The organism is Enterobacter sp. JBIWA008 (assembly GCF_019968765.1).
Lineage (GTDB): Bacteria > Pseudomonadota > Gammaproteobacteria > Enterobacterales > Enterobacteriaceae > Enterobacter.
The window spans coordinates 4,003,509-4,116,721 of sequence record NZ_CP074149.1; the positions used below are offsets into that span (position 1 = coordinate 4,003,509).

110 protein-coding genes, 1 tRNA gene, 2 pseudogenes and 1 riboswitch (1 of these 114 only partly in view) are annotated in these 113,213 nt (G+C 57.3%); of the genes and pseudogenes, 48 read left to right on the plus strand and 65 right to left on the minus strand.

Annotated elements, in window-relative coordinates; all coding sequences use genetic code 11:
• The 10 genes from KGP24_RS19260 to KGP24_RS19305 all read right to left on the minus strand — a co-directional run.
• Positions 1 to 121, minus strand: the beginning of a protein-coding gene (locus KGP24_RS19260) for an alpha/beta hydrolase (protein ID WP_223563529.1). Its footprint begins 650 nt before the window's first position; 121 of the gene's 771 nt are visible here — the first part of the coding sequence; its start codon is at positions 119 to 121; its stop codon lies off the left edge, out of view.
• Between the two features lie 9 nt (positions 122 to 130).
• Positions 131 to 661, minus strand: coding sequence for a cupin domain-containing protein (locus KGP24_RS19265; protein WP_223561500.1), 531 nt, complete (start codon positions 659 to 661; stop codon positions 131 to 133).
• A gap of 10 nt (positions 662 to 671) precedes the next feature.
• Positions 672 to 1,928, minus strand: a complete 1,257-nt coding sequence (locus tag KGP24_RS19270) for an MFS transporter (protein WP_223561501.1) — start codon at positions 1,926 to 1,928, stop codon at positions 672 to 674.
• Between the two features lie 25 nt (positions 1,929 to 1,953).
• Positions 1,954 to 3,141, minus strand: coding sequence for an FAD-dependent oxidoreductase (locus KGP24_RS19275; RefSeq protein ID WP_223561502.1), 1,188 nt, complete (start codon positions 3,139 to 3,141; stop codon positions 1,954 to 1,956).
• Positions 3,138 to 4,064, minus strand: coding sequence for a VOC family protein (locus tag KGP24_RS19280; protein ID WP_223561503.1), 927 nt, complete (start codon positions 4,062 to 4,064; stop codon positions 3,138 to 3,140). Before KGP24_RS19280 ends, KGP24_RS19275 begins: the two co-directional genes overlap by 4 nt.
• Before the next feature lie 78 nt (positions 4,065 to 4,142).
• A complete protein-coding gene (locus KGP24_RS19285; protein WP_223563530.1) occupies positions 4,143 to 4,931 on the minus strand; it encodes an IclR family transcriptional regulator in 789 nt (262 codons plus the stop codon).
• A 12-nt stretch (positions 4,932 to 4,943) separates the two neighbouring features.
• Positions 4,944 to 5,693 carry an SDR family oxidoreductase gene (locus tag KGP24_RS19290; RefSeq protein WP_223561504.1) on the minus strand — a complete coding sequence of 250 codons (750 nt, stop codon included), beginning with the start codon at positions 5,691 to 5,693 and terminating at the stop codon, positions 4,944 to 4,946.
• On the minus strand, positions 5,693 to 6,715 hold the full coding sequence (locus KGP24_RS19295) for an aromatic ring-hydroxylating dioxygenase subunit alpha (protein ID WP_223561505.1): 1,023 nt from the start codon (positions 6,713 to 6,715) through the stop codon (positions 5,693 to 5,695). Before KGP24_RS19295 ends, KGP24_RS19290 begins: the two co-directional genes overlap by 1 nt.
• A 10-nt stretch (positions 6,716 to 6,725) precedes the next feature.
• A complete protein-coding gene (locus tag KGP24_RS19300) occupies positions 6,726 to 7,034 on the minus strand; it encodes a recombinase-like helix-turn-helix domain-containing protein (RefSeq protein WP_032640647.1) in 309 nt (102 codons plus the stop codon).
• Complete coding sequence (locus KGP24_RS19305) at positions 7,031 to 7,354, minus strand: non-heme iron oxygenase ferredoxin subunit (protein WP_023333340.1); 324 nt, start codon at positions 7,352 to 7,354, stop codon at positions 7,031 to 7,033. Before KGP24_RS19305 ends, KGP24_RS19300 begins: the two co-directional genes overlap by 4 nt.
• 414 nt (positions 7,355 to 7,768) lie before the next feature.
• Here KGP24_RS19305 and KGP24_RS19310 point away from each other — a divergent pair, with 414 nt between their 5' ends.
• The gene (locus KGP24_RS19310; RefSeq protein ID WP_223561506.1) at positions 7,769 to 8,980 is read left to right on the plus strand and encodes an MFS transporter; all 1,212 of its coding nucleotides are present in this window, start codon (positions 7,769 to 7,771) and stop codon (positions 8,978 to 8,980) included.
• 3 nt (positions 8,981 to 8,983) lie between these two features.
• Here the strand turns inward: KGP24_RS19310 and speB are convergent, their stop codons facing one another.
• The 4 genes and pseudogenes from speB to KGP24_RS24765 form a co-directional block, all read right to left on the minus strand.
• Positions 8,984 to 9,904 carry an agmatinase gene (speB, locus tag KGP24_RS19315; RefSeq protein ID WP_014071686.1) on the minus strand — a complete coding sequence of 307 codons (921 nt, stop codon included), beginning with the start codon at positions 9,902 to 9,904 and terminating at the stop codon, positions 8,984 to 8,986.
• A gap of 209 nt (positions 9,905 to 10,113) precedes the next feature.
• Complete coding sequence (gene speA, locus KGP24_RS19320; RefSeq protein WP_223561507.1) at positions 10,114 to 12,090, minus strand: biosynthetic arginine decarboxylase; 1,977 nt, start codon at positions 12,088 to 12,090, stop codon at positions 10,114 to 10,116.
• An 8-nt stretch (positions 12,091 to 12,098) separates the two neighbouring features.
• A complete protein-coding gene (yqgB, locus tag KGP24_RS19325; RefSeq protein ID WP_127312443.1) occupies positions 12,099 to 12,230 on the minus strand; it encodes an acid stress response protein YqgB in 132 nt (43 codons plus the stop codon).
• Positions 12,231 to 12,324: 94 nt separating this feature from the next.
• Positions 12,325 to 12,414, minus strand: a pseudogene (locus tag KGP24_RS24765) (hypothetical protein); the annotation flags it as partial.
• A 479-nt stretch (positions 12,415 to 12,893) separates the two neighbouring features.
• Between KGP24_RS24765 and metK the strand changes: the two are divergent.
• The 8 genes from metK to ruvX all read left to right on the plus strand — a co-directional run bounded on the left by metK (position 12,894) and on the right by ruvX (position 19,968).
• Positions 12,894 to 14,048 (plus strand): methionine adenosyltransferase, encoded by a 1,155-nt coding sequence (metK, locus tag KGP24_RS19335; RefSeq protein ID WP_010435443.1) that lies wholly within the window; start codon positions 12,894 to 12,896, stop codon positions 14,046 to 14,048.
• A gap of 350 nt (positions 14,049 to 14,398) precedes the next feature.
• Positions 14,399 to 15,796 carry a galactose/proton symporter gene (gene galP / locus KGP24_RS19340; RefSeq protein WP_223561508.1) on the plus strand — a complete coding sequence of 466 codons (1,398 nt, stop codon included), beginning with the start codon at positions 14,399 to 14,401 and terminating at the stop codon, positions 15,794 to 15,796.
• 58 nt (positions 15,797 to 15,854) lie between these two features.
• Positions 15,855 to 16,352, plus strand: a complete 498-nt coding sequence (locus KGP24_RS19345; RefSeq protein ID WP_223561509.1) for a SprT family zinc-dependent metalloprotease — start codon at positions 15,855 to 15,857, stop codon at positions 16,350 to 16,352.
• Positions 16,353 to 16,446: 94 nt separating this feature from the next.
• Positions 16,447 to 17,154 (plus strand): deoxyribonuclease I, encoded by a 708-nt coding sequence (gene endA / locus KGP24_RS19350; RefSeq protein ID WP_223561510.1) that lies wholly within the window; start codon positions 16,447 to 16,449, stop codon positions 17,152 to 17,154.
• Between the two features lie 51 nt (positions 17,155 to 17,205).
• Positions 17,206 to 17,937 carry a 16S rRNA (uracil(1498)-N(3))-methyltransferase gene (gene rsmE / locus KGP24_RS19355; protein ID WP_223561511.1) on the plus strand — a complete coding sequence of 244 codons (732 nt, stop codon included), beginning with the start codon at positions 17,206 to 17,208 and terminating at the stop codon, positions 17,935 to 17,937.
• A gap of 19 nt (positions 17,938 to 17,956) precedes the next feature.
• Entirely contained in the window at positions 17,957 to 18,904 is a 948-nt protein-coding gene (gshB, locus tag KGP24_RS19360) for a glutathione synthase (protein WP_223561512.1), read from the plus strand.
• Between the two features lie 87 nt (positions 18,905 to 18,991).
• Positions 18,992 to 19,552, plus strand: coding sequence for a YqgE/AlgH family protein (locus KGP24_RS19365; RefSeq protein WP_008499752.1), 561 nt, complete (start codon positions 18,992 to 18,994; stop codon positions 19,550 to 19,552).
• Entirely contained in the window at positions 19,552 to 19,968 is a 417-nt protein-coding gene (ruvX, locus tag KGP24_RS19370; RefSeq protein WP_223561513.1) for a Holliday junction resolvase RuvX, read from the plus strand. Before KGP24_RS19365 ends, ruvX begins: the two co-directional genes overlap by 1 nt.
• Positions 19,969 to 19,978: 10 nt before the next feature.
• Here ruvX and KGP24_RS19375 read toward each other — a convergent pair whose 3' ends face one another.
• Positions 19,979 to 20,959: a type IV pilus twitching motility protein PilT gene (locus KGP24_RS19375; RefSeq protein ID WP_223561514.1), complete on the minus strand. Its 981-nt coding sequence runs from the start codon at positions 20,957 to 20,959 to the stop codon at positions 19,979 to 19,981.
• 17 nt (positions 20,960 to 20,976) lie between these two features.
• Here KGP24_RS19375 and KGP24_RS19380 point away from each other — a divergent pair, with 17 nt between their 5' ends.
• The 6 genes and pseudogenes from KGP24_RS19380 to KGP24_RS19405 all read left to right on the plus strand — a co-directional run.
• Entirely contained in the window at positions 20,977 to 21,678 is a 702-nt protein-coding gene (locus KGP24_RS19380) for a YggS family pyridoxal phosphate-dependent enzyme (protein WP_223561515.1), read from the plus strand.
• A 21-nt stretch (positions 21,679 to 21,699) separates the two neighbouring features.
• Positions 21,700 to 22,266 carry a YggT family protein gene (locus tag KGP24_RS19385; RefSeq protein WP_010435467.1) on the plus strand — a complete coding sequence of 189 codons (567 nt, stop codon included), beginning with the start codon at positions 21,700 to 21,702 and terminating at the stop codon, positions 22,264 to 22,266.
• A complete protein-coding gene (gene yggU, locus KGP24_RS19390) occupies positions 22,263 to 22,559 on the plus strand; it encodes a DUF167 family protein YggU (RefSeq protein ID WP_023309131.1) in 297 nt (98 codons plus the stop codon). The genes KGP24_RS19385 and yggU overlap by 4 nt, the downstream gene beginning before the upstream one ends.
• A 3-nt stretch (positions 22,560 to 22,562) precedes the next feature.
• Positions 22,563 to 23,156 (plus strand): XTP/dITP diphosphatase, encoded by a 594-nt coding sequence (locus KGP24_RS19395; RefSeq protein WP_223561516.1) that lies wholly within the window; start codon positions 22,563 to 22,565, stop codon positions 23,154 to 23,156.
• Positions 23,149 to 24,291 (plus strand): radical SAM family heme chaperone HemW, encoded by a 1,143-nt coding sequence (gene hemW, locus KGP24_RS19400; RefSeq protein WP_223561517.1) that lies wholly within the window; start codon positions 23,149 to 23,151, stop codon positions 24,289 to 24,291. The genes KGP24_RS19395 and hemW overlap by 8 nt, the downstream gene beginning before the upstream one ends.
• A 24-nt stretch (positions 24,292 to 24,315) precedes the next feature.
• A pseudogene (locus tag KGP24_RS19405) lies at positions 24,316 to 24,453 on the plus strand (DUF559 domain-containing protein); the annotation flags it as partial.
• 21 nt (positions 24,454 to 24,474) lie between these two features.
• Here the strand turns inward: KGP24_RS19405 and KGP24_RS19410 are convergent.
• From KGP24_RS19410 to trmB, 3 genes are read right to left on the minus strand one after another with little or no spacing between them, the layout of a single operon-like run.
• On the minus strand, positions 24,475 to 25,191 hold the full coding sequence (locus KGP24_RS19410; RefSeq protein ID WP_223561518.1) for a DUF2884 domain-containing protein: 717 nt from the start codon (positions 25,189 to 25,191) through the stop codon (positions 24,475 to 24,477).
• 57 nt (positions 25,192 to 25,248) lie between these two features.
• On the minus strand, positions 25,249 to 25,575 hold the full coding sequence (locus tag KGP24_RS19415) for a YggL family protein (RefSeq protein WP_014885198.1): 327 nt from the start codon (positions 25,573 to 25,575) through the stop codon (positions 25,249 to 25,251).
• On the minus strand, positions 25,575 to 26,294 hold the full coding sequence (gene trmB, locus KGP24_RS19420; protein WP_023333355.1) for a tRNA (guanosine(46)-N7)-methyltransferase TrmB: 720 nt from the start codon (positions 26,292 to 26,294) through the stop codon (positions 25,575 to 25,577). The genes KGP24_RS19415 and trmB overlap by 1 nt, the downstream gene beginning before the upstream one ends.
• A gap of 144 nt (positions 26,295 to 26,438) precedes the next feature.
• Between trmB and mutY the strand changes: the two genes are divergently transcribed.
• From mutY to KGP24_RS19440, 4 genes are all read left to right on the plus strand, one after another.
• The gene (gene mutY, locus KGP24_RS19425) at positions 26,439 to 27,491 is read left to right on the plus strand and encodes an A/G-specific adenine glycosylase (protein ID WP_223561519.1); all 1,053 of its coding nucleotides are present in this window, start codon (positions 26,439 to 26,441) and stop codon (positions 27,489 to 27,491) included.
• Between the two features lie 26 nt (positions 27,492 to 27,517).
• A complete protein-coding gene (locus KGP24_RS19430; RefSeq protein ID WP_023309138.1) occupies positions 27,518 to 27,790 on the plus strand; it encodes an oxidative damage protection protein in 273 nt (90 codons plus the stop codon).
• 56 nt (positions 27,791 to 27,846) lie between these two features.
• Positions 27,847 to 28,923, plus strand: a complete 1,077-nt coding sequence (gene mltC, locus KGP24_RS19435) for a membrane-bound lytic murein transglycosylase MltC (protein ID WP_032660036.1) — start codon at positions 27,847 to 27,849, stop codon at positions 28,921 to 28,923.
• A 225-nt stretch (positions 28,924 to 29,148) separates the two neighbouring features.
• On the plus strand, positions 29,149 to 30,405 hold the full coding sequence (locus KGP24_RS19440) for a nucleoside permease (RefSeq protein WP_223561520.1): 1,257 nt from the start codon (positions 29,149 to 29,151) through the stop codon (positions 30,403 to 30,405).
• Between the two features lie 79 nt (positions 30,406 to 30,484).
• Here the strand turns inward: KGP24_RS19440 and citG are convergent, their stop codons facing one another.
• Genes citG through KGP24_RS19480 form a run of 8 tightly spaced genes read right to left on the minus strand, consistent with a single transcriptional unit; the run spans position 30,485 to position 37,799 of the window.
• A complete protein-coding gene (citG, locus tag KGP24_RS19445; protein WP_223561521.1) occupies positions 30,485 to 31,288 on the minus strand; it encodes a triphosphoribosyl-dephospho-CoA synthase CitG in 804 nt (267 codons plus the stop codon).
• Positions 31,266 to 31,805 carry a citrate lyase holo-[acyl-carrier protein] synthase gene (citX, locus tag KGP24_RS19450; RefSeq protein ID WP_223561522.1) on the minus strand — a complete coding sequence of 180 codons (540 nt, stop codon included), beginning with the start codon at positions 31,803 to 31,805 and terminating at the stop codon, positions 31,266 to 31,268. The genes citG and citX overlap by 23 nt, the downstream gene beginning before the upstream one ends.
• On the minus strand, positions 31,802 to 33,325 hold the full coding sequence (citF, locus tag KGP24_RS19455; protein WP_223561523.1) for a citrate lyase subunit alpha: 1,524 nt from the start codon (positions 33,323 to 33,325) through the stop codon (positions 31,802 to 31,804). Before citF ends, citX begins: the two co-directional genes overlap by 4 nt.
• Positions 33,326 to 33,335: 10 nt before the next feature.
• Positions 33,336 to 34,211, minus strand: coding sequence for a citrate (pro-3S)-lyase subunit beta (gene citE / locus KGP24_RS19460; protein WP_223561524.1), 876 nt, complete (start codon positions 34,209 to 34,211; stop codon positions 33,336 to 33,338).
• Positions 34,208 to 34,501 (minus strand): citrate lyase acyl carrier protein, encoded by a 294-nt coding sequence (gene citD, locus KGP24_RS19465; RefSeq protein WP_223561525.1) that lies wholly within the window; start codon positions 34,499 to 34,501, stop codon positions 34,208 to 34,210. Before citD ends, citE begins: the two co-directional genes overlap by 4 nt.
• A gap of 16 nt (positions 34,502 to 34,517) precedes the next feature.
• Positions 34,518 to 35,543, minus strand: coding sequence for a [citrate (pro-3S)-lyase] ligase (gene citC / locus KGP24_RS19470; protein WP_223561526.1), 1,026 nt, complete (start codon positions 35,541 to 35,543; stop codon positions 34,518 to 34,520).
• A gap of 13 nt (positions 35,544 to 35,556) precedes the next feature.
• Positions 35,557 to 36,420 carry a fumarylacetoacetate hydrolase family protein gene (locus KGP24_RS19475; protein WP_223561527.1) on the minus strand — a complete coding sequence of 288 codons (864 nt, stop codon included), beginning with the start codon at positions 36,418 to 36,420 and terminating at the stop codon, positions 35,557 to 35,559.
• Between the two features lie 17 nt (positions 36,421 to 36,437).
• Positions 36,438 to 37,799 carry a 2-hydroxycarboxylate transporter family protein gene (locus KGP24_RS19480; RefSeq protein ID WP_223561528.1) on the minus strand — a complete coding sequence of 454 codons (1,362 nt, stop codon included), beginning with the start codon at positions 37,797 to 37,799 and terminating at the stop codon, positions 36,438 to 36,440.
• 345 nt (positions 37,800 to 38,144) lie between these two features.
• Here KGP24_RS19480 and KGP24_RS19485 point away from each other — a divergent pair, with 345 nt between their 5' ends.
• Together KGP24_RS19485 and KGP24_RS19490 are read left to right on the plus strand one after the other, a co-directional pair.
• Complete coding sequence (locus KGP24_RS19485; protein WP_223561529.1) at positions 38,145 to 39,770, plus strand: sensor histidine kinase; 1,626 nt, start codon at positions 38,145 to 38,147, stop codon at positions 39,768 to 39,770.
• Positions 39,760 to 40,452, plus strand: a complete 693-nt coding sequence (locus tag KGP24_RS19490) for a response regulator (protein WP_223561530.1) — start codon at positions 39,760 to 39,762, stop codon at positions 40,450 to 40,452. The genes KGP24_RS19485 and KGP24_RS19490 overlap by 11 nt, the downstream gene beginning before the upstream one ends.
• Positions 40,453 to 40,505: 53 nt before the next feature.
• On the opposite strand, the gene KGP24_RS19495 is transcribed toward KGP24_RS19490, so the two are convergent.
• Complete coding sequence (locus KGP24_RS19495; RefSeq protein WP_223561531.1) at positions 40,506 to 42,641, minus strand: ornithine decarboxylase; 2,136 nt, start codon at positions 42,639 to 42,641, stop codon at positions 40,506 to 40,508.
• Positions 42,642 to 42,822: 181 nt separating this feature from the next.
• On the opposite strand from KGP24_RS19495, the gene KGP24_RS19500 reads away from it, so the two are divergent.
• Both KGP24_RS19500 and KGP24_RS19505 read left to right on the plus strand, forming a co-directional pair.
• Positions 42,823 to 43,536, plus strand: coding sequence for a DUF554 domain-containing protein (locus KGP24_RS19500; RefSeq protein WP_223561532.1), 714 nt, complete (start codon positions 42,823 to 42,825; stop codon positions 43,534 to 43,536).
• 95 nt (positions 43,537 to 43,631) lie between these two features.
• Positions 43,632 to 43,707, plus strand: a tRNA-Phe gene (locus tag KGP24_RS19505).
• Positions 43,708 to 43,761: 54 nt separating this feature from the next.
• Here KGP24_RS19505 and KGP24_RS19510 read toward each other — a convergent pair.
• The gene (locus KGP24_RS19510; protein ID WP_223563531.1) at positions 43,762 to 44,289 is read right to left on the minus strand and encodes a helix-turn-helix domain-containing protein; all 528 of its coding nucleotides are present in this window, start codon (positions 44,287 to 44,289) and stop codon (positions 43,762 to 43,764) included.
• A gap of 672 nt (positions 44,290 to 44,961) precedes the next feature.
• Here KGP24_RS19510 and pgaA point away from each other — a divergent pair.
• From pgaA to pgaD, 4 genes are read left to right on the plus strand one after another with little or no spacing between them, the layout of a single operon-like run.
• Positions 44,962 to 47,400, plus strand: coding sequence for a poly-beta-1,6 N-acetyl-D-glucosamine export porin PgaA (gene pgaA / locus KGP24_RS19515; RefSeq protein WP_223561533.1), 2,439 nt, complete (start codon positions 44,962 to 44,964; stop codon positions 47,398 to 47,400).
• An 8-nt stretch (positions 47,401 to 47,408) separates the two neighbouring features.
• Positions 47,409 to 49,346, plus strand: coding sequence for a poly-beta-1,6-N-acetyl-D-glucosamine N-deacetylase PgaB (gene pgaB, locus KGP24_RS19520; protein WP_223561534.1), 1,938 nt, complete (start codon positions 47,409 to 47,411; stop codon positions 49,344 to 49,346).
• A complete protein-coding gene (pgaC, locus tag KGP24_RS19525) occupies positions 49,339 to 50,667 on the plus strand; it encodes a poly-beta-1,6-N-acetyl-D-glucosamine synthase (RefSeq protein ID WP_223561535.1) in 1,329 nt (442 codons plus the stop codon). The genes pgaB and pgaC overlap by 8 nt, the downstream gene beginning before the upstream one ends.
• Entirely contained in the window at positions 50,667 to 51,101 is a 435-nt protein-coding gene (gene pgaD / locus KGP24_RS19530; protein ID WP_223561536.1) for a poly-beta-1,6-N-acetyl-D-glucosamine biosynthesis protein PgaD, read from the plus strand. Before pgaC ends, pgaD begins: the two co-directional genes overlap by 1 nt.
• Positions 51,102 to 51,153: 52 nt before the next feature.
• Here the strand turns inward: pgaD and gss are convergent, their stop codons facing one another.
• The 6 genes from gss to KGP24_RS19560 form a co-directional block, all read right to left on the minus strand.
• The gene (gss, locus tag KGP24_RS19535) at positions 51,154 to 53,016 is read right to left on the minus strand and encodes a bifunctional glutathionylspermidine amidase/synthase (protein WP_223561537.1); all 1,863 of its coding nucleotides are present in this window, start codon (positions 53,014 to 53,016) and stop codon (positions 51,154 to 51,156) included.
• A 110-nt stretch (positions 53,017 to 53,126) separates the two neighbouring features.
• Complete coding sequence (locus tag KGP24_RS19540; protein ID WP_223561538.1) at positions 53,127 to 54,104, minus strand: ABC transporter ATP-binding protein; 978 nt, start codon at positions 54,102 to 54,104, stop codon at positions 53,127 to 53,129.
• On the minus strand, positions 54,101 to 55,078 hold the full coding sequence (locus KGP24_RS19545) for an ABC transporter ATP-binding protein (protein ID WP_223561539.1): 978 nt from the start codon (positions 55,076 to 55,078) through the stop codon (positions 54,101 to 54,103). The genes KGP24_RS19540 and KGP24_RS19545 overlap by 4 nt, the downstream gene beginning before the upstream one ends.
• Positions 55,071 to 55,916, minus strand: a complete 846-nt coding sequence (locus KGP24_RS19550; protein WP_029740724.1) for an ABC transporter permease — start codon at positions 55,914 to 55,916, stop codon at positions 55,071 to 55,073. The genes KGP24_RS19545 and KGP24_RS19550 overlap by 8 nt, the downstream gene beginning before the upstream one ends.
• Before the next feature lie 5 nt (positions 55,917 to 55,921).
• Positions 55,922 to 56,875: an ABC transporter permease gene (locus KGP24_RS19555; protein WP_223561540.1), complete on the minus strand. Its 954-nt coding sequence runs from the start codon at positions 56,873 to 56,875 to the stop codon at positions 55,922 to 55,924.
• A gap of 45 nt (positions 56,876 to 56,920) precedes the next feature.
• A complete protein-coding gene (locus tag KGP24_RS19560) occupies positions 56,921 to 58,510 on the minus strand; it encodes an ABC transporter substrate-binding protein (protein WP_223561541.1) in 1,590 nt (529 codons plus the stop codon).
• A 245-nt stretch (positions 58,511 to 58,755) separates the two neighbouring features.
• On the opposite strand from KGP24_RS19560, the gene yghU reads away from it, so the two are divergent.
• Both yghU and KGP24_RS19570 read left to right on the plus strand, forming a co-directional pair.
• Positions 58,756 to 59,622, plus strand: coding sequence for a glutathione-dependent disulfide-bond oxidoreductase (gene yghU / locus KGP24_RS19565; RefSeq protein WP_194401757.1), 867 nt, complete (start codon positions 58,756 to 58,758; stop codon positions 59,620 to 59,622).
• Positions 59,623 to 59,774: 152 nt separating this feature from the next.
• Entirely contained in the window at positions 59,775 to 60,107 is a 333-nt protein-coding gene (locus KGP24_RS19570; RefSeq protein WP_008499797.1) for a glycine zipper domain-containing protein, read from the plus strand.
• A 74-nt stretch (positions 60,108 to 60,181) separates the two neighbouring features.
• Here KGP24_RS19570 and KGP24_RS19575 read toward each other — a convergent pair whose 3' ends face one another.
• The 3 genes from KGP24_RS19575 to KGP24_RS19585 are packed head-to-tail and all read right to left on the minus strand — an operon-like array spanning position 60,182 to position 63,050.
• The gene (locus KGP24_RS19575) at positions 60,182 to 61,084 is read right to left on the minus strand and encodes an alpha/beta hydrolase (protein ID WP_223561542.1); all 903 of its coding nucleotides are present in this window, start codon (positions 61,082 to 61,084) and stop codon (positions 60,182 to 60,184) included.
• A complete protein-coding gene (locus KGP24_RS19580; protein ID WP_223561543.1) occupies positions 61,074 to 61,970 on the minus strand; it encodes an alpha/beta hydrolase in 897 nt (298 codons plus the stop codon). Before KGP24_RS19580 ends, KGP24_RS19575 begins: the two co-directional genes overlap by 11 nt.
• 24 nt (positions 61,971 to 61,994) lie before the next feature.
• Complete coding sequence (locus KGP24_RS19585; protein WP_223561544.1) at positions 61,995 to 63,050, minus strand: sugar phosphate isomerase/epimerase family protein; 1,056 nt, start codon at positions 63,048 to 63,050, stop codon at positions 61,995 to 61,997.
• A gap of 141 nt (positions 63,051 to 63,191) precedes the next feature.
• Between KGP24_RS19585 and KGP24_RS19590 the strand changes: the two genes are divergently transcribed.
• Positions 63,192 to 63,782, plus strand: coding sequence for a TetR/AcrR family transcriptional regulator (locus tag KGP24_RS19590; RefSeq protein WP_023333391.1), 591 nt, complete (start codon positions 63,192 to 63,194; stop codon positions 63,780 to 63,782).
• A 10-nt stretch (positions 63,783 to 63,792) separates the two neighbouring features.
• Here the strand turns inward: KGP24_RS19590 and KGP24_RS19595 are convergent, their stop codons facing one another.
• From KGP24_RS19595 to KGP24_RS19605, 3 genes are all read right to left on the minus strand, one after another.
• Positions 63,793 to 64,071: a hypothetical protein gene (locus tag KGP24_RS19595; RefSeq protein WP_223561545.1), complete on the minus strand. Its 279-nt coding sequence runs from the start codon at positions 64,069 to 64,071 to the stop codon at positions 63,793 to 63,795.
• A 390-nt stretch (positions 64,072 to 64,461) separates the two neighbouring features.
• Complete coding sequence (locus KGP24_RS19600) at positions 64,462 to 64,716, minus strand: hypothetical protein (RefSeq protein ID WP_050482967.1); 255 nt, start codon at positions 64,714 to 64,716, stop codon at positions 64,462 to 64,464.
• A gap of 128 nt (positions 64,717 to 64,844) precedes the next feature.
• The gene (locus KGP24_RS19605) at positions 64,845 to 66,392 is read right to left on the minus strand and encodes a methyl-accepting chemotaxis protein (protein WP_223561546.1); all 1,548 of its coding nucleotides are present in this window, start codon (positions 66,390 to 66,392) and stop codon (positions 64,845 to 64,847) included.
• A gap of 232 nt (positions 66,393 to 66,624) precedes the next feature.
• Here KGP24_RS19605 and KGP24_RS19610 point away from each other — a divergent pair, with 232 nt between their 5' ends.
• Positions 66,625 to 67,665: an aldo/keto reductase gene (locus KGP24_RS19610; RefSeq protein ID WP_223561547.1), complete on the plus strand. Its 1,041-nt coding sequence runs from the start codon at positions 66,625 to 66,627 to the stop codon at positions 67,663 to 67,665.
• A 72-nt stretch (positions 67,666 to 67,737) separates the two neighbouring features.
• Here KGP24_RS19610 and KGP24_RS19615 read toward each other — a convergent pair whose 3' ends face one another.
• Complete coding sequence (locus tag KGP24_RS19615) at positions 67,738 to 68,226, minus strand: TIGR00645 family protein (protein WP_047347852.1); 489 nt, start codon at positions 68,224 to 68,226, stop codon at positions 67,738 to 67,740.
• 80 nt (positions 68,227 to 68,306) lie between these two features.
• A complete protein-coding gene (locus KGP24_RS19620) occupies positions 68,307 to 68,810 on the minus strand; it encodes an RNA helicase (RefSeq protein ID WP_223561548.1) in 504 nt (167 codons plus the stop codon).
• A 103-nt stretch (positions 68,811 to 68,913) separates the two neighbouring features.
• On the opposite strand from KGP24_RS19620, the gene KGP24_RS19625 reads away from it, so the two are divergent.
• Positions 68,914 to 69,318, plus strand: a complete 405-nt coding sequence (locus KGP24_RS19625) for a hypothetical protein (protein ID WP_023309171.1) — start codon at positions 68,914 to 68,916, stop codon at positions 69,316 to 69,318.
• A gap of 1 nt (position 69,319) precedes the next feature.
• Complete coding sequence (locus tag KGP24_RS19630; RefSeq protein WP_223561549.1) at positions 69,320 to 69,769, plus strand: cytoplasmic protein; 450 nt, start codon at positions 69,320 to 69,322, stop codon at positions 69,767 to 69,769.
• 41 nt (positions 69,770 to 69,810) lie between these two features.
• On the opposite strand, the gene exbD is transcribed toward KGP24_RS19630, so the two are convergent.
• A complete protein-coding gene (gene exbD, locus KGP24_RS19635) occupies positions 69,811 to 70,236 on the minus strand; it encodes a TonB system transport protein ExbD (RefSeq protein ID WP_023333404.1) in 426 nt (141 codons plus the stop codon).
• Positions 70,237 to 70,240: 4 nt separating this feature from the next.
• A complete protein-coding gene (gene exbB, locus KGP24_RS19640) occupies positions 70,241 to 70,972 on the minus strand; it encodes a tol-pal system-associated acyl-CoA thioesterase (protein ID WP_032640587.1) in 732 nt (243 codons plus the stop codon).
• Between the two features lie 250 nt (positions 70,973 to 71,222).
• On the opposite strand from exbB, the gene metC reads away from it, so the two are divergent.
• The gene (gene metC / locus KGP24_RS19645; protein WP_223561550.1) at positions 71,223 to 72,410 is read left to right on the plus strand and encodes a cystathionine beta-lyase; all 1,188 of its coding nucleotides are present in this window, start codon (positions 71,223 to 71,225) and stop codon (positions 72,408 to 72,410) included.
• Positions 72,411 to 72,553: 143 nt separating this feature from the next.
• Complete coding sequence (gene yghB / locus KGP24_RS19650; RefSeq protein ID WP_223561551.1) at positions 72,554 to 73,213, plus strand: DedA family general envelope maintenance protein YghB; 660 nt, start codon at positions 72,554 to 72,556, stop codon at positions 73,211 to 73,213.
• Between the two features lie 39 nt (positions 73,214 to 73,252).
• On the opposite strand, the gene KGP24_RS19655 is transcribed toward yghB, so the two are convergent.
• Positions 73,253 to 74,152: an AraC family transcriptional regulator gene (locus KGP24_RS19655; protein ID WP_223561552.1), complete on the minus strand. Its 900-nt coding sequence runs from the start codon at positions 74,150 to 74,152 to the stop codon at positions 73,253 to 73,255.
• 195 nt (positions 74,153 to 74,347) lie between these two features.
• Here KGP24_RS19655 and yqhD point away from each other — a divergent pair, with 195 nt between their 5' ends.
• Both yqhD and dkgA read left to right on the plus strand, forming a co-directional pair.
• Positions 74,348 to 75,511, plus strand: coding sequence for an alcohol dehydrogenase (gene yqhD, locus KGP24_RS19660; RefSeq protein WP_033146646.1), 1,164 nt, complete (start codon positions 74,348 to 74,350; stop codon positions 75,509 to 75,511).
• Between the two features lie 105 nt (positions 75,512 to 75,616).
• The gene (dkgA, locus tag KGP24_RS19665) at positions 75,617 to 76,444 is read left to right on the plus strand and encodes a 2,5-didehydrogluconate reductase DkgA (RefSeq protein WP_223561553.1); all 828 of its coding nucleotides are present in this window, start codon (positions 75,617 to 75,619) and stop codon (positions 76,442 to 76,444) included.
• A gap of 33 nt (positions 76,445 to 76,477) precedes the next feature.
• Here the strand turns inward: dkgA and KGP24_RS19670 are convergent, their stop codons facing one another.
• Positions 76,478 to 78,649, minus strand: coding sequence for a YgiQ family radical SAM protein (locus KGP24_RS19670; RefSeq protein WP_223561554.1), 2,172 nt, complete (start codon positions 78,647 to 78,649; stop codon positions 76,478 to 76,480).
• Positions 78,650 to 78,848: 199 nt separating this feature from the next.
• On the opposite strand from KGP24_RS19670, the gene KGP24_RS19675 reads away from it, so the two are divergent.
• Positions 78,849 to 80,324, plus strand: coding sequence for a TrkH family potassium uptake protein (locus KGP24_RS19675; protein WP_223561555.1), 1,476 nt, complete (start codon positions 78,849 to 78,851; stop codon positions 80,322 to 80,324).
• Positions 80,325 to 80,354: 30 nt separating this feature from the next.
• Here the strand turns inward: KGP24_RS19675 and ftsP are convergent, their stop codons facing one another.
• The 4 genes from ftsP to KGP24_RS19695 form a co-directional block, all read right to left on the minus strand.
• Entirely contained in the window at positions 80,355 to 81,767 is a 1,413-nt protein-coding gene (gene ftsP / locus KGP24_RS19680) for a cell division protein FtsP (protein WP_223561556.1), read from the minus strand.
• Between the two features lie 58 nt (positions 81,768 to 81,825).
• A complete protein-coding gene (gene plsC / locus KGP24_RS19685) occupies positions 81,826 to 82,563 on the minus strand; it encodes a 1-acylglycerol-3-phosphate O-acyltransferase (RefSeq protein ID WP_223561557.1) in 738 nt (245 codons plus the stop codon).
• A 163-nt stretch (positions 82,564 to 82,726) separates the two neighbouring features.
• On the minus strand, positions 82,727 to 84,985 hold the full coding sequence (gene parC / locus KGP24_RS19690; protein WP_029740706.1) for a DNA topoisomerase IV subunit A: 2,259 nt from the start codon (positions 84,983 to 84,985) through the stop codon (positions 82,727 to 82,729).
• A 118-nt stretch (positions 84,986 to 85,103) separates the two neighbouring features.
• Positions 85,104 to 85,505, minus strand: a complete 402-nt coding sequence (locus KGP24_RS19695; RefSeq protein ID WP_023309189.1) for a NirD/YgiW/YdeI family stress tolerance protein — start codon at positions 85,503 to 85,505, stop codon at positions 85,104 to 85,106.
• A gap of 139 nt (positions 85,506 to 85,644) precedes the next feature.
• Here KGP24_RS19695 and qseB point away from each other — a divergent pair, with 139 nt between their 5' ends.
• The 4 genes from qseB to KGP24_RS19715 all read left to right on the plus strand — a co-directional run bounded on the left by qseB (position 85,645) and on the right by KGP24_RS19715 (position 88,671).
• Complete coding sequence (qseB, locus tag KGP24_RS19700; protein ID WP_223561558.1) at positions 85,645 to 86,304, plus strand: quorum sensing response regulator transcription factor QseB; 660 nt, start codon at positions 85,645 to 85,647, stop codon at positions 86,302 to 86,304.
• Positions 86,301 to 87,638 carry a quorum sensing histidine kinase QseC gene (gene qseC / locus KGP24_RS19705; protein WP_223561559.1) on the plus strand — a complete coding sequence of 446 codons (1,338 nt, stop codon included), beginning with the start codon at positions 86,301 to 86,303 and terminating at the stop codon, positions 87,636 to 87,638. Before qseB ends, qseC begins: the two co-directional genes overlap by 4 nt.
• Before the next feature lie 105 nt (positions 87,639 to 87,743).
• Positions 87,744 to 88,325, plus strand: a complete 582-nt coding sequence (locus KGP24_RS19710) for an NAD(P)H-dependent oxidoreductase (protein WP_223561560.1) — start codon at positions 87,744 to 87,746, stop codon at positions 88,323 to 88,325.
• A 31-nt stretch (positions 88,326 to 88,356) separates the two neighbouring features.
• Entirely contained in the window at positions 88,357 to 88,671 is a 315-nt protein-coding gene (locus KGP24_RS19715; RefSeq protein WP_032640570.1) for a putative quinol monooxygenase, read from the plus strand.
• A gap of 85 nt (positions 88,672 to 88,756) precedes the next feature.
• Here KGP24_RS19715 and KGP24_RS19720 read toward each other — a convergent pair whose 3' ends face one another.
• The 5 genes from KGP24_RS19720 to KGP24_RS19740 are packed head-to-tail and all read right to left on the minus strand — an operon-like array spanning position 88,757 to position 93,430.
• The gene (locus tag KGP24_RS19720) at positions 88,757 to 89,644 is read right to left on the minus strand and encodes a MurR/RpiR family transcriptional regulator (RefSeq protein ID WP_223561561.1); all 888 of its coding nucleotides are present in this window, start codon (positions 89,642 to 89,644) and stop codon (positions 88,757 to 88,759) included.
• Complete coding sequence (locus tag KGP24_RS19725) at positions 89,641 to 90,591, minus strand: iron-siderophore ABC transporter substrate-binding protein (RefSeq protein ID WP_223563532.1); 951 nt, start codon at positions 90,589 to 90,591, stop codon at positions 89,641 to 89,643. Before KGP24_RS19725 ends, KGP24_RS19720 begins: the two co-directional genes overlap by 4 nt.
• Before the next feature lie 9 nt (positions 90,592 to 90,600).
• Entirely contained in the window at positions 90,601 to 91,641 is a 1,041-nt protein-coding gene (locus KGP24_RS19730; protein WP_223561562.1) for an iron ABC transporter permease, read from the minus strand.
• Positions 91,638 to 92,621 carry an iron ABC transporter permease gene (locus KGP24_RS19735; protein WP_223561563.1) on the minus strand — a complete coding sequence of 328 codons (984 nt, stop codon included), beginning with the start codon at positions 92,619 to 92,621 and terminating at the stop codon, positions 91,638 to 91,640. The genes KGP24_RS19730 and KGP24_RS19735 overlap by 4 nt, the downstream gene beginning before the upstream one ends.
• Positions 92,618 to 93,430, minus strand: coding sequence for an ABC transporter ATP-binding protein (locus KGP24_RS19740; RefSeq protein WP_223561564.1), 813 nt, complete (start codon positions 93,428 to 93,430; stop codon positions 92,618 to 92,620). The genes KGP24_RS19735 and KGP24_RS19740 overlap by 4 nt, the downstream gene beginning before the upstream one ends.
• A 386-nt stretch (positions 93,431 to 93,816) precedes the next feature.
• Between KGP24_RS19740 and KGP24_RS19745 the strand changes: the two genes are divergently transcribed.
• Positions 93,817 to 95,958, plus strand: a complete 2,142-nt coding sequence (locus tag KGP24_RS19745) for a TonB-dependent siderophore receptor (RefSeq protein WP_223561565.1) — start codon at positions 93,817 to 93,819, stop codon at positions 95,956 to 95,958.
• Positions 95,959 to 96,041: 83 nt separating this feature from the next.
• Here the strand turns inward: KGP24_RS19745 and parE are convergent, their stop codons facing one another.
• The 5 genes from parE to nudF are packed head-to-tail and all read right to left on the minus strand — an operon-like array spanning position 96,042 to position 100,450.
• On the minus strand, positions 96,042 to 97,934 hold the full coding sequence (parE, locus tag KGP24_RS19750) for a DNA topoisomerase IV subunit B (protein ID WP_029740698.1): 1,893 nt from the start codon (positions 97,932 to 97,934) through the stop codon (positions 96,042 to 96,044).
• Between the two features lie 28 nt (positions 97,935 to 97,962).
• Positions 97,963 to 98,544, minus strand: coding sequence for an esterase YqiA (gene yqiA, locus KGP24_RS19755; RefSeq protein ID WP_045415171.1), 582 nt, complete (start codon positions 98,542 to 98,544; stop codon positions 97,963 to 97,965).
• A complete protein-coding gene (gene cpdA, locus KGP24_RS19760) occupies positions 98,544 to 99,371 on the minus strand; it encodes a 3',5'-cyclic-AMP phosphodiesterase (RefSeq protein WP_223561566.1) in 828 nt (275 codons plus the stop codon). The genes yqiA and cpdA overlap by 1 nt, the downstream gene beginning before the upstream one ends.
• Positions 99,372 to 99,398: 27 nt before the next feature.
• The gene (locus KGP24_RS19765; protein ID WP_003862516.1) at positions 99,399 to 99,821 is read right to left on the minus strand and encodes a DUF1249 family protein; all 423 of its coding nucleotides are present in this window, start codon (positions 99,819 to 99,821) and stop codon (positions 99,399 to 99,401) included.
• Positions 99,818 to 100,450, minus strand: coding sequence for an ADP-ribose diphosphatase (gene nudF, locus KGP24_RS19770; protein ID WP_023333429.1), 633 nt, complete (start codon positions 100,448 to 100,450; stop codon positions 99,818 to 99,820). The genes KGP24_RS19765 and nudF overlap by 4 nt, the downstream gene beginning before the upstream one ends.
• Before the next feature lie 204 nt (positions 100,451 to 100,654).
• Between nudF and tolC the strand changes: the two genes are divergently transcribed.
• From tolC to KGP24_RS19785, 3 genes are all read left to right on the plus strand, one after another.
• On the plus strand, positions 100,655 to 102,133 hold the full coding sequence (gene tolC / locus KGP24_RS19775) for an outer membrane channel protein TolC (RefSeq protein WP_223561567.1): 1,479 nt from the start codon (positions 100,655 to 100,657) through the stop codon (positions 102,131 to 102,133).
• Positions 102,134 to 102,326: 193 nt separating this feature from the next.
• Positions 102,327 to 102,995 (plus strand): DUF1190 family protein, encoded by a 669-nt coding sequence (locus KGP24_RS19780; RefSeq protein ID WP_045909980.1) that lies wholly within the window; start codon positions 102,327 to 102,329, stop codon positions 102,993 to 102,995.
• 2 nt (positions 102,996 to 102,997) lie between these two features.
• Entirely contained in the window at positions 102,998 to 104,158 is a 1,161-nt protein-coding gene (locus KGP24_RS19785; RefSeq protein ID WP_223561568.1) for a glutathionylspermidine synthase family protein, read from the plus strand.
• An 80-nt stretch (positions 104,159 to 104,238) separates the two neighbouring features.
• Here the strand turns inward: KGP24_RS19785 and ygiD are convergent, their stop codons facing one another.
• On the minus strand, positions 104,239 to 105,027 hold the full coding sequence (ygiD, locus tag KGP24_RS19790; protein WP_223561569.1) for a 4,5-DOPA dioxygenase extradiol: 789 nt from the start codon (positions 105,025 to 105,027) through the stop codon (positions 104,239 to 104,241).
• A gap of 196 nt (positions 105,028 to 105,223) precedes the next feature.
• On the opposite strand from ygiD, the gene zupT reads away from it, so the two are divergent.
• The gene (gene zupT, locus KGP24_RS19795; RefSeq protein WP_223561570.1) at positions 105,224 to 105,997 is read left to right on the plus strand and encodes a zinc transporter ZupT; all 774 of its coding nucleotides are present in this window, start codon (positions 105,224 to 105,226) and stop codon (positions 105,995 to 105,997) included.
• A 32-nt stretch (positions 105,998 to 106,029) separates the two neighbouring features.
• Here zupT and ribB read toward each other — a convergent pair whose 3' ends face one another.
• Entirely contained in the window at positions 106,030 to 106,683 is a 654-nt protein-coding gene (gene ribB, locus KGP24_RS19800; protein WP_023309208.1) for a 3,4-dihydroxy-2-butanone-4-phosphate synthase, read from the minus strand.
• Positions 106,684 to 106,789: 106 nt separating this feature from the next.
• A riboswitch (FMN riboswitch) is annotated at positions 106,790 to 106,940 on the minus strand.
• A gap of 119 nt (positions 106,941 to 107,059) precedes the next feature.
• On the opposite strand from ribB, the gene ubiK reads away from it, so the two are divergent.
• Positions 107,060 to 107,356 (plus strand): ubiquinone biosynthesis accessory factor UbiK, encoded by a 297-nt coding sequence (gene ubiK, locus KGP24_RS19805; protein ID WP_223561571.1) that lies wholly within the window; start codon positions 107,060 to 107,062, stop codon positions 107,354 to 107,356.
• Positions 107,357 to 107,453: 97 nt separating this feature from the next.
• Here ubiK and hldE read toward each other — a convergent pair whose 3' ends face one another.
• Genes hldE through KGP24_RS19820 form a run of 3 tightly spaced genes read right to left on the minus strand, consistent with a single transcriptional unit; the run spans position 107,454 to position 113,103 of the window.
• The gene (gene hldE, locus KGP24_RS19810) at positions 107,454 to 108,884 is read right to left on the minus strand and encodes a bifunctional D-glycero-beta-D-manno-heptose-7-phosphate kinase/D-glycero-beta-D-manno-heptose 1-phosphate adenylyltransferase HldE (protein WP_048979123.1); all 1,431 of its coding nucleotides are present in this window, start codon (positions 108,882 to 108,884) and stop codon (positions 107,454 to 107,456) included.
• A gap of 40 nt (positions 108,885 to 108,924) precedes the next feature.
• Positions 108,925 to 111,780 (minus strand): bifunctional [glutamate--ammonia ligase]-adenylyl-L-tyrosine phosphorylase/[glutamate--ammonia-ligase] adenylyltransferase, encoded by a 2,856-nt coding sequence (gene glnE / locus KGP24_RS19815; RefSeq protein ID WP_223561572.1) that lies wholly within the window; start codon positions 111,778 to 111,780, stop codon positions 108,925 to 108,927.
• 21 nt (positions 111,781 to 111,801) lie between these two features.
• Positions 111,802 to 113,103 (minus strand): inorganic triphosphatase, encoded by a 1,302-nt coding sequence (locus KGP24_RS19820; protein ID WP_223561573.1) that lies wholly within the window; start codon positions 113,101 to 113,103, stop codon positions 111,802 to 111,804.
• Positions 113,104 to 113,213 lie beyond the last annotated feature (110 nt).

A 113,213-nucleotide genomic window follows, 5' to 3' on the forward strand; every position in this document is an offset into this window, starting at 1 on the left:
CCCACGCCAGCACGCGAAAACCTGCCAGCGCCATCTGCTTATGCCAGGAGGCTGCGCCGGAACTGATGCCGTGCAGCAGCATCAGCGGAATGCCGCTTCCCTGTTCACGAAAACCCGTCATCATGCCCCCTTAGCTCCGCTTCACTTTCGAAAGCGGATGATCGGATGGATAGGTCGGGATTTCTGGCTTGTTAGTCCCCAGCATGACGCACATCAGCGCCTCTTCTTCCCCGTGGTTGAACAGCCCACGATAGATGCCCGGCGGGACGGAGATCAGGTCACGCTCGCGCAGGATGGTTTCGGTGTAGTTATCACCGTCCTGAATCATCAGCGTGATCTGCCCTTTAAGCATGAAGAACACCTCTTCCACGTCGTCATGCAGGTGCAGCGGCCCTTCACACTTCGACGGCAGCACCATGGTGGAGAAGGTGAAATGGTCCGCCTGCACGGTGTTGGTGTCGTTCGCCACGCCCGTTGCGCCGGTGCCGATATAGCGCATCTGCGCCCGGCGGTATTTCGGGTCAAAATCGGCCTGGAACTTCAGCGCGTTCCAGTCGTATTTACGGCCTTCGAAGCGCGCGATGCGCGACTCGACCCACTCTTCCATCGTCAGGTGGTCAGGCTTGATGCCTGATGTGTTGGTTACGGTTGAATCAGTCATGACACTCTCCTCAGTAACGTCTCAGCAGCGGCAGTAACAGGACGCAGCCCACCGCCGCCATCACCGCCAGAAAAATCAGCCCGGAATCCATGCTGTGGGTGAAGGCGATAAGCGCGCCCATCACCGCCGGCGACAGCGCGCCCGCAAAGTTTCCCAGCCCGTTGAAAATGCCGCCCGCCGTGGCGCTTACCCGCGGATGGGTGGCCTTTGCCAGCAGGGCGAAAATGTTGGGTGCGCCGGTGCCCCACATAAAGGTGCTGAAGCTCATCGCCACGATGACGGCCAGCGGGGTATCGAGGTGCATCACCGCCGCCAGCCCGACGGCCGCCCCCGCCATGGAGATAAAGCAGGCCGCCGCGCGCTTATCAACTCGGTCAGAGAGCCACGCGCCAATCACTTCCCCCGCCAGCATGGCGATGAACGGCATCGACGACAGCCAGCCCGCGTGCTCCAGATGAATGCCTTTGCCCTTGATGAGGTAGCCCGGCAGCCAGCCGTTGATGCCCCACAGGTAGGTCAGGAAAGCGATGTTAAAGATGCAGATAATCCAGAAGTGCGGGCTGACGAACAGCTCGCGCCGCGCCGCTCGCCGCTCATCCTGGGACGCCTGCGAGGTGCCGGGTTTTGCCTCCAGCCGGATCCCGCGCAGGCCGACGCGCACGAAGATAAGCACCGGTACGGTCAGCATTGCCATCACAAAGAAGGTGCTCTGCCAGCCGAAGGTGTTCAGCAGCCAGAGGGAAAGCGGGAAGCCAATCGCCGCGCCGACCGGAGTGCCCAGCAGCCACAGCATGGTGGCCCGCGCCTGCAGATGCTGCGGGAAGTTGTGGCGTACGATGGCGAAGGCCAGCGGGAACAGCGGCCCTTCCGCCACGCCCAGCAGAATACGCAGAACGATCATCAGCGTGTAGTTATGGGTAAAGCCCATCGCCACCATCAGCGCGCACCACACCACCATCATTCCGGTGAGCAGGCGCAGCGGCGCGATTTTGTCCCCCAGGCCACTGAGGAAGACCGACGAAAAGCCGTAGCTCAGCAGGAAGGCGCTCATCAGGATGCCGAGGCGCGTGGTATCAAAATCGATACCCATCGCCTGCTGGAAATGGCCGTCGGAAAACAGCGCCGCAATGCTGATTTTGTCGAAAAATGCCAGCAGCACGCAGGCCAGCAGCGACAGCGGGATGGCCCAGCGCACCGCTTTTTCGGGCGTACGGGTTCCCTCACCGCTCGCCCCAGCGGGCGCGGTGTTGCTCTCTAATGTGGTCATCTCTCCCCCTACGGGTGCGGGTTAGCTATCGCAGTGACATCAGTGAAAAAGCCGGGTCGCCTAGCGGTACATCCGATAAATCCCGCCCCGCTGCCATCCAGCGCTTCGCCAGCTTGACGGTGCGCGCGTCGTTGAACGCCACCAGCTGCGTCAGCCGCCCGCTATCGTCCAGCGAGAAGAACAGCGAATCTTCCCGCACTACCGTTCTGCTGCCCGGCTGCGGAATGCCGAGGATCTGGATGTTGTGCTGATATTGATCCGACCATAGCCACGGCGCGTCGTCATAGCCCGGTGCATCGGGGTTGAGCATCGCTTTCGCCGTCGCCACCGCCTGGTTCTGGGCGAAGGCCCAGGACTGGATGCACAGGCCGTAGTGATGATGCTGCGCCACATCGCCGGCGGCAAAGATGAACGGATCCGACGTTCTCCCCTGGGCATCCACGACGATACCGCGTTCAGTCTTCAGCCCCGCGACACGGGCCAGCTCCAGATTGAGATCGACGCCGATCCCCACCACCACCGCATCAAAGGTTTCACGCTGGCCGCCGCAGTGGATAACCGGAAGGCCGTTATCGTCCTCCAGCTCCAGCGTGCCGCAGCCGGTACGGATCTCCACGCCCTGCTCGCGATGTATAGCCTCTAAGCGCTGCGACACCTCGCCGCTCACCGAGCGCATGCACAGCGCGGGCTGCTGCTCGAACAGCGTGACCGCTACGCCGCATTTGCGCGCGGACGCGGCAATCTCAAGGCCAATCCAGCCGCCGCCGACAATCGCCAGTTTGTGACTTTTCGCCAGTCGACCTTTCAGGCGCTGCGCGTCCTGCCAGTGGCGCAGGGTGTAGACCTCAGGATGCCTTGACCACGCCTCGCCCGGCAGGCGCGCCCGCCCTCCGGTGGCAATTAAAAGAATGTTGTAACCAAGACATTCACCGCTGTTCAGACGCACGGTTTTCGCCTCGGGGTCAATCTGCTCTGCGCGCAGAGGGCGGTGCCAGCTCAGGTTCAGCGCCTGCTGCGCCTCGTCGGTAAACAGCCTTGGGAGCGCCGCGTCCGGCTCCAGCAAAGACGCTTTTGACAGCGGCGGGCGCTCGTAGAAATCCCATTCCTCTTCCGCGACCACGCAAATCTCGCCGTCGAAGCCCTCGTCTCGCAGGGTTTTAGCGGCCCAGCCGCCCGCCTGGCCGCCGCCGATAATGACAATGCGCGACGTCATACCGCCTCCGGCTTTTTCTGCTGGCGGCGCGTATCGTGGTCGATGCCGCCTTCCACAGCCCATTCGGTGAAGGAAACCAGCGAGTGCTCCAGCTCGCGCGGCTGCCAGTTCTCGGTCAGGTAGTCGTCGTTGGTGTAATACTCAAACGCGCCGCCGGTCGGGCTGTTGACGTACCAGAAGTACGCCGACGACACAGGATGGCGACCCGGGCCGATGAAGGTGCTCCATTCATTTTTATTCATCGCGATTCCGCCGCCGATTACCTCGTGGATGTCGCGCACGGTAAAGGCCACGTGGTTCAAACCCCGCTTGCGGTTCGGCAGCTGCAGCAGGAACAGGTTGTGATGTCCGCCGCGGGTGCCGCAGCGCAGGAACACGGCGCGGTTGATGTAGCGGTCCGAGACCTGGAAGCCGAGCACCTCGCGGTAGAATTTTTCCACCGCCGCCAGCTCCTCCACGAAGAACACCACGTGCCCCACGTTGATGGGCTGGGCGCGATCGTAAACCGGGCTGGGCGTGTCAATACGGCGAACGTCGCCCCACTGGTTGATCGGTTCAACGTTCAGCTCCACGTCGGTCTGCAGGCTGACCTGCACGCGCAGCGTCATGCCGTTGGGGTCGAGGCACTCCAGCGCGTCACCCACTTCACGAAAGCCGGGCTGCTGCGCCAGCTTAGGGCGCAGCGCGTCCAGGTCTCTCCGGGTAGCAACCGCCCAGGTCATGCGTCGCAGGGTGTTGCCCGCTTCAAACGCCGGCGGCAGGTCGGGGCTGTCGATCGGGTTAAGCTCCACGCGCGCGCCGCTCAGGGTGGTAAAACGCTGGCCGCTGGCATCGCCCGTCAGGCCAAAATCACGCATAAATTTGGCGCAGTGCGTCAGGTCTTCCACGCCAAATTCCAGCTTTTCAATTCCGGTTACACTCATCGTTCGTTGCCTCATCTGGCCCAAATTGGGCGTAAAACATGCCCGACGCGGTCAAGCGCCTGACGTTAACTCACTGATTTAACTGGCCTGCGACAGGTACCCTAAGAAGCCAGAAATTTTATCCGCCGCGAGGCACACCTCGTTTTGCAGACGCTCGCGGTCGGCCTGCGGGATCTCCTCCGACGGCACCAGAATGCTGACCACCGCCGCCACGCGTCCGCTTCGGTCATACACCGGGTAGACGATGGAGGAGATGCCGTGGCGGAAGAAGGATTCGCCAATCACGTACCCGCGGGCTTTGTCCTGCTGCACCATCTGCCACAGGGCTTCACGGTCGTGAAGCTGCCCCGGCGTGTTGCCCGGCAGGCGCTCGTGCGGGAACAGCTGTTCAAAATCGGCGCGGGAAATATCGCTCAGCAGCATGCGGCCAAGCGAGGTGCAGTGCACCGGCAGGCGGGTGCCGATGCTGACCTGATTGATGCGCGACCCGGCGGCGCTGACGCGGGCGATGTAGATAATGTCGCGCCCGTCGCGGATCGCCAGGTGGCTGCTGCACTGGCTCACGTCGCGCAGCTGCTCAATCACCGGCTGGCCTACCTGCGCCACGTCCAGCGAGGCGATGTACTCAAAGCCGAGGCGCAGAACGTTCATGCCCAGCGAGAAGGTATTGGTGCGCGCGTTGCGCTCCAGAAAGCCCATAAACTCCAGCGTCTGCACCACGCGGTAGGCGGTGGCCTTCGGCATATCCACCAGCCGGTGCAGCTCGGCAAAGGTCAGTTCGCGATGCTGCTCGCCGAAGGCCAACAGCAGCTGCAGGCCGCGCTCCAGCCCCGGCACCAGATACTTCACTTCCCGATCGTTTGCCATCATCGCCATACCTCAGTTAAAAACAAAACCGCCGTTGACCGGGATCAGCTGTCCGGTGATGAACCGCGACAGATCGCTGAGCAGCCAGACCACGCTGCCGGTGACATCTTCCGGCTGCTGCGCGCCCGTTAATGCGCGACCGTTTTCGTAAAGCTGATGCCGCTCGGCCGGAACATATTCGGTTGCCTCGACGCGGGTTAATCCCGGGGCGATGGCGTTGATTCGAATGCGTTTTTCACCCAGCTCGCGCGCCATCGAGCGGGTCATGGCAATCACGGCGCCCTTGCTGGCGACGTAGGCCATCAGGCGCGGCGCGCCCCACAGCGCGGTGTCGGACGCCACGTTTACAATCCCGGCCCCTTCGCGCAGCAGCGGCACGGCGGCGCGCGTCACCAGCCAGGTGCCTTTGACGTTCACGCGCATTACCCGATCCCAGAGATCCGGATCGTAATCGAGCATATTTTTGCCGCCCACGCCGGTCGCCATCGCCGCGTTGTTCACCAGCCCATCAATCTGCCCCTGCTCGCCAATCGCGTTGAACACCTGCTCAATAGAGGCCGGATCGGCGAGATCGATAACGTGCGATTCGATCGTAAAACCCTGTGCCCGCAGAGCGTGTGCGCTTTCGGCCAGCTCGCCTTCAAGAATGTCGCACATCACCACCGCGGCGCCCTGCTCCGCGCAGGCCTGGGAAAAGTGGTAGCCCAGCCCGCGCGCGGCGCCGGTCACCACGATGCGCTTGCCGCTCAACAGCCCGTTCATCAGGCGGCTCCCTGCTGTTCTTCGCGTATCGCCAGCTGCTCTTTCGCCGCCTTTTGCATCATGCGGCGCAGTCGGGAGAGGCCGACGTCGTGCTGGTACAGGTATTCATGGTCGCGCGCGTTTGGCGCAAGGCTTTCCAGCACCACGCGGTCCTGCTCCAGCACTTCCCAGTGCAATTTTTCAAGGCGGTTGCGGTACATGAAGCGCCACATATCGCGCTGCCAGCCCTGCACGCGGCGGATGCGCCAGAAGAAGACGCGGCAGTTGTCGTTATCTTCCGGGACCACCATGCCGACGATAAAGAAGTGGCCGCCCGGCCCGAAGCGTTTCTTATAGGGAATAGAGAGGCGCATCCAGCAGGTGCCGCTATTGCCCAGCTCGACCCAGTCGAAGTTGACGCCGCTCTGCCCTTTTTTCTCGAAAATAAAGCCGGTTTTGGTCGGCTGAAGCACCATGTCGGCCTTGCGATCCCCTTCCGCCATCGAATGCGACGACGAATGCAGATAGGTGCCGTGCATCGGGTCCATCACGTTTTCCAGCGCGTACTGGTAATTGCATTTCCACGCGGCGGTGCAGAGGAAGTTGCTGAAATTCTCCGTGTCGGCGAGCTCATCCGGGAAAGTCAGCTCGTCCGGCTGCTGGTCAGCGGTAACGCCGAACCACAGGAAGATCGCGCCGTGCACTTCCTGCACGCTATAGCTGCGCACGCACTGCTGGCCGACCAGCGGACATTTGTCCACGGCGGGCACATCTTTCACCTCGCCGTTGCCCGCCACTTCCACGCCGTGATACCAGCAGGCGATGCGGTCGCCGAGGTTCCAGCCCATCGACAGACGCGCGCCGCGGTGCGGGCAGCGGTCTTCCAGCGCCTGCACCTGGCCGTCTTTATTGCGCCAGACCACAATCTGCTCGCCCAGGCGGGTAATGCCCACAGGAGCAGACTGCACTTCCCAGCTTGCCAGCACCGGATACCATAGGCCACGCAGACCTTTATCGAGATAGTTTTGTACGGTCGTCGTCATCGCGTTGCCCTCAGTAGCCATTAACCTGTAAGAATGCCTGGAAGCTGGCGTCGCTCCAGGGTTCGCCCTGCTGATCGTGCATGCGCACCGCGTTCAGGCCGTTTACCAGCTCTGGCAGGGTTTCAACACCCTGCTCGAAGAGATCTTCCAGCGTGGCGATAAGGTTCACCTCCCAGCTCTCCGGCACGCGGCTGCGGGTTTGCCAGATCAGGTTTTGGTACTCACCCGGCTTATGGATCGCGCCGTTGCCGCCCTCCGCCGGCGGAGTAAACTGACGGCTTTCCGGCAGCGCCGGGTTGTAGTTCAGGGTATCGCTCATGCCACGGTCTCCTCGACGAAGGTAATCTGGATTTGGTTTTCAAAGACCCGAACCGGGTAGCGGTTGAGGTTGCGACCTCCGGGTCCGTGCAGGCACTGGCCGGTTTTGACGTCGAACACCGCCTCATGCAGGGGGCATTCAACTTTGCCGTCCTCCACAAAGCCCTGGCTCAGCAGGGCATAAGCGTGCGGACATACGTCTTCCAGCGCGTAATATTCACCGTCAATCAAATAAACGCCGATCTCTTTACCGTCTACGCTGCCGCTAAAAGGGAAATCTTCCTGTACTTGTTCTGCGTCACATACGCCTATCCAGCTCATCACGATCCTCCAGGCTTTTGTTTCATACATGAAACTCTGTTTCTTATTTAATACGGTCAATATAAAAGCGATGAATGTTTCGTCAAGCATCAATGTGACGAATTTGTTAATTAGATAGTAATAAATTAACTAAGTGTGCAAAGGATCACGAAAAAATGCAGCGATATGAAATTTTCATTATTACGGCGTGAATGAATACGAATTATTAATGGATCTAAATTTAAAGTAAGAGATATTGACTTCTTTTGTTTTTATTCCTTAAAAATAAAAGAGGTGCAGAGTGTCGAGTTTCACCCGTGAAACTAAATTTTATTTTATCTTTTATAAACAATGAGTTTCACATGTGAACCATTTTAGTTCCGTGACAATCACTCTTATAAAAATATAAGTAAACGCGCGCACAAGGCAGGATTTATGACGGCAAGATGGCAAGGCACAATTGCACTGTTATTACTCATTATTATTTCCTACGTCGACCGGGTAAATATCTCGGTAATGATTTTAAACCCGGAGTTTGCCGAACATTTTCAGCTAAATGAAAACAGAATGTTACAGGGAATGCTCATGACCTGCTTTCTGCTGGGTTATGGTTTTTCGGCTTTACTATTAACACCAGTTATTGAAAGCAAGCTCCATTATCGGCAGGGATTATTAAGCAGCATTGCGATTTGGGCCGCGGTCTGCGCGATTTCTCCACTGCTGGGATCGCTGATGGGCATGCTCATCGCCCGCGTGATTTTGGGTATTGCCGAAGGACCGCTCTTTTCGCTGAAGACGCGTTTTATAAGCGACAACTTTAGCGCACAAGAGATCGGCAAACCCAACGCCGTGACCGCGCTGGGCGTCTCCCTCGGGCTGGCCGTGGGCTTTCCGCTGGTCACCTGGCTGATGGCCCATCTGGGCTGGGCCGGGTCGTTCTATGCGCTGGCGGCGATCAATCTGCTGCTGGGCGGTGGGTTAATCTGGCATTTTCTTCCTGCTCCTCGTAGCCGCTTAACGGCGAAAAAACCGGGGCTTGCCCGCACCCTGAAGCTCGCCTGGCAAACGCCGCTGCTGGGCTGGATCCTGCTGGTTGAAATCGCCACGCTGAGCTATCTGTGGGGCAGCAGCGCGTGGCTGCCCGCATGGCTGCGCGACGAGCATCACTTCTCGCTGCACGCCACGGGCATGCTTGCGGCTATTCCCTTTCTCCTGAGTCTGGGATCCAAGTTCCTGGGCGGCGTGCTGCTCGACAAAATGCGCCCGGAACAGGCGCCGGTGCTGTTTGTGGTGGGCGGGGCGCTGACGGCGCTGTCCGTGGTCGCGCTGATGCTTAGCCATCAGCCCGCATGGCTGGCGCTGTTTATGCTATCCGCCAACGCTTTCTGGGGACTACAGGGCGCCGCGATACCCGCTGTGATCCAACACCACGCCGCGCGGAAAGCGGTAGGTAGCGCATACGGCATAATTAATGGGATTGGGAATATTTGCGCGGCGTTTATTCCGCTGCTGATGGGGATAGTGATGAAATCGGCGGGGTCGGTCAGTTCAGGTTTTTCAGTGCTGGTCGTGTCGCAGGCTATCACCCTGCTGGCGGGCGGAATGTTGCTGCTGCGCATGCGTCGCGCAGCAGCAATCAGCGCGTAAGGCTTATTCGCCTTTTTTCGCGGCCTGGATATAGAGCATCTCCAGTGCCAGGGTCGCCGCGGCCAGCGCGGTGATCTCGGACTGGTCATAGGCAGGCGCCACTTCCACCACGTCCATCCCGACAATGTTCAGATCCTTCAGGCCGCGCACCAGTTTGATGGCGCGGTCTGAGGTCAGCCCGCCGATCACCGGCGTACCGGTGCCCGGTGCAAATGCCGGATCCAGGCAGTCGATGTCGAAGGTAAGATACACGGGCATATCACCCACGATCTGCTTCACCTGAGCGATGATGTCATCGACGCCGCGATCGTTAACCTGGCCTGCATCCAGCACGGTGAAGCCGTTGTCTTTGTCGAACTCGGTGCGAATACCGATCTGCACGGAGTGGTTCGGGTCGATCAGACCTTCGTTCGGCGCGGTGAAGAACATGGTGCCGTGGTCAAACTCGCAGCCGTTCGCGTAGGTGTCGGTATGCGCATCGAAGTGCACCAGCGCCATTTTACCGAAGTGCTTCGCATGGGCGCGCAGCAGCGGCAGGGTCACGAAGTGGTCGCCGCCGAAGGAGAGCATGCGCTTGCCGGCAGCCAGCAGCTTCTCGGCGTGCGCCTGCAGCTTTTCGCTCATCTCACGCGCGTCGCCGAAGGCGTACACCAGGTCACCGCAGTCAACCACATTCAGGCGCTCGCGCATGTCGAAGTTCCACGGGAAGCGGTTATGCTCCCAGGCCAGGTTAGTGGAAACCTGACGAATCGCTGCCGGGCCGTGACGACCACCCGCACGACCGGATGTTGCCATATCGAACGGCACACCGGTGATCACCCAGTCAGCGTCACTGTCGTACGGCTGGAAGTTCATCGGAAGGCGTAAAAAACCAAACGCGTTAGATACCAGAGAGTTGTCGTACTGATGACCTAAAGTGCTCATGTCCTGACCTCTTTTAAAGTCGATACATTAAAAACAGATGAAAAAAAATCCCCTCCGCGTCGTTAAACCCGACGAGGAAGGGATTGATTCGTAAATCGCTTATTGGGGCGAATTATCGCCGGTAATGCCTACGGGTTCAAGTGAGTATAGGGCATTGTGCGGTCTGATGCCCTCCCCCCTCCCTCTCCCACAGGGAGATAGAGGGTTTCCTACTCGTCTTCCAGGTAGGTGTACCCGTAGAGACCCGCTTCAAACTCATCCAGGAACTGCTGCTGGAGCGCATCGTCCAGACCGGTGTTTTTCACCTGGTCGCGGAACTGGGTGAGCAGTTTTTTCGGATCCAGCTGAACGTATTCCAGCATGTCCGCCACGGTGTCCCCTTCATCGGAAAGCTCGATTTCTACGTTTCCGTCAGGGAACACGAACACGTCCACCGCTTCGGTGTCACCGAACAGGTTGTGCATGTTGCCGAGGATCTCCTGATACGCGCCGACCATAAAGAAGCCCAGCATCGGCGGGTTCTCCGGGTCGTATTCCGGCATTGGCATCGTCGTTGCGATACCGTCGCCGTCAACGTAGTGGTCGATGGCACCGTCGGAGTCACAGGTGATGTCCAGCAGCACCGCACGGCGTTCCGGCGCATGGTTCAGCCCTTCCAGCGGCAGTACCGGGAACAGCTGGTCGATACCCCAGGCATCCGGCATCGACTGGAACAGCGAGAAGTTGACGTAGATCTTATCCGCCATTCGCTCCTGCAGCTCGTCGATAATCGGACGGTGCGCACGGTTGCTCGGGTCGAGCTGTTTCTGCACTTCATGGCACATGTTCAGGTAGAGCTGCTCCGCCCACGCGCGCTCCTGCAGGCTGAAGGTGCCTGAAGAATAACCCACGTGAATATCATGCAGGTCCATCTGGCTATCGTGCAGCCATTCGCGCAGGGAACGGCGCGTGCCCGGCTCGTGCATCTCCTGCCAGGTTTCCCACATGCTTTGCAGGGAACGCGGGGCATCATCTGCCGGAGGCGTCGCTTCGGTAGTTTCGCTGCGCTCAACGCCGATAATGTTAGAGACCAGCACAGTATGGTGCGCGGTCACCGCGCGACCGGATTCGGTAATCACCGTCGGGTGCGGCAGGCCGTTTTCTTCACAGGCATCGCCGATCGCCCAGATGATATTGTTCGCGTATTCGTTCAGGCCGTAGTTCACCGAGCAGTCAGACTGCGAGCGGGTCCCTTCGTAGTCCACGCCGAGGCCGCCGCCCACGTCGAAGCACTGAATATTCACGCCAAGCTTGTGCAGCTCCACGTAGAACCGCGCGGATTCACGCACGCCGGTCGCGATGTCGCGAATGTTGGCCATCTGCGAGCCGAGGTGGAAGTGCAGCAGCTGAATGCTGTCCAGACGACCGCGCTCGCGCAGGATTTCCACCAGCTGCAGCACCTGGTTCGCCGCCAGGCCGAACTTGGATTTCTCGCCGCCGGAGGACTGCCATTTACCGGAACCTTGTGACGCCAGACGCGCACGCACGCCAAGGCGCGGCACCACGTTCAGACGTTCTGCCTCCTCCAGCACGATGGCGATTTCGGTCATCTTTTCGATAACCAGATAGACCTTGTGGCCCATCTTCTCGCCAATCAGCGCCAGGCGAATGTATTCACGGTCTTTATAGCCGTTACAGACGATCACCGAACGGGTCATGCCCGCATGCGCCAGAACCGCCATCAGCTCCGCTTTGGAGCCTGCTTCCAGGCCCAGCGGTTCGCCGGAGTGGATCAGGGATTCAATCACGCGGCGGTGCTGATTCACCTTGATCGGGTAAACCAGGAAATAGTCGCCTTTATAGCCGTAGGACTCACGCGCGCGCTTGAACGCGGCGTTAATAGAACGCAGGCGATGTTGCAGGATCTGCGGGAAGCAGAACAGTGCAGGTAAACGCTGGCCCTGAGCTTCACGGGCTTTCACCAGTTTCGCGAGATCCACGCGCGCTTCAGGGACGTCCGGATCCGGGCAGACGCTGATGTGGCCCAGTTCGTTGACGTCGTAGTAGTTATTGCCCCACCAGGCAATATTGTAAGTGCGCAGCATCTTGCTGGCTTCCTCGGAGCTCATCGCAACCTCCTGCATAGAACGTAGTACACCCTGTTCGCCCGCTGACGAAGGCGAAAAAGAAGACATGTCGTCAGACATAGCGAACCTCAACTCTTTGTATTAAGTGTAAAACAGTTGACTACTATCGCAGCGTTATACGGCGATAACAACCCATAAACGGCTCCGTTTCCCAGCAGAGTATGCTGAAAACCAGACCGTGCGACCGGTTTCTTATTCATATCATTGTAAAACACGTATCCGAACTCTGTATGACAAGGTTCGGCGAAACCACGAGAAAACTCTTGTATTAACAAGAGCGCCCTTGTTCAGTTTTCACAAAGCGTGACCGGCCCTGGAATCCTGAGAAGCGCCGAGATGGGTATAACATCGGCAGGTTTGCAGACTAGAAATGCGGGTTGCGGGAATCAAATACGCGCCAGAACGGCTGCGCTGAATTAGCGGAAAACGATGGTTCATTATCTCGTATCACCTCCACGGCCGCCTCTGCTGAAACGGACCCCAAGCCAAAGCTAACAGTTCACTGCTTAACCCGGCTGGAAGTGGCGACACGATGAGTTCATCGAGCGCTTATTTTATATGAGCCGCGCGCCGCGTTTTATACCGAGAACAGGGGTAAAAAGCAAAAGATAAATGTGCGCGTTGCCGGTGCCGTCAGGAATTATTGCCAGCCGCAATTTCAACTGAGTGAGAGGTTAGTCAAAAAAAACTGGAAATCGGGCGAAGAAGTGACCTAAAATAGCCATCCAGATGTTAATCCATCTATACTGATTAACACTCATACTGCCAGTGTCAAAAACCTGCAGGCCTTGGTAGAATTATCTCCTTTGGCTATTCCACACAGCAGCTTGAGCTAACCAAATTCCTCTTAGGTGAAATAAAACATGGCAAAACACCTGTTTACGTCCGAGTCCGTATCAGAAGGACATCCTGATAAAATTGCTGACCAAATCTCCGATGCGGTGCTGGATGCGATCCTGGCGCAGGATCCAAAAGCGCGCGTAGCGTGTGAAACCTATGTCAAAACCGGCATGGTTCTGGTTGGCGGTGAGATCACCACCAGCGCATGGGTTGATATCGAAGAGATCACCCGTAACACGGTGCGTGAGATCGGCTATGTGCATTCTGATATGGGCTTTGATGCCAACTCTTGCGCGGTACTGAGCGCGATTGGCAAACAGTCTCCAGACATCAACCAGGGCGTTGATCGTGCCGATCCGCTGGAACAGGGCGCGGGCGACCAGGGCCTGATGTTTGGCTATGCAACCAACGAAACCGACGTGCTGATGCCAGCACCTGTCACCTATGCGCACCGTCTGGTGCAGCGTCAGGCTGAAGTGCGTAAAAATGGCACCCTGCCGTGGCTGCGCCCGGATGCGAAAAGCCAGGTCACCTTCCAGTATGACGACGGAAAAATCGTTGGGATTGACGCGGTAGTACTTTCTACCCAGCATTCCGAAGATATCGATCAGAAATCCCTGCAGGAAGCAGTGATGGAAGAGATCATCAAGCCGGTTCTGCCGACCGAATGGCTGAGCTCTGCGACCAAATTCTTCATCAACCCAACCGGACGCTTCGTTATCGGCGGCCCGATGGGTGACTGCGGTCTGACCGGTCGTAAAATCATCGTTGATACCTACGGCGGCATGGCGCGTCACGGTGGCGGTGCGTTCTCCGGTAAAGATCCGTCTAAAGTTGACCGTTCTGCGGCGTACGCTGCACGTTATGTGGCGAAAAACATCGTAGCTGCCGGCCTGGCTGACCGCTGTGAGATCCAGGTTTCCTACGCAATCGGCGTAGCTGAGCCAACCTCCATCATGGTTGAAACCTTTGGTACCGAGAAAGTGCCTTCAGAACAGCTGACGCTGCTGGTGCGCGAGTTCTTCGACCTGCGTCCATACGGCCTGATTCAGATGCTGGATCTGCTGCACCCAATCTACAAAGAAACCGCTGCATACGGTCACTTTGGTCGTGAACATTTCCCATGGGAAAAAACCGACAAAGCCGCCCTGCTGCGTGAAGCTGCCGGTCTGAAGTAATCGCGACTGACAGCGCAAAACAGGCCAGCCTTTGTGCTGGCCTTTTTTGTGTCGGCTGGCGGCAATGTTTGAAACCGCTTACACCATACCGAATATATCCCGCTTTCAGAATAATCTCTTTGCCTGATCGCCTTTCTTCTGCTGTTACATTTCATTTCAGTTAAGTCCGAAATTTAAACAAACGCGATGCACTTCACCTCATTTAACTCTATATTTTCAAAGCTTTAATTATTTTTACGGTTCCGCGTTAGTGTAACCGATTACACCTATGTGATTAATCTCACATATTTTTACGGGTCACTCACCTACCCTTTCCATCAATAAAACTGATAACCCAACTGGAGGGCATAATGCCTGACAATAAAAAACAGGGGCGTACGTCCAACAAGGCGATGACATTCTTCGTCTGTTTCCTCGCCGCCCTGGCAGGATTACTTTTTGGCCTGGATATCGGCGTGATTGCCGGTGCATTACCTTTCATCACTGACGAGTTCCAGATCAGCGCTCACACCCAGGAGTGGGTGGTCAGCTCCATGATGTTTGGCGCGGCCGTCGGGGCCGTCGGCAGCGGCTGGCTCTCCTTCAAACTCGGACGTAAAAAAAGCCTGATGATCGGCGCGATCCTGTTCGTTGCCGGTTCACTCTTCTCTGCCGCTGCGCCTAACGTTGAGGTTCTGCTGGTTTCCCGCGTGCTGCTCGGCCTGGCCGTGGGCGTCGCGTCCTATACCGCCCCGCTTTACCTGTCTGAAATCGCGCCGGAGAAAATCCGCGGCAGTATGATTTCGATGTACCAGCTGATGATCACCATCGGTATTCTGGGCGCTTATCTTTCAGATACGGCGTTCAGCTACAGCGGCGCATGGCGCTGGATGCTCGGCGTCATCATCATCCCGGCCATTCTGCTGCTGATTGGCGTCTTCTTCCTGCCGGACAGCCCGCGCTGGTTCGCCGCCAAACGCCGCTTCCACGATGCCGAACGGGTTTTACTGCGCCTGCGCGATACCAGCGCGGAAGCGAAAAACGAGCTGGAAGAGATCCGCGAAAGCCTGAAGGTCAAACAGTCCGGCTGGGCGCTGTTTAAAGAGAACAGCAACTTCCGCCGCGCGGTGTTCCTCGGCGTACTGCTTCAGGTGATGCAGCAGTTCACCGGGATGAACGTCATTATGTATTACGCGCCAAAAATCTTTGAACTGGCGGGCTATACCAACACCACCGAGCAGATGTGGGGGACCGTCATCGTGGGTCTGACCAACGTGCTGGCGACCTTTATCGCCATCGGTCTGGTGGACCGCTGGGGACGTAAGCCAACCCTGACGCTGGGCTTCCTGGTGATGGCGGCCGGTATGGGTGTCCTCGGTACCATGATGCATGTTGGCATTCACTCACCAACCGCCCAGTACTTTGCCGTAGGCATGCTGCTGATGTTTATCGTCGGGTTTGCGATGAGCGCCGGTCCGCTGATCTGGGTGCTGTGCTCTGAGATTCAGCCGCTGAAAGGGCGTGATTTTGGTATCACCTGCTCTACCGCAACCAACTGGATTGCCAACATGATCGTCGGCGCAACGTTCCTGACCATGCTCAATACCCTGGGCAACGCGAACACCTTCTGGGTCTACGCCGGTCTGAATATCTTCTTTATTGTGCTGACAATCTGGCTGGTTCCAGAAACCAAACACGTTTCTCTGGAACATATTGAACGTAACCTGATGAAAGGTCGTCCGCTGCGCGAAATCGGCGCCCACGACTAATTCTCTTGCGGGAGGCGCCTCTTGCGCCTCCCCGCTTCGCGCTTTATGCTCTGCCCCTATGAAAGCACCCCGTCTCCCCATCGCCCTTCAGCAAGCCGTTATGCGCAGCCTGCGGGAAAAACTCGCCCAGGCGAACCTGAAGCTCGGTCGCAATTACCCTGAACCTAAGATCGTTTATCAGCAGCGCGGAACCGCAGCCGGTACCGCCTGGCTCGAGCATTATGAGATCCGCCTTAACCCGGTGCTCATGATGGAAAACCAGCAGGCGTTTATCGAGGAAGTGGTGCCGCACGAGCTGGCGCATCTGCTGGTGTGGAAACACTTCGGACGCGTCGCGCCCCACGGGAAAGAGTGGAAGTGGATGATGGAAGCGGTGCTCGGCGTTCCGGCACGCCGTACCCATCAGTTCGAGCTGGAATCGGTGCGCCGCAATACCTTCCCCTATCGCTGCCGGTGTCAGCAGCACCAGCTTACCGTCCGCCGCCATAATCGCGTGGTGCGCGGCGAGGCGACCTACCGCTGCGTCAAATGCGGCGAGCCGCTGGTTGCGGAATAATCATCTGAACTTTCAGGAACTTTCCTGATCTGACTGATTGCATACGGGAACAACATTCGTTACGTTGCGGGCTCGTTTTGACACGGAGTGTAAGATGTCCCGTAATTTTTCTCTCGCGGTCGCCTTTCTGACGACGGCGCTCTCAGGCCATGCTCTGGCCGACGGTATCAACAGTTTTTCCCAAGCCAAGGCAGCAGGCGTGAAGGTGAACGCCGATGTGCCGGGCGATTTCTACTGCGGCTGTAAAATTAACTGGCAGGGTAAAAAAGGGGTCGTTGACCTTGAGTCCTGCGGCTATAATGTGCGTAAAAACGAAAACCGCGCCAGCCGTATTGAATGGGAGCATGTCGTTCCTGCCTGGCAGTTTGGCCACCAGCGCCAGTGCTGGCAGGATGGGGGACGTAAAAACTGCGCCAAAGATCCGGTTTATCGCCAGATGGAAAGCGATATGCATAACCTGCAGCCTGCGGTTGGCGAAGTGAACGGTGACCGCGGCAACTTTATGTACAGCCAGTGGAACGGTGGCGAAGGCCAGTACGGCCAGTGCGATATGAAGGTTGATTTTAAAGAGAAAGTCGCCGAGCCCCCTGCCCGCGCGCGCGGCAGCATTGCTCGCACCTATTTCTATATGCGTGACCGTTACGACCTCAACCTCTCTCGCCAGCAGACTCAGCTGTTCAACGCATGGGACAAACAGTACCCGGTGACGGAGTGGGAATGCCGGCGCGACGAACGTATCGCCAGAGTACAGGGGAATCACAACCCTTACGTCCAGCGGGCTTGCCAGGCGCAAAAGAGCTAACCTACACTACGGCAATTCGCTTATATCGCATGACACATGGAATTTCTGACTATGCGCATTCCCCGCATTTACCATCCTGAACTGATTACCGCAGGCCGCGAAATCTCCCTGTCTGATGATGCCGCCAACCACGTAGGCCGCGTGCTGCGCATGGGCGCAGGTCAGGCAATACAGCTGTTCGACGGCTCGAACCAGGTTTTCGACGCGGAAATTACGCGGTCTGATAAAAAAAGCGTGCACGTTAACGTCCTGCGTGGCGAAGTGGATGACCGGGAATCACCGCTGCATATCCATCTGGGCCAGGTGATGTCGCGCGGCGAGAAAATGGAGTTCACCATTCAGAAATCCATTGAACTGGGTGTAAGCCTCATTACGCCACTTTTTTCTGAGCGCTGTGGCGTTAAACTGGATGCGGAACGTCTGAACAAAAAGATCCAGCAGTGGCAGAAAATTGCCATTGCGGCCTGCGAACAGAGTGGACGCAACCGTATTCCGGAGATCCGTCCGGCGATGGATCTGGAGGACTGGTGTGCAGAAGAGGAGAGTGGGCTGAAGCTCAATCTCCATCCGCGCGCCAGCGCCAGCATCAATACGCTGCCGCTGCCCGTTGAGCGCGTACGCCTGTTGATTGGCCCCGAAGGCGGCCTGTCGGCGGACGAAATTGCGATGACGGCACGTTACCAGTTTACTGATATTCTGTTGGGACCTCGCGTTCTGCGCACTGAGACAACGGCACTCACGGCCATTACCGCGCTACAGGTACGGTTTGGCGATCTGGGTTGAAGCATTAACGGAGAAGAACATGATCAAGCTCGGCATCGTGATGGACCCCATCGCAAACATTAACATCAAGAAAGATTCCAGCTTCGCCATGCTGCTGGAAGCGCAGCGTCGCGGCTATGAACTCCACTATATGGAGATGAACGATCTTTACCTGATCAACGGTGAAGCCCGCGCGCGCACCCGCATCGTTAACGTCGAGCAGAACTACGACAAATGGTACGAGTTCGGCACCGAGCAGGATATTGCCCTGGCCGATCTCAACGTCATCCTGATGCGTAAAGATCCGCCGTTCGACACCGAATACATCTACAGCACCTACATCCTTGAGCGTGCTGAAGAGAAAGGCACGCTGATCGTCAACAAGCCGCAGAGCCTGCGCGACTGCAACGAGAAGCTCTACACCGCCTGGTTCTCTGACCTTACGCCGGAAACCCTGGTGACCCGCAGCAAAGCGCAGCTGAAAGAATTCTGGCAGAAGCACGGCGATATCATCATGAAGCCGCTGGACGGCATGGGCGGCGCATCGATTTTCCGCGTGAAAGAGAGCGATCCGAACATTGGCGTGATTGCCGAAACGCTGACCGAACTGGGCACGCGTTACTGCATGGCACAGAACTATATTCCGGCGATCAAAGACGGCGATAAGCGCGTGCTGGTGGTGGATGGCGAACCGGTTCCTTACTGCCTGGCGCGTATCCCGCAGGGTGGCGAAACCCGCGGTAACCTGGCGGCCGGTGGCCGCGGTGAGCCGCGCCCGCTGACCGAAAGCGACTGGGAAATTGCCCGCCGCGTTGGTCCGACGCTGAAAGCCAAAGGCCTGATCTTCGTTGGCCTGGATATCATCGGCGATCGTCTGACCGAAGTGAACGTCACCAGCCCGACCTGCATTCGTGAAATTGAAGCGGAATTCCCGATCTCAATCACCGGAATGCTGATGGACGCAATCGAAAAACGTTTAGAGAAATAACCTAACAATACTATTAGTGACAGCGCCTGTGTTTGTCCCCATACTGGGCGCTGTCGCTTTTTAAACCAGGAAACAGTACCTCTGACAATGAATTTACAGCATCACTTTCTTATTGCCATGCCTGCTCTCCAGGACCCGATTTTTCGCCGCGCCGTGGTGTATATTTGTGAATACAATGAAGACGGCGCGATGGGCATTATCATCAATAAACCACTGGAAAACCTGCAGGTTGAAGGGATTCTGGACAAGCTGAAAATCCCGGCTGAAGCGCGACTACCGGAAATCCGGCTTGATAAACCCGTGATGCTGGGTGGACCTCTTGCAGAAGATCGCGGTTTTATCCTGCATACGCCGCCGGTATTCTCTTCCAGCATTCGCATCTCCGACAACACCGTTATCACGACATCGCGTGACGTGCTCGAAACGCTGGGTACCGCAGAGCAGCCCTCTGAAGTGCTGGTGGCGCTTGGCTATTCGTCGTGGGAGAAAGGCCAGCTTGAGCAAGAGATCCTCGATAACGCCTGGCTTACCGCGCCTGCGGACATGAATATCCTGTTTAAAACCCCTATCGCCGATCGCTGGCGTGACGCGGCGAAGCTGATTGGCATTGATATCCTGACCATGCCTGGCGTAGCGGGGCACGCCTGATGAGCGGAACGCTTCTGGCCTTCGATTTTGGTACCAAAAGCATTGGCGTCGCCGTGGGTCAGCGCATCACCGGTACCGCGCGTCCGCTCGCGGCCCTGAAGGCCAATGACGGCACACCAGACTGGAATCTGATCGAGCGACTGCTCAAAGAGTGGCAGCCAGACGAGGTGATTGTTGGGCTGCCGCTAAACATGGACGGCACAGAACAGCCGCTTACCGCCCGGGCACGTAAGTTCGCCAATAAAATCCATGGCCGCTTTGGCGTCTCCGTTAAGCTTCACGACGAGCGTCTCAGCACCGTCGAAGCGCGCGCGGGCCTGTTTGAGCACGGCGGTTTCCGGGCGCTCAACAAAGGCAGCGTGGACTCCGCTTCAGCAGTAATCATCCTCGAAAGCTATTTCGAACAGGGCTTTTAAACTCAGGGGCCTACAGCCGCCCCTGCGCCCGTCTCTCTGCCAGGCTCTGGTCAAAGTTCTGCATTCCTGCCTGCTGACCGGTTTGGATGATGCCGGGAAGTTGCCACGTTTTCCCTTCACGAATAAGATTCGCCGCCGCTGGGGTGTTCACCAGCAGTTCATACAACGCGACGCGCCCTCCCTGTAGATCGGGAAGCAGCCTTTGCGCCAGCACCGCCCTCAGGCTGCCAGCCAGCTGGTTACGCACCGGATCTTTCTCCTGCGCCGGGAACGTATCGACCAGACGTTCAATCGCCTGCGATGCCCCGCGCGTATGCAGCGTCGCCAGCACCAGATGCCCGGTTTCAGCTGCAGTTAGCGCCAGGCGGATCGTTTCGCTGTCGCGCAACTCTCCCAGTAAAATAACGTCCGGATCCTGGCGTAAGGCACTACGCAGCGCTTCGGCAAATGACGGGCTGTGCTGGCCTATCTCCCTCTGCTGGATCAGGCAACGTTCACTCTGGTAGATAAACTCCACCGGATCTTCAAGCGTGAGGATATGGCCGTCAGCATGGTGGTTAAGAAAATCGACCATCGCCGCCAGCGTAGTGGATTTGCCGCTGCCGGTTGCCCCGGTCACCAGAATCAGCCCGGCGTCATTGGACAACAGTTCCGGGATTGCCCGCGGCGCGCCCAGCGAAGTGAGCTGCGGGCAGGTACGCGGCAACAGCCGCAGCGTCACAGAGATACCGCTCATCTGCTTAAAGGCACTGCCGCGCAGGCGCTGGCCTCCCGTCACCGTCGCGGCAAAGTCCACCTGCCCGTTCGCCCACCATGTTCCCTGCTGCTCATCGTTGAGCCACGCTTTTAATAACGCCCCAACGTCGGGAGGCGGAAAGGGAGCAGGCTCAAGCCGGCCTAATCTGCGCCAGCGCGGTGGTGAATCACTGCACAGGTGTAGATCGGAGACGTTATGCTTTACACTAAGGGCCACAATTTCTTCCACATCCATAGACTACTCCTCGGAAAATGAACGACATTGCGCATAACCTGGCACAGGTCCGGGACAAAATCTCAGCCGCCGCAACGCGTTGCGGCCGGGCTTCAGAAGAAATTACGCTGCTTGCAGTCAGCAAAACCAAGCCTGCGAGCGCCATCGCAGAAGCCATTGATGCAGGCCAGCGGGCGTTTGGTGAAAACTACGTGCAGGAAGGCGTGGATAAAATTCGCTACTTCCAGGAACAGGGGAAGACGGATCTGCAGTGGCACTTTATTGGCCCACTGCAGTCGAACAAAAGCCGTCTGGTGGCAGAGCACTTCGACTGGTGCCATACCATCGACCGTCTGCGTATTGCTACCCGTCTGAACGATCAGCGCCCGGCAGACATGCCTGCACTTAACGTGCTTATTCAGGTCAACATCAGCGACGAAAACAGCAAGTCCGGCATTACGCTGAGCGAACTGGACGCGCTGGCCGCAGAGGTGGCCAAACTGCCGCGCTTAACCCTGCGCGGGCTGATGGCAATTCCGGCGCCTGAGTCAAGTTATGAAAGGCAGTTTGCCGTGGCACAGCAAATGGCTGTAGCATTTGAGGCGCTAAAAGCGCGCTATAGCACGGTAGACACGCTTTCACTGGGCATGTCGGATGATATGGAAGCCGCCATCGCGGCAGGCAGCACTATGGTGCGCATCGGCACGGCTATTTTCGGTGCGCGCGACTACTCAAAATAATAAGGAAACCTGAGGAACGCCATGAAGACGTTGACTTTCCTGCTCTCAACTGTGCTTGAGCTGTATACGATGGCGCTTTTGCTGCGCGTCTGGATGCAGTGGGCCCGCTGTGATTTTTACAATCCGTTCTCGCAGTTTGTCGTGAAAATCACGCAGCCTGTTGTCGGACCATTGCGCCGTATTATCCCGGCCATGGGCCCCATCGACAGTTCGTCTCTGCTGGTGGCGTTTATTCTGAGCGTTATCAAAGCGATCGTGCTGTTTATGGTCATTACCTTCCAGCCGATTATCTGGATTGCTGCGGTCCTGATTCTGGTCAAAACCGTCGGCCTGCTTATTTTCTGGGTGCTGCTGGTCATGGCCATCATGAGCTGGGTGAGCCAGGGGCGTAGCCCGGTGGAGTATGCTTTGATTCAGCTGGCCGAGCCGCTGCTGCGTCCAATCCGTAATCTGCTTCCGTCTATGGGCGGCATCGATTTTTCCCCGATGATCCTGGTTCTGCTGCTCTATGTGGTCAACATGGGGATCGCAGAGCTGTTACAGTCCACGGGCAATATGCTGCTGCCGGGGCTGTGGATGGCGCTATGAGTGCAGTAAGCACCTGCGCTGACGGGCTGGTTTTGCGGCTGTATATTCAGCCAAAAGCCAGCCGTGACGGTATTGTTGGGCTTCATGGCGACGAGTTAAAAGTCGCCATCACCGCCCCGCCGGTTGACGGCCAGGCGAACGCGCATCTGACTAAATATCTGGCAAAACAGTTTCGCGTCGCCAAAAGCCAGGTCATCATTGAAAAAGGTGAACTTGGGCGACATAAACAGGTAAAAATCCTTAATCCTCAATCTATCCCGACGGAAGTCGCGGCTCTGAAAGAACAGGACTAAACCATGCAGAAAGTTGTTCTCGCGACCGGCAACGCCGGTAAAGTGCGCGAGCTGGCCTCGCTATTAAATGATTTTGGTCTGGACGTGGTCGCCCAGACCGATCTTGGCGTGGAGTCCGCCGAAGAGACGGGGCTGACGTTTATCGAAAACGCGATCCTGAAAGCGCGCCACGCCGCGCAGATTACCGGCCTGCCTGCGATTGCCGACGACTCCGGCCTGGCCGTGGATTTTCTCGGCGGTGCGCCGGGGATTTACTCCGCGCGCTATTCCGGCGTTGACGCCACCGACCAGCAGAATCTGGAAAAGCTGCTTATCGCCCTGAAAGATGTACCGGACGAACAGCGCACCGCGCAGTTCCACTGCGTACTGGTCTATATGCGTCACGCGCAGGACCCTACGCCGATCGTCTGCCACGGTAGCTGGCCGGGCGTGATTACCCGTGAAGCAGCTGGCAACGGCGGCTTTGGCTACGACCCGATTTTCTTTGTCCCGTCCGAGGGCAAAACCGCTGCGGAACTGACCCGCGAAGAAAAAAGCGCGATTTCCCACCGTGGACGCGCGCTGAAACTGTTACTGGAAGCACTGCGTAATGGCTAATTTGCCACCTCTGAGTCTTTATATTCACATCCCGTGGTGCGTGCAGAAATGCCCGTACTGCGATTTCAACTCACACGCGCTGAAGGGCGAAGTGCCGCACGATGACTACGTTGCGCATCTGCTGGCCGACCTGGACGCCGATGTCGCTTACGCACAGGGACGTGAAGTTAAGACCATTTTCATTGGTGGCGGTACGCCGAGCCTGCTGTCCGGCCCGGCGATGCAGACGCTGCTGGACGGCGTGCGTGCGCGCCTGAACCTGGCGTCAGATGCTGAAATTACGATGGAAGCCAACCCCGGCACCGTTGAAGCCGACCGTTTTGTCGACTATCAGCGCGCGGGCGTGAACCGCATCTCCATCGGCGTGCAGAGCTTTAGCGAGCCGAAGCTGAAACGTCTGGGGCGCATTCACGGCCCGGAAGAGGCGAAGCGCGCGGCAAACCTGGCGACCGGGCTGGGCCTTCGCAGCTTTAACCTCGATCTGATGCACGGCCTGCCGGATCAGTCGCTGGAAGAGGCGCTGGACGACCTGCGCCAGGCGATCGAACTGAACCCGCCGCACCTGTCGTGGTACCAGCTCACCATCGAGCCAAACACGCTGTTTGGCTCGCGCCCGCCGGTGCTGCCGGATGACGACGCGCTGTGGGATATCTTCGAGCAGGGTCACAGGCTTTTAACCGCTGCGGGCTATCAGCAGTATGAAACGTCCGCCTATGCGAAGCCGGGCTATCAGTGTCAGCACAACCTGAACTACTGGCGGTTTGGCGACTATCTGGGGATTGGCTGCGGCGCGCACGGTAAAGTCACCTTCCCGGACGGGCGCATTCTGCGCACGGCCAAAACCCGCCACCCGCGCGGGTATATGGAAGGCCGTTATCTTGAGCGTCAGCACGACGTAGAGGCGGCGGATAAGCCGTTTGAGTTCTTTATGAACCGCTTCCGCCTGCTGGAAGCCGCCCCACGAGCGGAGTTTGCGCGTTACACCGGGCTGCCGGAGTCAGTGATTCGCCCACAAATTGACGAAGCGCTGGCGCAGGGGTATCTGACCGAGTGCGATGCGTACTGGCAGATCACCGAGCACGGCAAGCTGTTCTTAAACTCCCTTCTTGAGCTGTTCCTCGCCGAAGAATCCTGAACACCCCGTTGTGCCGACTGAGGGAAAGGTTGGCACGTCATTCGATTCTGGAATAACGAACTCTCGGATAACGAAGAGGCGGTGTTAGAAAAGATCCTTGAAACACTGCAAATGCTGCAACCCCCACCCCGGCCCTCTCTCACAGGGAGAGGGCCGGGGTGAGGGGCCCAGCGCGCGGAGATCTTACTTAAGCGTCCCCACCAGCGCCTTCCGGCTGTCTTCCAGCGACACCACGCGCTTACACACGTCTTTGCCGAACTGCTGGAAATCAGCTTCCTGGTTCTTCCACTCGTTCTGAATGGAGGTCTGCAGACCGCCCAGACTGCCCAGCACGCCCTGCAGCGGGTTACCGCCGCCTTTCAGAACCGCTTTGGCGCCCATCTCGTTGATGCTGTCCTGCAGGATGCCGCCCATCGCCTGGTTCACCAGCTGCTGCCCGTCAGCACGGACCTGATCGATCGCCTTGTAGTGGAACGTCAGCCCGTCGGAGCGCGTCTCGATAATCCGGTTCATCTGCTCTTTAAGCTGCTTATCGAGCTTCGTCAGGCGGGTACGCATGTTACTGCTCTCCCCCACCTCTTTGGTGATGATCTTATCCAGCGCCACGCGGCTTTTCTCAACGCGGGTCAGGGCACCTTCATTAATCCACGGCAGCGCGGTACGCAATTCGGACTGGTAGTCTTTCGCCTGCTCACGCTGTGCGGCAGTCAAATTGTACTGCTTGCCGTTATAGGTGACGTTCCCTTCTGGCGTAATCACCAGATTGCCGTTCTCGCCTTTAACCTGCACGGTTTGCGGGCTTAACACCACGTCATCACGCGGGGTGACGCTACATTGATAATCCGCATGGGCGGTGAATCCGGTTGCCATCAAAGCAACGGCCAGCAACGTTTTGCGCATCTTAAACACTCCCTCAGACAAAATGGGCCAGCTAATGCTGGCCCCGTACTTGCTTTATTAGTCCCACCAAACGTCGAAAAGTTCGCTGACGCGGACATCTTCGAGCTTGTGGTCTTCAAGCCATTTACGTACCAGCGCCTGATGTTCTTCGGTGCATTTACCCACTTCCTGGGTGCAGATCAGACCTTCCCATGCCAGGTAGCCGCTACCGTCGAAGGCCAGCTTGTTTGGCTCAATCACGTCATTGATGAACGCATCCACGTCCTGATCGATCTGTTCTACACTGGTGCCTTCCGGGAAACGCCACGCAACGGAGAAGCCCACTTCCTGGAATTCTTCGATGTGCATCTTTTTACGCAGACGACGGCTACGATTCTTTGCCATTATTTCACCCTCTCGAACATTAAGTCCCATACACCGTGACCAAGACGATGGCCACGCTGTTCAAATTTCGTTACCGGACGCGATTCCGGACGCGGTACATAGTCGTTGCTCGCAGACTGGTTTTTATACCCGTCCAGCGACGACATCACTTCCAGCATATGTTCCGCATACGGTTCCCAGTCGGTCGCCATATGGAAGACACCGCCCAGCTTCAGCTTACTTTTCACCAGCTCGGCAAACGGCGCCTGAACGATACGGCGTTTATTATGACGCGCTTTGTGCCACGGGTCAGGGAAAAAGAGCTGAACCATGGTTAAAGAATTGTCAGGAATCATTTTATGCAGCACTTCCACCGCGTCGTGACACATCACGCGCAGGTTCTCAACGCCCTCTTCATGGGCCGTTGCGAGACACGCGCCGACGCCTGGAGAATGCACTTCGATACCGAGGAAGTTCTGCTCCGGACGGGCTTTCGCCATGGTCACCAGCGAGGTACCCATACCAAAACCGATCTCCAGCGTGACGGGTGCTTCGCGGCCGAACAGTTCGGTAAAGTCCAGAGGCTGCTCGCTGAACTCAACGCCCATCACCGGCCAGTAGTTGTCCAGCGCATGTTGCTGCCCTTTTGTCAGGCGGCCCTGACGGCGGACAAAGCTGCGAATACGGCGCAGCGGGCGACCGTTTTCATCAAATTCCGGTGAAATGACGTCGTTTTTCATAAAAGAGTTGTCTGCTTGTGAGAATGTTCGGGAAACGGGCATTATCCAAAGTTAAGGCTTCTATGCAAGCATGGGAAAGATCCGGTTTACAGCAGATTGAGGCTGTGCTGCAATCTGCGTCCCTGATTATGCGAATCGAAGACCATGCAAGCCTCTCAATTTTCAGCCCAGGTGCTGGACTGGTACGACAAATACGGGCGTAAAACCCTGCCCTGGCAAATTGAAAAAACGCCTTACAAAGTATGGCTCTCCGAAGTGATGTTGCAACAAACGCAGGTCACCACGGTAATCCCTTACTTCGAGCGTTTTATGGCGCGCTTCCCGACGGTGACCGATCTGGCCAACGCGCCGCTGGACGAGGTCCTGCACCTGTGGACCGGCCTTGGCTATTACGCGCGCGCGCGTAACCTTCACAAGGCCGCACAGCAGGTTGCGACACGCCACAACGGGACGTTCCCGGAAACCTTCGATGAGGTGGCCGATCTCCCCGGCGTCGGACGTTCAACCGCAGGTGCTATTCTCTCCCTGTCTTTAGGCAAGCATTTCCCGATCCTCGACGGCAACGTTAAGCGCGTGCTGGCACGCTGCTATGCCGTCGACGGCTGGCCGGGGAAGAAGGACGTCGAAAAACGTCTTTGGGAAATAAGTGAAGAGGTCACCCCGGCCAACGGCGTGGAGCGTTTTAATCAGGCGATGATGGATCTCGGCGCGATGGTCTGCACGCGCTCAAAACCAAAATGCGAACTCTGCCCGGTGAATAATCTCTGCGTGGCGTATGCCAACCATTCATGGGCGCAATATCCGGGTAAGAAACCCAAACAGACGCTGCCGGAGCGCACCGGCTATATGCTGCTGATGCAGCACGGCGACGAGGTCTTCCTGGCACAGCGTCCCCCGAGCGGTCTGTGGGGTGGTCTATACTGCTTCCCACAGTTTGAAAATGAAGACTTGCTGCGTGAATGGCTTAAACAGCGCGGGATTGCTGCCGATAACCTGACGCAGCTGACCGCGTTTCGCCATACGTTCAGCCATTTCCACCTGGATATTGTACCCATGTGGCTTCCCGTGTCGTCATTTGCCTCGTGCATGGATGAAGGCACCGCTCTCTGGTATAACTTAGCGCAACCGCCATCAGTCGGGCTGGCGGCTCCCGTGGAGCGCCTGTTACAGCAATTACGTGCCGGTGCAATGGTTTAGCATCGACAAGAAAAAGAGGAATGAGTATGGCCAGAACGATTTTTTGTACTTTCCTGCAGCGTGACGCTGAAGGCCAGGATTTCCAGCTTTATCCGGGCGACCTGGGTAAACGCATCTACAATGAAATCTCCAAAGAAGCCTGGGGACAGTGGCAGAAAAAGCAGACCATGCTGATCAACGAAAAAAAACTCAGCATGATGAACCCGGAACACCGCAAGCTGCTGGAGCAGGAAATGGTCAGCTTCCTGTTCGAAGGTAAAGACGTGCACATCGAAGGCTATACGCCACCGGAAAAATAACAGCGTGCGGGGGAACCCCCGCCGTTAAAGCAAACACAACACGCACTCCCGGAATGATGAAAAAACTTTTAGCGCTAGCCCTTGTTGCGCCGTTGCTTGTCTCGTGTTCGTCAAAAAAAGGCGAAGATTACAACGAAGCCTGGATCAAGGACACCAACGGTTTTGACATTTTGATGGGGCAGTTTGCCCACAACATCGAGAATATATGGGGATTTAACGAAGTTCTTATTGCCGGACCTAAGGACTACGTTAAGTACACCGACGCCTATCAGACCCGTAGCCACATCAACTTTGATGAGGGTACGATCACGATTGAGACTATCGCAGGCACCGACCCTGCGGCACGGCTCCGCCAGGCGATTATCAAAACCCTGCTGATGGGTGACGATCCGGGATCTATCGATCTCTACTCCGATGCCGACGATATCACTATCTCTAAAGAGCCGTTCCTGTACGGCCAGGTTGTCGATCAGACCGGTCAGCCTATCCGCTGGGAAGGTCGCGCCACGAAATTTGCCGACTACCTGCTGCAGACGCGCCTGAAAAGCCGCTCTAACGGTCTGAAGATTATTTACAGCGTCACCATCAACCTCGTCCCGAACCACCTCGACAAGCGTGCGCATAAGTACATTGGGATGGTGCGTCAGGCCTCGCGTAAGTACGGCGTGGATGAGTCGCTGATCCTGGCGATTATGCAGACCGAATCCTCGTTCAACCCTTACGCGGTAAGCCGTTCCGACGCCCTGGGGCTGATGCAGGTTGTGCAGCACAGCGCCGGTAAAGACGTCTTCCGCGCGCAGGGAAAATCCGGCACGCCGAGCCGCAGCTATCTGTTCGATCCGCAGAGTAACATTGATACCGGCACGGCCTATCTGGCGATGCTGAACAATGTTTACCTGGGCGGCATTGATAACCCAACGTCGCGCCGCTATGCGGTGATCACCGCCTATAACGGCGGCGCGGGCAGCGTGCTGCGAGTCTTCTCAAATGACAAGGTGCAGGCCGCAAACATCATCAACAGCATGGCGCCGGGGGATGTCTACTCAACCCTCACCACCCGCCACCCGTCTGCGGAATCCCGTCGCTATCTGTATAAGGTGAATACGGCGCAGAAGAACTATCGTCGTCGCTAGAAAACTCCCCCTCACCCTAACCCTCTCCCCAAAAGGGAGAGGGAACTTGAACACCCATACGAAAATGTTATTTGCATCACAATACAAACTGCAAATTAATGTGGATTGCATTTTTTTGCGGGAGGTAACAAAACATATTGTTGCCAACTGATAGAATTGCATCAAATAACAACCCTGAATGTTCCTATAACAACATATCTCCCGCTCACTTGTGAGGAAAGTAACATGAACCTTAAGCTGCAGCTTAAAATATTGTCGTTTCTGCAGTTCTGCCTGTGGGGTAGCTGGCTGACTACACTCGGCTCCTATATGTTTGTGACGCTCAAGTTCGACGGTGCGTCAATCGGTGCCGTATACAGCTCGCTCGGTATTGCGGCTGTCTTCATGCCAACGCTGCTGGGCATCGTGGCGGATAAATGGTTAAGTGCGAAGTGGCTGTACATGCTTTGCCATCTGGTGGGCGCGGGGACGCTGTTTATGGCAGCCCAGGTGACCACGCCGGGGGCGATGTTCATGGTGATCCTGCTTAACTCGCTGGCCTATATGCCAACGCTTGGCCTGATCAACACCATCTCCTATTACCGTCTGAAATCTGCGGATATGGATATCGTGACCGATTTCCCGCCAATCCGTATCTGGGGTACCATCGGCTTTATCATGGCGATGTGGGGCGTGAGCTTCGCAGGCTTCGAACTGAGCCATATGCAGCTCTATATCGGTGCGGCGCTCTCCGTGGTGCTGGCGATCTTCACCCTGACGCTGCCAACCATTCCGGTTTCTAACCAGCAGAAAAACCAGAGCTGGAGTACCATGCTTGGCCTGGACGCGTTCGCGCTGTTTAAAAACAAGCGCATGGCGATCTTCTTCATCTTCTCCATGCTGCTGGGCGCGGAGCTGCAGATCACCAACATGTTCGGCAACACCTTCCTGCACAGCTTCGATAACAACCCGCTGTTTGCCGGAAGCTTTATCGTCGAGCACGCGTCGGTGATGATGTCCATCTCTCAGATCTCTGAGACGCTGTTCATCCTGACCATTCCGTTCTTCCTGAGCCGCTACGGCATCAAAAACGTCATGCTGATCAGCATCGCGGCATGGATGTTGCGCTTCGGCCTGTTCGCCTACGGTGACCCGAGCGCGTTCGGCACCGTGCTGCTGGTGCTGTCGATGATCGTTTATGGCTGCGCCTTCGACTTCTTCAACATCTCCGGTTCGGTGTTTGTGGAAAAAGAGGTGAAGCCTGAAATCCGCGCCAGCGCGCAGGGTATGTTCCTGATGATGACCAACGGCTTCGGCTGTATTCTGGGCGGTGTGGTGAGCGGTAAAGTGGTTGAGATGTACACCACCAACGGCATCACCAACTGGCAGCCCGTGTGGCTGATCTTCGCGGCGTACTCGCTGGTGCTGTTCTTCGCGTTCATCGCGTTGTTCAAGTACAAACACGTGCGTGAGCCGCACGGTGCGCAGCCGATCGCGCATTGATTGTTGTGCCCGGTGGCGCTGTGGTTACCGGGCCTACAAAACCAAACCGTAGGCCGGGTAAGGCGAAGCCGCCACCCGGCTATTTTATTTCAGACAGCACCCACCCCACAGACAGCAAATCCGCGCAGCCGCCCGGACTCAGATTGCGTTCAATCAATGCCTTATCCATCTTAAGCAACGCCTCGCGATCCCAGCCGTTAGCCAGTAATTCCCGCGCGTAGCCCTGAACGTAGCGCAGCCCTTCAATGCCGCCGCGCGAAACCAGATTACTGTCCTGATTAACCGCCATCAGGCGCAGCAGAAGGCCGTGAAGCGACCGTCCGTTCCACTGCGCCAGCGCCCTACGCGCCGTCGCAAAGCCGCTTTCCGCCTCACCGCGCGCGCCGGTTAAGCCGTACTGCTGAAACTGCCGCTCGCCCGCCGTCGCCTGCCCGCTGCGTGCTGCCAGCTCACGCGACACCAGCCCGCTGCAGATGTTACTCACCTCACAGCAGAGGCTGTCTGCGGAGATATTTTTCACACGTCCGGCAGCGAAGCACAGTAAACCCAGGGCAAAAATCCCGCCCTTATGGGTGTTCACTCCGTTCGTCGCGGCGTACATCGCCTGCTCGCAGGCCATCCCCATCGGGCGGATAATTCGAAGCTGCCCGGCGGCCGGTTTATCCGCATGCGCACTCCCCAGCTCGGCAAAGCGCGAGAACCACGGCGTTATCGCCGCAATGCTGCGGACGAACAGCGCGTGATCCATATCGCGATGGGAACCGTTATTGAGCTTGTCCACCAGCCCCGGCTTGGGCGTCAGCTCCAGCTCCTGCCATAGCGCCGCTTCGGCAAGCGCGGGCACGTGCGTAATGCGGGGTTTAGTCGCGGGCGAACCAGTCATCGATCGTCTTCTCCACGCGGGAAACCACCTGCTCAACGGGATGGTTCCGCGAACGGGAACAGGCGTGAGCGGGCTCGTCGCAGATCAGACAGCGTCTGAGATTCGCCCCCAGAGACTGACGCCCGACGTGGCCGTGCTGAGGGCAGATCACGTCCAGATCCCACAGCCTGCCGAGCGGGTGCGTCTGCTCCAGATCCGCACAGTGCGCTTTGATTTCCACCGCCGGATGGGCCACGCACCACAAGGCTTCTGGCCCGGTCGGGAGCCACAGTACCTGGCGGTCCAGCACCTGCCAGCGGTTTTCCCACAGCAGCTGGTCGCACATTTGCAGCGCCACGCCCATGGTATTGCGATAGCGCAGGCTGTCTTTGATCTCTCCCGGCGTGACCAGCGTGAGGGAAATCACCGGTTGTTGATAGTGCTCAAGCATGTCAGCCTGGCGCGCTGCGCGGCGATCTTTCGCCGCCAGCAGTTCATCCAGGCTGACACCCGCCCGCACGGGTGTCGCTAAAGTCACACTTCCTCCTTCACCTGTCGTACGGTGTCGATCACGCTGCCGTCGCGGTAGCGGATCACCCCGACGATTTTGTCGGTAAATTCAATCGGTTTCGGTACGCCGGTCAGGGAAATCGCCCGCTCGTAAAGCGCGCTGATGTCCACAACTTTGAGCCCGGCCTCCAGCAGCCGCTCGCGGATCTCCGGGCGCGCCGGATTGACCGCAATGCCGTGGTCGGTGACCAGCACGTCGATGCTTTCGCCCGGCGTGAGGCGCGTGGTAACCCGCTTCACGACCGTCGGAATACGGCTGCGCAGCAGCGGCGCGACCACAATGGTCAGATTCGCCGCGGCGGCCACGTCGCAGTGCCCGCCGGACGCGCCGCGCATCACCCCATCGGAGCCGGTAATAACGTTGACGTTGAAATCGACGTCGATTTCCAGCGCGCTGAGGATCACCACGTCGAGCTGGTCACAGCTTGCCGCCTTGCTGCCGGGGTTGGCGTAGACGTTGGTGGAGATCTCCACGTGGTTCGGGTTGCGCGCCAGCGAAGCCGCCGCCTGGCCGTCAAAGCACTGGGTGTCGAGCAGCTTTTCGATGAGCCCCTTCTCGTGTAAATCCACCAGGCTGCCGGTGATGCCGCCGAGCGCAAAGCGCGCCTTCACGCCGCTGCGCTCCATCTTCTCTTCCATAAAACGGGTGCAGGCGGTCGCCGCCGCGCCGGAGCCAGTCTGCATCGAGAAGCCCGGTTTGAAGTAGCCGGAGTGTTCAATCACGTCCGCCGCATAGCGGGCAATCATCAGCTCGCGCGGGTTGCTGGTGACGCGCGCCGCGCCGACGCTGATTTTCGCCGGATCGCCCACGCTCTCCACCTGCACGATGTAGTCCACCTGGTCCTGCACCAGGCTGGCGGGCATATTGGGGAACGGCACCAGTTCTTCGGTCAGCAGCACCACCTTGCGGGCAAAGTGCGCGTCCACCATCGCGTAGCCCAGGGACCCGCAGCACGATTTACCGTGCGTCCCGTTGGCGTTGCCAAACTCATCGCTGCACGGCACGCCGAGAAACGCTACGTCAATATTCAGCTCGCCGTCCTGGAGCAGCTTCACGCGCCCGCCGTGGGAGTGAATTTGTACCGGCTCGTCCATCAGCCCGTGGGAGATGGCGTCCGCCAGCCTGCCGCGCATGCCCGAGGTGTAAATCCGGGTGATGACGCCGCTTTCAATATGCTCGATCAGCGCGTCGTTGCAGGTCATCAGCGAGCTGGAGGCCAGCGTCAGGTTTTTAAAACCCATCCGCGCCAGCAGCGCCACGACGGTGTTAATCACCCTGTCGCCTTCGCGAAACGCATGGTGGAAGGAGATGGTCATCCCGTCCTGCAGACCGCTGCGTAATACGGCCTCTTCAACGGTCGCACACAGTTTTCGGTTATGTTTAGCCTCGCTGTCTGCCAGCCACGGCGTCGCGCTGTGCGCAGTATCAAAGGGTTTTAAATCCCGTAAATGGGGAAAATTTACATGGAGAAGTTCTGTCTGATTCATTGTGTAATCCTTAACGACGCACGCCGGAGGCCGCCGCGCGTTCGAGCACCACCTGCGCGTGGTTGATAATCGGGGCATCGACCATTTTGCCGTTGAGCGACACCACGCCGAGGCCGTTGCGCTCACCTTCTTCTGCGGCTTCAATCACCCGTTTCGCGTGATCCACCTCTTCCTGCGTCGGGGCATAGGCGTTATGCAGCAGGTCAATCTGGCGCGGGTTAATCAGCGATTTGCCGTTGAAGCCCATCTTGCGGATCAGATCGACCTCGCGCAGGAACCCGGCCTCGTCGTTAACGTCTGACCAGACGACGTCGAAGGCGTCGATACCTGCGGCGCGGGCAGCATGAAGTACGGCACAGCGGGCATAGAACAGCTCGGTGCCGTCGCCGCGTTCGGTCTGCATATCCATCACGTAGTCAAAGGCCGCCAGCGCGATGCCAATTAAGCGCGGGGAGCTGCGGGCGATCGCCACGGCGTTGATGACGCCAATGGCCGACTCGATCGCCGCCATTACGCGAGTGGAGCCAACCTCGCGCCCGCATTCACGTTCAATGCGCTCCAGGTGGCCTTCCAGCTCGTAAATATCTTCCGGCGTATCGGTTTTCGGCAGGCGGATCACATCCACGCCAGCATGCACGGCGGCTTCCAGATCCAGCAGGCCAAACGGCGTGCTCAACGGGTTAATGCGCACCACGGTTTCAATATCCTGATACATCGGGTGCTGTAGCGCGTGGAACACCAGCATGCGCGCAGTGTCTTTCTCACGCAGGGCGACCGCATCTTCAAGGTCAAACATGATGGAGTCTGGGCGGTAGATAAATGCGGTGGAGAGCATGGCGGCGTTAGCGCCGGGCAGGAACAGCATACTGCGGCGGAGTTTACTCATTTCAGCGCCCCCCCGTTGACGGCCTGTTCATCTGCTGCACGCAGAAGCGCGCTTTGCAGGCGGGCGCGGATCACGCAGTCCAGCGCCCCTTTGTCTTCAATAATGATTAATCCCTGGTGCACGTTCATGGCGCACAATGTGTCGCTGACGACCTGGCGAATTTGGTCGCCAAACTGCTTAATCACTTCACTGTGGATGACAATCTCCAGCTCGCCGTGAGCGGGGGCGATTTTCACCATCAGGTCGCTGGACTCCTGCGTTCCGGCCAGCGCCTCCCTTACAATTTTCATGATAAATTCCTGATAGTTATGCGACTTCCGCACTCGCACGATAGTGTGCTTCGAGATGCGCGAAGGTGGAGTCCGGGACAATCTCCCGGATCCGGGAAAACTGCTGTGTCTTGAGTAAACGGCGCACTTCAGACGCCGAAATGGCGTTGCCGGTGGCCTTGATGCGCGGCATTTCCACCACCTCAATATGCGAGGCCAGCAGATCGTGCAGCGTCTGGTTGTACTGGCGGGTGATATCGCAAAACGGCTCCGAGCCGATGAAGCGGTGCGTGATGCCGAGCGCCGGGGCGATGAAGTCCCGGAAGATCAGCACGTCAATCTCGCTCCACGCCTGCTGCACTTTGCCGGTCTCCTTCAGGAAGTAGGCCGGGAAGGTGGCGCGGGAGATGATGTACTGCGAGCCTTCGTGCACCACCACGTTCGGCAGATGCGCCACGCCCGCGCGCACCATCTCGAGGCGCGCGCTGAACGGGAAGAACGAGGCGTCTTCACGCACCACGAACAGATGCAGGGCGTCGCACCGCGTCGCCGCCTGCTCCACCAGGTGGCGATGGCCGAGGGTGAACGGATTGGCGTTCATCACTATCGCGCCAATGTTCTCCCCGCACTTGCGCTTCGCGCGCAGGGAACGGCAGTAGCGTTCGATCCCCTGCGGGGTGTTCTCCATCAGCACCGCGTTGTTCCCGCTCTGGGCAATCGGCCAGAAGCCGCTACGGGCAAAACGCTCCCGGTTGCACGGACGGGTGCAGAGGAAGAGGTGAAAATGGCCGCGCTCCAGCGCCGCATGTTCCACCTCTGCCAGCAGCCGCGCGCTGAGGTTCTCGCCCCGAAGCTGCTCGTTGACCGCCACGCATTTGATGACGTTGGCAGCAAGCCCTGCGCAACCTACCAGCTGCGAGCCGGACCAGGCTTCGACAAACAGCGTGATGTCGTTGTCCAGCCCCAGGCCGCTGTCCGCCAGCAGATAGCGAATCTGGCTCAAGCGTTCCGGGTGTTGCGCGACAATCGTCTGACGAAAGTCGATAGGGAGTTGCGAGTGCATACTGCCGCCTTAATCAGTGCGCTTCCGCCAGGGTTTGCGCCGGTGCTTCCATGATCACATTGCTCAGATGACCGATGTTTTCGATCTCGACCTCAATGCGATCGCCCTCTTGCATAAACAGCGGCGGGTTACGTTTTTTGCCCACGCCGCCCGGCGAGCCGGTGATGATCACGTCGCCTGGGCTGAGGCGTGTGAAGGTGCTGATATATTCGATCAGCTCCGCGACCTTGTGGATCATGCTGCTGGTGTTGTCTTCCTGCACCATGCGGCCATTGAGCCAGGTGCGGATCGCCAGCTGGTGCGGGTCCGGGATCTCATCGGCGGTCGCCATCCACGGGCCGAACGCCCCGGTCTGCCGCCAGTTTTTCCCGGCGGTGAACCAGGTGTGCTGCCAGTCGCGGGCGGAACCGTCCATGTAGCAGCTGTAGCCGCCGACGTGACTCAGGGCGTCTTCACGACGGATGTTCTCGCCGCCTTTACCGATGATCACCGCCAGCTCGCCTTCGTAGTCAAATTCGCAGGAGTGGCGCGGTTTGAGCACCGGCTCGTTGTGTCCGGTCTGTGAATCCGCGAAGCGAACGAACAGCGTCGGGGCCGGATTATGCTGGTCGAACTCTTTACGTTTGTCGGCGTAGTTCATGCCCACGCAGAGGATTTTTTCCGGCTGCTCAATCACCGGTAAAAAGGTGATGGCGCTCAGCGGGATATCCACGGCGTCGTTGAGATAACGCGTGGCATCCGCCAGGCCGTTACCCTGCAACAGCGCCTTGAGGTCGCCGTAGCGATCGCCCAGACGGCGACCTAAATCCACCACGCCGTCGGCCTGCACGATGCCGTAGCTGCGTTTACCCTGATACAGAAAACTTGCGAGTTTCATTATTCTTTCCTGAAGACTTAGACGAGGAAGTTGCCCAGAACCAGCAGCGAGACGGAGACGTTAATCGCGCCGCCAATTCGGGTAGCAATTTGGGCGAACGGCATCAGGCTCATACGGTTGCCTGCGGTCAGGATCGCCACGTCGCCGGTACCGCCTTGCCCGCTCTGACAGCAGGAGACGATGGCGACATCAATCGGGTGCATACCAATTTTTTTACCGACGAAGAAGCCGGTCGCCACCAGCGCGGAGACGGTGCTGACAATCACCAGCAGGTTGCTCACGGTAAAGGCATTCATCAGCTCCTGCCACGGGGTGATCGCCACGCCAACGGCAAACAGAATTGGGTAGGTCACGGAGGTCTGGAAGAATTTGTACACCACCTGAGAGCCTTCCAGCAGGCGCGGAGAGGCGCCGTTGCAGAGCTTCACCAGTACCGCCATAAACAGCATGCCGACTGGGGCAGGTAGGCCAATCAGCTTGTGGCCAAGCATGCCCAGCATGTAGAGCAGCACTGCCAGCAGCGCGCCGGAGGCGATAGTGGTGACGTCCGCTTTGCCGGAAAACGCAGGCTGAGAGACGGTGGTATCGGCATTCGCGCGGTTAGGCATCAGCTGGCCTTCACCGGTCAGGTGCGGGTAGCGTTTACCGAGCTGGTTCAGACAGCCGGAGATAATGATTGCCGTCAGACCGCCGAGCATCACCATCGGCAGCACGCGGCCAAGCGCCACGCCCTGATCCATGTGCAGCAGGGTGGCATAGCCGATGGAAAGCGGGATTGCCCCTTCCCCGACGCCGCCCGCCATAATCGGCAGAATGATAAAGAAGAAGATCTGGAATGGCTCAAGACCCAGCGCCAGGCCGACGCCCATCCCTACCAGCATGCCAACGATTTCACCGCATAACATCGGGAAAAAAATGCGCAGGAAGCCCTGAATCAGCACCGTGCGGTTCATGCTCATGATGCTGCCGACGATAATGCAGCAGATGTAGAGATAGAGAATGTTGGTGGATTTGTAGAACTTAGTGGTGGACTCGACCACCACGTCCGGAAGCAGGCCATAATAGACCAGCGCGGAAGGGATAAAGGTGGCGCAAATCGCCGCCGCGCCGAGCTTGCCGACAATCGGCAGGCGTTTGCCAAACTCGCCGCAGGCAAAGCCGAAGAAGGCCAGCGTTGCCACCATGACCACGATATCGCTCGGCAGTTTTCCGCCCAGGCAATCAATCGCAATCAGCACGCCCGCCAGAACGAACAGCGGCAGAGGAATAATCCCAATTTTCCAGGTATCCATAATATGCCACCACCGCTCTTTGAGCGAAGGTCGCTGAATTTCAATCGGGTCGTGGGTAACAGAGAAAGAATCGTCAGTCGTGCTCATAATAAGCCCCTTAGTTATTTTGTGCGTTCAGCTTAGAGTCACAAAGGCTTACTTTATGTGAGGAATGACATATTAAAAGCGAAGTTTTAATGGCCACTATGGTTTTAATGGTTTCTTTTATTTAATGTGATTTATGCCTTATTTATTGCCGTGGTTTTTATGGTTTCTTTTCTAAATCGAACAAACAAATAACATTTATTCGTTCAGTCCGGAGCGCGTTACCCTCCAGGATAACTCTTTTACAGCGCCCGCTGTGCAAGGGATCACAAGTTTTCGGCAAAGCGGGCGTCCGCGCGAAAAAAAATGATATATTGGCGACCTATGCTGCTACCTCGCGTGATAGTTATGAAAGTCTCTTTCCAGATCAAGCTGTTTATTTCGCTGGTTGTCTTTTTCTCGGTACTTTTTGCGCTGCTGGGCAGATATTATTATGCTGATGTCGGGAAACAGCTTTATCAGGAAATGAGTACGCGAGCAAAAATACAGGCTGAAGAGATTGCACTTATTCCGACACTGCGAAATGAAGTTGAACAAAAGAATATCAACGCCATCCATGATTTTATGCAGAAGATTTCTGCGCACAGTGACGCCAGCTTTATTGTGATTGGTGATAATAAAGGTCGGCATCTTTTTCACTCCGTCTTTGCCGACAGAGTGGGCACAACCCTGGTTGGCGGAGACAATGAAGCCGTATTGCAGGGTAAAAGCACCACCACCATCCGCAAAGGCGGGCTGGGCATTTCGCTGCGCAGTAAAGCCCCCATCTTCAACGCCGCCGGACAGGTGGTCGGCATCGTTTCGGTAGGCTATCTGACCAGCTACCTTGATACTATTACCGTCAGTAAAGTGGTCAATATCCTGATTGCCGCCGTGCTGCTGCTGATCGCTCTCTTTATCTTCTCCTGGTTCTTTACCCGCAGCATCAAGAAGCAGATCTTCTCCCTTGAGCCGCGAGAGATCGGCCTGCTGGTTCGCCAGCAGAAGGCGATGATGGAGTCTATTTATGAAGGGGTAATTGCCATTGACGATCGGCGGCGGATTGAAGTGATCAATCAGGCGGCGCGCAAGCTGCTGGGGCTGAGCCAGCCGGCCCGTGAACTGCGCGGACAGCTGATAAGCAAGGTGATTGATCCGGTCCCGTTCTTCGACACGCAGACGATGCTGGCGAAAGATACCCATGACGAGATTTGCCGTTTTAACGATCTCACGGTGATTGCCAGCCGGGTACACATCATGCTTGAGGGGTCGCTGCAGGGCTGGGTGATCACCTTCCGCGATCGCAACGAGATCGACTCCCTGAGCGCCCAGCTCAGCCAGGTAAAACGCTATGTCGATAACCTCCGTATTATGCGTCATGAGCAGCTAAACCGGATGACGACCCTGTCCGGCCTGCTGCATATGGGCCGCTATGAGGAAGCCATTGGCTACATTCAGGCGCAGTCGGAACATGCCCAGGAGCTGCTGGACTTTATCTCTTCGCGCTTCAGCTCCCCCACCCTGTGCGGCCTGCTGCTGGGGAAAGCCGCCCGCGCCCGGGAGAAAGGCGTCGAGCTGTGTTTCGACCCGGCCTGTCAGCTGGACAGACCGTTCCTGCCCCTTGGGGAGCAAGAGCTGATTTCGATTATTGGCAACCTGCTGGATAACGCCATCGAAGCGACACAGCGGTTACCGCTTCCCCATGCGCCGGTAGAAGTGCTGATAAAACTCAGCGACCAGGAGCTGATTATTGAAGTCGCTGACCAGGGCGTTGGCATTACACCGGAGATCCGTGACCGGATCTTTGAACGCGGCATCACCACCAAAACACGCGGCGATCATGGGATTGGCCTGTATCTAATCGAAAGCTATGTCACACAGGCTGGTGGCGCGATAGAAGTTGCCGATAATACGCCACGCGGCGCCATTTTCTCCTTGTTTATCCCGGCCACGGGAATTGCCCGGCAACTGGAAGACACCGACTATGCAACATGAACTTATCGACGTACTGATTGTTGAAGACGAGAACGAACTGGCGCAACTGCACGCGGAGCTGATAAGCAAACATCCGCGTCTGAGGCTGGTGGGCATTGCCTCGTCGCTGGCTGCGGCCCTGGCAGAGCTTGAAAGCAAACAGCCGCAGCTGATGCTGCTGGATAACTATCTGCCGGACGGCAAAGGTATCACGCTTATCAATAACCCCATGCTGGCCCGCGCCAACTGCTCGGTGATTTTTATTACTGCCGCCAGCGATATGGACACCTGCAGCCAGGCGATTCGCAACGGCGCTTTCGACTACATCCTCAAACCCGTCTCCTGGAAGCGCCTCAGCCAGTCGCTGGAGCGGTTTGTGCAGTTTGCGGAACAGCAGCGCGTATGGAAGATTGTCGACCAGCAAAACGTCGATTCGCTGTATCAGCTTCAGGCGAAAAACTACCGCCAGGACAACGGCAGTAAAGGCATTGAGGAAAATACGCTGGCGCGGGTGCAGTCGCTGTTTAACGACAAGGCAACGCACTGTTTTAGCGTGGATGAGGTGGTGAGTGAGACGGGGTTAAGCAAAACCACCACCCGGCGCTATCTGGAACACTGCGTGGAGGCGGGTTTTCTGACGGTGGAGATGCTGTACGGCAAGATTGGGCATCCAAGGAGGATGTACAAGCGTAGTGCGGTCTGATGAAACGTCCCCTCTCCCGGTGGGAGAGGGCAGGGTGAGGGCAACAGCCCGCACTATCTCAACACATACCCATAAAGCCGCTTAATCCCGTCGGCATCCTTCTCGCTGTAAACCCCCTGCAGCTCCGGCGAGAAGCCCGGCAGCAGGTTGATGCCCTCCTCCAGCGCCAGGAAGTAACGCTGTACCGCCCCGCCCCAGACCTCACCCGGCACCACGCACAGCACGCCTGGCGGATAGGGAAGCGCCCCTTCAGCAGCAATGCGCCCTGCGGCATCCCGTATGCGAACCAGCTCCACGTCACCGCGAATATAGGCCCGATTCGCATCCTGCGGGTTCATCACTACCTCAGGCAGGCTCTCCTTGCGGAACATCGCCTTCTGCAGATCTTTCACGTCAAAGCTGACGTAGAGATCGTGCATCTCCTGACACAGCTGGCGGAGGGTGTAATCCCGGTAGCGCACCGGATATTTCTGGAAGATCGTCGGCAGCACGTCCTCCAGCGGCGTGTCGTCTTCAATATGCTGTTCAAACTGTCCCAGCATCGCCACCAGCTGCGACAGCTTCTCGCTGCTTTCGGCAGGCGTCAGCAGGAACAGGATCGAGTTAAGATCGCATTTCTCCGGCACGATGCCGTTTTCGCGCAGGTAGTGCGCCAGAATCGTCGCCGGGATCCCGAAATCCGTGTATTCCCCGGTTTCAGCATCGATACCCGGCGTGGTCAGCAGGAGCTTGCACGGGTCGACAAAGTACTGCTCGCGGGCATAGCCCTCAAACCCGTGCCATTTGGCCCCCGGCTCAAAGCTGAAGAAACGCAGCTCGCTGGCGATGGCGTGCGTCGGATGATCCTGCCACGGCCGCCCCGCCACCACCGGTGGGATAAACGGTTTGATCATATGGCAATTCGCAACGATCGCCTTGCGCGCTTCAATCCCCAGTTCGACGCACTCCGCCCACAGCCGTCGTCCGCTCTCCCCTTCGTGGATCTTGGCATTCACATCCAGCGCTGCGAACAGCGGATAAAACGGGCTGGTGGAAGCGTGCAGCATAAACGCGTTGTTCAGCCGCTTGTGCGGGCAGAAACGCGCCTGACCGCGGATGTGGTTATCCTTTTTATGGATCTGCGACGTTTGCGAGAACCCGGCCTGCTGTTTATGCACCGACTGGGTCACGAAAATTCCCGGATCGTTCTCGTTCAATTCCAGCAAGAGCGGGGACGTTTCCGCCATCATCGGAATAAACTGCTCGTAGCCCACCCATGCGGAATCAAAGAGGATGTAGTCACACAGATGGCCGATCTTGTCGATCACCTGGCGGGCGTTGTAGATCGTCCCGTCGTAGGTGCCAAGCTGAATGATCGCCAGGCGGAACGGACGCGGCTCGTCGGCCTTCTCCGGCGCCGCCTCACGGATAAGATCCCGCAGATAGGCCTCGTCAAAGCAGTGGTCGTCAATCCCGCCAATAAAGCCAAACGGGTTACGCGCGGCCTCAAGATAAACCGGCGTGGCGCCCGCCTGGATCAGCGCCCCGTGATGATTAGATTTGTGGTTATTGCGGTCGAAAAGCACCAGGTCACCGCGGGTCAGCAGCGCGTTGGTCACCACCTTGTTGGCCGCTGACGTGCCGTTTAGCACAAAGTAGGTTTTGTCCGCGTTGAACACTTTTGCCGCGAACTTTTGCGCGTGCTTGGCGGACCCTTCATGGATCAGCAGATCGCCCAGCTTCACGTCGGCATTGCACATATCGGCGCGAAACACGTTCTCACCGAAGAAATCATAGAACTGTCGCCCTGCCGGGTGTTTTTTGAAAAAGGCCCCGTGCTGGTGGCCCGGACAGGCAAAAGTGCTGTTGCCCATCTCCACATACTGGCTCAGGGTGTCGAAAAAGGGCGGCAGCAGGTTCTCTTCGTAACGGCTGGCAGCGGTCTCCAGTTCCAGAAGCTCCTGTGCTTTACCCGAGATGACCGCCGTGGCGCCGTCGGGTACGTCCGCTGGCTCCTGCGAGAAAATAAACACCGGTAGCTGAAAGCCCGTGCGTTTCAACAGTGCAAGAATGCCGCTGCGACTTTCAGCTGTTGTGATGACGACGGCCGCCACATCGGTAAAATCAGTGTTGTCCAGCGTCACCTTTTCGCGGTGCGTAGACACAATGGAGAGCAGCTCGCGGCTGACGGCAATTTTCATGGTTTTCATAGGCGCAGTTACCCTCACCGGGCGGTGAGACAGGGAGGAGAAAATTCGCGCAATAATGTCACCTTTTATTTTGAGGTGCAAGAAGGAATCAGTATGCAAAAAACCAACCAAAACTACGGCCCGCGCAGCCCTGCCGTGCCATAATAATGCAAGATCAATGATTAAATAACAGGAGCTAACTTTGGTTATCGGGCCATTTATTAACGCAGGCGCCGTATTGCTGGGCGGCGTACTCGGCGCCGTGTTGAGCCAGCGGCTGCCGGAGCGTATTCGCACCTCCATGCCCTCAATATTCGGCCTGGCATCGTTAGGGATCGGTATTCTGTTAGTGATCAAATGCGCAAATCTGCCCGTGATGGTGCTGGCCACGCTACTCGGCGCGCTGATTGGCGAATTTTGCTATCTGGAAAAAGGCATTAACAGTGCGGTGAGCAAAGCCAAAAATTTGATAGCCAGACCGGGCAAGGCGAAACACGGCACGCACGAGACGTTTATTCAGAACTATGTCGCCATCATTATTCTGTTTTGCGCCAGCGGCACCGGGATTTTCGGTTCAATGCAGGAAGGGATGACGGGCGACCCGAGCATTTTGATTGCAAAAGCGTTTCTTGATTTCTTCACCGCCACCATTTTCGCCACCACCCTTGGTATTGCCGTGGCGGCGATTTGCGTCCCGATGCTGGTTATCCAGCTCGCGCTCGCCACCTGCGCCACGTTGATTCTCCCGCTCACCACGCCGGCGATGATGGCAGACTTCACCGCCGTCGGCGGCCTGCTGCTGCTGGCTACCGGGTTGCGCATTTGTGGGATCAAGATGTTTGCCGTGGTGAACATGCTGCCCGCACTGCTGCTCGCCATGCCGCTCTCCGCGCTCTGGACGCACTTTTTCGCTTAAGGATGCGGCGAAATGGTGAGAGATTGCGCAGTCTGTAACGAAAACAACATTTTTCGTTGACGCCACGGGGCAGATCGGGTTTAATGCGCCCCGTTGCCCGGATAGCTCAGTCGGTAGAGCAGGGGATTGAAAATCCCCGTGTCCTTGGTTCGATTCCGAGTCCGGGCACCACTATTTAGAAGAACCCGCCTCTGGCGGGTTTTTTGCTTTCGGTCTCTCCCCACCCTAGGGATCGTTCCCACCTGCGTCCAGCAGTTTGTTTTTAAAGATAAACAAACACGCCTCGTTAAAGTTTTCCGCCCCCAGACGTTCCGAGAGCGCCGTGCGTTTGCGATAAAGGCTTTTCACCGACGTATTCAGCTCATCGGCAATGACTTCTATCGACATCCCTGCCCTCAGCAACCGCAGCATGATCGCTTCGTGCGTGCTAAGCCGTAAGTTAAGCAGCCATTTGGTCGTCAGACGCCTGCCCTTCATATTGAGCACCAGGTTAAATAACGACGCCATATCCGGTGCTGTGAGCGACGTGTTCATAAATAACTTCATACTGAGAAGATTCTCCTCACGGTGTCGCATATCAAGCATAACGCAGCAGATGGTTTTTTTCGCTCTGGCCGGATGGCGTATCAGGTAATCATATAAACGGAGCGGAGAACGACTATCAATCAATACAGAATATTCATCTGCACCGTTATCAAATATGTTTCTGTCAACCGAATCGAGCAGGATAATATCCGGAAAAAATATCCGCATTCCCCTGACAAGGTAGCGATCCTGAGTCACTAACACTATTGAAGTTGCCACTAACCATCCCTTTTAGATTAAAGCAAGAACGATCCCCCGGAAAGAAGGCCGCCTTCGTTTTATAGCGCTGTTATATTAACGATAAATGTATTCTGGCTTTGGATATCCCTCAATACAGACATTGATGAGTAAGACTTCCTGTAGACTATCATTCAATGGCTGCCATTAATTATAAATAAAAAACAATCGCAGAAAAGTCACTTCCTTAAACATTAAGAATTTTTGTCATGAAACTTCCCAAACATGCACCAGAAAGTACTTTAATTGAAGCAGATAAACGTGATTTAAAATATATACAAATCTGTCACAATAAAAATAAAATCAATTAATTTCAATGATTTACAATTAAACAATGAATTTAAAATAAACACAAAAAGTCGTCCGTTACAGAATTATCTCAAAACTGAAAGGCCGCTATTCAGCATATTTATCCGGCAACATATCAGGTGTACATTACCTCCCATTCAGTCCACTGAGATGAGGTTCCATAATTACCTTTAAGTAAGTACCCCATAACGTTACTGCATTCAGATTTAATGTTCTCATTTATGGCCTTTAACGCTGAGTTTAAAGGCGGCCGTGCTATGCAATGGATTCATGATAAACAAATGGCAAATAGATATGGAAAGATCGCTTCGCTTCAATACGTTATTCTTTTATCGCACCCCAACATTATTGTTTCTGTTATTCCTCTTTCCTGTTCTGGCTCAGGCTACGGAGTCCGTTTATGAGCAACAGATTCAACAGGCGCGTAACGGTTATTACACGTCGTTTCTCGATTATCTTCAGCGTTATCAGCAGCAGCATGCCCTGACGCCTGAACACGTTGCGGACTGGTTACAGGTGGCGGCCTGGGCAGGTCATGATGACGAGGTTATTCAGGTCTGGCAGCGCTACAGCATTTATATGCCGCTGCCCGCCCGTGCCGTTGCTGCCGTCGCGCAATCCAGGCGAAATCAAAAAGCGTGGCAGCAGGCCCTGGCGCGCTGGAAAGAGGCGCTAAGCCTTGCGCCGGATAACGACGATTATCGTATCGGCTATATCAAAACCCTCGCCGATGCCCGCATGGACACGCTTGCCCTACAGGAAGCCCGACGGCTGGTGGAGGAAAATCCCTCTCAGGCACATCTTGAGACGCTCTCGTATGTCTGGTTACGCCAGGGAAAAAGCTGGGATCGGCTCTTAGCCGACACGCGCGCGCTGAATGTCACACCTGAGAATAAAGCGCTCCTCAGGGAGCTTATCGACGCGCTAACGGATAGCCGGGTGAACACCCCCGCACTCCAGCTTTCACAAAGCGTAACGCTGTCCCCCGCGGAGCGTCGCCGTCTTGAGCTGAATGCCGCAGCCGAAAGCGTTCGCCTTGCCGATGTGCCTGGCAGAACAGAAAAAGAGCGCCTGCAGCTTGCGCAAACTGCGCTGAATCGTTACGACATTCTGCTTTCTCGCTGGCAAAGCGAGCCGCAGGCAGCCGAAGATATCATACTTGCGCGTATCGACCGTCTCGGCGCGCTGTACGCCCATGCCGATTACCCGCAGGTGATTAGCGAATATCAGGATCTTACGGCAGCCCAGCATCCGGTGCCGGGCTGGGCCATCGGCTGGGTCATCTCCGCGTATCTGCAGGAGAAAAACGCGGCCGCCGCCTTCGCGCTCCTGCAACGCTATCCGCAATACGCTTCCGATCCGCAGGACGAGGAGCACGCGCTTTTCTACGCCTGGCTGGATACGGGACAGTATCAGTCCGCCCGCCAGTATGCAGAGAGCCAGACCCGCAACGTCCCCTGGACCCGTTACGATTTCGGTTCCCCTACCCCTCAGCCGAACGATCGGTGGCTTACCGGACAGTCGCTCCGTTTTAACTATTTGCTGGCGACGAATGCCCTGCCGGAAGCCGAAAAGCTGGCGCACCATCTGGCGACAACGGCGCCGGGCAATCAGGGATTACAGATTGACTATGCCACGCTTCTGCAGGCGCGGGGCCTGCCGCGCGCGGCCGAGCAAAAGCTGAAAAGAGCAGAGGCGCTGGAGCCATCGAATCTGGAACTCGAACAGCAGCAGGCCTACGTCGCGATGGATCTGCAGGAGTGGCGACAGATGGATTTACTGGCCGACGACGTGCTGGCTCGCGCGCCAGCCGATCGCAGCGCCAGGCGTCTCGACAGGCTCAGAACGGTCCACCACATGTCCGAGCTGCGCCTCAACGCGAGCAAGGGCTTGCACTCCGATAGCCCCGTCAGCGGGACGCACGACCTCAACTGGGACGCCACGCTCTATGGCCCGCCCGTAGCGGATAACTGGCGGCTGTTTGCCGGCACCCGCTTTGCCGAGGGTAATTTCGAAGAAGGTAAAGGCACCAGCCGTCACCTTTTGGGCGGCGTCGAGTGGCGGCCACGCGACCTCCAGCTCGAAGCCGAACTCTCCAGCAACCGCTATCACGGGGCAAACAAGCCGGGCGCTCGTCTCTCAACAACGTACTTCGTGACCGATAGCTGGCAGGTCAGCGGCAGCCTTGAACGCCTGTCGCGCACCACGCCCCTGCGGGCCTTACGCAACGGAATTAGCGCCAACCGGGGTGAAGGCGGGGTGCGCTGGTATCAAAACGAACGGCGGGAATACCAGTTCAACGCCGCCCTCAGCCGTTTCTCCGATCATAACCGTCGTCAGGAATACAGCCTCACGGGCAAGGAGCGTCTCTGGCAGACCCCGTCCCTGACGCTGGATCTCGAACCGGGGATCGCCGCCAGCAAAAACAGCCAGCGGAACACGCTCTATTACAACCCGTCGCGCGATCTGTCCGTGACGGCGGCCCTGGCCGTTGACCATGAGATGGTCCGCCATTACGACACCCTCTGGAGCCAGCAGTTCGTGGCGGGCGGCGGCAGCTACTGGCAGAAAAATCAGTCCGCTGGCGCCATCGCCCTGCTGGGTTACGGACAGCGCGTTCAGTGGAACAACGTCATTGATACCGGCGTGATGCTGAACTGGGATAAACGCCCTTACGACGGCAAACGCGAGAGCAATCTCTCCGTCGCGTTTGACGCGACTTTACGCTTTTAAGGATGAATATGCTGAACACACGTTTTTCCGTGAGCCTGATACTTATCGGCTGGCTCTGCCTCAGCGCGAATGTCTGCGCGCAGGCGATCTCGTTCATTGCGCCCAAAGCGCGGCCGCAGCTGGAGGCGAGCAAACCCTGGCCGCAGAACCAGTTTCTGGTGCTGGCCTACCACGACGTCGAAGACGACGCCGCCGATCAGCGCTACCTCTCCGTGCGCACCAGCGCATTAAACGAGCAGATAAGCTGGCTTCTGCACAACGGCTATCACGCCATCAGCGTGCAGGACATTCTGGATGCCCATGACGGGAAAAAAACGCTGCCGCCGAAAGCCGTTCTGCTCAGCTTTGACGACGGCTACAGCAGCTTCTACACCCGCGTCTGGCCGCTGCTTCAGGCATGGAACGTCCCTGCGCTGTGGGCGCCGGTGGGCAGCTGGGTGGATACGCCGGAAAATCAAAAAGTTAACTTCGGCGGCCTGATGACGCCCCGGGATCGCTTCGCGACGTGGGACATGGTGCGCGAGCTCAGCCGGTCTCCGTTAATTGAGATCGGATCGCATACCTGGGCCTCGCATTACGGCATTCCGGCCAACCCGCAGGGCAGCCGCGAACCTGCCATCGCCAACCGCTTTTATGACAAAGCCACGGGCAGCTATGAAACGGACCAGCAGTTCAACCAGCGGATCGGCGATGACGTTCGCAAAGTGACTGAAAAAATCACGCAGGTGACGGGCAAGGCACCGCGCGCCTGGGTCTGGCCCTATGGTGCCGCCAACGGCACGTCGCTCGCAATCGCCAGACAGCAAGGTTATCAGTTGGCCTTTACCCTTGAGGACGGGCTGGGGAACGTGCAGGATCTCGGCAACATTCCCCGTCTGCTGATCGCCGGAAATCCCTCGCTCAAGGCTTTTGCCAGTGCGGTAAGCCAGGTTCAGGAGCACGATCCCGTTCGCGTCATGCACGTCGATCTCGACTACGTTTACGATCCCGATCCGGCCCAGCAGACCCAAAACATCAACAGGCTGATCCAGCGGGTCTATGACATGAAGATCAGCCACGTTTTCCTGCAGGCGTTTGCCGACCCGCAGGGCGACGGCAGGATCAAGGCGCTCTATTTCCCCAATCGTCGGCTGCCGGTCCGGGCCGATCTCTTTAATTTTGTCGCCTGGCAGCTGCAAACCCGCGCGGGCGTGAAAGTCTTCGCGTGGATGCCGGTGCTCTCGTTCGATCTCGATCCTTCCCTGCCGCACGTGCAGCGCCGGGATCGTCAAACCGGCCAGCTGCGCGAAGCCTCCGAGCCCTATATCCGGCTCTCCCCTTGGGACCCGCAGGTTCGCCGGCAGGTAACGGACATCTATGAAGATCTGGCCCGCTATGCGAGCTTCAACGGGATTTTGTTCCATGACGACGCGGTGCTGACGGACGTGGACGATGCCGATCGGAACACCACTCGTCAGAAAAGCCAGACGCTTATCGGATTTACCCACGCCCTGACCCTGGCGGTGAAGCATATCCGTGGCCCGCAGATAAAAACCGCGCGCAATATGTTCGCCTTACCCATTCTGCAGCCCGAAAGCGAAGCGTGGTTTGCGCAGAATCTTGATGATTTTCTGGCGGAGTATGACTGGACGGTGCCCATGGCCATGCCGCTGATGGAGTCCGTTCCGGCAGACGAGAGCAATGCCTGGCTGACGCGTCTGGTTAAAGCCGTCGCCACCCGCCCCGGCGCGCTCGATAAAACTATTTTCGAGCTGCAGGCCAGGGACTGGGATAAGAAGCCGCAGCGCGCCGTTTCTGATAGCCAGCTTGCGCAGTGGATGCGCGTGCTCCAGCTGAACGGCATCAAAAACTACGGTTACTACCCCGACGACTTCCTCAACAACCAACCTGATATCTCACGCATCAGGCCTGAATTTTCTTCGTACTGGTACCCTGACAATGACTGATCGCATTATCGCCTTCTCTATTTTATGTCTGGTATTCGGGTTGCCATTAGGCGTGGCCGCTCTTTTTACCGGCGAACTGATTCTGGATTTTGTGTTCTTCTGGCCGCTGTTCATGTCGGTGCTCTGGATAACCGGCGGCCTCTATTTCTGGTTTCAGCTTGAACGCCACTGGTCGTGGGATAAAGACACGCCCGCCCCGACGCTCGCGGGTGAGCCGCTCATCTCCATTCTTATCCCCTGCTTCAACGAGGGAAGGAATGCCCGGGAGACCATCAGCGCCGCGCTGGATCAGCGGTATGAAAATATAGAAGTTATCGCCATCAACGACGGCTCGTCTGACAACACCGCGCAGGTGCTGCAGGAGCTTGCACAGGAACAGCCGCGCCTGCGGGTGATTAATCTCGCGGAAAACCAGGGGAAAGCGCTGGCGCTCAAAGCCGGCGCGGCGGCGGCGCGGGGCGATCTGCTGGTCTGCATTGACGGCGACGCCCTGCTCGATCGCGATACGGCAGCGTATCTGGTGGCGCCGCTGATTCAGTACCCCCACGTCGGGGCGGTCACCGGGAATCCGCGCATTCGCACGCGCTCCACGCTGATTGGCCGCATCCAGGTGGGTGAGTTCTCATCCATTATTGGGCTCATCAAGCGGACGCAGCGGATCTATGGCCGGGTCTTTACCGTCTCCGGCGTCATCGCCGCCTTTCGCCGACAGGCGCTGGCGGACGTCGGGTACTGGAGCCCGGACATGATCACCGAAGACATCGACATCAGCTGGAAGCTGCAGCTGCGCCACTGGGATATCTTTTTCGAGCCGCGGGCGCTGTGCTGGATCCTGATGCCGGAGACGCTGAAGGGCCTGTGGAAACAGCGTCTGCGCTGGGCCCAGGGCGGTGCGGAGGTGTTTCTGGTTAACCTGCGCAGGATTGTGCGCTGGGAGCATCACCGCATGTGGCCCCTGTTTATGGAGTACGCCCTGTCAACGCTGTGGGCCTTCGCGTACGCGATGACGGTGCTGTTATTTATCCTCAGCCATATCACGCCGATTCCCGCCAGGCTGACCGTGGAGAGCCTCTTCCCACCGGAGTTTACCGGGCTACTGCTGGGCGTGATGTGCCTGCTGCAGTTCCTGGTCAGCCTGTTCATCGAGCGGCGCTATGAACGGAAGGTGGCCAGCTCGCTTTTCTGGGTGATCTGGTTCCCGATGGTGTACTGGATGATTGGCCTGTTCACCACCCTTGTCGCATTTCCAAAAGTCATGCTTAAACGTCAGCGCGCCCGCGCGCGCTGGATCAGCCCGGACCGGGGAAAAGGACGCATTTAATGAACGAAAATACCTTAATTCTGACCGAACATCGGCTATTGCCACGTCTTTTCGATGCCGCGTTAACGCTGGTGGCGTGGGGAGGCTTTCTGTTTTTCCTGTATGCCAGGCTCTGGATGCAGTTAACCGATGAGAGTGACCACCGCTGGAGCGTGATTATTGCCTCCTTTAATACGGTGTTGATCTATTTACTGTTCGCCGCGCTCAACGGCTGGCTGCTGATTTTATGGTATCAGTACAATCGCCGCCGCGCCCACGTGAGAAGGCGCCAGCCGGGTTATTTTCACCAGGAGGAGCTGGCCCGCAGCTTTAATGTCTCACCGCAAATCATCTCCGAGATGAGCCAGTACAACCTGCTGACGGTCTATCATGACCAGATTGGCCGCATCATCGATCTGAAGATCAGCGAGCAGCTGGAAGAGGAAGAACAGTAACAAAAAGCCCCCGCAGGATACCCAGCGGGGGCTTTTTTATAGCGGGTGTGAACTACTTATCTTTAACCACGATCAGCGGCTCAATATCGCTCTCTTTCTTCACCACCAGCGAGTCATCGCCGCGCAGACAGGTCCCGCCGTAGTTGCCGCCCACGGTGAAGGTGCAGACCTGTATGTACTTACCGTCGACCTTCGGCAGGCACCACAGCTGCTGGTAGATGTTTTTACGGTCGACAAACTTGCCGCTGGATTTATCCAGCAGCTCGTCCTGGGCGCTAATCAGGTCGATATTGCTGCCGCAGCGTCCGGCGATCGGCTTGACGGCATAGCCGGTCTGCTTCAGCAGCTCGTTAACCTCAAAATCGGTGTCGAGCAGGTAGCGGTGATTCGGGAACAGCTGCCACAGCACGGGCAAGATCGCCTTGTTGCCGGGAATCACCGTCCACAGCGGTTCGAAGACCAGCACCTCCGGGCGCAGCAGAACGTCAATCAGGCGCACCTCGCCCTCGGGATGTCCGGTGCGGATCGGCACGGCGGCGTATTCGGTTTCGCTGACCTCGCGGATCTGCTCAATCGCCGTTTCCCACGCCCAGGTTTTCCACACGCAGTTGACGTGGCGACCTTCGTCGTCAATCAGCTGTCCGGCGGCATCCCAGCTGAGCGCCTCCAGCCCGTGCAGGATTTTGGTTTCGAAACCGGCCTGCATCAGCGAACGCTGAATAAAGAGCGCGTGATAGTCCTCTTCGACATCGTTGTCCTGCATGATGTGGACGAACGGCCGCGCGTGGCTGTGCTTCCAGGCGCCGGTCAGCTCTTCCAGCAGCCCTTCTGCCGGGTTATGCCCGTTGCCGCGATAGCCGTTTTTCACCCACTCTTCGAGAATCAGCCCGCCCTCGGTATGGCAGGAAGCGGAGTCGGCGTTGTACTCGTAGACCTTAATGCCGCGCTCATCCATGCAAAAATCCATACGACCGGTGATCATATGGTGACGACGCCACTGCCAGGAGAGGCGCAGGCGCGGCCAGAGGATTTTCGGGATGTCGAAAAGCGCCAGCAGGCTGTCGTCTTTCAGCACCTTGTCCGTCGCGTGCAGGTACATCAGATGCAGTTCGTTGGTGGCCTTGATTAGCTCCTGCTCGGCGCTTTCGGTAATGGTGAAGTACTGGCAGGGATCTTTGTTGATCACATGACCGTTGGCGCGGATATACGCCTGCTGCAATGCATCATTCTCGTTAAGCCATTTTCCGTCGAACTGACGCGTGTTTTTCAGCCGCGCGCCGCTGATTTTCAGCCGTTCGCCGTCGATTTCCGGCTGGGGAACGCTGTGTTCCGTGTCGTCGGTCTGGATCATCCAGCCGAGAATTTCCGTGTCGTTGAAGGTGTCATGGATTGTATAACGCCCGTTCTCCACGCTCAGACGCAGCTCGCGCGTCCACTGCTGCCCGAGCGGCAGCGGAGAGTGAATCACGTTCTGCTCCGCGATACGCACCTTATCGTCCAGAAGCTGGGTGATCACCGCCACGTGGCCGGTCTCATGAAACTCGCCGCCCTTTTGCCAGATCAGCAGCGCTCCGGCGCGCGGCGCGCGTTTTGAGCCGTTGGCAAAAGCCTGAAGGGGCAGAATGTTATCGTTCACCACCTGACGCAAAAAGCGCAGGGAGAAGATCTCCCACGCCATGCCGACGTCGGTAAACACGAAGCCATAGTTGAGGAACAGAAAACGGCGGGCGAACTCAACGCACTGCCACTTGTGGCCCATGTATTCGTTGCCGATATAGCTGCGAAAATCCGCGTCTTCCGGGTACTTTCGCGGGTCCAGACTGCCGTAATTTGAAGAGTAAATCGCCACACCACCGGGCGCATAGCCTAACAATGTCCCGAATGGCGCATCACTGCTTAACTTTCCTTTACGCATGTATCCAACCTAAAACAGGCAGGCGGCAATTTTTTAAGGGTTGTCGTCGTCTGCACGTTGTAATTAACCTGACAGAGGAACGTTTATCATACACCTGCGCGGCGCATTAATTACATGTTAAACAACCAGCATGCCGCAAAATGCCCGGGCGCAATCTCCTGCATCGCAGGCTCCTGCGTCTGGCAAACCGGCATGGCGTGCGGGCAGCGGCTGCAAAACTTACAGCCCGGCAGCGCGGACGCGGGGCCAGGAATGTCGCCGCGCAGGGTGGCGTCTTCAAGATTGCGAATGCGCGGATCGGGCCGTGGAACCGCCGCCAGCAGCGCGCGGGTGTAAGGGTGCGCCGGACGCTGATACAGTTCATTCGCCGGGGCCACCTCCACCAGTTTACCGAGATACATCACCCCAATGCGGCTGGAGATATGGCGCACCATGGAGAGATCGTGGGCGATGAACAGATAGGTCAGCCCCAGCTCCTGCTGCAGGTCCTGCAGAATATTCACCACCTGGGCCTGCACCGATACGTCCAGCGCCGAGAGCGGCTCATCACACAGCACAAATTCAGGATCCACGGACAACGCGCGGGCAATACTGATGCGCTGACGCTGCCCGCCGCTGAACTCATGCGGGAACCGTTCAAGGTGTTCGTGCTTCAGCCCCACCTTGTAGAGCAGCGTTTCCGTACGTTCCCGCTGTTCTTCCCGGCTGTAGCCGTGGATCTGCATCGGTTCGGCCACCAGCTGTCGCACCGTCATACCGGGGTTGAGCGACGAGTAAGGATCCTGAAAAATCGCCTGCATCCGCTTACGCAGCGGCTTAAGCTCTTTTTCACGGGCGTGGGCGATCGCCTGCCCGGCGAAGTGGATCTCGCCTGAGGTGATATCGAAAAGGCGCAGGATGGCGCGCCCGAGGGTGGATTTTCCGCAGCCGGACTCCCCCACCAGGCCAAACGTCTCGCCGGGCTGGATATCAAAGCTCACGCCATCAACCGCCTTCACGGCCATGCCTTTACGCAGCAAACCGCCGTTGAGCGGATAGTGCTTACGCAGATCGCGCACGCTCACTAATGGCGCCTGTTGTTCACTCATGCCTGAATCTCCTTGTCGGCCCATAGCCAGCAGGCGGCGCGATGGCTCTCTCCGGCGGTGTAAAATGCGGGCTGCCGTTCACACTGGGGCATGCGTTTCGGGCAGCGTTCCGCGAACGGACAGCCCGGCGGCGGGTTAAGCAGGCCAGGCGGCGAACCTTCAATGGGCGATAAACGTTGATTCACCTCATCCGGGCGCGGCAGCGAGGCCAGCAGCCCCTGGGTGTAAGGATGCGCAGGGCGATAAAAAATGTCCTCCACGCTCCCCTCCTCCATCACCAGCCCGCCGTACATCACCACCACGCGGCTGCAGACCTGCGCTACCACGCCGAGATCGTGGGTGATCAGCAGAATCGCGGTCCGGGTCTGCTGTTGCAGGCTTTTCAGCAGGCGCAGGATCTGTGCCTGAATGGTCACGTCCAGCGCGGTGGTCGGTTCATCGGCAATGAGAAGCTTCGGGTTGCAGGAGAGCGCAATCGCGATCATCACCCGCTGGCGCATCCCGCCGCTAAACTCGTGGGGATACTGGTCGTATCGGCGTTCCGCCTCGGCAATCCCTACCTGTTCCAGCATGGCGATCGCCGCCGCTTTGGCCGCTTTTTTGGTGAGTCCTTTGTTGCGCATCAGGATCTCAGCCATCTGCTTGCCGATGGTCAGCACCGGGTTCAGGGCTGTCATCGGATCCTGGAAAATCATCGCGATCTCGTTGCCGCGAATGGCGCGCATCTGCGCGGGGGTTTTCTGCGCCAGATCCTCATTCTGGAAGCGAATGCTGCCGCCGGTTATCCGTCCGTTGCTCCCCAGAAGCTGGATAATCGACTTGCAGGTGACGCTTTTCCCGCAGCCCGACTCGCCGACGATGCCGACGAGTTCGCCCGGCTGAACCTGAAAGCTCACGCCGCGCACCGCGTGAACCTCGCCCTCGCGGGTGCGGAACGTGGTTTGCAGGTTCTCAAGGGCTAATAAGTTACTCATCGCGATTCGCTCCTGGCTCAAAGGCGGTACGGAACACATCGCCCAGCACGTTAAAGCTGAACACCGTCAGCAGGATCAGAATGCCGGGGAACATCGCCAGCCACGAGGCTTCACCAATATATGACTGCGCATTGTTAAGCATGCTTCCCCACGACGCCGCAGGCGCCTGCACGCCCAGCCCTAAGAAGCTGAGCGTTGACTCCATCAGAATGGCCGAGGCGATATTGAGCGTGGCCGCCACGATAATGGTCGGCAGCACGCCGGGAATGATGTGGCGCGCGATAATGCGCAGCGGATGCTCTCCCGACGCGCGGGCATAAAGCACGTACTCACGCTCTTTCACGGACAGGGTTTCTGCACGCACCAGCCGCGACATGTTCATCCACGTCAGCAGGCTGATGATTAGAATGATGTTATCCACGCCCGGCTTGAGGTACGCATTCACCACCAGCAGCAGGAAGAAGGCCGGAATGGCCATCAGGATATCCACGGCGCGCATCATCAGGTTATCCAGCCAGCCGCCAAAATAGCCGCTCACCGTTCCCACCACCGTGCCGATAAGCGTGGAAAAGAGCATGGCGAGAAAACCGACCATCAGGGAGATCTGGCCGCCATACAGCGCGCGGGTAAAGTAGTCGCGGCCGTATTCGTCGGTGCCGAACCAGTGCGCGGCATCCGGCGGTAGCGTGCGTGCGCCGAGCGCCATTCGATCCGGATCGTACGGACTCAAGCCCGCACAGAGCGCGGCGACAACGAAAATAAAAAGCACAAACAGAGAGAACTGCGCCGGACGATTGCGGCGCAGCTGGTGACGAACCTGCTGCCAGCGTCTGCTCATCCGGGCTACCTCAGCGTACGAATGCGGGGATCGGCGAAGCGATAAAGCACGTCGGCGATCAGGTTTCCGACGATCAGCATCATCGACGAGAGCATGATGATCGCCATGATCAGCGGGTAGTCCAGCGAGGCGATCGACTGGATCCCGAGCAGCCCCATCCCCGGCCAGGAGAAGACGCTTTCCGTCACATAGGCCCCCACAATCAGCTCTCCGAACGACAGGCCGAACAGGGTAATCACCGGCAGCAGCACGTTTTTCAGCACGTGGCGGAACAGAATGCTGGAACGCGTGGCGCCGTAGGCAAGCTGGGTCTGCACGTAGTCGGCCGAGAGCTGCGAGATGGTGTTGGAGCGGATGTAGCGCACGTAGCTGGAGAGGTTGTAGAACGTGAGGGCAATACACGGCAGTACGCCGTGACGCAGCAGATCCAGCCCGTTGTCCTCCATGCCGATGGTGCGCATCCCCATGCTGGGGAACCAGTTAAGCTGCACGGCAAAAACGGTGATGAGCAAAATGCCGAACCAGAAAATCGGCACCGAGATGCCGATATAGGCGAACAGGTTCAGGAGGTGATCCAGCCAGCGGTGCTTAAATGCTCCCGCCAGCAGGCCCAGCGGGATCGCCAGCACGATCGCCAGCAGCAGCGACGCGCCCATCAGCCCCAGCGTGGCCGGAATGCGTTCGCCGATCATCTCCAGCACCGGGCGATGGTAAATCAGCGAATAGCCGAGATCGCCCTGCAGGACGTTTTTCAGCCACAGGACGTACTGCGTGACCAGCGGCTTATCCAGCCCCAGGCTCTGGCGAATACGTTCGATATCTTCCGGGGCCATACGCGGCGTAATGTACGCCGCTACCGGATCGCCGGGCGCGAGCTTGACCAGCAGAAACGCAACCAGTGAAATAAAGAACAGCATCGGCAGCAGCTGCAGCAGCCGACGCGTGAGGAGTGTGTTCACGACATGCCCTTACCAAAGCCCCGACCTGTCGGCCGGGGCAATCACTTATTTCTGATAGATTTTTGACAGATCCTGGAACAGATAGACCGGTTTCGGCTCTGCCTCCTGGGTGCCGCCGAATCGCTTGTCCACCGCGACGGTCGCATTGGTGTAGGCGATCGGGTAGTACGTCATGTCGTTTGCCACGGTCTGCTGAATTTGCTTGTAGATATCGGCGCGTTTCGCGGCGTCGGTTTCCACTGCGCCTTTATCCCACAGGGCATCAAACTGCGGATTTTTGTAGTGCGCGTAGTTATAGGCTTCGTTGCTCATGAACAGCGATTTATAGCCGTCTGGCTCTGAGCCCATGATGTAGCCGCCCAGGTTTAGCTCCCACGCGGTATTGTTCATATCGAGGCTGCGCTGGGACATCGCGTTGGAGTCCAGCGGCATCAACTCCACGTTCACCCCAATCCCCTTCAGAGCCTGCTGAATATAGAGCGCCATGCTCTCCTGGGTTTTGTTGGTGTTCACATACGCCAGGCGCAGCTTCAGATTTTCCGGCGCGCCGGACGCTTTAAGCAGCTCTTTGGCTTTTTGCAGGTCAAATTTGTACTGCTCGACGTCATCCGTCTTGTAAAGCGTATCGGGCGTCAGGAACGAGGTTGCCGGTTTGGCGTAGTCCAGCGAGGTAAACGCGGTCTGGGTGAGCTCGTCTTTGTTGATGGCATACGCGATGGCCTGACGCAGCGCTTTGCTCTTCATCACCGGCACGTTCTGGTTGAACGTCATATAGGCCAGACGACCTTCCGGATAGACCACGAAGTCAAACTTACCGGTATTTTTCAGGCGGTTCACGTCCTGCGGGTCAACCATCTTGAGGTTGATTTCACCGTTTTGCAGCGCAAGGTTGGCGGCGTTGCTGTCTTTGGCGAAACGGTAGGTGACCGAATCAAGCTTCGCTTTTCCGTTCCAGTAATCGTCAAAACGGGTCAGGGCGTAATATTGCCCGGCGCGGTACTCTTTGAATTTAAACGGCCCTGAGCCTACCGGCGCATCGTTTTTGGTGCTCTTTTCCAGGTCGCCTTCACCGGCGAACACGTGCTGCGGGATCGGGTAGATCTGTACCAGAGTGCCGGTAAAGGCCGCGCTGACCTGCGGTAAGGTGAACTTAAGGGTACGGTCATCAACCTTGCTCACCTCAACAGGCTTGCCGCCGTAGGTGAACATGCTGCGGAAAAAGCTGTGCTGCTTGGCATCCAGCAGCTTATTGAACGTAAAGACCACGTCGTCTGCCGTCAGCGGCTGGCCGTCCTGCCATTTCAGGTTGGGTTTTAACTTCAGGGTATAGCTCAGGTTGTCGGCGGAGGGCGTCAGGCTTTCCGCCAGGCCCCATTCGATCTTACCGTTGTTGAAGCTATAGAGGGGAGCATACAGCGCCTGCATGATGGTTAACGTTGTGCGGTCGCTGGCATAGAGTGGATTAACGGCTAACGGGTCGCCGGAGGTAATTCCAATAATTAGCGAACCACCCTCTTTTGGCGCGTCGTTTTTTGCCGCTGAGGGCGTATTTGTCTCTTTATTTTTCGCATCATCACAGCCAGCCAGGCCTAACGCGAGCAAAACGACCACCGCCGATAACAGAAGCTTGCGCATCTCACTAACTCCTTGCCTTATAAAGCGTTTATTACTGCATCTTTTATTTATGTTGAAGCATCATATTCAGCTTTATCGGTTTACGCATTAATTATGAAAATGCGATTTTCGATTAAGCTTATGCCGGATTTGTTATATATAAGCGCCATAAGGAATAGCGGTTAATTGATTGCGCTCGCAACGTTAAACGGTTCACAAATCTCCTGCTACACTGCCTCAACACATCACTCAAAAGGCAGGCCAGCATGTCAGACAACACGTATCAGCCACCAAAAGTGTGGGAATGGAAAAAGAACGGCGGCGGCGCGTTCGCCAACATCAACCGCCCGATTTCCGGCGCGACCCATGAGAAAGATCTGCCCGTGGGCTCCCACCCGCTGCAGCTTTACTCTCTCGGGACACCGAACGGCCAGAAAGTGACGATCATGCTCGAAGAGCTGCTGGCGCTGGGCGTGACGGGCGCGGAATATGACGCCTGGTTAATTCGCATCGGCGAGGGCGATCAGTTCTCCAGCGGGTTTGTTGAGGTGAACCCGAACTCGAAAATACCGGCACTTCGCGACCACTCCACGAACCCGCCAACGCGCGTATTTGAATCCGGCAATATCCTGCTCTACCTGGCAGAGAAATTCGGTCACTTCCTGCCGAAAGATCCGGCGGGACGCACCGAGACGCTGAACTGGCTGTTCTGGCTGCAGGGTGCGGCGCCGTTCCTCGGCGGCGGTTTTGGTCACTTCTATAACTATGCGCCGGTGAAGATTGAGTACGCGATTGACCGCTTCACCATGGAAGCCAAACGCCTGTTCGACGTGCTGGATAAACAGCTGGCGCGCGGTCGCTACGTGGCGGGCGAGGAGTACACCATCGCGGATATCGCCATCTGGCCGTGGTTCGGCTGCGTGGCGCTGGGCAGCGTATACAACGCCGCCGAGTTCCTGGACGCCGGGAAGTACACCAACGTCCAGCGCTGGGCGAATGACGTGGCGAATCGTCATGCCGTTAAGCGCGGACGTATCGTTAACCGCACCAGCGGCGAGCTGAACGAGCAGCTCCACGAGCGCCACGCGGCGAGCGACTTCGATACCAATACCGAAGATAAACGTCAGGCGTAATGTTCAGCTGGGCGGGTTCCCGCCCGGCAACTGAGATCCCTGCCCAGGGCATGATTAGCTTAAAGGTTGAGCCGGTATTGCTGGCACTATCTGGACGTTTTTCTCGCGTGAGAAACGACGTCTCAACCGACAGCAGTCACAAAGGATCTGTTATGAAACTTATTAAAACAACGCTGGTTATCAGCGCCCTCATTTTTTCCACCTCGGGAATGGCCATCGACAAAACCGCCGCTGGCGCGGTAGCAGGTGCGGCAATTGGCGCGGCCACGGGCAAAGATCTGAAATCGACCGTTGGCGGCGCCGTCGTGGGCGCAGGCACAGGTGCCATGTTCAAAAACGGCGACAAAGGTAAAGCCGCGCGTAAGGGCGGCGCGGTAGGGGCTGCCGTAGGCGCAGGTGCAGCAGCGGTTACCGGCAAGAGCGTGCTGAAAGGTGCGGCCGTTGGTGCGGGCACGGGTGCGCTGATTGGTGAAGCGACCCACTGAGGCGATGTGCCACCTTCCGAACCGGTATGAATAAAAAACCCAGCGATCGCGCTGGGTTTTTTGTGTTTTCTGAATCAGATACGCGCATGTTCGAACAACCGACGCGCGGCTGGCGTTAACCCTGACATATGAATGCAGGCATGCACCATTCCCGGCAACCGTTCACAGCGTACTGGCACCCCCGCCTCCTCAAGCCGCAGAGCATAGGCTTCAGCCTCATCGCGCAGGGGATCGTATTCACAACTCAGGATGGTTGCTGGCGGTAACCCCCTCAGCGAAGCCATATGCAGCGGTTCGGCATAGGGATGACGACGGTTTCCCAGATAGTTTTCCCAGCAAAACGCCATCGCATCACGCGTTAAAAAATAACCTTCAGCAAATTCACAATAGCTTTCGGTCGACATATCGCGACTTAACGCCGGGTAGAGCAGCAACTGATGCTCTATATGAGGCCCGCCGCGCTCCCGTGCCAGCAGCGTTGTCGCGGCAGCAAGATTGCCGCCTGCACTGTCGCCGCCCACCGCCAGACGGGTCGCATCTATCCCCAGAGGCGCGGCCTGTTCACTGGCCCAGCACAGTGCCTGATAAACATCTTCTAACGGCCTTGGGAAGGGGAACTCCGGCGCCAGACGGTAATCTACGGAGAGTATTTTCCGGCCAGTAGCATTAGCCAATGCCTGACAGGGGCGATCGTACAACGACAGCGATCCCAGACACCATCCACCGCCGTGAGCAAACAGCATTGCAGGCTGCGCAATTTCAGCGTCTGAGGCAGCAGGCGTATAGGCGCGAAGGCCGATAGCGTAGCCATCATCGGCGATCACAACGTAATGTTGAATGGTGCCACCGGTTTCTTGCTCGCCCTGCAGCCGCAACAAATCCACGTCGGTGGCGGCACGCAGGTCGGCTAACGACGCCGGTTGCGGCGTGCCCGATGATGCAGCCAGAAAGTCAGCAATGTGTTTATCAAGCGGCACGATCGGTGTCCTCTGAGAGAAAGGGTACGATTAGCCCAATAAACGCCTCATGGCACTCTTCGGTAATAAAATGCCCGCAGTCGGCCACCGTCTCACCCCGCAGATCCAGGGCATTGCCCTGGAGGGTTATCAGCGGCGCATCGCGCGTCGCATGCTCGGCTCCCACCGTCAGCACCGGCATGGTTAAAGGCGTTTGCGCGCGGCGCTGGTTCTGCCGGATGGTTTCCGGGATCGCTCGATAATAGTCAAAGCCTGCGCGCAGTCCTCCAGGTGTCGAATAGGCGTCGATATACACCTTTGCAGCCACCCGCTCGCGGCGATGTGCCCAGCGGTCGAAAATAAAGCTGAGATATTGTGATTCACGCCCGTGGGTTAGGGTTTCGGGTAAATCCGCCAGCTGGTTAAACATGAAGTGCCAAAGAAAAATGTTCTCTTCCGGTGCGACGAAAATCGTCGGCGGCGGAGCCAGGCCTGGGATAACCGCTTCGGTCAGCACAAGACGCTCCACCGCATCCGGAAAATCGCTTGCCATGGCGTAACCAATCCACATGCCAATATCGTGGCCCACTATGCGGTACTGTGAATGCCCCAGTTGCGCCATCATGGTATGCAGGATGGCGCCAACGCGTCCGGTGTCATAGCCGTCGCGCGGTTTATCGGAATCCCCGATGCCGGGTGGATCAACCGCTATCGCCTGAAACCCCGCCGCCGCCAGCGCCTGCATGACGTAACGCCACGTATACCAGGTTTGAGGCCAACCGGGTATCAGCAGAACCGGTTGGCCTTTGCCCGCCACGACGCAATGAATTCGTTGTCCTTCCACTTTCGTATAGACATGTTCCGCCCTGAGATCCTGGTTCAGGATCCCATCATATTGTTGTTCCATAAGAATTCCCTGTAATGTGACGGTTTAGCGAATGCCGAGTAATGCGTTGATTTGCTGAGGGTTAACTGGCGCAACGGCGAAATCATCGAAGACTTTATCGGTGATGTGAATAATGTGGTCGCGGATGAACGCTGCCCCTTCTCTGGCACCATCCAGCGGATTTTTCAGACAGCACTCCCACTCCAGGGTTGCCCAGCCGTCATAATCGTATTGGGTCAGCTTCGAGAAAATGGCCCTGAAATCAACCTGGCCGTCGCCCAGTGACCGGAAACGTCCTGCACGATCCACCCATGACTGATAGCCACCATAAATACCCTGACGACCGGTCGGATTAAATTCAGCGTCTTTCACGTGGAACATGCTGATAACGTCCTTATAGATATCAATAAATTCCAGATAGTTAAGCTGCTGAAGCACCATATGGCTTGGGTCAAAAAGTATCCGGCAGCGAGGATGCTCTTTCACCCTTTGATAGAACATTTCAAACGTTACCCCATCATGCAGATCTTCACTCGGGTGGATCTCATAGCAGAGGTTAATGCCCTGCTCGTCACAGGCGTTGAGCACCGGCATCCAGCGCCTGGCCAGCTCGTCAAAGGCGGTTTCAATTAACCCTTCCGGGCGCTGCGGAAACGGGAACAGATAGGGCCACGCCAGCGAGCCAGAGAAGGTACCCAGATCGCTGAGGCCAAGCCGCGCGGAAGCCTTAACCGCCATCAGCAGCTGTTGCCGTGCCCACTCGCCGCGGGCCTGTGGGTTGCCGTGTACTTCCGGCGGCGCAAAGCTGTCGCATAAGCTGTCGTAAGCAGGATGTACCGCCATTAGCTGGCCGAAGATGTGGCTGGTCAGCTCACTCACGACCAGGCCATGCTCCGCCAGCATACCGGTAAGATCGTCACAATAGGTCTGGCTTTCCGCCGCCGTCGCGACGTCGAACAGCCGACGGTCCCAGGCCGGGATTTGTAATGCCTTAAAACCGGTTTCCGCTGCCCACCGGGCTATCGCAGGCAAATTATTGAATGGGGCCGCATCATCGCTGAACTGAGCCAGATGGAGAGAGGGACCTTTGAGGGTTTTCATCGTATAATCCTATTGTTTGTCGACTGACAAACAATAGGATTAAAGCCGGATAACCTCAAGCAAAAATTATAAATTCATTGGTAATCCAGATGATTTAGGCGATCCTGTTTCACTGAATTCAGGACCAACCGGAGCAACAAAATGGCAGGCAGACCGCGCCAGTTCGATCGTGACCAGGCGCTTATCAAAGCGCGCAACCTGTTCTGGCGACAGGGTTATGAAGGAACCTCAATGTCGGATCTGGTGGCAGAGCTGGGGATTGCATCGGCACGGATTTACAAGGCGTTCGGTTCAAAAGAACAGCTCTTTCGGGAAGCGATTGCCGATTACGAAAAACAGGAAGGCGGTTTTGCGGATCGGGCCTTATCTGCAGGGGGCAACGTGCGGGATACCATCCAGACGCTGTTAATGGATGCGGTTCACCTGTACTGCCATCCGGATTTGCCGCAAGGATGTATGGTGGTGGCCTCTGCAGCCAGCGTCAGTGCGGAAAATGAAACGCTCAAAACCTGGCTGGCACAGCATCGCCTGCAGCGTACGCAGCAGATCATCGATCGTCTTCACCAGGCAGTGCATAACGGTGAACTGCCGGATACGACCGATGCAGAGAGTCTGGGAGACTATTTTGCCGTCTTTTTACATGGTTTGTCGGTGCAGGCCAGGGACGGTGTTCCGGAATCTCGTTTGCAGGCGGCGGTTAAGCAAGCGCTTAGCCTGCTGCCGCATTGCTGAGTGCGAAGCATCAATGATGATCGTCGTACTGATGCTCAATCACCATCCCTTCCGCCACGCTCGCCACATGCCGCGCACGCGGGTGATAAACCGGAGCAGGCGCTGGCGCGGCATAGACAGTTTGTGACGGTGCAGGCGCGACGGTTACCGCCTGCGGAACCGTGGTGGATGACGGGACAATCACCACTTTATAACCGCTCGGGACATCCACGGTGACGCTTTGCGCCATTGCTGAATTACCCATAGACAAGCCTGCCATGACGGCCAATACAATATAGGACTTTTTCATAGACTGTATTATTTCCGGTAAAATAAGAAAATTAATAATTTCGGGAGGAGCTTAAGGCTATATTAATTCCCATCGCCGTTACAGTGCAGAAAATGCCAAATATATTGTTACATTAACATATGAAAATAATAACGTAGGCCGGGCAAGGCGCAGCCGCCGCCCGGCAACATAAAACAATCTTAATTAATCGCGATATGACCTTCCGGCGTATTTATCCAGCGCGGCGCTTTCAGCGTATCGGCGTAATATCCCACCAGCTCACACAGCAAATCCTCTATCACGCGCGCCATCTCCTCTGGCAGGGCGCGGCCGAGGAGCAACTGGGTTAAGACCTTGCAGTATTGCCCGAGCCGACAAGGGGCATTCCCGGAAGCCGTCTCGCAAATCTGATTAATACTTAATATCCCGCGCTTTTTGCCGTCCGGCCTGTTTCATCTGACGCTTGTCCTGACGGCAGTCGTGATTACTCTGGTTATTGTTCGCCACGCAGGTCTGCTTCACCTGCCGTGACGCGTCGCGGGTTTCCTGCCTGACATCACGCGACACACGCCGCTCCTGCGCCTGCTGGGTGGCGCTGACAGATACCGAAAACAGCACAAGAAACATGAAAGATAGTACAGGGATGACGGACAACGATCTGTTCATAGCAACACCTCATAGAAGAGAGCCCAGAACGTCAGGGGGGTTAGCAAAAGAATAGCAGTTTCAGCGCGCGCTGAATGAGGAAGGCGTTAATAATGCAAGGCCGCACAAGGCGGCCTTGCAACGTTGCGTTATGCCGTCAGGCGGAACTTCTGCACCGAGCGCTGAAGCTCTTCGGTCTGACGCTCCAGCGCCGCCGCTGCTGCAGAAACCTCCTCCACCAGCGAGGCGTTTTGCTGCGTAACGCCGTCCATCTGGGTAATGGCAATTCCGACCTGCGAAATGCCCTTACTCTGCTCCTCAGAGGCCGAGGCAATTTGCTTCATAATGGTCGTCACTTCCGTCACGTCGCGCAAAATCGCATCCATGGTGGTGCCGGTGTCGCTCACCAGCTGCGCCCCCTGCTCAACGCGGGAAACGGAGTCGGTAATCAGCCCCTCAATCTCTTTGGCCGCGTTGGCGCTGCGGCTTGCCAGGTTGCGGACTTCACCTGCCACCACGGCGAAACCACGACCCTGTTCGCCCGCGCGCGCCGCTTCAACCGCCGCATTAAGTGCCAGAATATTGGTCTGGAAGGCAATGCTGTTGATAACGTTAGTGATTTCAGCAATTTTCTTCGAGCTTTCCGAAATGCCGCTCATGGTGGTTACCACCTCTTCCACCAGCGAGCCGCCGCGGCTGGCCGTGGTTGAGGCCACATCGGCCAGCTGGCTGGCCTGACGCGCGCTTTCCGCGTTCAGCTTCACCGTGGCGGTCAACTGTTCCATGCTGGCTGCCGTCTCTTCCAGCGCAGCCGCCTGCTCTTCGGTACGGGAAGAGAGATCGTTGTTACCGCTGGAGATTTCCGTCGCGCCGCGCCAGATATTTTCACTGCCGGAGCGAATCGTACTGACCGCTTCGCGCAGGCTGTCCTGCATAGCGCTCAGCAGCGGTACCAGCTGTCCCACACAGTTGCGGCCGAACGGCTCAATCGGCTGGCTGAGATCGCCCTGGGCTATCTGGCGGAACTGCTGGCGAATGCGAGCAAGCGGTTTGACCAGCATCGCGACCAGGTAACGGTCGGTGAAAAGCAGGATCAGCAGGCCGATAATCGTAGCGACGATAATCACCGTGCGGGTCATGCTTGTCAGGCCATCCACTACCACGCGGGTGCTGTCGAGCGACTTCGCTGCGGCATTGTTGAACTCCTCAGCGGCCGCACCAAACGCCCGGCTCAGCGGCGGCGTGACGTTGTTGGCCTGCTGGCGATACGCCTCCAGAACGCCCTGCTTCGCCTGCTGCATTTGCGGCGTTACGCCCTGCTCGAGCAGCGCCTGCCAGGAGCCGATCACCCGGGAAGAAACCTGCTCATCCATCGGACCGGGGGAGATCGCTTTCATCTCGGACAGTTTTTTACCCATGTTATCCAGCGCCTGTTGGGCAGGAGCCAAATCGGGCGTGCCGCCTGCGGCTTTGACTTCCATAGCGCGGCTCAGTCGGGTCACGAAGCGGAAATATTGATCGTTACCCTGGCTGAGTACCGTCATCTGTTTAACCAGCTGGCGATCGACTTCATTACCATCTGAAACGCGAGAAAGGGACCAGGTGCTGTACAACCCAACGCCCGCCCACATTAAACAAAAGATCCCGAGAATCGTCAGCATGACGAAGCGGATCGTGAAATTACGGAGCATATTCATAAGTCTTCCTTGCCGTGAGGGTGAGTTCGCCCAGAGGCGAGTACTACTCTCGTTATCGGCAGGAACGAGGGAAATTATAACGTTTTGTGATCATTTTTAATTAGCGTGGCTTCACTGGTCGCACAGCTACCGTTAACCATTATGCCCGCGCTTAGTGATGTAATTTGTGATGTGATAAGTTCAGAATGAAAACGTTGTTTCGAAAAAATTCATCGATAAGAAAGGAGACATCATGTCCTGGCACCCTTACCCCGGCCGCTATGAGAATATGCAATACCGTTATTGCGGCAAAAGTGGCCTGCGCCTGCCCGCGCTGTCGCTGGGACTGTGGCATAGCTTCGGCCACGTCCAGCCTCTTGATGCCCAGCGCGCGCTGCTGCGAAAAGCCTTCGATCTCGGCATCACCCATTTCGATCTCGCCAATAACTACGGACCTCCGGCGGGTAGCGCGGAAGAGAATTTTGGCCGCCTGCTGCGTGAGGACTTTGCCGCGTACCGCGACGAGCTGATTATCTCCACCAAGGCGGGATACGACATGTGGCCGGGGCCGTACGGTTCGGGCGGTTCACGCAAATATTTGCTCGCCAGCCTCGACCAGAGCCTGAAGCGTCTGGGCGTCGAATACGTGGATATTTTCTACTCCCACCGCGTGGATGAAAACACGCCGATGGAAGAGACGGCCTCTGCGCTGGCCCACGCCGTGCAGAGTGGTAAAGCGCTGTATGTGGGTATTTCCTCCTACTCGACCGAGCGCACGCTAAAAATGGCCGAGCTGCTGCGCGAGTGGAAGCTCCCGCTGCTGATCCACCAGCCGTCCTATAACCTGCTTAACCGCTGGGTCGATAAGACCGGCTTGCTGGATGCGCTGGAAGCAAAGGGTACGGGGTGTATCGCCTTTACCCCGCTGGCGCAGGGGCTGCTGACCGGAAAATACCTGAACGGTATTCCTGAAGGTTCACGCATGCAGCGCGAAGGAAATAAAGTGCGCGGCCTGACGCAGAAGATGCTCACCGACGCCAACCTGAGCAGCCTTCGCCTGCTGAATGAGATGGCGCAGGCGCGCGGACAAACCATGGCGCAGATGGCGCTAAGCTGGCTGCTCAAGGATGAACGCGTAACCTCCGTGCTGATTGGCGCGAGCCGCCCGGAACAGCTGGAAGAGAACGTTCAGGCGCTGGAAAACCTGCGCTTTACGGAGGACGAACTCAAGCGAATTGACCAGCATGTTGCGGACGGGGAGTTGAATCTGTGGCAGGCGTCGTCGGATAAATAGTGCGGTCTGATGCCCTCTCCCCTCACCTTATCCCCTTTGGGGAAGAGGGCGGGGTGAGGGGTAAGGTGTACTTTATTTCTTACTGATCTTATCCAGATACCCCATCACAAACGCAGACAGCACAAACGTAAGGTGGATGATGACGTACCACATCAGTTTATTATCCGGCACGTTCTTCGCGTCCATAAACACGCGTAACAGGTGGATAGAGGAGATTGCCACAATCGACGCGGCCACTTTATTCTTCAGCGACGAAGCATCCATTTTGCCCAGCCAGCTGAGCTTCTCTTTACGCTCGTCGATATCAAGCTGGGAGACAAAATTCTCGTAGCCGGAGAACATCACCATCACCAGCAGCCCGCCCACCAGGGTCATATCCACCAGCGAAAGCAGAACCAGAATCAAATCCGCTTCGGCAATGGAAAAAATGTTCGGCAGAACATGCCAGATTTCCTGAAAGAACTTAATCGTCAGCGCGACAAGTGCCAGCGAAAGGCCAAAATAGACGGGGGCCAGTATCCAGCGAGAGGCGTACATGGCATTTTCAAAAAAGCGTTCCATAGAGTCCTGTTTGCAAAAGAAACGAGCGCCCAGTATATCTCAACGGCGCTGACTGTTTGCAATACTCAACAGTACGTCACTCAGACGTTATCCGGGTTAACCTCGGGACGTGCGTACTCCGGCCAGACAAGCGCCACCAGCTCAGGATAGGCTTCCAGACTGAACTCACGAAAACACTGCCGCAAATTTAATACGTCCAGATCGGAATAAGAGACCTTTTCGCCGTTAAGACAGCGTTTTTTGATATTGTCATAATATTTATAGACTGCTGAATTCAGATCGCTACAGCGACGCTGCGCCTCAAACAGTCCGGGCGTGTCATTAATTTCCGACATTTTCATGCGCTTAATTGTCGCATGTAAAAAGTCGATATATTCGTGGTTCACCCGCCAGTACCAGACAGGCGTAATGGAGTTCATCAATACAGAGAAATGGTCTTCACCTTCCTCTTTTGTCATCAGTTCAGGTTGCGGGGGTTCACTGGTGTCTTTCGACACTTTGGTTTTATTGAACTCCTGCATCAATAAAAGCACACCAGCGGTCAGTAATAGTAATGTGATGACCGTAAAAAAGATGCTGTTCATGGGTAGGCTCCATTTTTTTTGATTTTAAATTTGCCTCATGATATTGTCAACGAATCTCACGCCTTTACCAACCCCACCCTGTTGAAATTAAAGGAAATTAAAAATGCTGCCCGACTATCTCGTCCCGGCTAAGTACCACATCACGCCTGTGGAACAGCAACCGACGGAAGCAGAAAAAGAGGCCAGTTTCACTCAGGGGAAAAGAAAGCTCTCTGATTTTGAGCCCGATATATTAATTGGTGTTTCCCGAACTGGCAAATCCCGAAATATGTTGCTGGAAGAGCACGATCGCCATATAAAAGACCGCTTATTTCGCGCCATAAAAATTGAAGCCTTTGTCCACCTGCTTAATGACCTGCAGGCCGAGGGTGAAATAGATGCCCAGAAACTCAGTCAAATAATGGCCGAGAAAACCGAAGAAATTAATGAAGCGGGCAATGAAATTTGGCTTAATTTAATTACACGCGAAAAAAACAACCCAATTTTTTATAGTCTGGGGGAAGATTAACGTGGAAGAAGTTAAAAACAACGACGTTTATTTGACTTTAGATGATAAAAAAAGTGATGAATTTATCTTAAAGCAAAATCTCGATGCGCTGAGAAACACAAAAAATAACGAGATGACGCGTATTACACAAGACCTGGTATCGATCCCGGCGACGCTGGTTCGTCTGAAATGGCAGAATCGCCGTGAAATTTATCCGCTGCAGGTCAAAGAAGAAATTTATGGTGCCGTGATGAACGCCATCATTGAAGAGCGGCCAGAGCTGAAAGAGAAGCTTCTCGGGCGTCTTGAGGCCAATTATCAGTATCTGCTTGCCAGAGAAATCGCCACCCTTCGCCTGACGCGCAAGCTGTCAGACGGTGAGTACCGTACTTCTAACGTCACCTGTGTGGCGCTTGATGAGAACGCTCTGGCCCCCCCTTCTACCGCCCCGACGGATAACAAAAACGCATAAACCGACAGGCATAAAAAAAGCCGGCTTCCGCCAGCTTCTTTTCATTTCGAGGCCGCTTTCTCTTCGCCGACCAGTCCAATCTTCAGGTAACCCGCCTGATGCAGCGTGTCCATTACCTTCATCATGGTTTCATAATCAACGGTTTTATCCGCACGGAAGAAGACCGTGGTGTCTTTCTTACCGCCGGTAAGCTGCTCCAGCGCCGGGATGACTGAGTCAGCCGTCACGGGGTCGTTGCCGAGGAACATGGATTTATCCGCCTTCACCGACAGGTAGACAGGTTTCTCCGGGCGCGGCTGTGGCTGGCTGGAAGAGGCAGGCAGATTCACCTTCACATCCACCGTCGCCAGCGGCGCAGCCACCATGAAGATAATCAGCAGAACCAGCATAACGTCGATAAACGGCGTCACGTTGATTTCATGCATTTCGCCGTTATCGTCCAGATTTTCGTTTAGACGCATCGCCATACTATTAACCTGCGCGCAGTTTAGACGCCGCATGCACCGGCTTAACCGAGCTGGCATTCAGGTCGAGATCGCGACTTTGCAGCAGCAGAACCTGCGCAGCAACGTCACCCAGCGTGGCTTTGTAGCTGCCAATCATACGCGCGAAGATGTTGTAGATAACCACCGCCGGGATAGCGGCAACCAGACCAATTGCCGTCGCCAGCAGCGCTTCCGCGATACCCGGCGCCACGACCGCCAGGTTGGTGGTTTGGGTCTGTGCGATACCGATAAAGCTGTTCATGATGCCCCAGACCGTACCGAAAAGACCAATGAACGGTGAGATCGCGCCGATGGTCGCCAGATAACCATTGCCGCGTCCCATGTGTCGGCCAACGGCCGCAACGCGACGCTCCAGGCGGAAACCGGTACGTTCTTTGATGCCTTCGTTATCTTCACTGCCAGCGGAGAGTTCCAGCTCGTTCTGTGCTTCATTCACTAACAGGGTGGTCAGGCTTTTCGCGTGGAAGGATGAGGTCATATCTGAAGCCTGATCGAGAGAGCGGGCTTCGGCCAGCTGCTGCTGTTCCCGCTTAAGGCGACGCTTCTGCGAAAGCAGCTCGGCGCTTTTGCTGAAGAAAATAGCCCAGGTGACAACGGACGCCAGAATCAGGCCGACCATGACAATCTTAACCACGATGTCAGCATGCTGATACATGCCCCAAACGGAGAGATCCGTCTGCATCAAATTATTACCCACTCTGTATCTCCAGGACGCAAATCACAAAATCTGAGCGTAATCATATCAAAACGTCGCCGAATTGATAGTCGTTCTCATTAGTATTTACATGGTGCCGTAATTTTCGCTCACTTTCCTTGCGCTTACGCAGTAAAAATTTCTTATGCGTATTTTTGCTAATATTTTCTGCTTATTCGATAAGCCTCGGGGTGCAGTTTTTTCCAATCGTGGTAGTCTGGACGTCCAGACGTATAAAACAGGGTTGGCGAACATGACAAAGAAGCATCTTGATACCACGCTGGTACAGGCAGGACGCAGCAAAAAATATACCCAGGGATCGGTCAACAGCGTGATTCAACGCGCCTCCTCGCTGGTGTTTGACACCGTTGAGGAGAAAAAAATCGCCACGCGCAACCGCGCGAAAGGCGGGCTATTTTATGGCCGTCGCGGCACGCTAACCCATTTTTCCCTGCAGGAAGCGATGTGCGAGCTGGAAGGCGGCGCGGGCTGCGCGCTGTTCCCGTGCGGGGCGGCGGCGGTCGCCAACACCATTCTGGCGTTTGTGGAACAGGGCGACCATATCCTGATGACCAACACCGCCTATGAACCCAGCCAGGATTTCTGCACCAAAATCCTCAGCAAGCTCGGAGTAACGACCGGCTGGTTCGACCCGCTGATTGGTGAAGGCATTGCCGAACTTATTCAGCCAAACACGCGAATTGTGTTCCTGGAATCTCCGGGATCGCTCACCATGGAAGTTCACGACGTGCCGGCTATCGTGAAAGCCGTGCGCAGCAAAGCGCCAGAGGCGATCGTGATGATCGATAACACCTGGGCGGCAGGCGTGCTGTTTAAAGCCCTGGAATTCGACATTGATATCTCGATTCAGGCGGCAACGAAATACCTGATAGGCCACTCTGACGGCATGATTGGCACTGCGGTCTCCAACGCGCGCTGCTGGGATCAGCTGCGTGAAAATGCCTACCTGATGGGCCAGATGGTGGACGCGGATACAGCCTACATGACCAGCCGCGGTATCCGCACGCTGGGCGTTCGTCTGCGCCAGCACCATGAAAGCAGCCTGAAGGTGGCCGAATGGCTGGCGCAGCATCCGCAGGTTGAGCGCGTGAATCATCCCGCGTTCCCGGGCAGTAAAGGCCACGAATTCTGGCAGCGTGACTTTACGGGCAGCAGCGGTTTGTTCTCGTTCGTACTGAAAAAGCGGCTGAATAACGACGAGCTGGCGAGCTATCTGGATCATTTTACCCTCTTCAGCATGGCCTACTCCTGGGGCGGTTTTGAATCCCTGATCCTGCCTAACCAGCCGGAACAGGTTGCGGCTCTGCGCCCCGGCGGAGAAGTGGACTTCAGCGGTACCCTGATTCGACTGCATATCGGTTTAGAAAATGTTGACGATCTGATTGCCGATTTAGCAGCAGGGTTCGAGCGTATCGTGTAGAGTGCTGGCTGAAAATGTACTTCCTGGACGCTTTTGTGGACACCGCAAGTAGAAAAGTCTGCATGAGTTGCGCCCGGGATCAAACCCGACGGGCGAATAAGGGAGTACAATAGCGCTATATCTGCTGTTCCACAGGAAAGTCCATGGCTGTTATTCAAGATATTATCGCAGCGCTCTGGCAACACGACTTTGCCGCGCTGTCGGACCCTCACGTCGTCGGTATCGTTTATCTCGTGATGTTCGCAACTCTGTTTCTGGAAAATGGATTACTGCCAGCCTCTTTTTTACCCGGTGACAGCCTGCTTTTACTGGCCGGGGCGTTAATCGGCAAAGGCGTTATGGACTTCACGCCCACGATGGTTATTCTCACCTCCGCCGCCAGCCTGGGCTGCTGGCTGAGCTATCTGCAGGGCCGCTGGCTGGGCAATACTCGCGTCGTGAAAGGCTGGCTGGCGCAGTTACCGCATAAATATCATCAGCGTGCGACCTGCATGTTTGACCGGCACGGCCTGCTGGCGCTGCTGGCGGGGCGTTTCCTCGCGTTTGTTCGCACGCTTCTGCCTACGATGGCGGGCATTTCCGGTCTGTCAAACCGCCGCTTCCAGTTCTTCAACTGGCTGAGCGCCCTGCTGTGGGTGGGTGTAGTTACCACGCTCGGATATGCGCTAAATATGATCCCCTTTGTGAAACACCACGAAGATCAGGTGATGACATTCCTGATGGTGCTGCCGATGTTCCTGCTGGTGGCAGGGCTGGTGGGGACCATCGCGGTGGTGATTAAGAAGAAGTACTGCAGCGCGTAACCCCCTCACCCTCTTCCCACAGGGGAGAGGGGAAAAAGCCTAAGCTCCCTGCATCGTTCTAATACGTGACGCATCCTCTCCCGGCGTGACGCCAAAATAGCGCTTAAACTCCCGACTAAACTGCGACGCACTTTCGTAGCCCACGCGCATCGCCGCCGCGCTGGCCTTCATGCCGTCGTGGATCATCAGCATCCGCGCCTTATGCAAACGGTAGGTTTTGAGGTACTGCAGCGGCGAGGTGCTGGTCACCGATTTAAAATTATGGTGAAACGCCGAAACGCTCATGTTTGCTTCCGCCGCCAGCTGGTCGACGCTGAGGTTTTCCGTGTACTGGCTTTCGATGCGCTTGAGCACGCGGCTTATCAGGCTGAAGTGGGTCTGTCGGCTCACCAGGGCCAGTAACGCCCCGCCCCCCGGGCCCAGCAGCACATGGTAGAGAATTTCGCGGATAATCTGTTTGCCGAGAATACGCGCGTCCAGCGGCCTCTCCATCACGTCCAGCAGACGCTCAATGGCGCAGAGGATCTCTTCCGACAGCGTCGCCGAGTTAATCCCGCTCGATGCCATCGATGGCTGGAAGAGTTCATCTTCACCAATCTCCATCAGCAGCTCCTGCAGCTGAAGAATATCGACGTTGACGCGAATACCGGCTAGCGGAACGGCCTCTGTCGCGAAGGTTTCACATTCGAAGGGTAAAGGAACCGTCAGAAGCAGATATTCATTGGTGTCGTAGCGGAACACGCGCTCGTTGATATAGCCAATTTTATGGCCCGAGAAGAGAAAAACGATGCCAGGCTGGTACATAACCGGCGTGCGCGTACCGGGCTGCGTGCCATAAAGCAGGCGAATGTCAGGAAGCAGGTCACTGACGCCATTTTCTTTATCTATCAGTCTTTTAATCTGCGCAGTGAGCTGACGGCAGATAGCCTCACGGTTCATATTACGTTACTCCGGGTACGGTTTCCGACGTTAACAGTGTGCGTGCTTTTCCGCGCTTTCTCCAGCGCTCTGTAGAAATGGGCAAGACATCGGCAGAAATGTGCATTGAGAGGATAGCCCCGGACGGCCACAATGAGCAGCATCAGGTAGCCCTCTGCGCCACCACGGTTTTTCACCCACTAAAGGGAACGAGCAATGAACAACTTTAATCTTCACACCCCAACCCGCATCCTGTTTGGTAAAGACGCTATCGCCGATCTGCGCGCGCAGATCCCTGCTGACGCCCGCGTACTGATCACCTACGGTGGCGGCAGCGTGAAAAAAACCGGCGTGCTGGATCAGGTTTACAGCGCGCTCGACGGTCTGGACGTGCGTGAGTTCGGCGGCATCGAGCCAAACCCGTCCTACGAAACGCTGATGAACGCGGTGAAAATCGCCCGCGAAGAAAACATCACCTTCCTGCTGGCCGTCGGCGGCGGCTCCGTGCTGGACGGCACCAAATTCATCGCGGCGGCAGCGCACTACGCTGACGGCATCGATCCGTGGCACATCCTGGAAACCCGCGGCAGCGACATTAAAAGCGCCATTCCGATGGGCTCCGTGCTGACACTGCCAGCGACCGGTTCTGAATCCAACAAGGGCGCGGTGATCTCCCGTAAAACCACCGGTGATAAGCAGGCCTTCATGAACGAACACGTTCAGCCTGTATTCGCGATCCTGGATCCGGTTTACACCTACACCCTGCCTGCGCGTCAGGTGGCGAACGGCGTGGTCGATGCCTTTGTTCATACCGTTGAGCAGTACGTAACGTATCCGGTAGATGCCAAAATTCAGGATCGTTTCGCGGAAGGCATTCTGCTGACGCTCGTCGAAGAAGGTCCGAAAGCGCTGAAAGAGCCGGAAAACTACGACGTGCGTGCCAACGTCATGTGGGCCGCAACGCAGGCGTTGAACGGCCTGATCGGTGCTGGCGTACCGCAGGACTGGGCAACCCATATGCTGGGCCACGAGCTGACGGCAATGCACGGTCTGGACCACGCTCAGACGCTGGCCGTTGTGCTGCCTGCCCTGTGGAACGAAAAACGGGATACCAAGCGTGCCAAACTGCTGCAGTACGCAGAACGCGTGTGGAACATCACCGAGGGTTCTGACGATGCGCGGATTGATGCCGCCATCGAAGCGACCCGCAGCTTCTTTGAAGGTCTGGGTGTGCCAACGCGTCTGTCCGGCTACGGCCTGGACGGCAGCTCCATCCCTGCCCTGCTGGCGAAACTCGAAGAACACGGCATGACCCACCTGGGCGAGCACGGCGACATTACGCTGGACGTGAGCCGTCGTATCTACGAAGCGGCACGCTAAGCGTTTTTGTCCTCCCGACTTTCGTTTTTTGACATTTCGTCCAGACTTAATGCACACCCCATCGCCGGAGTCTCCCTCCGGCGATGCGCACCTGAAGGAGGAAAAATGGCAAACCAAACCGTAATCAAGCTGCAGGACGGCAACGTGATGCCCCAGCTGGGGCTAGGTGTATGGAAAGCCGGTAACGACGAGGTCGTCTCCGCCATTCATAAAGCCCTGGAAGTCGGCTATCGGTCGATTGACACCGCCGCCGCGTACAAAAATGAGGACGGCGTAGGTACCGCACTGGCCAGCGCCGGTGTCCCCCGCGATGAGTTATTCATCACCACGAAACTGTGGAACGACGATCAAAAGCGTCCCCGCGAAGCCCTGCAGGAGAGCCTGGAAAAGCTCCAGCTCGATTTCGTCGACCTGTATCTGATGCACTGGCCGGTTCCGGCCATCGACCATTACGTTGATGCCTGGAAAGGGATGATTGAGCTGCAGAAACAGGGGCTGGTGAAAAGCATCGGCGTCTGTAATTTCCAGGTTCATCATCTGCAGCGGCTGATTGACGAGACGGGCGTCGCGCCAGTGATTAACCAGATCGAGCTGCACCCGCTGATGCAGCAGCGTCAGCTTCACGCCTGGAACGCCACGCATAAAATCCAGACCGAGTCCTGGAGCCCGCTGGCGCAGGGTGGTGAAGGGGTATTCGATCAGAAAATTATCCGCGAGCTGGCGGATAAATACGGCAAAACCCCGGCGCAGATCGTCATTCGCTGGCATCTGGACAACGGCCTGGTGGTGATCCCGAAATCGGTCACGCCATCGCGCGTCGCCGAGAACTTCGACGTCTGGGATTTCCGTCTCGACAAAGACGAGCTGGGTGAGATTGCGAAGCTGGATAAGGGCAAGCGGCTTGGGCCGGACCCGGATCAGTTTGGCGGATAAATAAAAAACCCCGGCTTGCCGGGGTTTTTTATTTTACGCTTTACGTTTGGCTGGCTTCTTCATCGTCGCCCCACCGTTCGAACGCTGATGCACAATCGGCGTGTGCCTGGTTAGCGCCGGGCGCGTATTGCGATTCTGGCGACGCGCTTCGCGCATCTCCTCCAGCGTCGGGGCCGGAACCAGGCAGTCGCGACGCGAGCCGATCAGGTGTTTTTTACCCATTTCTTCCAGCGCCTGGCGGATCAGCGGCCAGTTTTTCGGATCGTGGTAACGCAGCAGCGCCTTGTGCAGACGACGCTGTTTATCTCCTTTCGGCACCACCACCTCTTCACTCTTGTAGCCAATCTTACTCAGCGGGTTCTTGCCGGTGTAATACATGGTCGTCGAGTTGGCGAGCGGCGACGGATAGAAGTTCTGCACCTGATCCAGACGGAAGCGACGCTGCTTCAGCCACAGCGCCAGATTGACCATGTCCTCATCGCGCGTGCCCGGGTGCGCGGAGATGAAGTACGGGATCAGATACTGCTCTTTGCCCGCCTGCTTCGAGTAGGTGTCGAACAGCTCTTTAAAGCGATCGTAGCTGCCCATGCCCGGCTTCATCATTTTCGACAGCGGGCCTTCCTCGGTGTGTTCCGGCGCAATCTTCAGATAGCCGCCTACGTGGTGCGTCGCCAGCTCTTTGATGTAGCGCGGATCCTCTACGGCGATGTCATAACGCACCCCGGAGGCGATCAGGATCTTCTTGATGCCCTTCAGGTCGCGCGCGCGGCGATAGAGGTTGATCGTCGGCTCATGGTTGGTGTCCATATGCTCGCAAATGCTCGGATAGACGCAGGAAAGGCGACGACAGGTTTGCTCCGCGCGCGGTGACTTGCAGCGCAGCATATACATGTTTGCGGTTGGGCCGCCAAGGTCGGAAATCACGCCGGTAAAGCCCGGCACCGAGTCGCGAATCGCTTCGATCTCATTGATGATCGAATCTTCAGAGCGGCTCTGGATAATACGGCCTTCGTGCTCGGTAATGGAGCAGAAGGAACAGCCGCCGAAACAGCCGCGCATGATGTTGATCGAGAAGCGGATCATCTCATACGCCGGGATACGGGCGTTGCCGTACGCCGGGTGCGGCACGCGCTTGTAAGGCAGCGCAAAGACGCTGTCCATCTCTTCGGTGGAGAGCGGGATCGCCGGCGGGTTGATCCAGATAAAGCGCTCGCCGTGCTTCTGCATCAGCGCGCGGGCGCAGCCAGGGTTGGTTTCATGGTGCAGAATACGGGACGCGTGCGCATAGAGTACCTTGTCGGCCTTCACCTTCTCGTAGGACGGCAGCAGCACATAGGTCTTTTCCCACGGTTTCGGGCGCGGCGGCTGCACGACGATAGCCTTCGCTTCCGCTTTTTTCGGCTCAACCGGCTTGTTATCGGCACAAGGTAGATCTTCGCCGTACGGGTGCGGGATCGGGTCGATTTTGCCCGGCATATCAATGATGCGGGAATCCACCCCGCTCCAGCCCGGCAGCGCTTCTTTCACCATAATGGCGGTATTGCGCACGTCGCGAATGCTGCTCACCGGTTCACCCTGCGACAGACGGTGCGCCACTTCCACCAGCGGACGCTCACCGTTACCGTAAATCAGCATGTCGGCTTTGGAATCCACCAGCACCGAGCGGCGTACGGTATCTGACCAGTAGTCGTAGTGCGCGGTGCGGCGCAGGCTAGCCTCGATGCCGCCCAGGATCACCGGCACGTCTTTCCAGGCTTCTTTACAGCGCTGGGTATAGACCAGGGTTGCGCGGTCGGGGCGTTTACCCGCCACGTTATCCGGGGTGTAGGCGTCGTCATGACGCAGCTTGCGGTCGGCGGTATAGCGGTTGATCATCGAGTCCATGTTGCCAGCGGTCACGCCGAAGAACAGGTTGGGTTTACCCAGACGCATAAAGTCGTCTTTGCTGTTCCAGTCAGGCTGGGAGATGATCCCCACGCGGAAGCCCTGCGCTTCAAGCATACGGCCACAGATGGCCATACCGAAGCTCGGATGGTCAACGTAGGCATCGCCCGTGACCAGAATAATGTCGCAGCTGTCCCAGCCCAGTTGGTCCATCTCTTCCCGGGACATCGGCAGGAACGGCGCCGGTCCAAAGCAGGCCGCCCAGTACTGGGGCCAGGAGAAGAGGTCACGATCCGGCTGGATCAGGGAAATTGCGCTCATAATGCTTCCGAAGAAAAAATAGACAAAAGGAGCGGGATTATACGCTGTTCATCCGCCAGAATTGAAGAAAAGGATGCAGCAGACAGACAGATATTCGTGGAAGCCGTTAAAATACAGTGCCCTGATAATTTTGAATCATAATATTCACTATATTTTCCGGTGATTTGCTCCGGAACGTGTTATTGCGCGGAGTTCTGTCGTGAAGCCCAACGATTCGTTACATGTATCCCAGCTGCGGGTTGTCCTTCACCTCTGCGGTTTTCTGGTTCTACTCTACAGCCTTTCCATGCTGCCGCCGATGGTTATCGCCCTGCTGAATAAAGAGCGGACCTACTTTGCCTTTCTGACCACCTTTTTAACCTTTTTTACTCTCGGAGGGCTAGCCTGGCGGGCAACCCGTCACGCCGGCATACAGCTGCGCACCCGCGACGGTTTTGTGATTATCGTGCTGTTCTGGCTGCTGTTTTCATTGATTAGCGCCATGCCGCTATGGATGGATGACGGTCTACAGCTCTCCTTTGCTGACGCGCTCTTTGAAGGGGTTTCCGGGATCACCACCACCGGGGCAACGGTGATCGGGGACGTCAGCGCCCTGCCCAAGTCGTACCTTTATTACCGCGCACAGCTGAATTTCATTGGCGGGTTAGGCGTCATCGTGCTGGCCGTCGCGGTCCTGCCGCTGCTGGGCATCGGTGGCATGAAGCTCTATCAGTCAGAGATGCCGGGGCCGTTCAAGGAGGAGCGTCTGACTCCCCGCCTTGCCGATACCGCGCGCACGCTGTGGGTGACCTACTTCGCGCTGGGCGTGGCCTGCACCCTGGCCTACTGGCTGGCGGGAATGTCATTTTTTGACGCTCTCTGTCACGGGCTGTCGACCGTGTCGTTGGGTGGGTTTTCCACCCGCACCGAGAGCATTGGGTTTTATGACAGCCACGCGATTGAGCTGGTTGCCGGGGCGTTTTCACTGCTCTCCGCGTTTAACTTCACCCTCTGGTACGTCGCCATTGTCAGACGCACCCTGAAACCGATTCGCCGCAGCCCGGAGGTTAAATTCTTTCTAAGCGCCGCCGCGGTGATTATTGTCATCACCGCCTGGCAGGTCTGGCATGCCGGGATGTACAACGCCACGGATAGCCTGGTGCACGCCTTCTTCCTTGCCAGTTCGATGATGACCGATAACGGCCTTTCGACAGCCGACTATGCCCAATGGCCCGCACACACCATCTTCCTGCTGTTGAGCGCCAGCTTTTTTGGCGGCTGCGTAGGCTCGACCTGCGGCGGGATCAAAGCCCTGCGTTTTCTCATTATGTTCAAGCAGAGTATTCAGGAGCTGAACCAGCTGGCGCATCCGAGAGCGCTGCTGAGCATTAAGGTGGGCAAAAGCGTGGTGAACGAACGCGTCCTGCGCTCGGTATGGAGCTTCTTTTTTCTCTACGTAATGATCACGGGCTTTTTTGTCTGGTCGCTCAATCTGATGGGCTACGACCTGTTTACCTCTTTCGCAACGGTTGCCGCCTGCATCAACAACATGGGGCTGGGGTTTGGCGAGACGGCGTCGACGTTCGGCACGTTAACAGAGGGGGCAAAACTGCTGATGTGCGCGGCGATGATCTTAGGGCGTCTGGAAATTTACCCGGTGCTGATTCTGTTCTCGCGCTTTTTCTGGCGGGCATAAAACATTCCCGGCGAACCGGGAATGTGAGGATTAAGGTGCAGGGTTGATCAGCATTTGCCCTACGGAGCCCCTGTCCATCATCTCCAGCGTCTGGCTGTGGAACAGGAACGGGAAGTGCGGCCACGAAGGCTGACCATAGTAGACAAGCAGTTCAACCTGACCGTCCACCCAGACGGTATCTTTCCAGCCGCGATCTTCCGGGAACGGCATCGCACCGTTGACGTTGCGGATCAGGAATGCCACACCTTCAATATGGAACGACTGCGGCATATCTGAACGGACCGTCCAGCGCTCCCAGGTGCCCTGCTGCGCGGTAATGTCGATGCGGTTGACGTCCCACAGCGCGCCGTTGATCCCCGGGTCATCGCCCAGGCTGATATCACGGCTGCGCACCGGCGAGCCGCTCATGATCTCCTGCGGCAGCAGACGCATTGGCAGGCTATCGGTCACCAGCGGCAGCAGACCGGTTGGACGCAGGGTCAGCACCAGGGTCGAGACAAGTATGCTCGACGGTTCAAAGAACCCGCGAATACGGTCAACAATGCTCGCCGCTTCACCGCAGGTCAGCGACACTTCATCCCCGTTGGTCATATCCACAAGAATTTCGCGACGTTCACCCGGCGAGAGCGCCAGCTGTTTAACGGAAACCGGCGCCGGTAAAAAGCCCTGGTCGCCGGAGATCACGTGCAGCGGACGGCCATCGCTCATTTGCAGCTGATAGCGGCGCGAGTTGGAGGCGTTGAGCAGACGCAGACGCACCCAGCCGCGCGAGACTTCGACATACGGGCTTTGCGCGCCGTTGACCAGCAGCGTATCGCCGACGAAGCCCCCGCTGCCCGGCTCGCTGTATTCCGGCGTACCGAAATTATCCAGACGTTTGTCCTGGATGATAATGGGGAAGTCATCCACGCCGTAGTGATTCGGGATCGGCAGAGATTTGCTGACCTCATCTTCCACAAGCCACATGCCGGCCAGGCCGTTATAGACCTGCTGAGCCGTGCGGTTAGGCGTGTTGGCGTGATACCACAGGGTTGCCGCGCTCTGGCGAATCGGCAGAACGGGCGCCCAATCGGCGCTGGGTGACATCATTCGCGCCGCGCCGCCAATTAACGGACCAGGCACCTGTAAGCCGCTGATGGTCATGGCGACATTTTCAGGGGTACGGTTGCTGTAGATGAGCTTTACGTCATCGCCACTCCACACGCGTATGGTCGGCCCAAGGTAACGTCCGTTAATGCCCCAGACCGGCGCGCGCGTTCCCTGGGTAAAGGACCAGTGGCTACGCTGCAGCGTCAGGAAAAGCGGCTGACCGCGACGGGATTCAATTAATGGTGGAATAGGCAGCGGCTGTTGCTGCCCGGCGGCGCTGGCTGTCAGCGGCATCGCACCCGCACAAAGGGCGATCCCCGAAGCCTGAATAAACTGACGCCGACTGAGTGACATATAAGCTCCATCTGAAACGACTAACAACGCGGGAATTCGTTTTCCCTTCAACGCCGGATTAAATCTTACCGGCGGCTTCTCTCTCTGCGACTTCTTTGTCGAGCTGCGCAATATGCTGAGCCATCAGCTCACGGCAGTGCGCAGCCAGCTCGCGCACCTGGTCTTTACCGTATTTGCTGGTATCGACGGGTGGCAGCATTTCGACAATCACCAGCCCATTATTCAGGCGGTTAAGATTAATCTTATTCGAAGTATTGGAAACGCACACAGGAATAATTGGAACACCTGCCGCAATTGCGGCATGAAACGCACCGGTTTTAAACGGCAGCAGGCCACGGCCACGGCTGCGCGTTCCTTCCGGGAACATCCAGATTGAGATTCTGCGCTTTTTAAAATGATTCACCACTTCCGCAATGGTGCTGTGCGCTTTAGCACGGTTGTTACGGTCGATCAGCAGGTTACCGGTAAGCCAGTACAGCTGACCAAAAAACGGGATCCACAGCAGGCTTTTTTTCCCCACCGTCACGGTCGGTGGAAGCACGATATTCGAGGCCGTTACCATATCGTAATTGTTCTGATGGTTAGCGATATAGATGGCGTTACCGAAATTCTCCGCCCCTTCAGGCAGACGTTTTTCAACCTTCAGACCAAATAGCGGCGCAAGACGCCCGAACATATGGCCAAAGGTGGCAACATGCTTCGGATTACGCGGGCTGAACAGGCAATAAATAGAACCGAAAATACAGACCAGAATGCAGTAGATAACGGTAAGAATAAGACGAACAATATATAGCATAGCGACCTCTGAAGCCCCAACAGCTGACAATTATACTTCACCTGTGGCCAGGTAAGGACTTTATTACGAGCGCGTATTGTTAATCGCAACGCATGAATTAACAACGATTTTACGGGAAATTTTATTGAAATTCCCCCTCCGGACAGAGGGGGATATCACGGCATTACTCTTCGCTGTCACCCGCGGTGCTTCGTGCAGGAGAGTCAATCTCCACGCGGTCGATGCGCTGCAGGCCGCGCATCAGCGAGCCGCGGCGACCGCGCTCACCCACCACTTTCTGCAGCTCTTCCGGACGCAGTTTAATCTTACGCTTGCCGACGTGAATGGTCAGCGTGCTCTGCGGCGGCAGAAGGAAGAGGTGCGCCAGGCCATCTTCGCCTTTCGCGGCCTCCGCCGACGGGATGTTGATGATCTTGTTGCCCTTGCCTTTTGACAGCTCCGGCAGATCGCTGACCGGGAACATCAGCATACGTCCGGCGGTAGTGATCGCCAGCAGCATGTCGCTTTCGTTCTCAATCACCAGCGGCGCCATCACGTGGGCGTTGTCCGGCAGGCTGATCAGCGCCTTACCGGCACGGTTACGGGAGACAAGATCGTTGAAGGTACAGATAAAGCCATAGCCCGCATCGGACGCCAGCAGCAGTTTCTGGTCATCGGCCTCCATCAGCATATGGTCAACCGTCGCCCCCGGCGGCAGCGTCAGCTTGCCGGTTAGCGGCTCGCCCTGCCCGCGCGCGGAAGGTAGCGTAATCGGGTCGATGGCATAGCTGCGGCCAGTGGAGTCGATAAACGCCACCGGCTGGTTGCTCTTACCTTTCACCGCCGCTTTGAAGCTGTCGCCCGCTTTGTAGCTCAGCCCCGGCGCGTCGATATCGTGGCCTTTGGCGCTACGCACCCAGCCGCTCTGCGACAGAACAATGGTCACCGGCTCGGACGGCTGCATGTCGTGCTCGTTCATCGCCTTCGCTTCTTCGCGCTCGTGCAGCGGAGAACGACGGTCGTCGCCGAAGGCATCGGCATCGGCCTGCAGCTCTTTCTTCAGCAGGGTATTCATCTTGCGCTCGGACGCGAGGATCGCCTGCAGCTGATCGCGCTCTTTTTCCAGCTCGTTCTGCTCGCCGCGGATTTTCATCTCTTCCAGTTTGGCGAGATGGCGCAGCTTCAGTTCGAGGATGGCTTCAGCCTGGGTTTCGCTGATGCCAAAGCGCGACATCAGCGCCGGCTTCGGCTCGTCCTCGGTACGGATGATCTCAATCACTTCGTCGATATTGAGGAACGCCACCAGCAAACCTTCAAGGATATGCAGGCGCTTAAGCACTTTCTCCAGACGATGGTTCAGACGACGGCGCACCGTATCGCGGCGGAACGTTAGCCATTCGGTCAGGATCTCCAGCAGGTTTTTCACCGCCGGGCGTCCGTCGAGGCCAATCATGTTCAGGTTGATGCGGTAGCTTTTTTCCAGATCGGTGGTGGCGAACAGGTGGTTCATCACCTGCTCCATGTCCACGCGGTTAGAGCGCGGCACGATCACCAGACGGGTCGGGTTTTCATGGTCAGATTCGTCACGCAGGTCGTCCACCATCGGCAGCTTTTTATTGCGCATCTGGGAGGCGATCTGCTCCAGCACTTTGGCACCGGAAACCTGATGCGGCAGCGCGGTGATCACCACGGCGCCGTCCTCTTTATTCCACACCGCGCGCATGCGCACGGAGCCGCGACCGTTCTGGTAGATTTTGCGGATTTCCGCGCGCGAGGTGATGATCTCAGCTTCGGTTGGGAAATCTGGCCCCTGCACGATATCCAGCAGCTCGTCGAGCGTGGCTTTTGGCTGCTCGATCAGAGTGATGGCGGCTTTCGCCACTTCACGCAGGTTGTGCGGCGGAATGTCCGTCGCCATGCCGACCGCAATACCGGTAGTGCCGTTCAGCAGGATGTTCGGCAGACGCGCAGGCAGCATCTTCGGCTCCTGCATCGTACCGTCGAAGTTTGGCACCCAGTCGACGGTTCCCTGGCCCAGCTCGCCCAGCAGCACTTCGGCATATTTAGAGAGACGGGATTCGGTATAACGCATCGCCGCGAAGGATTTCGGATCGTCCGGCGCCCCCCAGTTCCCCTGACCGTCCACCAGCGGATAGCGGTAAGAGAACGGCTGGGCCATCAGCACCATCGCTTCGTAACAGGCGCTGTCGCCGTGCGGATGGTATTTACCCAGTACGTCACCGACGGTACGGGCGGATTTCTTGAACTTGGCGGTGGCGTTCAGCCCCAGTTCGGACATCGCATACACGATGCGGCGCTGAACGGGCTTCAGGCCATCCCCGATAAACGGCAACGCCCTGTCCATGATGACGTACATGGAGTAGTTCAGGTAGGCGTTTTCCGTGAATTCATGTAGCGCGAGGCGCTCTGCCATATCGCTCATTACGTGTGATTCCTCAACTCAGAAACCGAAGGGTTTCAGGCAATATTGCCGCAGATACTACCTCATCTGATGAATTGAGTCACAAAGAAAAAGGGCCGCGTATGCGGCCCTTTTCGGGTTATTTGTTCAGCTTAATAACCTGCTTCACGTCGATTTCAAACTCGTTCCAGTCTTTATCGACTTTACCCTGCAGTTCAACTTTATCCTGCGGAGTGACGGTCACGCCGTTCCAGCGCTTGTGGTCAATCTCAACGACCACCGTGCCGGACTCATCGCGGAAGGTGTAGCGGTCATCTGACAGGCGCTCGGTAATGTTCCCGCGCAGCTTCACCCAGGCATCGTCCTTCAGGTCTTTCACTTTTGCCGCGGTGGTGAGGTTGGCGTTGTTATCGACAAAACCGCCCTGCTGAGTTTGCGTCTGGGTCTGTGTGGCCGATGGGCCAGTAAAACCGCCCTGAGCAGCAAAGACCGGCGCGGTGGTCATCATCATGATGGCAGCAATTGCAGCGAATTTTTTCATCTTCATCTCTCCCTTTAATGTCGTTTCGCAATCCATTTAACAGGGTAATCCTTAACAACTTCTTAAGGGGAAAATTTATTTATTTTTTCTGTACAGCAGACGCTCACAGAGGGTTTACTGGCGGCATCAAGGAGGGAACATGCGCATTTTACTGGTAGAAGATGACAAATTAATCGGCGATGGTATCAAGGCGGGATTAAGCAAAATGGGCTTTAGCGTGGACTGGTTTACCGACGGAAAAACCGGCCAGGCCGCGCTCTCCTCTGCGCCCTATGATGCCGTGGTGCTGGATCTGACGCTGCCGGAAATTGACGGTCTGGACATCCTGCGCGCGTGGCGCGAAAGCGGGCACGGCGAGCCAGTATTAATTCTGACGGCGCGGGATGCGCTGAACCAGCGCGTCGAGGGGCTGCGTCTGGGCGCGGATGATTATCTCTGTAAGCCGTTCGCGCTGATCGAAGTGGGTGCCCGCCTCGAGGCGCTGGTCCGCCGCAGCCACGGCCAGGCGCGTAGCGAGCTACGTCACGGGAAGGTCACGCTCGATCCGACCCGTCTCGTCGCCACGCTGGACGGCGAGCCGCTGACGCTCAAGCCGAAAGAGTTCGCGCTGCTGGAACTGTTAATGCGTAACGCAGGCCGCGTGCTGCCGCGAAAGCTGATCGAGGAAAAACTCTATACCTGGGACGACGACGTCTCCAGCAACGCCATTGAGGTTCACGTCCATCATTTGCGCCGCAAGCTTGGCAGCGAATTTATCCGCACCGTGCACGGTATCGGCTACACCCTGGGTGACGCATGAAACTGAGCCTGAAACTCCGCCTGACGCTTCTCTTCCTGCTGCTCTCTCTGACGGCATGGTTTGCCGCCAGCCTGGTGGCCTGGCAGCAGACCACCCACAAGCTCGATAAGCTCTTTGACACGCAGCAGATGCTGTTTGCCAAACGGCTGCTGACGATGGATCTGGACGAGATCCGCGCCCCCGAACGCATGCGTGACATCCCGAAAAAAGTAAAGCACGGTCGTCTGGATGACGACGCGCTGGCTTTTGCCATTTACGCCGTCGACGGCAAAATGCTCCTGAACGACGGTGAAAACGGGCGCGATATCCCGTACCACTATCGCCGCGACGGGTTCGATAACGGGCAACTGCAGGGCGACAACGACGAGTGGCGCTTCCTGTGGCTGACCTCACCCGACGGGAAGTACCGCGTGGTGGTCGGTCAGGAGTGGGAGTATCGGCAGGATATGGCGCTGGACGTGGTCAGCTCGCAGCTAACCCCCTGGCTGGTGGCGCTGCCCGTGATGTTGCTGCTGCTGGTTTTCCTCCTGAGCCGGGAGCTAAAGCCGCTGAAAAAGCTGGCGCAGACCCTGCGCTCCCGCTCGCCGGATGCCACCGATAAACTGCCGACGGAGGGTGTTCCTACGGAAGTGCGCCCCCTGCTCGACGCGCTGAATCATCTCTTCGCGCGCACCCAGGAGATGATGACCCGCGAGCGCTGCTTTACGTCCGACGCCGCCCACGAGCTGCGCAGCCCGCTGGCTGCCCTGAAGGTGCAAACTGACGTGGCGCAGCTCTCTCATGACGATCCGCTGGCGCGGGAAAAGGCGCTGATGCAGCTGCATGCGGGCATCGACCGCGCTTCCCGGCTGGTGGATCAGCTCCTCACGCTGTCGCGTCTGGACTCGCTGGATAGCCTGGACGGCGTAGAACCGATCGCGATAGCCGATTTGTTACAGTCCGCGGTAATGGACATCTACCCCCCGGCGCAGCAGGCGGGCATTGATATTCGCCTGAACATCCATGCACCAGAGGTTACACGCACGGGCCAGCAGCTGCTTCTGAGCCTGCTGGTGCGTAACCTGCTGGATAACGCAATTCGTTACAGCCCGCGCGGCAGCGTGGTGGACGTGACGCTGGACGCGCGAAGCTTTACCGTGCGCGACAACGGCCCAGGCATTTCACCTGACGCGCTGGTGCGCATCGGCGAGCGTTTTTATCGTCCACCGGGTCAGGAAGCCAGAGGAAGCGGGCTGGGATTATCCATCGTAAAACGCATCGCCGCCCTGCACGGAATGCGCGTTTCGCTGAACAATGCCCCTGAAGGCGGTTTTGAAGCAAAGGTCAGCTGGTAAGGGATTATTGCGTTTAATGCAAAAGACTTTGCACATTTTGCTCATTTTACCGCACCGTCCTCGCGCGTAGAATACTCGCCATACTCTCATCATCGAGGACAACTAATGAGCAACATTCTGATTATCAACGGCGCAAAAGAATTTGCGCACTCTAAAGGCCAGCTGAATGACACCCTGACCGAGGTCGCGGACGGTTACCTGCGCGACGCCGGGCATGATGTTAAGGTCGTGCGTGCAGACAGCAGCTACGACGTGAAAGCCGAAGTGCAGAACTTTCTGTGGGCTGACGTGGTGATCTGGCAGATGCCAGGCTGGTGGATGGGCGCGCCGTGGACCGTAAAAAAATACATGGACGACGTGTTCACTGAAGGTCACGGCTCACTGTATGCCAGCGATGGCCGCACCCGCTCTGACGCCTCCAAAAAATACGGCTCGGGCGGCCTGATTCAGGGCAAAAAATATATGCTCTCGCTGACCTGGAACGCCCCCCTGGAAGCCTTCACCGAGAAAGATCAGTTCTTCGAAGGCGTGGGCGTAGACGGTGCGTACCTGCCGTTCCACAAGGCGAATCAGTTCCTGGGCATGGATCCGCTGCCGACGTTTATCGTCAACGACGTGATTAAAATGCCTGACGTCCCGCGCTATATCGCAGAATATCGCAAGCATCTCGCGGAAATTTTTGCTTAACTGGTAGCCTGGAATTAAAGGAGTAGTAAACATGCTTACCGTTATCGCAGAAATCCGTACTCGTCCAGGTCAACATCACCGTCAGGCGGTGCTGGATCAGTTCGCGAAAATTATCCCGACCGTACTGAAGGAAGAAGGCTGCCACGGCTATGCGCCGATGGTGGATGCTGCCACTGACGCCAGCTTCCAGGCGACCGCGCCAGACTCGATCATCATGGTTGAGCAGTGGGAAACCGTCGCGCATCTTGAAGCGCACCTGCAAACCCCGCACATGAAAGCGTGGAGTGACGCGGTGAAGGGTGACGTGCTGGAAACCCACATCCGTATTCTGGAGCAAGGGGTTTAAGTTTCCCCTCACCCCAGTCCTCACCCACAGGGAGAGGGAAGACAGATCCAGGCCCGGTGAGCGTCAGCGCCATCGGGCTTTGTTTTTAGCTGCTTTTCTTCCCAGGCTTTAACCCGCGATGTAGTTCGTTGATGCGCTTCATCGACCTGATGGTGCGCTGCGGCTCGGTGGCGGCCACGGATAAAATGATCATCTCCAGACACAGCAGCACCGTGCCGTGGAGCGGGATTTTGCCTTTTTCTCCGCCGCGCGGAACGTGGATCACCACGCTGGCCTCCTTGCTGAAACACGAATCAAGGGCGTTGGTCAGCAGGATGGTGGGGATCCCCAGACGTTTTGCTTCGCGCAGTGTGGTTTGCCCTTCCCGATGCGCGGATTTCTGCGCCATCATCACCAGCACGTCACCGCGCTGAAGCGCAATCAGCTGTTCCGCAAGCCCTATCCCGGTGCGGTTAAGCGGCGTGGCGGGTAACCCCATACGACTGAACAGCCTGGCGGTGTACTCGGCCAGAATGCCTGATGCGCCAATGCCAAATATGGCGACCTGCCTCGCCTGCGCCAGCAGAGAGACCGCCTGGGCCATCGCGTAGCGATTGTGGGGCTCGGATAACACCTCACAGGTGTGTTGATGCCCCTCCAGCACGAAATCAATGCTCGCGTTGACGTCGCTGGCGAGCGTATTCACCGTGGTGGACATCTTTTCGCTGGAGGTGACCACCGGACCAAACCACTGCTCCAGCGTTTGCTTGAGATCGCGCAGCCCGGCGAAACCCAGTGCCTGAATGGCGCGGACCACCGTGGCATCCGAGGTTTTCAGTTCCGCAGCAATCTCCATTGCGGTCTGCTCCATCACCGCTTCGCGGTTGTCATGGATATAGCGTGCAACCTGCAGCAGACGCGGCGTCAGCTGATGCGCTCGCGCGCGAAAGCGGTCGCCATAGACATCCACGCGCCCTTTCTCTTTGCGGATCACCGTGTCGCCTCCGGCAGCGGACGCCCGGCAATCTGCGACTGCACCTGCGCGGCCATCAGCCCTAACGAGGCGAACGAATTCGAGATGGCCTCTTCACGCGAGATCAGCACGTAATGCCCGGTTCGGCAGGCATTCAGGAACTGACACCAGCCCGGCATGACCGCATCCATCGCCGCCATCTCGTCCTGCGGTTTACCGCCCGTATCCCCGCGCCAGGTGGCGAAGACGAAATCGGCATCCAGCTCCGGCAGGCGCTCGGCGCTGACGTCGATGCGCCCTCCGTCCGGGATGTTCTCAATCAGCGGCGGGAATTTGAATCCTGCGTCGCGCAGCACGCGGCCCAGCGAGTGGTAGCTGTGCATGGCGTTTATCTTTCCCTGATTCGCCTGAATCACGGACACGGTCACCCTGCTGGTATCAACAGTCGCCTTCAGCGCCTTAATCTGCTCCTGATAGCGCCGCTCCAGAACCTTGAGCCGCGCCTGCGTTCCCGTCAGCTGAGCCAGCTTGCGGTAGATCTCCGGCGCGCCGCCGTCGAGATGATCGATGCTTACCGTCGGGGCAATTTTCGCCAGCTGTTCCACCGGGGTGTTGCGGGTCGGCTCGGTAACGATCAGGTCAGGCTTTGCGGCGGCGATGGCTTCAATGTCGATATCGGCCGTACCGATAAATTTAATGTCGGAATTATCGAAGTCGACGCCGGTCAACATGCCGCTGGAGCGCAGAAAGTGGCTGCCGTCCGGCCGGGTGCGGCCATGGCTTGCCACCGGCGGCACGCCAAGCTCAATCAGCGGAATGGTGATATCCAGATCGTGCAAGGAGACAATTCGTTTCGGATGAACCGGCACCACCACTTTTCGGTTCAGATCGTCAGTAAACGTCTGCGTCGGCTCCGCCGCACCTACCGCGAACCCCACCAGCAACAGCATCGAAAACATTACGCGCATCATAGTCCCCTAAAATCTGTCCCGACGCTGCCAGAGCAGCAGCAGGAAAAACGGTCCGCCAATCAATGAAATCACAATTCCCGCCGGCAGCTGCAGCGGGAGGAATGCCAGACGTCCGACGTTATCCGCCAGCAGCACCAGCAGCGCGCCCAGCACGGCGCTTCCCGTCAGGAGTGCCGTTTGCCCACCGCGCAGCAGCAGGCGCGCCATATGCGGGGCAATCAGCCCCACGAAGCCTATACTGCCCACGCACGAGACGCAGACCGCCGTCAGCACCACCGGGGCGAGAACCCGCAGCAGCGCCAGCCGGGTTATGCGCACGCCAAGGCCCGCAGCGGCCTGATTGCCGAGCAACGCCACGTCCGCTGCCCGTGCGGTAAACAGCAGCAGCGCAAAAGCGGGGGCAGCCCAGAGCGCGGCTAACCCCACCAGCGTCCAGTTTGCCGCATGCAGGCTTCCCGCCAGCCACAGCATCGCCGTCTGCACGTCCCGCACGTCGGCGGTGGTGATAAAGACGCCCATTGCCGCGGCAAATGCCCACGACACGCCGATGCCGATCAGGATGAATCGCGGGCGCGAGATATCGCGCGCCAGGGCGATAACCAGCAGCGCGGTAAGCAGCCCACCGGTCATGCCGACCAGCGGACGCCAGGCCAGGCCCAGCGCCGGGAACTGAAAAATCAGCAGCAGTACCGCCGCGCTACAGCCCTCCTTCACGCCGATTAGCCCGGGGTCAGCCAGACCGTTGCGGGTGATGGACTGCATTGCCGCCCCTGCCATACCGAGCATCGCGCCGCACAGCACCGCCATAAGCAGGCGCGGCAGGCGGATATCCATCACGATGTAGCGCGTCTCCGCCGTCAGACTCTCAGGAGAAAACAGCGCGCGCCCGATGGCGGAGGTGGGAATGGGCAGAGAACCGTGCGTCAGGCCAAAGCCCAGAAGGCTTAGCGCCACCAGCGCTAAAAGGGTCAGGCACGCCAGCGCCCTCGGGCGAACCCGCGCCGATAAACGGCCAATGCGGATCGCGCGGAATCCGGCCCGGTTCATTTGAACATCCTCGATGCCATAAAGATGAACACGGGCGCGCCGACCAGGGCAGTCATAATGCCGGTTGCCAGCTCCCAGGGCGTAAACAGCGTGCGGGCGGCGATATCCGCCAGCAGCAGAACCAGTGCGCCGCACAGGGCAGACAGCGGCACCATCACGCGTAAATCGACCGACACCAGACGGCGAATGAGCTGCGGCACGACCAGGCCGATAAAACCAATCGGCCCGGCGATAGAGACGGCCGCGCCGCAGAGCAGCGCGATGGCCAGCAGTGCAAGCAGGCGGGTTTTCAGCAGCGACACGCCAAGCCCCTGCGCCATCCGGTCTCCCAGCGCCAGCATGTTGAGCGAGGGCGACAGTCCGATAGCGAGAACAAAACCGGCTGTTGCCGCCCAAAGGGCGCTCCGGAGCGTCTGCACGTTGATCCCGGCCAGATCCCCTGCCAGCCAGGTGCGCATGGCGAGCAGCGTCTGTTCATCGAGGATTAACACCGCGGCGGTAATCGACGAGGCAAACGCCGACATCGCCACGCCGCACAGCGTGACCTTCATCGGCGTAAGCCCGGTGCGGCCGGACGAGGAGAACATCAGCACCAGCAAAAACAGCGCGGCGGCACCGGCGGTGGCAACGAGCGGGCGACCAAACGGCAGCGACAGCCCAAGCGCGCTGGCGATCACCACCGCCAGCGCTGCCCCGGCGTTGAGCCCCAGAATATGCGGCTCGCCGAGCGGGTTGCGGATAACGGACTGCAGCAGCACGCCCGCCACCCCGAGCGAGGCGCCCGTTACCATCGCGGCGCAGAGGCGCAGCAGTCGTAATTTGATAATGACGTTATGGTCGAAATTGCGCGGGTCGAAATGAAAGAATGCCTCCACCACCGTCTGCGGGGCGATAAAGCGTGCGCCGATGCCCAGGTGCATAATCGCGCCCAGCGCCAGCAGCAACAGAAAGATCGGGAAGGCCAGAGTGGAGCGCATCATGGCTGAACGGTACCCTGGCGAAACGGCATAAAGAACGGTTTGCCGGTCAAGGGGTTAATGGACATATGCACGTCCACATCAAACACCGCTTTGATCAGCTCCGGCGTGCAGGCATCGCCCTCATGCAATACGCCTTCAACTTTTCCCTGGCGTAAAAAGACCAGCGAATCGCCGTAGTTCACGGCGAAGTTGAGATCGTGCAGCACCACCACCACGGTACGTCCGTGCTGGCGGGTCAGGGCGTGCAGTAGTTCCAGGATCTCCACCTGATAGCGGAGATCGAGAAACGTCGTGGGCTCGTCAAGCAGGATATAAGGCGTTTGCTGCGCCAGCGCCATGGCGATCCAGCAGCGCTGGCGCTGGCCGCCGGATAAGCTTTCCACCGGCATATGGGCAAAGTCTGTAGTGCCGGTCAGGCGCAGGGCCTCTTCTACCGCCAGTTCGTCCTCGTCGCTCCACTGACGCATAAAGTTCTGCCAGGGAAAACGCCCGCGCGAGACCAGTTCAAAAGCGGTTAATCCTTCCGGCAGCAGCGGAGACTGCGGGAGAATGCCAAGCTGACGGGCGACGGCTTTGGTCGGCTGCTCGTGGATCGCCTTGCCGTCGAGAACTGCAGCGCCGCCAAGCGGCAGAAGCAAACGTGCAATGGTGCTCAGCAGCGTGGATTTTCCGCAGCCGTTGGCCCCTACCAGCACCGTCATTTTCTGCTGTGGGATCGCAAGGGAGATATCATCAACGATGATTTTTTTCTGATAGCCCGCAGAGAGGTTCTCCAGAACCAGTCCCGGTTGTTTTGTGTTGTGAGCCACGTGAATGCCAACGTAATAAAAAAGCGCAATAAATATAAATAAAAATCATTCTCTTTTGAGAGTTTGACGCTGCGCTGTGTAGTAGTCAAGAGAAGAAATACCCTGAAAAGACCAGGTGTAAGCCTGATGAAAAAAGAATACGAATTGTCTTACTAAAACTTTAATTTCAACAAGTTAATCATTACTCCGCTGCGTTTATCCGCACGGTTAAACGCTGTAGCCGATTTTTTCTTTTTTTCATTTACTACTACATTCTCGCATGATTGAATGATTCTCAATTACATGTCCGATGCCCGCTGTGGCTAACGGACAGAGCGTAAAGGGCAATGACTCACACATTTTTCCGCGAAACGTCATTCGCGGAATATTTCGGGATAACAGATGTAATGGCTACGTTCACACCTTCACTCTCTGGTGTAAAAGGGCGCGCGCTCTTTTCACTGCTGTTTATGGCGCCGCTGGTGCAGGCAGCAGATAACACCGCGGCTAAAGACGGCGAAACCCTTACCGTCACCGCCGATCCAAATACGGCGGCGGAGGCCACGAATGGCTATCAGCCGTTGAATACCTCCACCGCCACGCTAACCAACATGCCGATGCTGGATATCCCGCAGGTGGTCAATACCGTCAGCGATAAAGTGCTGGAGGATCAGCATGCGACCACGCTGGATGAAGCGCTCTATAACGTCAGCAACGTGGTGCAGACCAACACCCTGGGCGGTACGCAGGATGCCTTCGTGCGCCGCGGGTTTGGCGCGAACCGCGACGGCTCGATCATGACCAACGGCCTGCGCACCGTCCTGCCGCGCAGCTTTAATGCCGCAACCGAGCGCGTGGAGGTGCTGAAAGGCCCGGCCTCGACGCTTTACGGCATTCTCGATCCGGGTGGCCTGATCAACGTCGTCACCAAACGCCCGGAGAAGACCTTCGGCGGTTCCGTTTCCGCCACCTCCTCCAGCTTTGGCGGCGGCACCGGACAGGTCGATGTTACCGGCCCGATTGACGGCACGCGCCTGGCGTATCGCCTGACGGGCGAATATCAGGACGAGGATTACTGGCGTAATTTTGGCAACGAACGCAGCACCTTTATCGCCCCGTCGCTCACCTGGTTTGGCGATGATGCCACCGTGACCGTCCTCTATTCGCATCGCGACTATAAAACGCCGTTCGATCGCGGAACGATCTTCGATCTCAACACTAAAAAGGCCGTCGACGTCGATCGCAAAACCCGCTTCGACGAGCCGTTTAACGTCACCGACGGGCAGTCCGATCTCGCCCAGCTCAACGCGGAATATCGCCTCAGCAGCCAGTGGACCGCGCGGTTCGACTACAGCTACAGCCAGGATAAATACAGCGATAACCAGGCCCGCGTGATGGCCTACGATTCAAAAACCGGCAACCTGACCCGCCGCGTGGATGCGACCCAGGGCTCGACCCAGCGCATGCACACGACGCGCGCGGATCTGCAGGGGAACGTGGATATCGCCGGCTTTTATAATGAGATCCTGACCGGCGTGTCGTATGAGAATTACGATCTGCTGCGTACGGACATGATCCGCTGTAAAAACGTGAAGGACTTCAATATTTACAACCCGAGCTACGGCAATCTCGGCAAGTGCACCACCGTCTCGGCATCCGACAGCGATCAAACCATTAAGCAGGAGAGCTACTCCGCCTACGCGCAGGACGCGCTGTACCTGACCGATAAGTGGATCGCCGTTGCCGGTCTGCGCTATCAGTATTTCACCCAGTATGCGGGGAAGGGCCGTCCGTTTAACGTGAATACCGACAGTCGCGACGACCAGTGGACGCCGAAGCTGGGTCTTGTTTATAAGCTCACCCCGGCGGTCTCGCTGTTTGCCAACTACTCCCAGACGTTTATGCCGCAGTCGTCCATTGCGAGTTACATCGGCGACCTGCCGCCGGAAACGTCGAATGCGTACGAAATAGGCGCTAAATTCGACCTTTTCGAAGGCATTACCGCCAATATCGCGCTGTTTGATATCCACAAGCGCAACGTGCTGTACACCGAAAGTATTGGTGGTGAAACCGTCGCCAAAACCGCGGGCCGCGTGCGCTCTCAGGGCGTTGAAGTGGATCTTGCCGGATCGCTAACCGAGAACACCAACATTATCGCCAGCTACGGCTATACCGACGCGAAGGTGCTGGAAGACCCGGACTATGCGGGCAAACCGCTGCCGAACGTGCCGCGTCATACCGGCTCCCTGTTCCTGACCTACGATATTCACAATGCGTTTGCCGGAAATACCCTGACGCTGGGCGGCGGCGGGCACGGCGTAAGCCGCCGTTCCGCAACTAACGGTGCGGATTATTATCTGCCGGGCTATTTCGTTGCGGATGCGTTTGCGGCGTACAAGATGAAGCTACAGTATCCGGTGACGCTGCAGGTGAACGTGAAAAACCTGTTTGATAAGACCTACTACACGTCGTCCATTGCGACCAACAACCTGGGCAACCAGATTGGCGATCCGCGCGAAGTGCAGTTTACGGTGAAGATGGATTTTTGACGTAAAAAAGCCCGGTGGCGCTAACGCTTACCGGGCCTACGATCCATTCCCTCTCCCGGCGGGAGAGGGTTAGGGTGAGGGCATCAGGCCTCGATATCCGCCATATCGCCCTTCTCCTGCAGCCAGTTACGTCGGTCTTCCGAGCGTTTCTTGGCAAGGAGCATATCCATCATGGCGTTGGTTTGCTGCTCGTCTTCGTCGCTGATCGTCAGCTGCACCAGACGGCGCGTGTTCGGATCCAGCGTCGTTTCGCGCAGCTGCATCGGGTTCATCTCGCCCAGCCCTTTAAAGCGCTGCACGTTCGGTTTACCCTTCTTGCGCTTCAGCTGTTCCAGCACGCCCGCTTTCTCTTCTTCCGTCAGCGCGTAGTAAACCTCTTTGCCGAGGTCGATACGGTACAGCGGCGGCAGCGCCACGTGGACGTGACCGTTTTTCACCAGCGTTTTGAAGTGCTTCACGAACAGCGCGCACAGCAGCGTGGCGATGTGCAGACCATCGGAGTCCGCATCCGCGAGGATACAGATCTTGCCGTAGCGCAGCTGGCTCAGATCGTCGCTGTCCGGATCGATGCCGATCGCCACCGAGATATCGTGCACTTCCTGCGAGGCCAGCACTTCATCTGAAGAGACTTCCCAGGTATTCAGGATCTTACCCTTGAGCGGCATGATCGCCTGATATTCACGATCGCGCGCCTGCTTGGCCGATCCACCCGCCGAGTCCCCTTCCACGAGGAAAAGCTCGGTACGGTTGAGATCCTGCGCGGTACAGTCCGCCAGCTTGCCCGGCAGCGCAGGGCCGCTGGTCAGCTTTTTACGCACCACTTTCTTCGCGGCGCGCAGACGACGCTGGGCGCTGGAAATCGCCATTTCGGCCAGCATTTCTGCCGCCTGCACGTTCTGGTTCAGCCACAGGGTAAACGCATCTTTCACCACGCCGGAGACGAACGCCGCGCACTGACGTGACGACAGGCGCTCTTTGGTCTGACCGGCAAACTGCGGATCCTGCATCTTCACGGAGAGTACGTAGGCACAGCGATCCCAGATATCCTCCGCCGACAGCTTCACGCCGCGCGGCAGGATATTGCGGTATTCGCAGAACTCACGCATCGCGTCCAGCAGCCCCTGACGCAGGCCGTTGACGTGCGTACCGCCCAGCATGGTCGGGATCAGGTTAACGTAGCTTTCGGTCAGCAGCTCGCCGCCTTCCGGCAGCCACAGCAGCGCCCAGTCCACGGCTTCGGTATCGCCGCTAAAGTTACCGACAAACGGTTTTTCCGGCAGCGTCGGCAGGCCGTTTACCGCTTCGCACAGGTAGTCGTTCAGACCGTCGGCGTAGCACCAGGTTTGTGCGGTATTGTTAACGTGATCGGTAAAGGTGATTTCTACGCCGGGGCACAGCACCGCTTTGGCTTTCAGCAGGTGCGTCAGGCGAGAAACGGAAAAGCGCGGGCTGTCGAAGAAGCTTTCGTCAGGCCAGAAGTGGACGCTGGTGCCGGTGTTGCGTTTGCCGCACGTGCCGACAACCTGCAGATCCTGCACCTTATCGCCGTTTTCAAACGCGATGTTGTACACCTGACCATCACGACGGACGTTCACTTCCACGCGTTTGGACAGGGCGTTCACCACGGAAATACCCACGCCGTGCAGACCGCCGGAGAACTGGTAGTTCTTGTTGGAGAACTTACCGCCCGCATGCAGACGACAGAGGATCAGCTCAACGGCAGGCACGCCCTCTTCCGGGTGGATATCCACCGGCATGCCGCGCCCGTCGTCGATGACTTCCAGCGACTGATCGGCATGCAGGATAACGTCGACGCGTTTGGCATGGCCCGCCAGCGCTTCGTCCACACTGTTATCAATAACTTCCTGGCCCAGATGGTTTGGGCGCGTCGTATCGGTGTACATCCCCGGGCGGCGGCGAACCGGCTCAAGCCCGGTGAGGACCTCAATGGCATCAGCGTTATAGGTTTGCGTCATGATTTAAACTAGCAATTCGCATTGATTGTCAGTGGCTGTGCAGTCCAAGAAAATCGACAATCTGGGTGAAATGATTCTCAAAGCCCGTGAAAGCATGGTTTCCGCCCTCTTCTATAGTCTGGCGGCAGGAGGCGTAATACGCCACTGCCTGGCGGTAATCCAGCACTTCATCACCCGTCTGTTGCAGCAGCCAGATGAGATCCGGCGCCTCAAGCGGGTCGACCTGCATAACTTTGAGATCGTAAATATGGCGTGACTCTAGCACATATTGCTGCCCGGTGTAGGGGTTCTCGTTTTCGCCAAGAAAGTCCCTCAGCAGCTCAAATGGCCGTACCGCCGGATTAACCACAACGGCGGGCAGCATGAAGCATTGTGAGAGCCAGGTGGCGTAATACCCGCCCAGCGATGAACCGACCACACCAAAGTTTTCGCCGCCGTGCGCAAGCACAATAGATTCCAGCATCTCCGCGGCCTCTGCCGGGTAAGGCGGCAGCTGCGGGATAATCATCTCAACGTCGGGATGATGCTCGCTCAGCCACTGGCGAAACTGTGTCGCTTTTGCGGAGCGTGGCGAGCTGTTGAATCCGTGCAGATAAAGGAGCGTAGACATCAATAGCCTTCTGAAGCGGTATCCGGGCGGAATTTTGCACCGGTCAAACGGCAGACTTCCGTGGTCAGCGTACCGTCGGCATGCAGTTCCAGCCAGCGCCAGCCTGGCGCGATGGTATCCAGCGTAAAGTTGGCGCAGTGCGGCTTAAACTGAACGCAGGTCGACGGCGTCGCCAGCATGCGGCGCCCGTTCCAGTCGAGATCCTGTTCCTGGTGTATATGTCCACACAGCAGATTTTTCACCCGCGGGAACTTCGTCAGCACGCGATCCAGCGCCGCGGAGTTGCGCAGGCTGTGCTGATCGAGCCAGCTGCAGCCCGCCGGCAGAGGATGATGGTGAAGCAACAGCAGCGTGTGGCGTTCAGGTTCTGCAGCCAGTTTGGTCTCAAGCCAGTCGAGCTGAAACTCGCTTAACTCACCGTGCGGGACGCCAAACACCTGGCTGTCCAGCAGCAGGATCTGCCACTGTTCGCCCGCAAATACACATTTCGCCGGGGAAATCCCCGCATCCTGAAGAGAACTGTACATGGCGGGCTGGAAATCATGGTTTCCTGGCAGCCAGACGCAAGGCACGCTAAAGCTCGCGATGCCTTCAGCAAAATGCTGGTAGGCCGCGGAGGACTGGTCCTGCGCCAGATCGCCCGTTGCGACAATCAGATCGCATGCACGGTTTTCAGCGTGAATGGCGCTAAGCACCGCCTGATAACTCTCCCAGGTGTTGACCCCCAGTAGCGTCTCATGCTTTTCGGCAAAAAGGTGGGTATCGGTGATTTGTAATATCCTGACTGGCGCCCCACCAGCAACAGTCAGGTTCAACAGGCTTTCCAAATGGTGTCCTTAGGTAGGTTTATGACGCTAACAAACCGGAATCGCCATTGCTCCATGTGCTAAACAATATCTTAGCCAGTCGGCTAAAAACTGGTTAATTTGATGCTTTTCGTCGCGTTGATGCAACTTTTTATTCGGGTAATCATACCGCGCCTTGAAGCGAAAGATCTGCTGGCTTGAACACACTTCAGCGACCATCGCGTCGTGATAGAGGCGCACCGTCATCGACGGCAGGCTCCAGTAGCTAATGCTGGGTGCCGTTTGCTCAATTTCCACCAGCGTAGTGTAGCGCGTTGATTCTGTTATCGTTAACCGATACTGCGCGTTGCTCACCTGATAGCTTACCGTTTCGCCGGGTGCGTCGTTTCGCGGCAGCAGGCGGCGCAACTGTGCGAAATTGGTTTCGCACAGGCGCATCATTTCTGGGAAGTCAGGTGTATAGCGCTTCATTTTTTCCACTCGTTTCGTAATGTCTGATAGTGCAGCTGTAGCCATTGCAGGGCGATGACAGACGCTGCGTTGTCGATTTTCCCCTCTTCTACCCACTGATAAGCCTGTTCCCGACTCACCACATGAACCCGAATATCTTCGTTTTCATCTGCCAGACCGTGGATCCCTTCCGCCGTCGTGGCGTCCACTTCGCCCACCATAATGGACAAGCGCTCGCTGGTACCGCCCGGGCTTGCCAGATAGCTCAGCACCGGTTTTGTGCGGCCGACCACCAGACCGGCCTCTTCCAGCGCCTCGCGCCGGGCGACGTCCTCGACCGACTCGCCTTCTTCGATCATCCCGGCCACCATCTCCAGTAGCCACGGGCTCTCACTGACGTCATAAGCGGCGATGCGGATCTGCTCCACCAGCACAACTTCGTCGCGCACTGGGTCAAAGGGTAGCAAGACTGCCGCATGCCCGCGCTCAAAAATTTCGCGTCTGATTTCGCCGCTCATTTCCCCGTTAAACAGGCGATGCCTGAAACGGTAAAGATCCATTGAAAAAAAACCGCTATAAAGCGTTTCTCGTGCAATAATTTCTACATCGTTTTTGGCGAATGTCACGGGCAACTTTTCTGGTTTTTGCATGAGTCGAGTCCTGGTAGCAATGGTGATGAAATTGTGAATTTCAAGGCTGTTTGGCTGCCGTTTGTAAGGCTATATGGTAGATTGGTGCAAATTACCGCCAGATGGCACGTAACGCCAACCTTTTGGTATGGAAGATTCTGTTAGAATCGGCAATTATTTTTTAATTAGATCAGCGCTAATACTGCTTCACAACAAGGAATGCAAATGAAGAAATTGCTCCCCATCCTTATCGGCCTGAGCCTGACGGGCTTCAGTGCAATGAGCCAGGCGGAAAACCTGTTACAGGTCTACCAGCAGGCACGTCTGGGCAACCCTGATTTACGTAAATCAGCGGCCGATCGTGATGCTGCGTTTGAAAAGATTAACGAAGCGCGTAGCCCCTTGCTGCCACAGTTAGGTTTAGGTGCAGATTATACCTACAGCAACGGTTTCCGCGACGCTAACGGCGTAAACTCCAATGCTACCAGCGCCTCACTGCAATTGACACAGACGCTGTTTGATATGTCCAAATGGCGCGCCCTAACCCTGCAGGAAAAAAGCGCAGGCATCCAGGATGTGACCTATCAGACCGACCAGCAGACGCTGATCCTGAACACGGCCACGGCATACTTCAACGTGCTGAGCGCGATTGACGCACTCTCCTACACCGAAGCGCAGAAACAGGCGATTTACCGCCAGTTAGATCAAACCACCCAGCGCTTCAACGTTGGCCTGGTGGCGATCACCGACGTGCAGAACGCCCGTTCACAGTACGATACCGTGCTGGCTAACGAAGTTACCGCGCGTAACAACCTCGACAACGCGCTGGAATCCCTGCGTCAGGTCACCGGGAATTACTATCCTGAGCTGGCGTCGCTGAACGTGGACAGCTTTAAAACGGATAAGCCGCAGGCCGTTAACGCCCTGCTGAAAGAGGCGGAAAACCGCAACCTGAGTTTGCTGCAGGCGCGTCTGAGCCAGGATCTGGCCCGCGAGCAAATTCGTCAGGCGCAGGACGGCCATCTGCCAACCCTGAGCCTGAGCGCTTCTACTGGTGTCTCTGATACGACCTACAGCGGCTCTAAAACCAATACGTCCCAGTATGACGACAGCAACATGGGTCAGAACAAAGTGGGTCTGAGCTTCTCCCTGCCGCTGTACCAGGGCGGTCAGGTCAACTCTCAGGTGAAACAGGCGCAGTACAACTTTGTTGGCGCGAGCGAGCAGCTGGAAAGCGCCCACCGTAACGTGGTGCAGACCGTACGTTCGTCCTTCAACAACGTGAACGCCTCGATCAGCAGCATCAACGCCTATAAACAGGCCGTTGTGTCTGCACAGAGCTCTCTGGATGCGATGGAAGCGGGCTATTCGGTCGGTACACGTACTATCGTGGACGTGCTCGACGCGACCACCACGCTGTACAACGCGAAACAGCAGCTCTCCAGCGCGCGTTACCAGTACCTGATTAACCAGCTGAACATCAAACAGGCTCTGGGTACGCTGAACGAGCAAGACCTGCAGATGCTGAACAGCGCGCTGGGCAAACCGGTCTCCACCTCTCCGGACAGCGTTGCGCCGGAGAACCCGGAGCAGGTTGCCGCGGTTGATAACTTCAACGCTAACGGCTCTACCCCTGCTGCACAGCCTGCTGCCGCGCGCACCACAGCGCCTGCTAGCAAGGGCAACAATCCGTTCCGTAACTAAGAGTGTCGTCATCAGGCCCACCGCGGCCTGATGCCCTCACCCTGGCCCTCTCCCACAGGGAGAGGGCGCATCTGAATCACATCCGAACGTAAGCCAACGTAAAGATCCCCCTGATTCCTCCCCTCTTCGCTTCATTTTCAACCACTCATCCTCTATCCTGAGCGTTATTACCACTGGGTCCTGGAAGACAAACATGAAACGGACAAAAACGATCAATCACGCGTCGTTCCGCAAGAGCTGGAATGCACGTCACCTCACACCTGTTGCGCTGGCGGTTACGGCTGTCTTTATGCTGGCAGGCTGTGAGAAAAACGACGAAACGGTTTCGCTGTATCAAAACGCGGACGACTGCTCTGCCGCCACCGGTAAAGCGGCCGAATGTAAAACGGCCTACACCAGCGCGCTGAAAGAAGCGGAACGCACCGCGCCGAAATATGCCTCACGCGAAGACTGCGTGGCGGAGTTTGGTGAAGGTCAGTGCCAGCAGGCCCCGGCGCAGGCAGGCACTGCGCCAGAAAATCAGGCGCAGGCGCAGTCCAGCGGCAGCTTCTGGATGCCTCTGATGGCCGGTTACATGATGGGCCGTCTGATGGGCGGCGGTGCAGGCTACCAGCAGCAGCCGCTATTTAGCTCGAAAAACCCGGCCAGCCCGGCTTACGGTCAATACACCGATGCCAGCGGCAAAGGCTACGGCGCAGCCACCCCTGGCCGCACCGTGACGGTACCGAAAACGGCGATGGCGCCGAAGCCTGCGACCACCAGCACCATCACCCGCGGCGGGTTCGGTGAGTCTGTGGCGAAACAGACCAGCATGCAGCGCAGCGCGACAGGCTCCTCTTCTACCCGCTCAATGGGCGGCTGATCATGGAACGAGTCAGTATCACCGAGCGCCCGGACTGGCGCGAAAAAGCCACCGAATACGGTTTTAACTTCCACACCATGTACGGCGAGCCGTACTGGTGTGAAGACGCTTACTATAAGCTCACGCTGGCCCAGGTTGAAAAACTGGAAGAGGTGACGGCCGAGCTGCACCAGATGTGCCTCAAGGTGGTGGAAAAAGTCATCGACAGCGACGAGCTGATGGCAAAGTTCCGCATTCCGAAGCACACCTGGAGCTTTGTACGCCAGTCGTGGAAAACGAATCAGCCTTCGCTTTACTCTCGCCTGGATCTGGCGTGGGACGGCAAAGGCGAGCCTAAGCTTCTGGAAAACAACGCCGATACGCCAACCTCTCTGTACGAAGCGGCGTTCTTCCAGTGGATCTGGCTGGAAGACCAGGCCAATGCAGGAAACCTGCCGGAAGGTAGCGACCAGTTTAATAGCCTTCAGGAAAAGTTGATCGAGCGTTTTGCCGAGCTGCGTGAACAGCATGGCTTTAACCTGCTGCATCTCGCCTGCTGCCGCGATACGGAAGAAGACCGGGGCACGGTTCAGTATCTGCAGGACTGCGCCGCCGAAGCGGAAGTGGCGACCGAATTCCTCTATATCGAGGATATCGGCCTGGGTGAAAAAGGTCAGTTTACGGATATGCAGGACCAGGTGATCAGCAACCTGTTCAAGCTCTACCCGTGGGAGTACATGCTGCGCGAGATGTTTTCCACCAAGCTGGAAGACGCCGGCGTGCGCTGGCTGGAGCCGGCCTGGAAGAGCATTATCTCTAACAAGGCCCTGCTGCCGATGCTGTGGGAGATGTTCCCGAACCACCCGAACCTGCTGCCGGCGTATTTTGCGGAAGATGATTACCCGCAAATGGAGAAATACGTCGTTAAGCCGATCTTCTCCCGGGAAGGCGCGAACGTGTCGATTATCGAAAACGGTAAAACGCTGGAAGCGGTTGAAGGGCCGTACGGCGAAGAAGGGATGATCGTCCAGGAGTTCTGGCAACTGCCGAAGTTTGGCGACAGCTATACGCTGATTGGCAGCTGGCTCATCAACGATCTGCCGGCCGGGATTGGCATTCGCGAAGATCGCGCGCTGATCACCCAGGATCTGTCACGCTTCTATCCGCATATTTTTGTTGAATAGGTCGCGGCCTGATGCCATCTCCCACAGGGAGAGAGTGCAAACACTAAAAACGGCAACCTGAGGTTGCCGTTTTGCTTTTATTACCCCACCTGTACCGACAACATACTCAGACTTCCCATCTCTATACCGTCGACCGGGATCGTAACCGGCTCCTGACCATCCCACGCGCCAAGAACGTACAGCAGCGGCAGGAAGTGTTCCGGCGTCGGGTTAGAGAGCGAACCGCCTTCGTGATCCAGATAGTTCACCAGAGGATGCTCCTCAGCCGGGCCTTGCCAGGTCAGGTTCGCTTTGACGTAGTCGTTAAAAGAAGTCGCCCACGGGTACGGCGTGTTCTCACCGTGCCAGCGCGCCGTACGCAGGTTATGTACAACGTTACCGCTCGCCACCAGCATGATGCCTTCATCACGCAGGGTTGCCAGCTTGCGGCCCGTCTCCAGATGCCAGGCTGTCGGTTTGGTGCTGTCGATGCTCAACTGCACCATCGGGATATCCGCATCAGGATACATTTTAATCAGCACGCCCCAGGAGCCATGGTCAAAGCCCCAGGCTTCTTTATCCAGAGCAACCGGAACAGGCGCCAGCAGATCCACCAGCCTTTGTGCCAGCTCGGGCGAGCCGGGGGCCGGATAATGTGTGTCGTACAGCGCCTGCGGGAAGCCGCCAAAATCATGAATGGTTTTTGGCGCTTCCATAGCGGTTACGCCTGTCCCACGGGTAAACCAGTGCGCAGATACCACCACGATCGCTTTTGGACGCGGCAGCGTCTCGCCCAGGCTACGCCATGTGCGGGTATAGACGTTGTCTTCCAGAACGTTCATTGGGCTGCCGTGGCCTAAAAACAGGGCTGGCATACGGGAAGAAGTCATGATGATATCCTTACAGAAGGTGTCAATTTAATGGTGATACATTACGTGCAATCGGGCAAAGATGAACGCAGATAAGCGTGAAGATCATCATCAGGAATTTTGAATGTAAGGAATGTGTAAAGCCGAGGTTCGCCCCTCGCTTTGCCAGAAATGAATCAATTATATTAATGAGAATCATTATCACAAGGAGCAATACATGTCAGTCCCCTTGATCCTGACCATACTGGCGGGCGCCGCGACGTTTATTGGTGCGATCCTCGGCGTGCTCGGCCAAAAGCCCTCTAACCGCGTACTGGCCTTCTCACTGGGCTTTGCTGCCGGGATCATGCTGCTCATCTCTCTGATGGAGATGCTGCCTGCCGCGCTGGGCACGGAAGGCATGTCTCCGCTGCTGGGCTACGGTATGTTTGTCTTTGGCCTGCTGGGATACTTTGCCCTCGATCGAATGCTACCGCACGCCCATCCGCAGGATTTAATGCAGAAAAACGTGACGCACATGCCGCGCAATATCAAGCGTACCGCCGTGCTGTTAACGCTTGGCATCAGCCTGCATAACTTCCCGGAAGGGGTAGCGACCTACGTGACGGCCAGCAGCAATCTTGAGATGGGCTTTGGTATCGCGCTGGCGGTCGCCTTACACAATATCCCTGAAGGACTGGCCGTCGCTGGACCAGTGTATGCCGCCACGGGATCAAAACGCACCGCGGTGTTCTGGGCGGGTATTTCCGGGATGGCCGAAATCCTGGGCGGCGTGCTGGCCTGGCTGATCCTTGGTAGCCTAGTCTCTCCGGTAGTGATGGCGGCGATTATGGCAGCGGTAGCCGGGATTATGGTTGCGCTTTCGGTGGATGAACTGATGCCGCTGGCGAAGGAGATCGATCCTAACAACAACCCCAGCTATGGCGTGCTGTGTGGAATGTCGGTGATGGGATTAAGTCTGGTTCTGCTGCAGGCCGCAGGAATCGGGTAAAAAAACGCCGGGACATCCCGGCGTTGTTATTATCAGCTGGCTTTGCGCTCGTGCGCCTGGCGATACTCAACCAGATCTTCAATCGTTACCACCGGCATGTTGTGCAGGCGGGCAAAGGTGATGCACTCCGGTGCGCGCGCCATGGTGCCGTCATCGTTGGTCAGTTCACACAGCACACCAGCAGGTTTGAAGCCAGCCAGCGTCACCAGGTCGATCGTCGCTTCGGTGTGACCACCGCGGGTCAACACGCCGCCTGCCTGCGCACGCAGTGGGAAGACGTGACCTGGACGATGCAGATCGGATGGCTTAGCGCCATCGGCAATCGCTGCACGAACGGTGGTCAGACGGTCAGCCGCAGACACGCCGGTGGTCACGCCATGCGCTGCTTCAATGGTCACGGTAAAACCGGTCCCGAAGGCGCTGGTGTTGTTTTCGACCATCATCGGCAGATCGAGCTGCTTACGACGATCTTCATTAATACACAGGCATACGATGCCGCTGCCGTGACGGATGGTCAGCGCCATCTGTTCAACGGTCATGTTTTCGGCGGCGAAAATCATGTCGCCTTCGTTTTCACGGTTTTCATCGTCAAGCACCATCACACCGCGGCCTTCGCGCAGTGCATCCAGTGCATGTTCAACACGTTGAGTTGAAGTGCCAAAAGAGGAAAGTAGCGTCTGATTCATGGTAAAAAAACCTCATTAAAATTATGGTTACCAGAATCAGGGCAGTCTTAGGAGCGCCGTATAAGCGGCAAAAAGATAACGTGAGCGGGCGCTTGCCCGACTTGATCGTTACTCTCTCCCATCCGGACTCTAACCGTCGGCCCCGGAATTACACCGGATCTGCTGACCTTTGAGTAGTCACCCAAAGCGCTCGCGGGCTTTCAGCGTCACGCTGATTTACCGCCGGTGGGGAATTTCGCCCCGCCCTGAGAATAAGCGAGATAACTATAACGCTATTGATTATCCTGGGCAATGCATAAGCATCAAACAATTTTGTTTACCCCGGGCATGACGCGCTACAATGGACACTAACACCTTTCCATAAAGGGAAACGACAATGATTGACCCGAAAAAAATTGAGCAGATCGCGCGTCAGGTTCATGAATCTATGCCAAAAGGCATTCGTGAATTTGGTGATGACGTAGAGAAGAAAATCCGCCAGACGCTGCAGGCGCAATTGGTTCGCCTTGATTTAGTCAGCCGCGAAGAGTTTGACGTGCAGACTCAGGTTCTGCTGCGCACCCGCGAAAAGCTAGCGCTTCTGGAACAGCGTCTGACCGAGCTGGAAAACCGTAATACACCGGAAGAAGTGAAGCCTGCCCCGGCGATTCCTCCGGTGAATGACCAGGCATAAAATGAATGCAAAACGGCAACCTCAGTTGCCGTTTTTTTTTGGTTTGCTCCCTCTCCCTGTGGGAGAGGGTTGGGATGAGGGCATCAGCCCGCACGGACTACTGACTGTCTTTCTGGATCTTCTTGATGATGTTGGTGGTTGAACACCCGTCCTCAAAATTAAGCACCATCACCTCGCCGCCGTTGGCCCAGACCTCTTCGCTACCCGCGATTTGCTCCGGCTTATAATCGCCACCCTTCACCAGCAGATCCGGCAGAATACCGGCAATCAGGCGCTGCGGCGTGTCTTCTTCAAACGACACGACCCAGTCCACCGCTTCCAGCGCGCCGAGCACAATCATACGCTGCTCGAGCGGGTTCACCGGACGCGTTTCACCCTTCAGGCGTTTTGTCGACGCATCGCTGTTAACCGCCACAATCAGGCGATCGCCGAGTTTGCGCGCGTTCGCCAGATACGAAACGTGACCCGCGTGCAGGATGTCAAACACGCCGTTGGTCATCACCACTTTTTCACCACGCTTGCGCGCGGCGGCGACGGCCACTTTAAGCTCGTCTTCGGTCATAACGCCAAAACCGGTATCCGCACGACCGCGCACCGCGTTTTCCAGCTCGATAGGGGAAACGGTTGAGGTACCGAGTTTACCGACGACCACGCCCGCCGCGGCGTTAGCAAAGTAGCACGCCTCTTCCAGCGAGTTTCCTGCTGCCAGCGTCGCCGCCAGCACGCCGATCACCGTATCACCGGCACCGGTCACGTCGTACACTTCCTGCGCCTGGGTTGGCATATGCAGCGGCGCTTTGCCCGGCTGCAGCAGCGTCATTCCCTGCTCGGAGCGGGTCACCAGCAGCGCGGACAGCTCAAAGTCAGCAATGATCTTCATGCCGCGCTCAACCAGTTCGTCCTCGGTTTTGCACTTGCCCGCCACCGCTTCAAACTCGGAGAGGTTTGGCGTCAGCAGGGTTGCGCCGCGATAGCGCTCAAAATCGGTCCCTTTCGGGTCGATCAGAACCGGCACGTTGGCTTTACGCGCCAGCTGAATCATCGTCTGTACGCTCGCCAGCGCGCCTTTAGCGTAGTCGGACAGCACCAGCGCGCCGATATTGCCTAGCGCCTGGTTGATACGCTCGTGCAACGGCTCAGGATCAACGCCCTCGAAACCTTCTTCAAAGTCGAGGCGGATCAGCTGCTGGTTGCGCGACAGCACGCGCAGCTTCGTAATCGTTGGGTGGGTCGGAACAGAAACGAAGTCGCACTTCACGTTCACGTCCGCCAGAGACTTGCTCAGCGCGCGCGCCGCATCGTCGATGCCGGTCAAGCCCACCAGACGCGACTGCGCGCCCAGAGAGGCAATGTTCATCGCCACGTTTGCCGCGCCGCCGGGACGCTCTTCAATGGTGTCGACCTTAACCACCGGTACCGGTGCTTCCGGAGAGATGCGGCTGGTAGGCCCATACCAGTAGCGATCCAGCATTACATCCCCAACAACCATTACCCCAGCACGTTCAAACTCTGGCAGTGTTACTTTCATTCCTGACTCCAGAAAGATTCACAATTTGCGCGCGATAATATCACACTTGATTTGTTACGCACGGTTCCACCAGCCACTTCTGCCAGCTGGCCGTTACCTGAGCACGTTCATGAGCAAAACAGTCCAGCGCCACGTGCCCCGGCTGCTCCTGCAGCGCCAGGTGATGAAGCTCATCGCGCAGCGTCGTGTAGGCGCGGGTTAGGGCCTGCGCCTCCTGCTCGTCCATGATGTCGTTTTGCGCCAGCAGCTCCAGAATGCGCACGTTATCGGACCAGCGAGTCAGCTTCGGCTTGTCGTGGGCGTGCAGCAGCACCAGATACTGGGTAATGAATTCAATATCGGTAATACCGCCCTCGTCGGCTTTAATATCAAAGCGATCGCGATGTTTATTGCCGAGATGCGCCCGCATTTTCTCGCGCATCTCCCGCACTTCCGTTTGCAGCGTGCTGCCATCACGCACGGTGGTCATAACCTCCTTACGGATGACGTCAAACTGCGTTTTGAGCTGCGGATCGCCATACACCACGCGAGCGCGCACCAGCGCCTGATGCTCCCACGTCCAGGCTTCATTCCGCTGGTAATCCGCGAAGGACTCCGTCGAGGTCACCAGCATGCCCGCCGCGCCGGACGGACGCAGACGGGCATCCACTTCATACAAAATGCCCGACGAGGTGCGGGTGCTGAACAGGTGCATGATGCGCTGGGCAAGACGCAGGTAGAACTGGCGCCCGTCAATCTCACGCTCGCCGTCGGTCATCACATCAACCGGGCAGTCGTGCAGGAAGATTAAATCCAGATCGGAGCTGTATCCCAGCTCCCAGCCGCCGAGCTTGCCGTAACCAACCACGGCAAACCCTCGTCCCTCACGGTCAGCAAGGTGTTTCGGCTGGCCGTAGCGCGCCACCATCTGCACCCACGCCTGATGGACCACAGCGTCGATGATCGCTTCCGCAAGCCAGGTTAAGTGATCGCTAACTTTCATCACCGGCAGCGTTCCGGCGATGTCCGCCGCCGCCACGCGCAGCATCTGCGCCTGCTTAAACTGACGCAGCGCCTCCAGCTGTTGCTCTTCGTCCTCTTCAGGCACGCGCAGAAGATACTGACGCAGCTCGTCCCGATAGGCATCCGTCGCCGTTGGCTGATACAGCGTGTTCGGGTCGAGCAGTTCATCCAGCAGCAGCGGGTAACGCGCCAGCTTGTTGGCCACCATCGGCGACGCGGCGCAGAGGGAAATCAGGTGCTTGAGCGCGCCGGGAAATTCGCTCAGTAGTTCAAGGTAGGTGGTACGCGTGATGATCCCGCTTAACAGCGGCATCATACGTGACAGCGGCACCGGCGCGTCCGCCCGCGAGCAGACCTCGCTCAGCAGGTGCGGCATCAGGTGATCCAGCACCTGACGACCGCGCGGGCCGATGGCGCGTTTGTTCAGCTCAAGACGGAAATCAGCGATCAGCGCCACCACGCGATGCCGGGCGTCGTCGCTCAGGTGCGCCAGCACGGGCGTGGTGTCATCTTCCTGGAGCGCGTCCTGCCACAGCTCGCGCCAGTGCTCGGAAAGCGCATCGTCCTGCGATTCGCTTTCGTCATCACCGATCAGCTCGTTAAAGATGCGGCGCACGCCTGCCATATGGGCATCCAGCCGTTCGGTTAACGCCGCCCAGTCGTCCACGCGCATGCCCCAGGACAGACGCGCCCGGTTAAGGTCATCGCCCGGCAGGGTTTGGGTCTGTTCGTCGTTGATGCTTTGCAGCAGGTTTTCCAGACGGCGCAGGAACAGATAGGCCTCGCGCAGGGTTTGCGCGTCGCCGTCCGGCAGCAGGTGCAGCTGCTCGATGGCGCTCAGCGTCGGCAGCAGCGAGCGGGACTGCAGCGAAGGCTCACGCCCGCCGCGAATAAGCTGGAAGACCTGAACGATAAATTCGATTTCGCGAATGCCGCCCGCGCCGAGCTTGATGTTGTCCTTCAGACCACGACGGCGCACCTCACGGGCGATCATCCCTTTCATATTTCGCAGGGACTGGATCACGCTGAAGTCGATGTAGCGGCGGAACACGAACGGGCGCAGCATGGCGCGCAGCTCGTTGGCGTAAGCGTCGTCGCTGTCGCCCATGATCCGCGCTTTAACCATCGCATAGCGCTCCCAGTCGCGCCCCTGTTCCTGGTAGTAATCCTCCAGCGCGGCAAAGCTCAGCACCAGCGGTCCGCTGTCGCCAAACGGGCGCAGGCGCATGTCCACGCGGTAAACAAAACCGTCCTGCGTCGGCTGATCCAGCGCCTTAATCAGACGCTGGCCGAGGCGGGTAAAGAACTGGGCGTTGTCCAGCTCGCGACGGCCGCCGCGCGTGGAGCCGTTCTCGGGCCACGCAAAAATCAGGTCGATGTCGGAGGAGAAGTTCAGCTCGCAGCCGCCCAGCTTGCCCATACCCAGAATCAACAGCGGCTGAGGAACCCCTTCCTCGCTGCACGGCGTGCCCCACTCTTTACAGCAGGCGGCGTAGAGCCAGTCGCGCGCGGCGACAATCAGCGTTTGCGCCAGCTCGCTTAACTGCTGCAGCGTGCTCTCTTCGCTCACCAGCTCCAGCGCCTGAGCCCAGGCAATGCGCACCATCACCCGACGGCGGAACTGGCGAAGGACGCGCATCAGCGTCGCTTCATCCGCAACGTCTTCGAGCGCAGCTTGCAGCCAGCCGGCATAGTGCCGCCACTCGTCCGCCTGCGGCTGTGCGTTCTCAAGCTCCGCCAGCCAGTCCGGGTTGGCGGTGATGCTTTCCTGCACAAAATCACTGAAGGCGAGCACGCTCTTCGCCTGCTCGCTTAACGATGACGCCGGTAATGACTCAGGCAGACGTTCGCAAACGGTCTGCCACTGCTGCTGTAACGGTGAAGAAAGCGGCATTATAGGGGTTCCTTGCCAGAGTTAACGTTTTCCGCTGTGCAGCCAGAACGGCTCCTGCGAAATGGCCTCGTTACGGAAATGCTCAATCTCAATATGCTGACGGGTTTCAATGGCATGCTTCAGCCCCTGCCAGTTCTCCAGCCAGGCCTGGGCCTTAACGCCGTCATAAGCGCCGGAAAGCAGCAGCATGCTGTCGATGTTGCGCGACAGACGGGGAAGCTGATCGCCATACTGGTCGCCGAGCGGATAAGCAAAGGTGCTCTTCAGTTCGGCGGCATGACGGGAAAGATGAATATCCGCGAAACGCTTAAAGTTTTCCGCGATTTTGGTCTCGGCTTTCGCATCCAGGAAGGCGCGCCAGCCGCGCGTCACCAGAAACTCGGTCAGCGCCAGTTTTGCCGAAGCGGCTTGCGGGCTGTAGATCGCCGTTTGCGCCGATACGTCGGAGAGCATCAGCGTTTCGGTTTGCGTCAGCAGGTCACGTAAGTGAGCGCTCGCTTTGCGAGGAACAATACCGCCGAACAGCGTCAGGGTATGGCGCACCAGGGCAATGGCCGCCAGCACGTGGGATTTCGCGTTTTTCACATTTCGCACCCACAGCTCTTCATGGTACTGCCACTGTGAAAGCGCCAGCTCCAGCGCGGCTTCCAGACCCTGCTCAACGCTGGCTTTCGGCGCAACATGCAAAATGGTCGTCTCTTTCAGCACGCGCGGCGCATTTCCGGCGGCCAGATGGTAACCCCGCGCGGCTTTACTCAGGCTTCCCTGACGCAGTCCGGACTGGTTCACCAGCCTGCGCGCCAGCTTCAGCACGTCATTTGCGTCCCCTTCCAGTAGCTCAAGCTCGAGTTCGCAAATCGGTTCCTTGAACTCACCCGCCTTCACGTCCCCCAGATCGAGGGCGATTTCGATGCGGCTTTTGCCTTCCGTCACCAGCCATTTCTCGCGCCAGAAATCGGTGCTGAACAGCGGCTGTACCTGTTCCGCCAGCGTGGAAGGCAGCTCGCCTTCCGGCCAGACTTCCGCCGGGAAACGTTCCAGCTCAAGTTCCGGCTTGCTGATGTCGATATTGTATTCCGGGCGCTGATGTAAACCTCCGACCACGCGGCCGGCAATTTTCATCGTCATCTCGTAGCACCCGCTCGCGCCGCGGATGCGCAGCCCCATATCGTGGCGGCGCAGCCAGCTGTCTGGCGTTTCGTAATAGATATTAAGCAGTTGTACCGGTGCATGGTGTTCGCCGGAAAGCGTATGCAGATGCTGGCGGAGTGCGTCAACGCTGTCTTTTTCGACGATAAACTTTAATTCGATTTCTTGTGCCATAGCCTTGTACTTTTGCGAGCGTCACAGACGCGTCAATGAGGGCGAACTTCCTCGCCATTTGTTTGTCAGTACATAGTATTTTGCGCCAAATTGCCATGCAATGAGCAATT

Coding starts and splice junctions, on each gene's coding strand:
- KGP24_RS19265 (WP_223561500.1), bottom strand. CDS start 661: ATGACTGATTCAACCGTAACCAACACATCAGGCATCAAGCCTGACCAC.
- KGP24_RS19270 (WP_223561501.1), bottom strand. CDS start 1,928: ATGACCACATTAGAGAGCAACACCGCGCCCGCTGGGGCGAGCGGTGAG.
- KGP24_RS19275 (WP_223561502.1), bottom strand. CDS start 3,141: ATGACGTCGCGCATTGTCATTATCGGCGGCGGCCAGGCGGGCGGCTGG.
- KGP24_RS19280 (WP_223561503.1), bottom strand. CDS start 4,064: ATGAGTGTAACCGGAATTGAAAAGCTGGAATTTGGCGTGGAAGACCTG.
- KGP24_RS19285 (WP_223563530.1), bottom strand. CDS start 4,931: ATGGCAAACGATCGGGAAGTGAAGTATCTGGTGCCGGGGCTGGAGCGC.
- KGP24_RS19290 (WP_223561504.1), bottom strand. CDS start 5,693: ATGAACGGGCTGTTGAGCGGCAAGCGCATCGTGGTGACCGGCGCCGCG.
- KGP24_RS19295 (WP_223561505.1), bottom strand. CDS start 6,715: ATGACGACGACCGTACAAAACTATCTCGATAAAGGTCTGCGTGGCCTA.
- KGP24_RS19300 (WP_032640647.1), bottom strand. CDS start 7,034: ATGAGCGATACCCTGAACTACAACCCGGCGCTGCCGGAAAGCCGTCAG.
- KGP24_RS19305 (WP_023333340.1), bottom strand. CDS start 7,354: ATGAGCTGGATAGGCGTATGTGACGCAGAACAAGTACAGGAAGATTTC.
- KGP24_RS19310 (WP_223561506.1), top strand. CDS start 7,769: ATGACGGCAAGATGGCAAGGCACAATTGCACTGTTATTACTCATTATT.
- speB (WP_014071686.1), bottom strand. CDS start 9,904: ATGAGCACTTTAGGTCATCAGTACGACAACTCTCTGGTATCTAACGCG.
- speA (WP_223561507.1), bottom strand. CDS start 12,090: ATGTCTGACGACATGTCTTCTTTTTCGCCTTCGTCAGCGGGCGAACAG.
- yqgB (WP_127312443.1), bottom strand. CDS start 12,230: ATGAATAAGAAACCGGTCGCACGGTCTGGTTTTCAGCATACTCTGCTG.
- metK (WP_010435443.1), top strand. CDS start 12,894: ATGGCAAAACACCTGTTTACGTCCGAGTCCGTATCAGAAGGACATCCT.
- galP (WP_223561508.1), top strand. CDS start 14,399: ATGCCTGACAATAAAAAACAGGGGCGTACGTCCAACAAGGCGATGACA.
- KGP24_RS19345 (WP_223561509.1), top strand. CDS start 15,855: ATGAAAGCACCCCGTCTCCCCATCGCCCTTCAGCAAGCCGTTATGCGC.
- endA (WP_223561510.1), top strand. CDS start 16,447: ATGTCCCGTAATTTTTCTCTCGCGGTCGCCTTTCTGACGACGGCGCTC.
- rsmE (WP_223561511.1), top strand. CDS start 17,206: ATGCGCATTCCCCGCATTTACCATCCTGAACTGATTACCGCAGGCCGC.
- gshB (WP_223561512.1), top strand. CDS start 17,957: ATGATCAAGCTCGGCATCGTGATGGACCCCATCGCAAACATTAACATC.
- KGP24_RS19365 (WP_008499752.1), top strand. CDS start 18,992: ATGAATTTACAGCATCACTTTCTTATTGCCATGCCTGCTCTCCAGGAC.
- ruvX (WP_223561513.1), top strand. CDS start 19,552: ATGAGCGGAACGCTTCTGGCCTTCGATTTTGGTACCAAAAGCATTGGC.
- KGP24_RS19375 (WP_223561514.1), bottom strand. CDS start 20,959: ATGGATGTGGAAGAAATTGTGGCCCTTAGTGTAAAGCATAACGTCTCC.
- KGP24_RS19380 (WP_223561515.1), top strand. CDS start 20,977: ATGAACGACATTGCGCATAACCTGGCACAGGTCCGGGACAAAATCTCA.
- KGP24_RS19385 (WP_010435467.1), top strand. CDS start 21,700: ATGAAGACGTTGACTTTCCTGCTCTCAACTGTGCTTGAGCTGTATACG.
- yggU (WP_023309131.1), top strand. CDS start 22,263: ATGAGTGCAGTAAGCACCTGCGCTGACGGGCTGGTTTTGCGGCTGTAT.
- KGP24_RS19395 (WP_223561516.1), top strand. CDS start 22,563: ATGCAGAAAGTTGTTCTCGCGACCGGCAACGCCGGTAAAGTGCGCGAG.
- hemW (WP_223561517.1), top strand. CDS start 23,149: ATGGCTAATTTGCCACCTCTGAGTCTTTATATTCACATCCCGTGGTGC.
- KGP24_RS19410 (WP_223561518.1), bottom strand. CDS start 25,191: ATGCGCAAAACGTTGCTGGCCGTTGCTTTGATGGCAACCGGATTCACC.
- KGP24_RS19415 (WP_014885198.1), bottom strand. CDS start 25,575: ATGGCAAAGAATCGTAGCCGTCGTCTGCGTAAAAAGATGCACATCGAA.
- trmB (WP_023333355.1), bottom strand. CDS start 26,294: ATGAAAAACGACGTCATTTCACCGGAATTTGATGAAAACGGTCGCCCG.
- mutY (WP_223561519.1), top strand. CDS start 26,439: ATGCAAGCCTCTCAATTTTCAGCCCAGGTGCTGGACTGGTACGACAAA.
- KGP24_RS19430 (WP_023309138.1), top strand. CDS start 27,518: ATGGCCAGAACGATTTTTTGTACTTTCCTGCAGCGTGACGCTGAAGGC.
- mltC (WP_032660036.1), top strand. CDS start 27,847: ATGAAAAAACTTTTAGCGCTAGCCCTTGTTGCGCCGTTGCTTGTCTCG.
- KGP24_RS19440 (WP_223561520.1), top strand. CDS start 29,149: ATGAACCTTAAGCTGCAGCTTAAAATATTGTCGTTTCTGCAGTTCTGC.
- citG (WP_223561521.1), bottom strand. CDS start 31,288: ATGACTGGTTCGCCCGCGACTAAACCCCGCATTACGCACGTGCCCGCG.
- citF (WP_223561523.1), bottom strand. CDS start 33,325: ATGAATCAGACAGAACTTCTCCATGTAAATTTTCCCCATTTACGGGAT.
- citE (WP_223561524.1), bottom strand. CDS start 34,211: ATGAGTAAACTCCGCCGCAGTATGCTGTTCCTGCCCGGCGCTAACGCC.
- citD (WP_223561525.1), bottom strand. CDS start 34,501: ATGAAAATTGTAAGGGAGGCGCTGGCCGGAACGCAGGAGTCCAGCGAC.
- citC (WP_223561526.1), bottom strand. CDS start 35,543: ATGCACTCGCAACTCCCTATCGACTTTCGTCAGACGATTGTCGCGCAA.
- KGP24_RS19475 (WP_223561527.1), bottom strand. CDS start 36,420: ATGAAACTCGCAAGTTTTCTGTATCAGGGTAAACGCAGCTACGGCATC.
- KGP24_RS19480 (WP_223561528.1), bottom strand. CDS start 37,799: ATGAGCACGACTGACGATTCTTTCTCTGTTACCCACGACCCGATTGAA.
- KGP24_RS19485 (WP_223561529.1), top strand. CDS start 38,145: ATGAAAGTCTCTTTCCAGATCAAGCTGTTTATTTCGCTGGTTGTCTTT.
- KGP24_RS19490 (WP_223561530.1), top strand. CDS start 39,760: ATGCAACATGAACTTATCGACGTACTGATTGTTGAAGACGAGAACGAA.
- KGP24_RS19495 (WP_223561531.1), bottom strand. CDS start 42,641: ATGAAAACCATGAAAATTGCCGTCAGCCGCGAGCTGCTCTCCATTGTG.
- KGP24_RS19510 (WP_223563531.1), bottom strand. CDS start 44,289: ATGCGGATATTTTTTCCGGATATTATCCTGCTCGATTCGGTTGACAGA.
- pgaA (WP_223561533.1), top strand. CDS start 44,962: ATGGAAAGATCGCTTCGCTTCAATACGTTATTCTTTTATCGCACCCCA.
- pgaB (WP_223561534.1), top strand. CDS start 47,409: ATGCTGAACACACGTTTTTCCGTGAGCCTGATACTTATCGGCTGGCTC.
- pgaC (WP_223561535.1), top strand. CDS start 49,339: ATGACTGATCGCATTATCGCCTTCTCTATTTTATGTCTGGTATTCGGG.
- pgaD (WP_223561536.1), top strand. CDS start 50,667: ATGAACGAAAATACCTTAATTCTGACCGAACATCGGCTATTGCCACGT.
- gss (WP_223561537.1), bottom strand. CDS start 53,016: ATGCGTAAAGGAAAGTTAAGCAGTGATGCGCCATTCGGGACATTGTTA.
- KGP24_RS19540 (WP_223561538.1), bottom strand. CDS start 54,104: ATGAGTGAACAACAGGCGCCATTAGTGAGCGTGCGCGATCTGCGTAAG.
- KGP24_RS19545 (WP_223561539.1), bottom strand. CDS start 55,078: ATGAGTAACTTATTAGCCCTTGAGAACCTGCAAACCACGTTCCGCACC.
- KGP24_RS19550 (WP_029740724.1), bottom strand. CDS start 55,916: ATGAGCAGACGCTGGCAGCAGGTTCGTCACCAGCTGCGCCGCAATCGT.
- KGP24_RS19560 (WP_223561541.1), bottom strand. CDS start 58,510: ATGCGCAAGCTTCTGTTATCGGCGGTGGTCGTTTTGCTCGCGTTAGGC.
- yghU (WP_194401757.1), top strand. CDS start 58,756: ATGTCAGACAACACGTATCAGCCACCAAAAGTGTGGGAATGGAAAAAG.
- KGP24_RS19570 (WP_008499797.1), top strand. CDS start 59,775: ATGAAACTTATTAAAACAACGCTGGTTATCAGCGCCCTCATTTTTTCC.
- KGP24_RS19580 (WP_223561543.1), bottom strand. CDS start 61,970: ATGGAACAACAATATGATGGGATCCTGAACCAGGATCTCAGGGCGGAA.
- KGP24_RS19585 (WP_223561544.1), bottom strand. CDS start 63,050: ATGAAAACCCTCAAAGGTCCCTCTCTCCATCTGGCTCAGTTCAGCGAT.
- KGP24_RS19590 (WP_023333391.1), top strand. CDS start 63,192: ATGGCAGGCAGACCGCGCCAGTTCGATCGTGACCAGGCGCTTATCAAA.
- KGP24_RS19595 (WP_223561545.1), bottom strand. CDS start 64,071: ATGAAAAAGTCCTATATTGTATTGGCCGTCATGGCAGGCTTGTCTATG.
- KGP24_RS19600 (WP_050482967.1), bottom strand. CDS start 64,716: ATGAACAGATCGTTGTCCGTCATCCCTGTACTATCTTTCATGTTTCTT.
- KGP24_RS19605 (WP_223561546.1), bottom strand. CDS start 66,392: ATGAATATGCTCCGTAATTTCACGATCCGCTTCGTCATGCTGACGATT.
- KGP24_RS19610 (WP_223561547.1), top strand. CDS start 66,625: ATGTCCTGGCACCCTTACCCCGGCCGCTATGAGAATATGCAATACCGT.
- KGP24_RS19615 (WP_047347852.1), bottom strand. CDS start 68,226: ATGGAACGCTTTTTTGAAAATGCCATGTACGCCTCTCGCTGGATACTG.
- KGP24_RS19620 (WP_223561548.1), bottom strand. CDS start 68,810: ATGAACAGCATCTTTTTTACGGTCATCACATTACTATTACTGACCGCT.
- KGP24_RS19625 (WP_023309171.1), top strand. CDS start 68,914: ATGCTGCCCGACTATCTCGTCCCGGCTAAGTACCACATCACGCCTGTG.
- exbD (WP_023333404.1), bottom strand. CDS start 70,236: ATGGCGATGCGTCTAAACGAAAATCTGGACGATAACGGCGAAATGCAT.
- metC (WP_223561550.1), top strand. CDS start 71,223: ATGACAAAGAAGCATCTTGATACCACGCTGGTACAGGCAGGACGCAGC.
- yghB (WP_223561551.1), top strand. CDS start 72,554: ATGGCTGTTATTCAAGATATTATCGCAGCGCTCTGGCAACACGACTTT.
- KGP24_RS19655 (WP_223561552.1), bottom strand. CDS start 74,152: ATGAACCGTGAGGCTATCTGCCGTCAGCTCACTGCGCAGATTAAAAGA.
- yqhD (WP_033146646.1), top strand. CDS start 74,348: ATGAACAACTTTAATCTTCACACCCCAACCCGCATCCTGTTTGGTAAA.
- dkgA (WP_223561553.1), top strand. CDS start 75,617: ATGGCAAACCAAACCGTAATCAAGCTGCAGGACGGCAACGTGATGCCC.
- KGP24_RS19670 (WP_223561554.1), bottom strand. CDS start 78,649: ATGAGCGCAATTTCCCTGATCCAGCCGGATCGTGACCTCTTCTCCTGG.
- ftsP (WP_223561556.1), bottom strand. CDS start 81,767: ATGTCACTCAGTCGGCGTCAGTTTATTCAGGCTTCGGGGATCGCCCTT.
- plsC (WP_223561557.1), bottom strand. CDS start 82,563: ATGCTATATATTGTTCGTCTTATTCTTACCGTTATCTACTGCATTCTG.
- parC (WP_029740706.1), bottom strand. CDS start 84,985: ATGAGCGATATGGCAGAGCGCCTCGCGCTACATGAATTCACGGAAAAC.
- KGP24_RS19695 (WP_023309189.1), bottom strand. CDS start 85,505: ATGAAAAAATTCGCTGCAATTGCTGCCATCATGATGATGACCACCGCG.
- qseB (WP_223561558.1), top strand. CDS start 85,645: ATGCGCATTTTACTGGTAGAAGATGACAAATTAATCGGCGATGGTATC.
- qseC (WP_223561559.1), top strand. CDS start 86,301: ATGAAACTGAGCCTGAAACTCCGCCTGACGCTTCTCTTCCTGCTGCTC.
- KGP24_RS19710 (WP_223561560.1), top strand. CDS start 87,744: ATGAGCAACATTCTGATTATCAACGGCGCAAAAGAATTTGCGCACTCT.
- KGP24_RS19715 (WP_032640570.1), top strand. CDS start 88,357: ATGCTTACCGTTATCGCAGAAATCCGTACTCGTCCAGGTCAACATCAC.
- KGP24_RS19725 (WP_223563532.1), bottom strand. CDS start 90,591: ATGCGCGTAATGTTTTCGATGCTGTTGCTGGTGGGGTTCGCGGTAGGT.
- KGP24_RS19730 (WP_223561562.1), bottom strand. CDS start 91,641: ATGAACCGGGCCGGATTCCGCGCGATCCGCATTGGCCGTTTATCGGCG.
- KGP24_RS19735 (WP_223561563.1), bottom strand. CDS start 92,621: ATGATGCGCTCCACTCTGGCCTTCCCGATCTTTCTGTTGCTGCTGGCG.
- KGP24_RS19745 (WP_223561565.1), top strand. CDS start 93,817: ATGGCTACGTTCACACCTTCACTCTCTGGTGTAAAAGGGCGCGCGCTC.
- parE (WP_029740698.1), bottom strand. CDS start 97,934: ATGACGCAAACCTATAACGCTGATGCCATTGAGGTCCTCACCGGGCTT.
- yqiA (WP_045415171.1), bottom strand. CDS start 98,544: ATGTCTACGCTCCTTTATCTGCACGGATTCAACAGCTCGCCACGCTCC.
- KGP24_RS19765 (WP_003862516.1), bottom strand. CDS start 99,821: ATGAAGCGCTATACACCTGACTTCCCAGAAATGATGCGCCTGTGCGAA.
- nudF (WP_023333429.1), bottom strand. CDS start 100,450: ATGCAAAAACCAGAAAAGTTGCCCGTGACATTCGCCAAAAACGATGTA.
- tolC (WP_223561567.1), top strand. CDS start 100,655: ATGAAGAAATTGCTCCCCATCCTTATCGGCCTGAGCCTGACGGGCTTC.
- KGP24_RS19780 (WP_045909980.1), top strand. CDS start 102,327: ATGAAACGGACAAAAACGATCAATCACGCGTCGTTCCGCAAGAGCTGG.
- KGP24_RS19785 (WP_223561568.1), top strand. CDS start 102,998: ATGGAACGAGTCAGTATCACCGAGCGCCCGGACTGGCGCGAAAAAGCC.
- ygiD (WP_223561569.1), bottom strand. CDS start 105,027: ATGACTTCTTCCCGTATGCCAGCCCTGTTTTTAGGCCACGGCAGCCCA.
- zupT (WP_223561570.1), top strand. CDS start 105,224: ATGTCAGTCCCCTTGATCCTGACCATACTGGCGGGCGCCGCGACGTTT.
- ribB (WP_023309208.1), bottom strand. CDS start 106,683: ATGAATCAGACGCTACTTTCCTCTTTTGGCACTTCAACTCAACGTGTT.
- ubiK (WP_223561571.1), top strand. CDS start 107,060: ATGATTGACCCGAAAAAAATTGAGCAGATCGCGCGTCAGGTTCATGAA.
- hldE (WP_048979123.1), bottom strand. CDS start 108,884: ATGAAAGTAACACTGCCAGAGTTTGAACGTGCTGGGGTAATGGTTGTT.
- glnE (WP_223561572.1), bottom strand. CDS start 111,780: ATGCCGCTTTCTTCACCGTTACAGCAGCAGTGGCAGACCGTTTGCGAA.
- KGP24_RS19820 (WP_223561573.1), bottom strand. CDS start 113,103: ATGGCACAAGAAATCGAATTAAAGTTTATCGTCGAAAAAGACAGCGTT.